The organism is Pseudoduganella lurida (assembly GCF_007830455.1).
Classification (GTDB): Bacteria; Pseudomonadota; Gammaproteobacteria; order Burkholderiales; family Burkholderiaceae_D; genus Rugamonas; species Rugamonas lurida.
Genome location: NZ_VLLB01000004.1, coordinates 399,471 through 514,813 on the forward strand (window position 1 = coordinate 399,471; position 115,343 = coordinate 514,813).

At 65.0% G+C, this 115,343-nt stretch carries 76 protein-coding genes, 2 tRNA genes and 1 pseudogene (1 of these 79 only partly in view); 38 read left to right on the forward strand and 41 right to left on the reverse strand.

What is annotated here, in order from left to right; genetic code table 11:
- Positions 1-17: 17 nt before the first annotated feature.
- The 3 genes and pseudogenes from IP91_RS26770 to IP91_RS14215 all read right to left on the reverse strand — a co-directional run bounded on the left by IP91_RS26770 (position 18) and on the right by IP91_RS14215 (position 1,636).
- The gene (locus tag IP91_RS26770; protein WP_371860622.1) at positions 18-515 is read right to left on the reverse strand and encodes an IncQ-type mobilization protein MobB; all 498 of its coding nucleotides are present in this window, start codon (positions 513-515) and stop codon (positions 18-20) included.
- Between the two features lie 328 nt (positions 516-843).
- A pseudogene (locus IP91_RS26775) lies at positions 844-1,257 on the reverse strand (relaxase/mobilization nuclease domain-containing protein); the annotation flags it as partial.
- Complete coding sequence (locus tag IP91_RS14215; protein WP_145649718.1) at positions 1,247-1,636, reverse strand: plasmid mobilization protein; 390 nt, start codon at positions 1,634-1,636, stop codon at positions 1,247-1,249. The gene IP91_RS14215 and the pseudogene IP91_RS26775, both read right to left, overlap by 11 nt.
- A 72-nt stretch (positions 1,637-1,708) precedes the next feature.
- On the opposite strand from IP91_RS14215, the gene IP91_RS14220 reads away from it, so the two are divergent.
- Entirely contained in the window at positions 1,709-2,020 is a 312-nt protein-coding gene (locus IP91_RS14220) for a hypothetical protein (protein ID WP_145649719.1), read from the forward strand.
- 1 nt (position 2,021) lies between these two features.
- On the opposite strand, the gene IP91_RS14225 is transcribed toward IP91_RS14220, so the two are convergent.
- From IP91_RS14225 to IP91_RS14240, 4 genes are all read right to left on the reverse strand, one after another.
- On the reverse strand, positions 2,022-3,284 hold the full coding sequence (locus tag IP91_RS14225) for a tyrosine-type recombinase/integrase (protein ID WP_145649720.1): 1,263 nt from the start codon (positions 3,282-3,284) through the stop codon (positions 2,022-2,024).
- A gap of 230 nt (positions 3,285-3,514) precedes the next feature.
- Positions 3,515-3,605 (reverse strand) — tRNA-Ser (locus IP91_RS14230).
- Positions 3,606-3,879: 274 nt separating this feature from the next.
- The gene (acs, locus tag IP91_RS14235; protein ID WP_145649721.1) at positions 3,880-5,895 is read right to left on the reverse strand and encodes an acetate--CoA ligase; all 2,016 of its coding nucleotides are present in this window, start codon (positions 5,893-5,895) and stop codon (positions 3,880-3,882) included.
- A gap of 127 nt (positions 5,896-6,022) precedes the next feature.
- Entirely contained in the window at positions 6,023-7,156 is a 1,134-nt protein-coding gene (locus tag IP91_RS14240) for an acyltransferase family protein (protein WP_145649722.1), read from the reverse strand.
- 146 nt (positions 7,157-7,302) lie between these two features.
- Here IP91_RS14240 and IP91_RS14245 point away from each other — a divergent pair, with 146 nt between their 5' ends.
- The 6 genes from IP91_RS14245 to IP91_RS14270 all read left to right on the forward strand — a co-directional run bounded on the left by IP91_RS14245 (position 7,303) and on the right by IP91_RS14270 (position 11,903).
- Positions 7,303-7,914 (forward strand): TIGR00645 family protein, encoded by a 612-nt coding sequence (locus IP91_RS14245; protein WP_145649723.1) that lies wholly within the window; start codon positions 7,303-7,305, stop codon positions 7,912-7,914.
- A 42-nt stretch (positions 7,915-7,956) separates the two neighbouring features.
- A complete protein-coding gene (locus tag IP91_RS14250; RefSeq protein ID WP_145649724.1) occupies positions 7,957-9,483 on the forward strand; it encodes a fumarate hydratase in 1,527 nt (508 codons plus the stop codon).
- A gap of 19 nt (positions 9,484-9,502) precedes the next feature.
- Complete coding sequence (gene murI, locus IP91_RS14255; RefSeq protein WP_229474402.1) at positions 9,503-10,345, forward strand: glutamate racemase; 843 nt, start codon at positions 9,503-9,505, stop codon at positions 10,343-10,345.
- Between the two features lie 183 nt (positions 10,346-10,528).
- Positions 10,529-10,604, forward strand: a tRNA-His gene (locus IP91_RS14260).
- Positions 10,605-10,687: 83 nt separating this feature from the next.
- Entirely contained in the window at positions 10,688-11,356 is a 669-nt protein-coding gene (locus IP91_RS14265) for a pentapeptide repeat-containing protein (RefSeq protein WP_145649725.1), read from the forward strand.
- A gap of 88 nt (positions 11,357-11,444) precedes the next feature.
- Positions 11,445-11,903, forward strand: a complete 459-nt coding sequence (locus tag IP91_RS14270; protein WP_145649726.1) for a hypothetical protein — start codon at positions 11,445-11,447, stop codon at positions 11,901-11,903.
- 262 nt (positions 11,904-12,165) lie between these two features.
- On the opposite strand, the gene IP91_RS14275 is transcribed toward IP91_RS14270, so the two are convergent.
- The 7 genes from IP91_RS14275 to dusA form a co-directional block, all read right to left on the reverse strand.
- Positions 12,166-12,543 (reverse strand): hypothetical protein, encoded by a 378-nt coding sequence (locus tag IP91_RS14275; protein ID WP_145649727.1) that lies wholly within the window; start codon positions 12,541-12,543, stop codon positions 12,166-12,168.
- Between the two features lie 127 nt (positions 12,544-12,670).
- Positions 12,671-12,844 carry a hypothetical protein gene (locus IP91_RS26240; protein WP_199754598.1) on the reverse strand — a complete coding sequence of 58 codons (174 nt, stop codon included), beginning with the start codon at positions 12,842-12,844 and terminating at the stop codon, positions 12,671-12,673.
- Between the two features lie 49 nt (positions 12,845-12,893).
- On the reverse strand, positions 12,894-13,463 hold the full coding sequence (locus tag IP91_RS14280) for a hypothetical protein (protein ID WP_145649728.1): 570 nt from the start codon (positions 13,461-13,463) through the stop codon (positions 12,894-12,896).
- A 187-nt stretch (positions 13,464-13,650) separates the two neighbouring features.
- A complete protein-coding gene (locus tag IP91_RS14285) occupies positions 13,651-13,986 on the reverse strand; it encodes an energy transducer TonB (protein WP_145649729.1) in 336 nt (111 codons plus the stop codon).
- Positions 13,987-14,030: 44 nt separating this feature from the next.
- Entirely contained in the window at positions 14,031-14,366 is a 336-nt protein-coding gene (locus IP91_RS14290; RefSeq protein WP_145649730.1) for an energy transducer TonB, read from the reverse strand.
- 58 nt (positions 14,367-14,424) lie between these two features.
- Positions 14,425-16,236 carry a methyl-accepting chemotaxis protein gene (locus IP91_RS14295; protein WP_229474404.1) on the reverse strand — a complete coding sequence of 604 codons (1,812 nt, stop codon included), beginning with the start codon at positions 16,234-16,236 and terminating at the stop codon, positions 14,425-14,427.
- 450 nt (positions 16,237-16,686) lie between these two features.
- Entirely contained in the window at positions 16,687-17,628 is a 942-nt protein-coding gene (gene dusA / locus IP91_RS14300) for a tRNA dihydrouridine(20/20a) synthase DusA (protein ID WP_307724422.1), read from the reverse strand.
- A 298-nt stretch (positions 17,629-17,926) separates the two neighbouring features.
- Here dusA and IP91_RS14305 point away from each other — a divergent pair, with 298 nt between their 5' ends.
- The 8 genes from IP91_RS14305 to IP91_RS14340 all read left to right on the forward strand — a co-directional run bounded on the left by IP91_RS14305 (position 17,927) and on the right by IP91_RS14340 (position 29,706).
- Positions 17,927-19,018 (forward strand): ATP-binding protein, encoded by a 1,092-nt coding sequence (locus IP91_RS14305; protein ID WP_145649732.1) that lies wholly within the window; start codon positions 17,927-17,929, stop codon positions 19,016-19,018.
- A gap of 100 nt (positions 19,019-19,118) precedes the next feature.
- Positions 19,119-20,348, forward strand: a complete 1,230-nt coding sequence (locus IP91_RS14310; RefSeq protein WP_145649733.1) for a DUF4861 family protein — start codon at positions 19,119-19,121, stop codon at positions 20,346-20,348.
- Between the two features lie 143 nt (positions 20,349-20,491).
- Entirely contained in the window at positions 20,492-21,784 is a 1,293-nt protein-coding gene (locus IP91_RS14315; protein WP_145649734.1) for a rhamnogalacturonan acetylesterase, read from the forward strand.
- Positions 21,781-22,731, forward strand: coding sequence for a glycoside hydrolase family 43 protein (locus IP91_RS14320; protein WP_145649735.1), 951 nt, complete (start codon positions 21,781-21,783; stop codon positions 22,729-22,731). The genes IP91_RS14315 and IP91_RS14320 overlap by 4 nt, the downstream gene beginning before the upstream one ends.
- 19 nt (positions 22,732-22,750) lie before the next feature.
- Positions 22,751-23,473 (forward strand): GDSL-type esterase/lipase family protein, encoded by a 723-nt coding sequence (locus IP91_RS14325; protein ID WP_145649736.1) that lies wholly within the window; start codon positions 22,751-22,753, stop codon positions 23,471-23,473.
- A gap of 104 nt (positions 23,474-23,577) precedes the next feature.
- Positions 23,578-26,001, forward strand: coding sequence for a TonB-dependent receptor (locus IP91_RS14330; RefSeq protein WP_158643145.1), 2,424 nt, complete (start codon positions 23,578-23,580; stop codon positions 25,999-26,001).
- A 182-nt stretch (positions 26,002-26,183) separates the two neighbouring features.
- The gene (locus IP91_RS14335) at positions 26,184-27,629 is read left to right on the forward strand and encodes a glycoside hydrolase family 88/105 protein (RefSeq protein ID WP_229474406.1); all 1,446 of its coding nucleotides are present in this window, start codon (positions 26,184-26,186) and stop codon (positions 27,627-27,629) included.
- 76 nt (positions 27,630-27,705) lie between these two features.
- Complete coding sequence (locus tag IP91_RS14340) at positions 27,706-29,706, forward strand: rhamnogalacturonan lyase (RefSeq protein WP_229474408.1); 2,001 nt, start codon at positions 27,706-27,708, stop codon at positions 29,704-29,706.
- Positions 29,707-29,951: 245 nt separating this feature from the next.
- Here the strand turns inward: IP91_RS14340 and IP91_RS14345 are convergent, their stop codons facing one another.
- Entirely contained in the window at positions 29,952-31,634 is a 1,683-nt protein-coding gene (locus IP91_RS14345) for a rhamnogalacturonan acetylesterase (RefSeq protein WP_145649739.1), read from the reverse strand.
- A 134-nt stretch (positions 31,635-31,768) separates the two neighbouring features.
- Here IP91_RS14345 and IP91_RS14350 point away from each other — a divergent pair, with 134 nt between their 5' ends.
- Complete coding sequence (locus IP91_RS14350; RefSeq protein ID WP_229474410.1) at positions 31,769-33,124, forward strand: TolB-like translocation protein; 1,356 nt, start codon at positions 31,769-31,771, stop codon at positions 33,122-33,124.
- A 24-nt stretch (positions 33,125-33,148) separates the two neighbouring features.
- Here IP91_RS14350 and IP91_RS14355 read toward each other — a convergent pair whose 3' ends face one another.
- Positions 33,149-33,808, reverse strand: a complete 660-nt coding sequence (locus tag IP91_RS14355; RefSeq protein WP_158643146.1) for a 3-keto-disaccharide hydrolase — start codon at positions 33,806-33,808, stop codon at positions 33,149-33,151.
- 24 nt (positions 33,809-33,832) lie between these two features.
- On the opposite strand from IP91_RS14355, the gene IP91_RS14360 reads away from it, so the two are divergent.
- Positions 33,833-34,753 carry an alpha/beta hydrolase gene (locus IP91_RS14360; protein WP_145649741.1) on the forward strand — a complete coding sequence of 307 codons (921 nt, stop codon included), beginning with the start codon at positions 33,833-33,835 and terminating at the stop codon, positions 34,751-34,753.
- Between the two features lie 457 nt (positions 34,754-35,210).
- On the opposite strand, the gene IP91_RS14365 is transcribed toward IP91_RS14360, so the two are convergent.
- The 5 genes from IP91_RS14365 to IP91_RS14385 all read right to left on the reverse strand — a co-directional run bounded on the left by IP91_RS14365 (position 35,211) and on the right by IP91_RS14385 (position 41,895).
- Positions 35,211-35,573 carry an L-rhamnose mutarotase gene (locus tag IP91_RS14365; protein WP_199754599.1) on the reverse strand — a complete coding sequence of 121 codons (363 nt, stop codon included), beginning with the start codon at positions 35,571-35,573 and terminating at the stop codon, positions 35,211-35,213.
- The gene (locus tag IP91_RS14370; RefSeq protein ID WP_145649742.1) at positions 35,570-36,763 is read right to left on the reverse strand and encodes a glycoside hydrolase family 88/105 protein; all 1,194 of its coding nucleotides are present in this window, start codon (positions 36,761-36,763) and stop codon (positions 35,570-35,572) included. Before IP91_RS14370 ends, IP91_RS14365 begins: the two co-directional genes overlap by 4 nt.
- A complete protein-coding gene (locus IP91_RS14375) occupies positions 36,760-38,193 on the reverse strand; it encodes a glycoside hydrolase family 28 protein (RefSeq protein WP_145649743.1) in 1,434 nt (477 codons plus the stop codon). Before IP91_RS14375 ends, IP91_RS14370 begins: the two co-directional genes overlap by 4 nt.
- Positions 38,194-38,381: 188 nt before the next feature.
- Positions 38,382-39,698 (reverse strand): L-rhamnose catabolism isomerase, encoded by a 1,317-nt coding sequence (rhaI, locus tag IP91_RS14380; protein WP_145649744.1) that lies wholly within the window; start codon positions 39,696-39,698, stop codon positions 38,382-38,384.
- 97 nt (positions 39,699-39,795) lie between these two features.
- Entirely contained in the window at positions 39,796-41,895 is a 2,100-nt protein-coding gene (locus tag IP91_RS14385; RefSeq protein ID WP_145649745.1) for a bifunctional rhamnulose-1-phosphate aldolase/short-chain dehydrogenase, read from the reverse strand.
- Positions 41,896-42,239: 344 nt separating this feature from the next.
- Between IP91_RS14385 and IP91_RS14390 the strand changes: the two genes are divergently transcribed.
- From IP91_RS14390 to IP91_RS14415, 6 genes are read left to right on the forward strand one after another with little or no spacing between them, the layout of a single operon-like run.
- Positions 42,240-43,106 carry a DeoR/GlpR family DNA-binding transcription regulator gene (locus IP91_RS14390; RefSeq protein ID WP_145649746.1) on the forward strand — a complete coding sequence of 289 codons (867 nt, stop codon included), beginning with the start codon at positions 42,240-42,242 and terminating at the stop codon, positions 43,104-43,106.
- The gene (gene rhaS / locus IP91_RS14395; RefSeq protein WP_229474412.1) at positions 43,103-44,146 is read left to right on the forward strand and encodes a rhamnose ABC transporter substrate-binding protein; all 1,044 of its coding nucleotides are present in this window, start codon (positions 43,103-43,105) and stop codon (positions 44,144-44,146) included. The genes IP91_RS14390 and rhaS overlap by 4 nt, the downstream gene beginning before the upstream one ends.
- Before the next feature lie 3 nt (positions 44,147-44,149).
- Positions 44,150-45,700 (forward strand): sugar ABC transporter ATP-binding protein, encoded by a 1,551-nt coding sequence (locus IP91_RS14400; RefSeq protein WP_145649747.1) that lies wholly within the window; start codon positions 44,150-44,152, stop codon positions 45,698-45,700.
- Positions 45,697-46,710, forward strand: coding sequence for an ABC transporter permease (locus IP91_RS14405; protein ID WP_145649748.1), 1,014 nt, complete (start codon positions 45,697-45,699; stop codon positions 46,708-46,710). Before IP91_RS14400 ends, IP91_RS14405 begins: the two co-directional genes overlap by 4 nt.
- A gap of 11 nt (positions 46,711-46,721) precedes the next feature.
- A complete protein-coding gene (locus IP91_RS14410; protein ID WP_145649847.1) occupies positions 46,722-47,756 on the forward strand; it encodes an ABC transporter permease in 1,035 nt (344 codons plus the stop codon).
- A complete protein-coding gene (locus tag IP91_RS14415) occupies positions 47,756-49,135 on the forward strand; it encodes an FGGY-family carbohydrate kinase (RefSeq protein WP_145649749.1) in 1,380 nt (459 codons plus the stop codon). The genes IP91_RS14410 and IP91_RS14415 overlap by 1 nt, the downstream gene beginning before the upstream one ends.
- 287 nt (positions 49,136-49,422) lie before the next feature.
- On the opposite strand, the gene IP91_RS26245 is transcribed toward IP91_RS14415, so the two are convergent.
- The 3 genes from IP91_RS26245 to typA form a co-directional block, all read right to left on the reverse strand.
- Complete coding sequence (locus tag IP91_RS26245) at positions 49,423-51,393, reverse strand: family 43 glycosylhydrolase (RefSeq protein ID WP_199754600.1); 1,971 nt, start codon at positions 51,391-51,393, stop codon at positions 49,423-49,425.
- Between the two features lie 118 nt (positions 51,394-51,511).
- A complete protein-coding gene (locus IP91_RS14425) occupies positions 51,512-54,775 on the reverse strand; it encodes a TonB-dependent receptor (protein ID WP_229474414.1) in 3,264 nt (1,087 codons plus the stop codon).
- Positions 54,776-55,091: 316 nt separating this feature from the next.
- Entirely contained in the window at positions 55,092-56,924 is a 1,833-nt protein-coding gene (typA, locus tag IP91_RS14430; RefSeq protein ID WP_145649750.1) for a translational GTPase TypA, read from the reverse strand.
- Positions 56,925-57,262: 338 nt separating this feature from the next.
- Between typA and IP91_RS14435 the strand changes: the two genes are divergently transcribed.
- The 8 genes from IP91_RS14435 (at position 57,263) to IP91_RS14470 (ending at position 70,045) form a co-directional block, all read left to right on the forward strand.
- Complete coding sequence (locus IP91_RS14435) at positions 57,263-60,013, forward strand: ATP-binding protein (RefSeq protein WP_158643147.1); 2,751 nt, start codon at positions 57,263-57,265, stop codon at positions 60,011-60,013.
- 98 nt (positions 60,014-60,111) lie between these two features.
- Positions 60,112-60,576 (forward strand): type VI secretion system baseplate subunit TssE, encoded by a 465-nt coding sequence (tssE, locus tag IP91_RS14440; protein ID WP_145649752.1) that lies wholly within the window; start codon positions 60,112-60,114, stop codon positions 60,574-60,576.
- 8 nt (positions 60,577-60,584) lie between these two features.
- Complete coding sequence (gene tssF / locus IP91_RS14445) at positions 60,585-62,399, forward strand: type VI secretion system baseplate subunit TssF (protein ID WP_145649753.1); 1,815 nt, start codon at positions 60,585-60,587, stop codon at positions 62,397-62,399.
- Entirely contained in the window at positions 62,363-63,358 is a 996-nt protein-coding gene (gene tssG / locus IP91_RS14450) for a type VI secretion system baseplate subunit TssG (RefSeq protein ID WP_145649754.1), read from the forward strand. Before tssF ends, tssG begins: the two co-directional genes overlap by 37 nt.
- Complete coding sequence (locus tag IP91_RS14455; RefSeq protein WP_229474418.1) at positions 63,348-66,116, forward strand: type VI secretion system Vgr family protein; 2,769 nt, start codon at positions 63,348-63,350, stop codon at positions 66,114-66,116. The genes tssG and IP91_RS14455 overlap by 11 nt, the downstream gene beginning before the upstream one ends.
- Before the next feature lie 21 nt (positions 66,117-66,137).
- Positions 66,138-68,336 carry a T6SS effector phospholipase Tle3 domain-containing protein gene (locus IP91_RS14460; RefSeq protein ID WP_145649755.1) on the forward strand — a complete coding sequence of 733 codons (2,199 nt, stop codon included), beginning with the start codon at positions 66,138-66,140 and terminating at the stop codon, positions 68,334-68,336.
- An 88-nt stretch (positions 68,337-68,424) separates the two neighbouring features.
- Entirely contained in the window at positions 68,425-69,765 is a 1,341-nt protein-coding gene (locus IP91_RS14465; RefSeq protein ID WP_229474420.1) for a hypothetical protein, read from the forward strand.
- A gap of 16 nt (positions 69,766-69,781) precedes the next feature.
- Positions 69,782-70,045 carry a PAAR domain-containing protein gene (locus IP91_RS14470; protein ID WP_145649756.1) on the forward strand — a complete coding sequence of 88 codons (264 nt, stop codon included), beginning with the start codon at positions 69,782-69,784 and terminating at the stop codon, positions 70,043-70,045.
- A gap of 112 nt (positions 70,046-70,157) precedes the next feature.
- Here IP91_RS14470 and truB read toward each other — a convergent pair whose 3' ends face one another.
- From truB to IP91_RS14530, 12 genes are all read right to left on the reverse strand, one after another.
- Complete coding sequence (gene truB, locus IP91_RS14475) at positions 70,158-71,123, reverse strand: tRNA pseudouridine(55) synthase TruB (protein WP_145649757.1); 966 nt, start codon at positions 71,121-71,123, stop codon at positions 70,158-70,160.
- A complete protein-coding gene (gene rbfA / locus IP91_RS14480; RefSeq protein ID WP_145649758.1) occupies positions 71,120-71,548 on the reverse strand; it encodes a 30S ribosome-binding factor RbfA in 429 nt (142 codons plus the stop codon). The genes truB and rbfA overlap by 4 nt, the downstream gene beginning before the upstream one ends.
- A gap of 143 nt (positions 71,549-71,691) precedes the next feature.
- A complete protein-coding gene (gene infB / locus IP91_RS14485; RefSeq protein WP_145649759.1) occupies positions 71,692-74,565 on the reverse strand; it encodes a translation initiation factor IF-2 in 2,874 nt (957 codons plus the stop codon).
- Between the two features lie 56 nt (positions 74,566-74,621).
- On the reverse strand, positions 74,622-76,187 hold the full coding sequence (gene nusA, locus IP91_RS14490) for a transcription termination factor NusA (RefSeq protein ID WP_145649760.1): 1,566 nt from the start codon (positions 76,185-76,187) through the stop codon (positions 74,622-74,624).
- Positions 76,184-76,672: a ribosome maturation factor RimP gene (gene rimP / locus IP91_RS14495; protein WP_145649761.1), complete on the reverse strand. Its 489-nt coding sequence runs from the start codon at positions 76,670-76,672 to the stop codon at positions 76,184-76,186. The genes nusA and rimP overlap by 4 nt, the downstream gene beginning before the upstream one ends.
- A 446-nt stretch (positions 76,673-77,118) precedes the next feature.
- Positions 77,119-79,236, reverse strand: a complete 2,118-nt coding sequence (rluB, locus tag IP91_RS14500; protein ID WP_145649762.1) for a 23S rRNA pseudouridine(2605) synthase RluB — start codon at positions 79,234-79,236, stop codon at positions 77,119-77,121.
- Positions 79,223-79,936, reverse strand: coding sequence for an SMC-Scp complex subunit ScpB (scpB, locus tag IP91_RS14505; protein ID WP_145649763.1), 714 nt, complete (start codon positions 79,934-79,936; stop codon positions 79,223-79,225). Before scpB ends, rluB begins: the two co-directional genes overlap by 14 nt.
- Positions 79,937-80,192: 256 nt before the next feature.
- Positions 80,193-81,233 (reverse strand): glucokinase, encoded by a 1,041-nt coding sequence (locus IP91_RS14510; protein WP_145649764.1) that lies wholly within the window; start codon positions 81,231-81,233, stop codon positions 80,193-80,195.
- 226 nt (positions 81,234-81,459) lie between these two features.
- Positions 81,460-82,428 carry a VTT domain-containing protein gene (locus IP91_RS14515; RefSeq protein ID WP_145649765.1) on the reverse strand — a complete coding sequence of 323 codons (969 nt, stop codon included), beginning with the start codon at positions 82,426-82,428 and terminating at the stop codon, positions 81,460-81,462.
- A gap of 181 nt (positions 82,429-82,609) precedes the next feature.
- On the reverse strand, positions 82,610-84,310 hold the full coding sequence (locus tag IP91_RS14520; RefSeq protein WP_145649766.1) for an ABC transporter ATP-binding protein: 1,701 nt from the start codon (positions 84,308-84,310) through the stop codon (positions 82,610-82,612).
- Positions 84,307-85,326, reverse strand: coding sequence for an ABC transporter permease (locus tag IP91_RS14525; RefSeq protein ID WP_145649767.1), 1,020 nt, complete (start codon positions 85,324-85,326; stop codon positions 84,307-84,309). Before IP91_RS14525 ends, IP91_RS14520 begins: the two co-directional genes overlap by 4 nt.
- Positions 85,323-86,261, reverse strand: a complete 939-nt coding sequence (locus tag IP91_RS14530) for an ABC transporter permease (RefSeq protein WP_145649768.1) — start codon at positions 86,259-86,261, stop codon at positions 85,323-85,325. Before IP91_RS14530 ends, IP91_RS14525 begins: the two co-directional genes overlap by 4 nt.
- 469 nt (positions 86,262-86,730) lie before the next feature.
- Between IP91_RS14530 and IP91_RS14535 the strand changes: the two genes are divergently transcribed.
- The 3 genes from IP91_RS14535 (at position 86,731) to IP91_RS14545 (ending at position 95,783) form a co-directional block, all read left to right on the forward strand.
- Positions 86,731-89,508, forward strand: coding sequence for a TonB-dependent receptor (locus IP91_RS14535; RefSeq protein ID WP_229474423.1), 2,778 nt, complete (start codon positions 86,731-86,733; stop codon positions 89,506-89,508).
- A 411-nt stretch (positions 89,509-89,919) separates the two neighbouring features.
- A complete protein-coding gene (locus IP91_RS14540) occupies positions 89,920-92,712 on the forward strand; it encodes a TonB-dependent receptor (RefSeq protein ID WP_229474425.1) in 2,793 nt (930 codons plus the stop codon).
- 296 nt (positions 92,713-93,008) lie between these two features.
- Positions 93,009-95,783 (forward strand): TonB-dependent receptor plug domain-containing protein, encoded by a 2,775-nt coding sequence (locus tag IP91_RS14545; RefSeq protein ID WP_158643148.1) that lies wholly within the window; start codon positions 93,009-93,011, stop codon positions 95,781-95,783.
- Positions 95,784-96,064: 281 nt separating this feature from the next.
- On the opposite strand, the gene aroG is transcribed toward IP91_RS14545, so the two are convergent.
- Entirely contained in the window at positions 96,065-97,123 is a 1,059-nt protein-coding gene (gene aroG, locus IP91_RS14550; RefSeq protein ID WP_145649770.1) for a 3-deoxy-7-phosphoheptulonate synthase AroG, read from the reverse strand.
- 211 nt (positions 97,124-97,334) lie between these two features.
- Positions 97,335-97,763 carry a hypothetical protein gene (locus IP91_RS14555; RefSeq protein WP_145649771.1) on the reverse strand — a complete coding sequence of 143 codons (429 nt, stop codon included), beginning with the start codon at positions 97,761-97,763 and terminating at the stop codon, positions 97,335-97,337.
- Positions 97,764-97,928: 165 nt separating this feature from the next.
- Between IP91_RS14555 and IP91_RS14560 the strand changes: the two genes are divergently transcribed.
- A complete protein-coding gene (locus IP91_RS14560) occupies positions 97,929-100,778 on the forward strand; it encodes a TonB-dependent receptor (protein WP_145649772.1) in 2,850 nt (949 codons plus the stop codon).
- Between the two features lie 181 nt (positions 100,779-100,959).
- The gene (locus IP91_RS14565) at positions 100,960-103,626 is read left to right on the forward strand and encodes a TonB-dependent receptor (protein WP_145649773.1); all 2,667 of its coding nucleotides are present in this window, start codon (positions 100,960-100,962) and stop codon (positions 103,624-103,626) included.
- Positions 103,627-103,698: 72 nt separating this feature from the next.
- Here the strand turns inward: IP91_RS14565 and tldD are convergent, their stop codons facing one another.
- The 3 genes from tldD to IP91_RS14580 form a co-directional block, all read right to left on the reverse strand.
- Positions 103,699-105,159, reverse strand: a complete 1,461-nt coding sequence (gene tldD, locus IP91_RS14570; protein WP_145649774.1) for a metalloprotease TldD — start codon at positions 105,157-105,159, stop codon at positions 103,699-103,701.
- Between the two features lie 69 nt (positions 105,160-105,228).
- Positions 105,229-106,029, reverse strand: a complete 801-nt coding sequence (locus tag IP91_RS14575) for a carbon-nitrogen hydrolase family protein (protein WP_229474429.1) — start codon at positions 106,027-106,029, stop codon at positions 105,229-105,231.
- Between the two features lie 7 nt (positions 106,030-106,036).
- Positions 106,037-110,245 (reverse strand): YhdP family protein, encoded by a 4,209-nt coding sequence (locus tag IP91_RS14580; RefSeq protein ID WP_229474431.1) that lies wholly within the window; start codon positions 110,243-110,245, stop codon positions 106,037-106,039.
- A gap of 193 nt (positions 110,246-110,438) precedes the next feature.
- On the opposite strand from IP91_RS14580, the gene glnE reads away from it, so the two are divergent.
- Both glnE and IP91_RS14590 read left to right on the forward strand, forming a co-directional pair.
- Positions 110,439-113,264, forward strand: a complete 2,826-nt coding sequence (gene glnE, locus IP91_RS14585; protein WP_145649775.1) for a bifunctional [glutamate--ammonia ligase]-adenylyl-L-tyrosine phosphorylase/[glutamate--ammonia-ligase] adenylyltransferase — start codon at positions 110,439-110,441, stop codon at positions 113,262-113,264.
- Positions 113,265-113,448: 184 nt separating this feature from the next.
- A protein-coding gene (locus tag IP91_RS14590) for a TonB-dependent receptor (protein WP_158643149.1) crosses the window boundary here: on the forward strand, positions 113,449-115,343 show its 5' portion. It continues 814 nt past the right edge of the window; 1,895 of the gene's 2,709 nt are visible here — the first part of the coding sequence; its start codon is at positions 113,449-113,451; its stop codon lies off the right edge, out of view.

The following is a 115,343-nucleotide window of genomic DNA, read 5'->3' on the forward strand; positions in this document are numbered from 1 at the left end:
CTTCCCGCCCAGTGCCGCTATCTGACGTTGGATCGCTTCCTGGGTGGTGTCTCGGGACTGAAGACCACTGCAGCTCCTTTGATGCTCGGCTCGGCCTCCAAGGCGTAGCGGGCTTGCCAGAGCCACAATGCGCTCACGAGCAAGCCACTCAACAGCCCTGTGATCACTACCAACAGATAGTGACGCCATTCGGTCTGGCGGGCCGCTGCGTCCATGTTGCTGGCTGCCTGCTGCGCCTGTGTCGATGCCTGGGTCAACGCCTTGGTCGCTGCCTCGACCTGGCTCTTGAACCTCTCTGCCTGATCGCGGCCCTGCTGCTCGATCTCCGTCAGGGTCTGCCGCGTTTCGTCCGTCAGTGCGGCCATCGCCTGCGCCAACGGCTCCAGCATCGATGCCAGCTGCTCCACGTTCTCGATGCGGGCCGAGTGCAGTGCCTCGATCCCCTGCCCCAATTTGTCCAGGCGTGCCGCATTCGAGGCAGCGGCCAACTGCTTCAAAGTCTCGCTCTTTGTCATAACCCACTCCCTGTTTTGCCAGTCCTGACGGGCTGTATCGCTTGCCCAGGTCACTGCCCTTCATCGTCACGCCATCCAGCCGGTACGACAGGCCCGATAGCTTGGTGCCATCGAGTTGTGTTACCGGTACGAGTTCTACGCCCGCCGCCGCGAGGCGTGCGGCATAGTCTGCGAAGCCCGAGCAGCGCGCCATCGCCGCATCGCAAAGCTGCTGCAGCTGCTGGCGCGTCGACGCATGCCCGTTACGCAGCCCTTCTTCGATTTCCCCTTTGGTTGCAGCGCGGCGTTCGCAGTTCTCGGACAGCCCGACCTGTCGCAGCCCGAGGTCACGTTCGATCTCGCGCATCAACACCTCCTGTCGGCGGTAGTCGTGACTATCGCTGGTCACCGCGCCATCGAACTGGATCCGATTCGCCAGCAGGTGGATGTGCTCATGGTCCGTATCCGTGTGTCGCGTAACGATGTACTGGTTCCGGTCCAGTCCCATGCCATGCAGGTAGCGCCGCCCTATCTCGATCCACTGCGTGTCCGTCAGGTGTTCGCCTGGTGCCGCCGACAACGACACGTGCAGCACTGCCTTGCCGAGGCCCGGCCGAAGCTTGCGAATCTCTCCGAATTCGGTGGCCAATGCGCGTGTGCCGCCACCGTTCATGTTCGTGTCGATGACGCGGCCCTGCTCCTTGCCCAGGTCGTATTCGAGCGCACCGCGGAAGCCGCGGCCCTTGACGGCTTTAGCGATCATCACTGCCTCCGTCGATGCCAAGTAGCGCGAGACGCAAGCGGCGCGTCTCGGCAGCGACGCGTTCGAGCAGGCCACTCGCCACGGTCACCGGCTTGCCTTCGTTAGCAAGATGCGCGAGCTGGTTCAGGTTTGCTGCAAGCCGCGCCAGTTCGGCGTACTGCTCGCGATTGATGGCCGCGACAGGCGGGGAAGGCAAGCGCCGCGCGAGTGCCGCTTCACGCAGCCACTGCGCCGGTGTCATGTGCATGTGCGCCGCCTTCGACTTGAGCGCCACGTACTCGCTTGCGGACACGCGCACGCCGATGGTCGCACGCCGCACTGCGTCCGGATCGCCCTTGGGGCGGCCGCCGTGGGATCTGCGCGTCGAATCGGGCGACATGGTGTGGGCCTGGGCGTTTGTGCAGTTGAACTTGGACCGAGCGTAGCGAGGGCGCCCCGCAGGGCAAGCCGTTTGAGCGAAGCGAAAACATGGCTTGCTCCTCACCAGCTGCTCGACATGAACCACTGTATCGTCTTGCGCAGGCTCACCCCTGCGGCGCATCAAACACCGGAAGCACTGCGAAATGACAAGGAAAGGGCGAATCGTCCAGGATCATCCACCGGCGTCCGCGATCGTCCTGGCGCGGACTACGATTGCACTGCGGATGATCTGGAGGGGGAAAAAGCGTTTGGCAGGGAGAAATCGAAGACGCTGCGGCCGGTGGTGGTGGTGGAGGCGCTGGCGTGTCGCCAAGCCTCCAAGCGCGATAGTGAAGACGTTTGAACTAGGGCGATGCTGTCCGGGCGCCTGTAACCGTGGGCCGCAGCGATAAGACGTCGATGTAATCAGCCCAGTCCTGCATCATCTTCTTGCGCTCGGCGAGGAACTGGGCGCGGTCGTAGGCGCTTGCGACCTTGTCTCTGGGAGCGTGTGCCAGCTGGCGGTCTACCACCTCGTGCCGGTACCCCAGGCGCTCCTTGATGGTACTCATGGCGAGTGCCCGGAAGCCATGCCCCGTCATGCGCCCCTTGTATCCCATGCGCCCGAGCACCACGAGGAGAGTGTTATTGCTGATCGGCTTCTTGGGATCACGCTGGTTCGGGAACAGGTACTTTGACCCGCCTGTAATCGCATGCAGTTCGCGAAGTAGCGCGATGGCTTGCCGTGACAGGCACACATGATGGTTCGTGGTGTCCGGGTTGACCGTCAGCTTCCCCCGCTTCATCCGCTGCCAAGGAATGATCCACTCGCCCTTTTCGAGATCGATTTCGCTCCATGGCGTCTCGATAAGCTCACTGGTCCGGACGAAGATCAACAACATCAATCGCAAGGCGATCCGCGTCGGCTGGAACATGCGCGCTTCGTTGCGCTCCAGGGAGGCCAGGAAGGCTGGCAGTTCGTCGGCATCGATAGCGGCGAAATGCGAGGCCCGCCGGGACTTCAGCACGTCCTTCATGTCGACCACCTGATTGCGTTCGGCCAGTCCGCACTGGATGGCATAGCTGAAGATCTGCGAGCAGACCGCCTTGAGACGCTTCGCGATCTCGGTGGCGCCCCGTTCCTCGATCTTGCGCAGGGCTTCGATGATGTCGCGATGCTTCAACTCGGTGATCGGCCGCGAACCGATACGGGGAAAGATGTCTGCTTCCAGTCGTACGATCATGTTCTTGGCCGTGCGTTCGCTCCATGTCGGTACCTTGTTGGCGTACCACTCGCGCGCGATCCTCTCGAACGTATTGGCGGCGCGGTCGGTCAGCCGCCGCTTGGCATCGTCGCGGTGCTTTCCTGGATCGACACCTTGGAGCATCAGGCGGCGCGTCTCAAGCCGTCTCTCCCGGGCGTCCTGCAGCGTAACCTCCGGGTAAGGTCCAAAGGTCAGCCGGTTTTCCTTCCCATTTTGCTGCCGATACTTGAAACGCCAGATACGCGAGCCACTCGGCATCACATCAAGGTAGAGCCCGCCGCCATCGAACAGCTTGTAGGGTTTGTCCTTGGTCTTGGCGTTTCTGACCTGGATGTCGGTCAACGGAACAATGAGCTTCGGCATACGTCACCTCCATAGAATCATGCGTTGGAGGACGTTAGACCAAGTTTTGGGGCATGGTTCTCTGAAGGGGGCACATGATGATCTGAATCATGCTCCTAAAAGCGTTGGATGCACACGAACACAACTGGACGTTGGCGGACCTTCAAAAACAAAAAAGCCCCTGTAGCACGGGCTAGAGGGGCTTCTGTTGGACTTTCCTGGACCTGCCGGGACTGTTCGATGTGAATCCTTGGCGGAGAGAGGGGGATTCGAACCCCCGGTAGGCTATGAACCTACACACGCTTTCCAGGCGTGCGACTTAAACCACTCATCCATCTCTCCTGCATTCCCGCATCGCGAGAGCCGCAGATTATAGCAGGTGAGATGTAGAGTGCAAAGTTTTTCTTGGGCAAGGGGAGCGGGGAGAAATTACGCGGGCAACCATAGGTGCGCAGAGACCAGGAATGCAAGCGTCGAGGGCTACGGGTGCTCCCGAACCGGTGCCTGACACCCTCATGCGGACGGAGTATCCGCAGTGGTTGTCAGACACCAGTACTCATCGGCAGCGGCGGCCAATGCCAGCGTCAGCGCAGCCGAGCCGGCAGGCGCAGCAAGCTTACGAAGTTTCCTTCAACTGCTCCAGAATGGCCGGGTTCTCGAGCGTCGACACATCCTGCGTAATGCTCTCCCCTTTCGCCAGCACGCGCAGCAGCCGCCGCATGATCTTGCCGGAGCGGGTCTTTGGCAGGTTGTCGCCGAAGCGGATCTCCTTCGGCTTGGCGATCGGGCCGATCTCCTTGCCCACCCAGTTGCGCAGCTCGAGGGCGATCTTCTTCGCTTCTTCGCCGGTCGGGCGGGCCTGCTTCAGCACGACGAAGGCGCAGATCGATTCGCCCGTCGTGTCGTCCGGACGGCCGACGACGGCCGCTTCGGCGACCAGCGGGTTCGCCACCAGCGCGGACTCGATCTCCATCGTGCCCATGCGGTGGCCGGAGACGTTCAGCACGTCGTCGATGCGGCCCGTGATCGTGAAGTAGCCGGTGTCCTTGTTGCGGATCGCGCCATCGCCGGCCAGGTAGTACTTGCCGCCCAGTTCATCGGGGAAGTAGGCGGACTTGAAACGGTCCGGGTTGTTCCAGATGGTGCGGATCATCGACGGCCACGGACGCTTCACCACCAGGATGCCGCCCTGCCCGTTCGGCACGTCGGCGCCGGATTCGTCGACGATGGCGGCCATGATGCCCGGCAGCGGCAAGGTGCAGGAGCCCGGCACCATCGGCGTGGCGCCCGGCAGCGGCGTGATCATGTGGCCGCCCGTTTCCGTCTGCCAGAACGTGTCCACGATCGGGCACAGTTCGCGGCCCACGTTCCGGTAGTACCACATCCACGCTTCCGGGTTGATCGGCTCGCCCACGGTGCCCAGCAGGCGCAGGGACGTCAGGTCGAAACTCTTCGGGTGCACCTTCTCGTCCGCATCGGATGCCTTGATCAGCGAGCGGATCGCCGTCGGTGCCGTGTAGAAGATCGACACCTTGTGCTTCTGGATGTTCTCCCAGAAGCGGCCCGCATGCGGGAACGTGGGGATGCCTTCGAAGATCAGCTGCGTGGCGCCGACCGCGGTCGGGCCGTAAGCGATGTACGTGTGGCCCGTGACCCAGCCGATATCGGCGGTGCACCAGTAGACGTCGTCCGGCTTCACGTCGAACGTCCACTTCATCGTCAGCGCGGCCCACAGCAGGTAGCCGCCGGTGGAGTGCTGCACGCCCTTCGGCGTGCCGGTCGAGCCGGACGTGTACAGGATGAACAGCGGATGCTCGGCATCGACCCATTCCGGTTCGCAATCGGCCGACTGGCCATCGACCAGGTCGGACAGCCAGGTGTCGCGGCCGGCGTTGAACGCCACGTTGCCGCCGGTGCGCTTGTACACGACCACGTTCTTGATGGACTCGCAGCCGCCCATGGCCAATGCTTCGTCCACGATCGCCTTCAATGGCAGGTGCTTCCCGCCGCGCAGCTGCTCGTCGGCGGTGATCACGGCCACGGCGCCGGCATCGATGATGCGCTCCTGCAGGCTCTTGGCAGAGAAGCCGCCGAACACCACCGAGTGCGTGGCGCCGATGCGCGCGCAGGCCTGCATCGCGGCCACGCCTTCGACGGACATCGACATGTAGATGATGACGCGGTCGCCCTTTTTAATCCCCAGCGACTTCAGGCCGTTGGCCAGCTTCGAAACCTTCTCGTGCAGCTGCGTGTAGGTGACGTTGGTGACGGTGCCATCGTCCGCTTCGAAGATGATCGCGGTCTTGTCCGCGTTGCCGTTCTGCAGATTGCGGTCGAGGCAGTTATACGAGACGTTCAGCTTGCCGCCATCGAACCAGCGGTAGAACGGCGCGTCGTCCTCGTTGAGGGTGCGGGTGAACGGCGTCTGCCATTCGATGTTCTCACGGGCCAGACGCGCCCAGAAGCCTTCGTAATCGCTTGCCGCTTCGTCGCACAGCGCCTGGCACCCGGCCATGCCGGACACGGCGGCCCTGGCCACGAACTGCTCGGGAGGCTGGAAGGTGCGGCTCTCGACGGGGCCCTGCTGTTCGGTAGCAGAGCTACCCGAGTTGACTTCGGCTGGTGCGTTCATGCTTGTCTCCGTTGTGGTGTAGTTTGCCAAAACAGTAAGGCGACCCGCTTACAGCCCCCTTACACCGGGCCGCAATGGCGGCCCGCCGGCAAACGGCAATACTGGCATTCTAACCACAATCGCCGATTCACGAGGACGACGCCTCCGCTTCGGCCGGCAGCCGCCGCCGCAGGCGATCCAGCAGCGCGCGCCGGACCGCGCGACCCAGGCGGATCTCCAGCAGCCAGTGGGCCAGCGCGGCCACCGGCAGCGCGAACAGCACGGTGATAAAGACCTGCGCCCACGTATGCGTATCGATGCCGAACCACGCGAGCAGGCGGGCGAGCACCGTCTGTCCCAGGTAATGGGTGAGGTACATCGAGTACGACACGGTGCCGGCCCACACCAGCGCGGACGGGGGCGACAGCACGACCGTCTTGCTGGCCAGTGCCAGCGCCAGCACCATCAGCGCCAGTGGCCAGCCCCACGCCGCCGGGCCGTGGAAGGTGCCGATGCGACCGAAACCATACCAGGCGGCGAAGCCGATGCCGCAAACGGCCAGCTGCCACGCCACCCGCGTACTGCGCACGCGGAACCAGCGCTGCAGGTACAGGTGGCCGATCGCCACGCCGGCCAGGAATTCGTACACGATCGGGTTCGTCACCAGTTGCAGCGCAGCGCCCGGCAGGTCGAGGTGCTGGCGCACATCGAGCGTGGGCCCGCCACTCGCCAGCGGCACAAGGACGAGCGTGAGCAGCATCCACGCCCAGAACGCGACCCAGCGCAGCCGCCCCGCCAGCATGCACAGGCCGAACACGAGATAAAAGTACATCTCGAAGGCGAGCGTCCAGCCGAGCGGGAAAGCGAAACCGAAAAACGGCGGATCGAGCGGATCGACGGGCAGGAACAGCAGCGACCGAACGAACACGCCGATGTGCGCGGGGTCGCTGAAGTAATCGGCACCGTGGACCAGCAGGACGTAGGCGAGCGTGATCACCGCATAGGCCGGCCAGATGCGCGCGAAGCGCTTCACGCCGAACGTCGCCGCCGCGTGCAGGCCGGTGGCGCCGGGCGTGGTGTACACCATGATGAAGCCGCTGATGAGGAAGAACAGGTCCACGCCCATCGCGCCCGGCAGAAACAGGCGGTCGGCCAGCGCGTACTGGTCGGTGTCGAGCAGCAGGTAGCGCGCATGCGTGAGCACCACGAGCAGCACCGCGATGCCGCGCAATGCCTGGATCCACTGCAGCTTGTCGTCGCGCTGTTCGTCGGCTTCCGTCATGCGCCTGGTCTGTTATGAAAAACGCCAGAGTGTAGCACCGGAGCGTTGTTTGCGGCCCCGCGCAACGGCTGCGGCGGCTGCGGCCATGAGCCCCGCGGTGTAAAATGCCGGGTGTTTTTTTGCCCCCAAACAGGAGAAGCAGTACGATGGATGATCCGACTCGCCCGACCGTCAAGCGGTTGAGCCCCGTTCCCGCCTTTATCTTCATGTCGCGGTGGCTGCAGCTGCCGCTGTACCTCGGCCTGATCCTCGCGCAATGCGTCTACGTGTTCCACTTCTGGGTCGAACTGAAGGACCTGATCGGCGCCGCGATGGGCAACGAAGCCTCGCTGCAGCACATCTTCCAGGCCGTCGCCGTGCCGGGTGCCGCGCTGCCGGAGAAGCTCAACGAAACCACGATCATGCTGGTGGTCCTGGGCCTGATCGACGTGGTGATGATCTCGAACCTCCTGATCATGGTGATCGTGGGCGGCTACGAAACCTTCGTCTCGCGCATGCACCTGGAGGGTCATCCGGACCAGCCGGAATGGCTGTCGCACGTGAACGCCTCGGTGCTGAAGACGAAGCTGGCGATGGCGATCATCGGCATCTCGTCGATTCACCTGCTGAAGACGTTCATCAACGCGCAGTCGTACACCGAGAAGACGCTGATGTACCAGACGGTCATCCACGTGGTGTTCCTGCTGTCCGCGATGGCCATCGCGTACACGGACCGCCTGATGACGTCCACGCACAAAGATTCGAAGAACGCGCACTAAGTTCAGTTATCCCAAACCAGCCATTCGCTAGTGAGTTTATCCATGACCATCATCAAGCAAGACGACCTGATCGAATCCGTGGCGGCAGCGCTGCAATACATCAGCTATTACCACCCTGCCGATTACATCCAGCACCTGGCGCGTGCGTACGAATCCGAGCAGAGCCCGGCCGCGAAGGATGCGATTGCGCAGATCCTCACGAACTCGCGCATGTGCGCCGAGGGCAAGCGCCCGATCTGCCAGGACACCGGCATGGTCAACGTGTTCCTGAAGATCGGCATGGGCGTGCGCTTCGAGGGTTTCCGCGGCACGGTCACGGATGCGGTCAATGAAGGCGTGCGCCGCGCGTACAACTTCGCGGACAACAAGCTGCGCGCCTCGATCGTGGCGGACCCGCACTTCGAACGCAAGAACACGAAGGACAACACGCCGGCCGTCGTCCACATGGAGCTCGTGGAAGGCAATACCGTGGAAGTGGCCGTGGCAGCCAAGGGCGGCGGCTCCGAGAACAAGACCAAGTTCGTGATGCTGAACCCTTCCGACTCGCTGGTGGACTGGGTGCTCAAGACCGTGCCGCTGATGGGCGCCGGCTGGTGCCCGCCGGGCATGCTGGGCATCGGCATCGGCGGCTCGGCCGAGAAGGCCATGCTGCTGGCGAAAGAGTCGCTGATGGAAGACATCGACATGTACGAGCTGAAGCAGCGCGGCCCGCAGAACAAGCTGGAAGAGCTGCGCATCGAACTGTGCGACAAGATCAACGCGCTGGGCATCGGCGCACAGGGCCTGGGCGGCCTGACGACGGTGCTGGACGTGAAGATCAATATGTACCCGACGCACGCGGCCTCGAAGCCGGTCGCCATGATCCCGAACTGCGCCGCCACGCGCCACGCGCACTTCGTGCTGGATGGTTCGGGCCCGGCCTACATCGAACCGCCGAAGCTGTCGGACTGGCCGGACGTGTCGTGGGCGCCGGATACCGAGAAGTCGCAGCGCGTCGACCTGAACACGCTGACGAAGGAACAGGTGGCTGCCTGGAAGCCGGGCCAGACCCTGCTCCTGAACGGCAAGATGCTGACGGGCCGCGATGCCGCCCACAAGCGCATCCAGGACATGCTGGCCAAGGGCGAGCCGCTGCCGGTCGATTTCACCAACCGCGTGATCTATTACGTGGGCCCGGTGGACCCGGTGGGCAATGAAGTGGTGGGCCCGGCCGGCCCGACGACGGCCACGCGCATGGACAAGTTCACCGACATGATGCTGGAGAAGACCGGCCTGATTTCGATGGTCGGCAAGGCCGAACGGGGCCCGGTCGCCATCGAGTCGATCCAGAAGCACCAGTCGGCATACCTGATGGCCGTTGGCGGCGCCGCTTACCTGGTGTCGAAGGCGATCAAGAACTCCCGCGTCGTCGGCTTCGAGGACCTGGGCATGGAAGCGATCTACGAGTTCGACGTGGTCGACATGCCGGTCACCGTTGCCGTCGATTCGACCGGCACCTCGGTGCACAACACGGGTCCGAAGGAATGGTCCGTGAAGATCGAGTCGCTGAAGAACGCTGTCCCGGCCTGATTCAGCGAAGGAGACCTCGATGATGCAGCCTGCTCATCCCATGCATTCCGTGAATGCCGAGGCGCCGATCGGTGTGTTCGATTCCGGCGTGGGCGGGCTGTCGGTGCTGCGGCATATCCATGCGCAGCTGCCGCACGAGCATCTGGTGTACTTCGCCGATTCCGGCCATGCGCCGTACGGTGACCGCGCAGAGGCGTGGCTGGTGGAGCGCTCGCTCGCCGTCGCCCGCTTCCTGTTCGGGCAAGGCATCAAGGCGCTCGTCGTCGCTTGTAATACCGCGACGGTGGCGGCCATCAAGGCCATCCGAGCCGAATGGCCCGGCATGCCGATCGTGGGCGTGGAGCCGGGCCTGAAGCCGGCGGCCGCTGCCACCAGTTCCGGCAAGGTCGGCGTGCTCGCCACCGACAGCACGCTGCATGGCGCGAAGTTCCTGCAACTGCGCGACCAGATCGCGTCCGCCTCGAACACCGAGTTCCTGCTGCAGCCCTGCATCGGCCTGGTCGACCAGATCGAACTGGGCGAACTGGGTTCGAAGGAAACGGTAGCGCTGCTGGAAGGCTATGTGGTGCCGCTGCTGAAGGATGGCGCCGATACGCTGGTGCTGGGCTGCACGCACTACCCGTTCGTGGAGCAGGTCATCCGCGGCATCGTCGCCGAACATGCCACGCATCCCGTGGCGCTGATCGACACCGGCGACGCCGTCGCCCGCCAGCTGGCCCGCCTGCTGGAAGGCGCCGGCCTGCTGCGCCCCGCCGGCACCGCCCAGCTGCGCGGCTACACCACCGCCAGCGCGAGCGTCCTTGCCGACGCGTTCCGTGGGCTGCTCGGTCTCGCACCCGTCATCGAAGCTGTCGACGTGTAAAACCGGAGACAGACCCATTGAACGAAATTGCCGAGAAAATGGGGACAGACCCCATTTTTAAGGAAATTTCCGTAAAAACAAGGTCAGTTCCGATTTTCTCTGAAAAGGGGTTTGCCAGTTGCCAATCGGCCTAGTATAATTCGGCCTCTGTTGCGCTACTGGCGACACAGAAAGAAGTCAGTGGTGGCTGTAGCTCAGTTGGTAGAGTCCAGGATTGTGATTCCTGTTGTCGTGGGTTCGAGCCCCATCAGCCACCCCAAAGAATTAAGCGAGAAAGGTCACCTGCTTCGGCATGTGGCCTTTTTTGTTTTGGCGCGTCATATCGAAGAACCAAGTTAAAGCATGCAGATCACTGGACAAACGCTGGACCGCAACGCCATCGAAACCCTGCTCGCCGGCGGCGCGCGGCAATTCGAGGAATGCGACCTGGATGGCGCCGACCTGTCGCGGCTCGATCTGCGCAACTGCACGTTCGTCAGCTGCAGCGTGGCGGAGACCTCGTTCTACGCGGCCACGCTGTCCCAGTCGACGTGGCGCCGCTGCCGGGGCCGCGAGGCGGACTTCGCGGCGGCCGACCTCACGGATGCGCAGTTCCATGGCTGCGACCTGAACAACAGCAGCTGGCGCCGCGCGCGCCTGGCGTCGGCCATGCTGAAAAGCTGCAAGCTCACCGGTGCGAACTTCGAGGAGGCTGCCCACCTTGGCCTCACGTTCGAGGAATGCCTGCTGATCGGGGCGGACCTGCGCCGCATGTCGTTCCGCAAGGCGACGCTACGCCAGCTCGATTTCAGCGATGCCGACCTGGCTGCCTGCGATTTCCGCGATGCCGTGTTCGAAGGCGGCAGCCTGCGCAGCGCCAACCTGAAACAGGCGCGTTTCGAGAATGCGGACCTGCGCGAAGCGGATCTGGGCGGCCTGTCGCTGGCAGACGTCAAAGTGTTCAAGGGTGCGCTGATTTCGGTACGCCAGGCAGCCGAACTGATGGCGGAAATGGGACTGCGGGTAGCTTGATTCCAGTCACTAAGAAATCATGCAATAAGTTTCCGCACGGCATATTTTTAACGGTAAGATATCGTATCCGAATCCACCAGAAACGATCATGACCGAAGTAGCCGACGCGCCCAAACTCAAGGAACTCAGTACCTACAGCAAGGACACCCCGGTTGGCCGTCCCGGCATCGATGGCCGCGCCGGCGTGTTCGTGCCCACGGAGAGCTTCGACCTGGACAGCTCCACCACGATCCGCAAGGGCGCTGGCGTGGTCGGCTTCGGCAATCCGGACGGTTCGCTGACGATCTACTTCGAAGCCAACCGTTTCGACGAAACCGGCCTGCACAAGTGGGCCAACAAGATCCGCAAGGCCTATGACCGCCTGGTGATCGTGGCACCCACCGTGTCGAAAGCGAAGATCGATGCAAAATACCTGGAACTGATCGGCTACATCGACGGCACCGGCATCCACGTCAAGCAGCTGGAACGCCTGACCGAGTGGCTGACGATCTCCAATGCGCTGGACACCGCGCCGGACACCAATATCATCACCTTCGGCCGCCGCTGAGCAGCAGCAGTCAAAAAAAATGCGCAGGCCGGACAGCCTGCGCAACATGACGAGCGATCCTCCTACAACCTCTCGTAACTTTTGGCCGATGACTGCAGAATCCTCCTGCCTTAAGATTAACTTAAGTCAAAAGGAGCCCATCATGGCACGGCACATTCCCCTCACCTTCAGTTCCCTCCTGCTCGGCCTCGTGGCCACGAGCACCTACCTGCTGTGCTCCACCGAAGGTCTGGCCCACGCCACGCTGTTCATGATCCGCTGATCAGCGGCGACCACGGCCCCAGCCCCGGCCGCCACCCCAGCCGCGGCCACCGCCCCAGCGGTGGTTGGTGAACATGAAATCAAGCCCGATCGAGACCGGCGGATAGTAATAGGCCGGCGCCGGCGCATACACGGGGGCGGGCACATACACCGGTTGCGGAACATAGGCAACCGTCGGAATTTCCTCAGTTGTATACGTGACGTTCGACCCTGCACTGGCATACGTGCCCGGCGCCACCGGCGTCACGGAAACGGTGCGCCACGCATAGGGATCGACGGACTGCGAAGCATACGGCTGTGCGTAATACGGACCCGGTACGGCGCAGCCGGTCAAGAGTGCAGCTGCTGCAACCACGGGCAAGATCAACAGGTTTTTCATGGCAAATCTCCTTCCCAATAGTGAACTATAAGGAATTCCGCGTCCGTCCAACGGAGTTTTACACACCGTTACAGCGCTAAACAACAGCGCAACGTTCGGCGGACGCGGGTACCGGAACCTGCCGGACTTAGTGGTGGCGGGCCTGCTTCTTGCCGCCGCCGGCGCCTTCGCTGGTACCTGCCTTGGTGTGGCTTGCCGCCTCCTTGCCCTGCTTGGCTTTCTTGGCGGACGGGGTGGATTTCTCTTCCGCCTCGGTGGTGGACTGCTTGTTCTGGCTGCCTGAAGATTTCGACTGCGTCATCACATCCTCCGTATCGTTCCGATTGCAGCAGGCCCATGCCTGCCGTGAATCAAATATACGGGATGTCGCAGTTGTCCAGCGCACGCCCATTCTCATCGAGGCGCTGGGCGCAGATCTCGAAGCGCACGCCGTAGTCGAAGTCGATCCGGTACACCTTCCCGTACGGCAGCGCCACGCCCTGCTGCGTCACCTTGCGGTACGACAGCGCCGGCACATCCGAGGGAATCGCCATCGACGTGTGGAAGTCGCGGCGGCGGTCCTGCTGGCGGCGGTGCACATCGACCAGCACGCCCACGTCCAGCGTCACGCCGCCGGCCATGTAATCCCAGCGCGTGATGCTGCGCGAAGCGCTCAGCACGCCCCACGCGCAGGGCACGGCCTGATCGGTACACCCCTTGAGCTGTGCCAGCGGGAAGATTTCCTCGTGGTTCGCCAGCTGCGCCAGAGGCCAGGCGGTGCGCACGCCGTCGGCCTTGCCGGACAGCGGATTCGTCCAGCTCATCTTGTTGACGATGGAAACGCTCTGCTTGGCGCGTGCAGGGTCATTGGGATTGCGCATCATGCTGCAGCCGGACAGCAGGGCGATGGTCAGCAGGGGCAGGCAGAGCGGTCGGTTCATGTCGGTCAACTGGCAGGTGATACCCCCAGATTAACAGATGAACGTGCACGTCAACAACTGCATAGAAGAACAGCAAATAAAGGAAAAATAAAGGCTGTCGCAGCGCCCAAAAAAAACGGCCGACTCTGGGAGCCGGCCAAACAAGGGGTAAAGCTAGAAAACGGTCAAACGGTCAAACAGGGAAAACTCAGTCCAGCTTCCAGGCGTAGTCGACTTTCGTCCACGTTTCGGCCGGTGCGCCGTCCTTCGTGCCCGGCTTGAACTTGCAGGCGGACAGCGATTTGATCGCGGCCTTGTCCAGGTTCTTGAAGCCGCTCGACTTCTCGACCTTGGAATCCTTCACTTCGCCACCGGTGGAGACGAGGAAGGACATCGACACGGTGCCCTGCTCTTCGTTCATCAGCGAGGCTTTCGGATATTCGGCCTTGCAGTTCTTGGCATCGAAGGAAGCCGGCACTTCGGCGGCGGATGCGGTACCAGCGACGAGGATGGCGGCAACCAGCCAGAGCTTGTTCGTGGACATGTGGATTTTCCCTGTTTAGTTAATGTGAATTAATGACAGATGTTTTACAGCGACCAGACGTAGTCGACCTTCGCCCAGGTCTGGGCGGCGGCGCCGTCTTTCGTGCCCGGCTTGAACTTGCATGCGCTCAGCGCCTTCAGGGCAGCCTTGTCCAGGTTCTTGAAGCCGCTCGATTTCTCGACCTTCGACTCGACCACGTCGCCACCGGCGGACACCAGGAAGGCCATCGAGACGGCACCCTGCTCTTCGTTCATCAGCGAGGCTTTCGGGTATTCGGCCTTGCACTTGGCGGCGTCGACGCTTGCAGGCACTTCGGCGGCGAAGGCGGCGCCGGAAACCAGGGTTGCTGCTGCGATAAAGGTGATCAGATGCTTGTTCATAATTTCTTCCCGAGGATTATTGAAAACGTATTGAAGTCGATTGAATCAGGTTTGATGCTTAAAATTCTTCCCACTCGTCCGCGCCGGTCGTGGCCGGAGCGACGACTTTTTTCGGCTTGGCAGCCGGGGCGGATTTTGCGGAGGCGGCAGGCTTGGCTGCAGCAGCCTTGGCCGGTTTGGCCGGTGCCTCCGGCGATTTGCCGATGGCCACCACCGGCTTGCGCACGGCGGCCGGCTTGGTGTTCGTGACGCTCGGCACCGATTTCGCGGCGGTGGCCACGGCTTCGATCACGGCGCGTTCTTCGCCCGCTTCCAGCTTGAAGATGGACACCACGCGGGTCAGTTCCGATGCCTGGTCCTGCAGGCTCTGCGCGGCGGCGGCAGCTTCTTCCACCAGCGCGGCATTCTGTTGCGTCATGCCGTCCATCTCGATGATCGACAGGTTCACCTGTTCGATGCCGGCGCTCTGTTCCTGGCTGGCGTTGGCGATCTCGCTCATGATGTCCGTCACGCGGCGCACCGAGTTCACCACTTCGTCCATCGTCACGCCGGCCTGGCCCACCAGTTTCGAACCGCGTTCCACCTTCTCGGCGGAGTCGCCGATCAGCGCCTTGATTTCCTTGGCGGCGTTGGCGGAGCGCTGTGCCAGGTTGCGCACTTCCGATGCCACGACGGCGAAGCCGCGGCCCTGTTCGCCGGCACGGGCTGCTTCGACCGCAGCGTTCAGCGCCAGGATGTTGGTCTGGAAGGCGATGCCATCGATCACGCCGATGATGTCGACGATCTTGTTGGCCGATTCGCTGATCGAGCTCATCGTGTCGACCACCTGCGACACCACGGCGCCACCCTTGCGGGCCACGTCGGAGGCGCTGGCCGCCAGCTGGTTCGCTTCACGGGCGTTGTCGGCGTTCTGGCGCACGGTGGACGTCAGTTCTTCCATCGCGGAGGCCGTCTTTTCCAGCGACGACGCCTGCATTTCGGTACGGGACGACAGGTCGATATTGCCGGCGGCGATTTCACGCGAGGCGGTACCGATCGTTTCGGTGCCCACGCGGACCTGGCTCACGATGTCCACCAGGCTGTCACGCATGTCGCGCATTTCGGCCAGCAGGCTGTCCTTGTCGTTGCCGTCGGTATCGATGGCCACGGACAGGTCGCCGTTGGCGATGCTGCCGGCGATCGATGCCGTGTATTCCGGTTCGCCGCCCAGCTGCTTGAGCAGGCCGCGGGTGATCAGGTAAGCGGCGGCAACCGAGATCAGCACTGCCAGCACGCCCATGCCGATCATGAAGTTGCGGGCGCTGTTGAAGCCTTCGGCCGCGTCGATCTTCACCTGGTTGTTCAGCTTGTCTTCAAACGCACCCAGCTGGTCCAGCGCTTCCATCCACTTCTTCTGTGCGGGACGGATTTCCTTGATCAGGATCTTCGTCGCGCCCATGGCATCGTTGGCTTTCCACAGGGCGGAAGCGCGTTCGATGGCCGGCAGTGCCACGGCTTCGTGTTCCTTCACCTGGGCCAGCAGCTTCTTCTCTTCCGGCGCCGCTTCGATTGCGAACTGGGCTTCCAGCGTCTTCAGGGATTTGTCGTACTTGGCCGTCTGTTCCTTCAGGCGGGCAAATTCCGGTTCCATGTCGGCCGGGTCGGCCATCAGCGTCAGCGTGCGCAGCGAACCGATACGATCCGACACGTTGTTGCGCATGTCGATCACGAGGCGCGTCACGACGTTGTTCACGCTCACCACGTGGTCCAGCCGGTCCTGGATCTGTGCCAGGCGGAAGATACCGACGACCGTCACCGCTACCAGGAACAGCAGCACCAGTGCGAATCCGAGACCCAGCCGGGTCCCCACCTTCATTTTGCTCAAATTCATTTCGGCTCTTCGTTAAATATAGTTATTGATTGCCAGATGAGATTTCTTTGACTCATCGACCCTTGCCATCACGCAAGTAATGACAGTAGCAAACATTGACTGCGAATGCAAAACTAGGGATTCAAAACGCGGAACTGCTGTGGTTTTTTATTCCTGTCGCACACATCATGGATAGAAAGAATGTGTGTCTGTGCGGAAATTATAATTTGATGGATTGCCGAGCGGCAAGCAAAATCAATCCGTAGAAGCCCTTAACGAGGCTTTCTATGGGGAAATTGCGACAGTCCCGCAGGTATGCGGGCAGAAGGGTGACGCCGGCCGTTGTTTGCCGGGTTCAGGGTGAGGTTTTGATACAACGCAAAGGCGTTGCAAAGGTGGAGCGGACGGTGTGAAGACCGTTTTGCAAACGCATGCAAAACAAAGATGTTTCCAACCGCCCCTGCCTGCCGGTTACCGCCCCTGGAGGGCTTCCAGCAGCAGGTCCGGATTGCCGGCGGCGAGCCTTTTCGAGTCGGATAGCGTCTGGCGGAACTGGCGCGCGCCGGGCACGCCCTGCATCAGGCCCAGCATGTGGCGCGTGATGGTATTGAGCTTCAGGCCGCGGCCGCCCTCCTTCGCCAGCTGGGCAGCGATATACGGCATCATCGCGCGCAGCACTTCCTCGCGATTCTTCACCGGCGCCGGGTCGCCATAGTACTTGCTGTCGAACGTGGCCATCAGATAGGGATTGTGATACGCCTCGCGGCCCAGCATCACGCCATCCACGTGCTGCAGGTGCAGGTCGATCTCCGCTTCCGTCTTGATGCCGCCGTTGATCAGGATCTCGAACTGCGGGAAGTCGCGCTTCAGGCGGTAGGCATAGTCGTACTTGAGCGGCGGGATCTCGCGGTTTTCCTTCGGCGACAGGCCCTTCAGGATCGCGTTGCGGGCGTGGACGATGAAGGTGGTACAGCCGGCATCGGCCACCGTGCCGACGAAATCGCGCACGAAGTCATAGCTTTCGCTGTCGTTGATGCCGATGCGATGCTTCACCGTGACATCGATCGACACCGCGTCGCGCATCGCCTTCACGCAGTCGCGCACCAGCTCCGGCTCGGCCATCAGGCACGCGCCGAACGCGCCCTTCTGCACCCGCTCGGACGGGCAGCCGCAGTTCAGGTTGATCTCGTCGTAGCCCCACTGTTCGCCCAGTTTCGCGGCGATGGCCAGGTCGTGCGGATCGCTGCCGCCCAGCTGCAGCGCCACCGGATGCTCTTCTTCGCTGAACCGCAGGTGCCGCTCCACGTCGCCGTAGACCAGCGCGCCGGTGGTCACCATCTCTGTATACAACCAGGTGTGCTTCGTGATCTGGCGGTGGAACACGCGGCAGTGGCGGTCGGTCCAGTCCATCATCGGGGCAACGGAGAGGCGGCGGCCTGGGGCCTTGGCGGCAGCGGCGGTAGGGACAGGGACGGTGTTCATGGCGACAAGGAATGCGGTGGGCCGCACATTATATAGAGAGTGCGGGCCGGTGACAGCGGCCGCATCGGCAGAGAGTGCCGGCCCGTGACAGCGGCCGCATCGGCAGAGAGTGCGGGCCCGTGACAGCGGCTGCATCGGCAGGACCGGATGCCCGCATGGCCAAGCTGGCGCTCCGGCCGGGCGATTCTTGGTAAGTTGCAGTCCTCGACGATGACGATGTTTTCACAGGATGCCCTCCCTGTCCGATACCGCGCCGGCGCCCGGTGCACATGCGATGCAGGCCCTGCGGGATGACGTGCTGCTGCGCTGGCGGCAGCGCCTGTCCGACGAGGTGGCATGCCTGGCAACGCTGCCCGATGCCCTGCTCTTCGATTCGATGCCGGCGCTGTACGACCAGCTGAGCATCTCGGTGGCGGAGCCCGCTGCGCTGCGCTGCACGAACATCGCGCGTGCCCATGGCGCCGAACGGGGCCGGCTGGCCGGCTGCCGCAGCGGCGACCTGCTGCACGAGTTCCAGCTCCTGCGCAACTGCATCGTCGAAGTGGCGTATGAACGGGGCGAGATGCTGGGGCTGCAGGACCTGGCCGCGATCGTCACGATCTGCGACCTCGCCGCGCGCGACGCGATCGACGAGTTCGAGCTGGTGCGCACACGCGAGCACGAGCTGACGCTGACGACACTGTCCGCCATGCTGCGCGGCCACCTGCACGTGGCCGAACTGGCCGCCCAGCGCATCATGCGCACCGGCGACCGCGAACGCATCGACGTGCTGGCCAACCGCATCCGCACCCGGCTGGCGCAGATCGAGACGGACCTGGACGGCGCCACGCGGGATGACGCAGCCCTCTCCGACCGGCTGCCGCTGCTGCTATCCACGTTCGACCTGGCGGCACTGGTGCGCGAAGCCTGTGCCGATTCGGGCCGCGCCGGCTGCACCATCGATGCCGATGCCGTGACCGTGACCTGGTGCCGCATCTCGATGAAGCGCGCGCTCCTCAACCTGCTGGCCGATGCGGCCATACCGGATGGCGGCGGCAGCGCGGGGCCGGCCACGATCACCGTCCGGCAGGCGCATGCCCGCGCCACGATGACCGTGCATCACCGGCACGTGCTGCCGCCGGATGCGGTGCGCAACCTGTTCTCGGCGCGGAACAAGGGGCTGCACCCCACGGTGCGCGAATGGGGCACCGGCCTGGCCTTCGTGCGCGACGTGGCCGAAAGCCATGGCGGCAGCGCCATCGTGCACAGCGCGGCGGGCAGCGGCACGGAGTTCATCGTGGACGTGCCGCTCGATGCCAGCCCCTTCGTGCCGCATGGATGACCCCCTGCGCTCACTTTCTTGATTAGATCGCCGCTTGCGTTGACACTGCCTGAGCGAATCCCGATACTCGGCTGTCATTCACGCTGAACATCGGGACGCCATGAAACAACGACTCCTCGTCGCCGCAACCGCTGCGGCTGCCCTCCTCTCCAGCGCCGCCCATGCCCAGCGCATGACGGTCACCGTCACCAACCCGCTCGACGCGGCCCGCCCGGCCGAGACGATCACGGTGCCGTGGTCCGACGTGAACCGCGTGCTGCCCGGCGCGCTGCTGCAGAAGATCACGGTGCGCGACGCGGCCGGCAATGCGCTGCCCTACCAGGTGACGAACGTGGCGCCGGAAGCGAAGGACCCGAAGAACGAAGGCATCGCCTACGGCGAGCTGATCTTCCAGCACGACTTCAAGGCCGGCGAGAAGAGCGCCACCTTCACCGTCGAGAAGACCGACACCGTCACGCCGCCGTTCCCGAGCAAGGTGTTCGCCCGCTACGTGCCGGAGCGCCTGGACGACTTCGCGTGGGAGAACGACAAGGTTGCGCACCGCACCTACGGCCCGGCCCTCGCGGCCCCGGCACCGGCCGGCAGCGGCAAGGAAGTGCTGGTCACCAGCGGCCTGGATATCTGGTTCAAGCGCGTGCCCTACCCGGTCATCGACCGCTGGTACAACAAGGGCCATGACCATTACCACCACGACGAAGGTGAAGGCATGGACATGTACAACGTGGGCCGCTCGCTGGGCGCCGGCGGCACCGGCATCTGGGAAGGCGGCAAGCTGTACACGGGCCGCAACTACGCCAGCTGGAAGGTGCTGGCCAACGGCCCGGTGCGTGCCATCTTCGAGCTGCGCTACGACGCGTGGGAGGCCGGCGGCAAGCAGGTCGCCGAGGTCAAGCGCTTCACCGTCGATGCCGGCACCTGGTTCGACCGCATCGACAGCACGTTCACCATTACCGGCGCCAGCGCCGGCGCGCCGGGCGTCACCGCCGTCGTCGGCCTGAACAAGACCCCGGCGGACAAGGGCCAGGATGCCGCCGTCGCCACCGACTTCGTCAGGAAGGACGGCGCGCTGCGCCAGTGGGTCACGCAGAAGAGCAACGACGCCTTCGGCACCGCCGTGATCCTCCCCGGCGCCACCGGCCAGGGCGCGGACACCGCCAGCGATTTCGTGACGGCTTCCATCGCCTCCGGCAAGCCGCTCACCTACTACGTGGGCGGCGCCTGGTCGCGCGCCGGCGAGATCAGGTCGAAGCAGGACTGGGAACGCGCCGTGGCCCTGGAAGCCGCGCGGCGTGCCGCCCCCGTGAAGGTGTCCGTCGCCGCCGCGAAGTAGTCGATTACTGATGAGTTCGTGTGACCCTGGGGTCAGGCACCGTGACACGAACGCAACCGTATTTCAACTGTTCAGCCCGTGTCATGGTGCCTGACCCCAGGTGACACGAGCTCGACATTAGTCGCCATCGGCGCTTGTCCACTATGTCCAACATTCCGTTCCTCCCGCGTCGCGCCGTGGCAGCAGCCGCGCTGGCAGTGCTGACCTCCACGCTTGCGCACGCCGCGCCCATGCCGGCCGACGGCTGGCGCTTCGATTTCGGCGCGAAGGCCGCGGCAGGCTACGCGGCCGTCAAGCCGGACATGGCGTATGACGCGGCGCGCGGCTTCGGCCTGGAGCCCGGCAGCGTGCCGGGTGCGTCGAAGCCCTTTTACTTCACCGCCGATGTCCCGGAAGGAAACGTGGCCGTGACCGTCACGCTGGGGCCGGGCACGCACACGATCAAGGCGGAGCTGCGCCGGCTGATGCTGGAGAACGTGACCGTCCCCGCCGGCAAATCGGTCACGCGCACCTTCGTCGTCAACACGCGCAATCCGCAGATCGCCGCCAGCAATGGCATCGAAGCGGGCCTGGTGAAGCTGAAGGCGCCCCGCGAGACGGTGCAGGAGGCGTGGAACTGGGACCGCAAGGTCACGCTCGAAATCCACGGCGGCGTCGACAAGGTCGAGATCAAACCGGTCAAGGTGCCGACCATCTACCTGCTCGGCGACTCCACCGTGTGCGACCAGTCCGGCGAACCGTATGCCAGCTGGGGCCAGATGTTCACGCGCTTCTTCCGGCCCGGCACCGCCGTCGCCAACCACGGCGAGTCGGGCGAAACCTACCGCGATTCGCTGGCGCGCCGCCGCATCGACAAGATCGTCTCGCTGCTGCAGCCGGGCGACACGGTGCTGCTGCAGTTCGGCCACAACGACCAGAAGCAGATCAAGGCCGGCAACGGCGGCCCGTTCACCACCTACCAGGCCGAGATCAGGCAGCACGTGGACATGATCCGCGCGCGCGGCGCCCTTCCTGTCCTGGTCTCGCCGATGGAACGCCGCGGCTTCGACGACAAGGGCAAGGTGATCCCGTCGCTGATCGACTACGCCACCGCCGCGCGCCAGTCCGCCCAGGAACTGGGCACGCCGTTCGTCGACCTGAACGCATCGAGCAAGGTGCTGTACGAAGCGCTCGGCGAGGAGGCGTCGCAGGCGGCTTTTGCCCTGCCCCCGTCCACCGGAAAGCTGGACAACACGCACCACAACAACTACGGCGCCTATGAGCTGGCCAAGCTGGTCGCCGTCGGCCTGCGGCACGCAAACGTACCGGCCGCCGCCCAGCTGGAAGACGGCTTCGCGTTCGATCCCACGAAGCCCGACCCGGCCGCCAGCTTCGCCATCCCCGCCAGCCCGAACTTCACGAATGAACGCCCGCTGGGCGACGAAGCCAACAAATGATTAGTCTCCGCACCACCGCCGCCGCCCTGCTCCTGTCCTGCATCCTGCCCGTCCACGCCGCCGACGCCTGGCTGTTCGCCTACTTCACGAAGAACGGCGAGGACGGCCTGCACTTCGCCGCCAGCACCGACGCGTACCAGTGGGACAAGGTGGCCGATGGCCGCAGCTTCCTCGCGCCAAAGGTCGGCAAGTCGAAACTGATGCGCGACCCGTGCATCGTGCGCGGCCCGGACGGCACGTACCACATGGTGTGGACCTCCGGCTGGAACGAGAACAATATCGGCTATGCATCCTCGAAGGACCTCATTACGTGGTCCGAACAGAAGGAACTGCCGGTGATGGCGCACGAACCGGGCGTGCTGAACGCGTGGGCGCCGGAGATCGTGTATGACGACAGGCACGGCGAATTCCTGATCTTCTGGGCCTCGACGGTGCCGGGCAAGTTCACCCAAACCGCCGGCTCCTCGGAACAGAGGTACAACCACCGCATGTACGCGACGACCACGAAGGACTTCAAGTCGTTCACACCCACGAAGCTGTTCTACGATCCGGGCTTCTCCGTGATCGACGCCACCTTCCTGAAAGCGAACGGCACCCACTACCTGATCGTCAAGGACGAGACGGTGAAGCCGCCCCGCAAATACCTGCAGATCGCCGAAGCGCCGGACCTGCGCGGCCCGTTCAAGCCCCTGTCCGCACCGATCACGCCGCCCGACCTGTGGGTGGAAGGGCCGACGGCGATCCAGGCCGGCGGCGACACCATCATCTACTTCGATGCGTACACCACGAAGCACTACGGTGCACTGCGTTCGCGCGACCTGAAGACGTGGGAAAACGTAACGGACAAGATGCACTTCCCGGACGAAGGCACGCCGGTGCGCATGCGCCATGGCACCGTGATCGCCGTGCCGGAAGCCACGCTGGCGCAGCTGCGCGCCGCAAAATAAACAAGAAGAAGGAGACCCGATGAAACCATCCAGGCTGCTCGCCGTACTGACGCTGGCCCTGGCCTGCTGCGTGCAGGCCGGTGCGCAAACGAGCACCAGCACCAGCACCGCCGCTACCACCGTCCCGAGCGACCAGAACTACGCCCCGCAGCAGCGCTACCAGGCCTACTTCAACGACTACCTCGCGCTGCGCAAGGGCCGCCAGTCGGACCTCATTTTCATCGGCGACTCGATCACCGAACAGTGGCGCTGGGGCGCCGGCCTGCCGGTATGGCAGCGCGACTTCGAGGCGCAGGCCTTCGACTTCGGCCTGTCCGCCGACCGTACGCAGCACGTGCTGTGGCGCCTGCAGCACTTCGACCTGTCGTTCCTGGCGCCGAAGGTGGCCGTCGTGATGATCGGCACGAACAATGTGCCGGATACGCCGGAGGACATCGCGGCCGGCGTGCGCGCCGTCGTCGCCGCCACGCAGCAGAAATTCCCCGGCGTGCGCGTGATCGTCTGCAGCATCCTGCCCAATGCGCGCGCCACCGAGAAGATGGCGGCCGTGAACAAGCTGCTGCCCGCGCTTGCCGATGGCAAGTCCGTGTACTACCTCGACCTGGCATCGAAATTCACGCCGGAGGGCGATAACTGGAAGGGGCTCTCGAAGGACAAGCTGCACCTCACGGCCGAGGGCTACGAGATCTGGTCCGCCGAACTGCACACTATGTTACTTAACGTATTGAGCAAGAAATATTAGCGGCACCCCCGCTTGGTAGAATCGCGCACCGTTACCAACTTCAGTCGATCATGCCAAGCCGATACCGCCGCGAATGCCCTGCCGGGAAACCGCCCCGCCCCGTGATGCGCCCCCTGCCTGCGCTGCTGCTGGGTGCCTTCATCGGCCAGCTGGGGTGCATGTCGCTGGCGGCCGCGCAGCAGCAGCCTGCGACGACGGCACCAGCGGCGACTCGGCCGGCGCCCGCACAGCCGGCGCCATCGAGCCCGCCGGCGGCCGGCACCGTCAGCGCCACGCCCACCGATCCCGCCAAGAAGCCCGAGCAGCCCGCCGAACAGCCGGGCAGCAGCGGCGCGGAGATGCAGACCGTGACCGTCGTGGCCGAACGCGCGTCCGAACTGATCGACCGCTCCGTGTACGACGTGAAGGCCGAAGTCATCACGCCGAACGCCTCCGCGTCGGATGTCATCGCCAACGTGCCGAACGTGACGGTCGACCAGGACGGCAAGGTGGCCATCCGCGGCCAGCAGAACACGCAGATCTTCGTCAACGGCAAGCGCTCGGCCATGTTCTCCGGCGAGAACGGCGGCGATGCGCTGAACAGCTATCCGGCCGATGCGCTGGAGAGCGTGGAGGTCATCACCACGCCCGGCGCCGAATTCGGCTCCGAAGGCGGCGGCGGCCCGATCCTGAACCTGATCACGCGCCGCGTGCGCCCGCAGGGTGGCCGCGCAACCATCAGCGGCAGCGTGGGCGCGGACGGCCGCTACAACACGTCCGTCAACGGCAGCTACAACGAGGGGCGCCTGCAGGTCGACGGCAACGTCAACTTCATGCGCAATGTGCAGGAGCGGAACGGCTACTCGGACACGGTCACGCAAACCTCGCTCGGCGAGCAGGTGGCGCACCGCGACAGCATCAGCCGCACGCCGTCGCGCACCATCACGATGAACCCCACGTTCAGCTACAACGTGGGCGACACGGACCGCGCCAGCGCCATGCTGAACTTCAGCCACTCCGAGCGGGATGGGAATTCGAACGACTACTACGTGACCCGCCTGCTGGGCGCGCCGTACGAGGAATACAACCGCTACATCGACCGCGACAGCAAGCAGACCGTCTACCAGCTCTCGCTCGGCTACGAACACAAGCCGAACCGCGACGAGGAATGGAAGTACGACCTGCGCGCTTCCGGCAACAACGCCGATTCGAACAACGCCAACCGCAATACCTACGTCGTCACGCCGCCAGGCGGTCCGCGCATCGAGAGCACCAACGGCAGCGAGAACAACAACCGTACGGCCGACTTCACGATGGACTACAAGAAGCGCTTCAACCCGCAGGTCACCATGCGGGCCGGCTTCAAGGTGGGCGTGAACAACGGGCAGACGGATGCCGACTACTTCAACATCGATCCGCTGACGGGCGAGGAAGTGATCGTCGACGACCGCGCCAGCGCATTCAAGGTGCGCGAGAAGTCGTATGCCGTCTACCTGACGCCATCGTTCCGGCTGTCGCAGGCCTGGGTATTCATGCCGGGCATCCGCTACGAGCGGGTGGACCGCGACGTGGACTACATCAACCAGAACAACTCCAGCAAGGACACCAGCAAGAAGGTGCTGCCGAACGCCAGCCTGCAGTATGCCTGGGGCGACAGCGGCGCAGCGGTGGTGGGCTCGTGGTCGCGGCGGATCAACCGCCCGTCGAAGGAAGACATCAATCCCAACGTCACGTACGTGGATGACTACAACTACTCCGAAGGCGATCCGCGCATCGCGCCCACGCACACCAACAACTACGAGCTGAAGTACACGGATACCTGGCTGGGTGCGAACACGAACCTGTCGCTGTTCCGCACCGTCTCCACGCCGCTGATCGGCCGCTTCCTCACGCCGGTCCCGGACAGCACGGCAGTGCTCAGCCAGACGGTCAACTACGGCGAGCGGCAATCGACGGGCGTGAGCTTGAACGTGCAGGCGAAGCCGACGCGCACGTTCAACGTGGGCGCCACCGTCAACCTGCAGCGCAACGAGCAGGACTACCTGCGCCGGGCGGTCAACGACAATGACCAGGATTACTCGGTGGTGGCCAACCTGAAGGCCTACACGAAGAGCCTGCAGCTGCGCGCCCAGTACGCCGGCATCGAAGGCCACCAGTTCCAGCTGAACGGCAACTACACGGGCCGCCAGCTGCAGGGCATCGCCATCGCCGAGCCGACCTGGCAGGTCACGGCGGCATGGGCCTGGCGCCTCACGCCGAAGCTGACCTTGCGCACCAGCGTGCGCGACATCTTCGACAGCAATGTCAACCGCCGCCGCACACTGTCCGATACGGTCGATCAGTACAGCTACAGCGAACAGAAGGGCCGCGTGGTGACCGTGGGCCTGAGCTACAGCATCGGCGGCGTGACGGGCGACTCGCGCCTGCGCAACCAGGGCGGCATGTTCCGCGGCCCGCGCGGCGAAGGCGGCGAAGGTGGCGGTCCTGGTGGCCCGGGCGGCGGTGGCTGGGGTGGTGGTGGCGGCGGTGCGGGCCCCGGCGGCTTCTGAACGCAGCATGCGAGGCAGCGGCAACGCTGCCTTTTTTCTTCCGGCGCCTGGCGCTTCAATCAACAATGCGAGCGTTCCAGCGCGGCGCACGCTCAAGCATTGCGCGTTGCCGAAACATCCGCTACTGTCCCCGGCGGGGACGCACGCGCGGCCACCGTCAACCAGTCGGAGATGATGTTCAAGTGAAGAAGACCCAGTCCAACCTCAAGCCCCGCCACCTGCTGGCCGGCGCCCTTGCCGCGTGCCTGCTGCCGCTGTCGTTCACGCTGTCGTTCAACGCGCTGGCCCAGGAAGCCCCGCCGCCGCAGGAAAAAGGTCCTGCCGCCGCCGATGCGATGCTGCACGCGCTGGTCGTCAAGTACCCGAATCCGTACCGGGCGATGGAAACGGCGGAAGTGAAGGCCGTGCTGGACCGCGTGTTCACCTACCTGGACGCCACCACGCCGGCGGAACTGATCAACAAGACCAGCCACGCGCCGATCGGGAAGCTGGACAAGGCCGATCCGGACGCGGTGCTGAAGCCGGGCGACTTCCGCCTGACGAGCTATGAATGGGGCGTCACCTACGCCGGCATGCTGGCCGCCGGCGCCGCCACGGGCGACAACCGCTACACGGACTACACGATCAAGCGGCACCAGCTGCTGGCGGACCTGACGCGCATCTACCTACCGGTGGTGAAGGCCGATCCGGCCAACTCGCATGCGCCGATCAAGAGCTTCCTGAACCCGCACGCGCTGGACGATGCGGGCGCGCTGTGCATGAGCTTCCTGAAGGCGAAGGGCATGGGCTCGAAGGTCAACTACGGCCAGCTGGTGGACGTGTGCGGCAAGTTCGTCACCGAAAAGGAATACCGCCTGCCGGACGGCACGCTGGCCCGCGGCGGCAAGGATGCCAGCGGCAATGTGAAGCCCCGCCCGCTGCCGAACACGCTGTGGCTGGACGACATGTTCATGGGCGTGCCGACGATGGCGCTGCTGGGCAAGGACACCGGCAACGCGAAGTACTATGACGACGCCGTGAAGCAGGTGCTGCAGTTCTCGAAGCGCATGTTCAACCCGCAGCTGGGCATCTACATGCACGGCTACGTGGAAGGCCTGCGCGACCATCCGGAACTGCGCTGGGCGCGCGCCAACGGCTGGGCCATCATGGCGATGGTGGAAGTGCTGGAAGTGCTGCCGAAGAACCACAAGGGCTACAAGGCCGTGGAAGAGCAGCTGCGCAAGCACGCCGCCGGCCTGGCCAACCTGCAGGACAAGGACGGCCTGTGGCACCAGCTGCTGGACCGCCCGGACTCGTACCTGGAAACCTCGGCCACCGCCATCTACGCCTACGCGTTCGCACGCGCCGTCAACCGCGGCTACCTGGACAAGGAAATGTACGGCACCAAGGCCAACCTGGCCTGGAACGCCGTGGCCAGCAAGGTCAATGCAAAAGGCGAGATCGACGGCATCTGCGTGGGCACCGGCATGGCGTTCGATCCGGCGTTCTACTACTACCGCCCGGTCAGCACGCGCGCCGCGCACGGCTACGGTCCGGTGCTGCTGGCCGGCGCCGAGATCATCGAGATGAACAAGAAGTACAGGTTCGGCCTGAACGACAGCGGCTTCATGTACCAGGGCACCCGTTAGAATTCGGCAGGCAGTACGCATGCGGCTGCGCTTCTTCACGGGAGCGCAGCCGCAATCACATGAACGGAGAGAATAATTGAACACAACGATGACACGCTGCGCCGCCGCGGTGACGCTGGCCCTGGCGCTCGGCGCCTGCAGCAGATTGCCCGTGCTGCTGCCGCCCGGCGAGCCGGTCCTGCACGGCCCTGCCCCCTCGGCGATGCAGGTCGAGAAGCTGGACCGCGGCGTGGTGGCCGTGCGCGGCAAGGATGGCGTGCTGGTGAGCTGGCGCTCGCTGAACACGGATGCGCCAGGTCTCGCCTTCCATGTGTATCGGGGCGGCCAGAAGCTCAATGCGGTGTCGATCACCACGTCCACCAACTATCTGGACAAGACGGGCGGCAGCGGCGCGTATGAAGTGCGCGAGGTCGTCAACGGCGTGGAAGGCGCGGCCAGCAAGGCGCTGGTCATCGACGGCTATCTGACCGTTCCGCTGCAGCAGCCGGCCGGCGCCACCACGCCCGACGGCAAGGAATACACGTACACGGCCAGCGATGCCTCGGTGGGCGACCTGGATGGCGACGGCCGGTACGAGATCGTGCTGAAGTGGGAACCGACCAACGCGAAGGACAACAGCGCTTCGGGCTATACGGGCATCGTGCTGCTGGATGCCTACAGGCTCGATGGTACACGGCTGTGGCGCATCGACCTGGGGCCGAACATCCGCGCCGGCGCGCACTACACGCAGTTCCAGGTGGCCGACTACGATGGCGACGGCAAGGCCGAACTGATCGTCAAGACGGCGGATGGCTCGCGCGACGCGGACGGCGAAGTGATCGGCGACGGCAATGCCAGCTGGGTCAGCGGCCCCCTCGAAATCGAGCAGGGCGACCGCACCGGCTCGCGCCGCACGGCCGATGGCAAGCTGATGGCCAATACGGTGGGCCGCATCCTGAAGGGCCCCGAATACCTGAGCGTGTTCGAGGGTGCTACCGGCCGCGTGGTGGACACGATCCCGTATCCGTCGAAGCGCGGCCCCGATGGCGACGACCCGACACCGGAAGAACTGAAAGCGCGCTGGGGCGACGCCTACGGCAACCGCTCCGAACGCTACCTGGCCGGCACCGCCTGGCTCGACGGGAAGCACCCGAGCGCCGTGTTCGCCCGCGGCTATTACGCGCGCACGACGATCGCCGCGGTGGACTACGTCGACGGCAAGCTGGTGCCCCGCTGGTACTTCGATTCCGAAGCGCCGGGCGTGCCGCCCGGTTACTCGGGTCAGGGCAATCACCAGTTCAGCGTGGCGGACGTGGATGGCGACGGCCGCCACGAGATCCTGTACGGCGCGATGGCGCTGAACGACGACGGCAAGCCGCTGTGGACGACCGGCATGGGCCACGGGGACACGATGCACGTCTCCGACTTCGATCCGACCCGCCCGGGCCTGGAAAAATTCGGCGTCCACGAGAACATGAAGATGTCGAAGGACGTGGGTGCGGCGATGCTCGATGCACGTACCGGCAAGGTGCTGTGGACGACGCCGGCGAAAAGCGACACGGGCCGCGGCGTGGTGGGCGACATCGATCCGCGCTACTACGGCGCTGAAGCCTGGTCGTCTGCCTCGCCGAACCTGTACGACGCGAGCGGCAACGTGATCTCCACTGCGCACCCCCGCGAGGTGAACTTCATGGTGTGGTGGGACGGCGACCTGCTGCGCGAACTCCTGAACGGCAACAAGGTCTCGAAGTGGGACTGGCTGAACAACAAGTCCAACGTGCTGCTGGAAGCGACGGGCGCCGTGTCGAACAACGGCACCAAGTCCACGCCGGCGCTGTCGGCCGACCTGTTCGGCGACTGGCGCGAGGAGATCATCTGGCGTGCCGAGGACAACAAGAGCCTGCGCATCTACTCCACGCCCATCCCGACCACGTACAAGTTCACCACCTTGATGCAGGATCCCCAGTACCGCGCCGCGATCGCGTGGCAGAACACGGCATACAACCAGCCGCCGTGGCCTTCGTTCTATATCGGGGAGGCGGCGCCGGTGATGGCGCCTGCCGTGACGCCGGCTTCCACACCGGCGGTGGCGCAATAACGGCCCGATGTCGCGGCTGGCCGTGGCGCGCCGGGGTCTAACCCACAGCGCCCGCGGCATTGAGCCCTTCCCTGGCTCGAGCGCGGGTCCGACCCCAGCCTTTCGTTCGCGTTATCGAAACGCGTGCCAGCTGCCGGGGTCGGACCCGCGATCCGGACAGCAACCGGGGGCCGGGCCGCGGGCGCCGTGGGTCAGACCCCGGTACTCGAGCGCATCCGAGGCATCGACCGGCGCCACCGGGCGTGCTACTTCGGAGCGGCCGCCACCACTGTCCGCCCCTGCGGCGACAGCCACCCCGCCACCGGGTTCGCCTTCAAACCCTGCAAGGCAGCCACCACCGCCTGCGCATTGAACACCGCCCCCGCCTCGTTGGTATGCGTGCGCGCATCGGCGAAGTACGTGCTGACGGTGCCTGCGCCCACGCGCCGGTAGCCATCAGAAACCACCATCGTCAGATCGGCGAACTGCGCGCCGTTCTGCGCGGCCACCTCGCGGTCCCACTGCGCGAACGTCTCGAAATCGCGCCGCTCTTCCCACACGTCCCGGTGCGGCACCGGCGACAGCAGCACGACCGTTGCGCCCTTCGCCTTCGCATCCTGCACGTAGCGCGCCATGTACCAGCCGAACGTGTGCACCTGCTCCGTGCCGCCATCCGGCTTCCTGTCGTCCACGGTCTCGGGACCGGTGCCGGGACCGGAGGCGCGGCCCTTCATGGCCGGGTCGCCGATCCTGCCGCCGTCGTTGTGGCCGAACTGGATGAGTACCAGGTCACCGGCCTTCATTTGCTTGAGCACAGCCTCCCAGCGACCTTCGGTATGGAACGTGCGGCTGCTGCGGCCGCCGATCGCGTGGTTGACGACGTTGGCCTTCGACGCATCGATGTAGGGCGCGAAGCGTTCGCCCCAGCCGACCATGCCCTTGTTGCCGCCGCTCCTGACGGTCGAATCGCCGACCAGGTGCACGGTCGGGAGCGCGGGGTTCAGCGCCTGCTCGGTCTTCACCGACGCCGCATCGACCACCGGACGCTCGTCTTCCAGCGCGGCGACCTGCCGGCCCTTCTCGTTCAGCGCACTCACCAGCACCGGCACGTCCAGCGCCTTGATGCCGCCGACGACGATCTGCGCGTTCAGCTCCGCGCCGGCCCAATTGGTGTGCACGGATTCGTCCGGCGTCACCAGCGGGAACAGCTTCATCACCTCGTCGCGGCCCAGCGCGTCGTACTTGCGCGCGGCGATTTCGTTCAGGTCGATGAAGCCCACCTTCTCGCGCGCCGCCACGTCCTTCGCCCACCCGCCATAGTTGCTGGCGTTGCGTCCCACCTTGCCGTCGGCCTCCCAGCGCTTGCGGGGAATCGGCGAACAGATGATCGGGGTCGCACCCTTCGCACGAATATCGGCCACGAACTCCTTCAGGTACCAGCCATAGCTGTGCACCACTTCGCGCGCTTTCGTGAGCTTGTTGTCGATCTCTTCGGTCTCGTCGCCGATGCCGCGGATCGTGCCGCGCGCGCGGCTGTCGTCGTTGATGGCGCTGGCATCGTTGTGCCCGAACTGCATGATGACGACGTCGCCCCGCTTCACCAGCGCCAGCGTGCGTCCCCAGTGCCCGCTGGTCACGTAGGTGCGGCTCGACAGCCCGCCGACGGCGCGGTTGACGACGTTGATCTTCGACTGGTCGAAGTAATTGGCGATGGGATTGCCCCAGCCCCACTGGCCGGCAGGCCCCTTGCCCTGGCCATCGTCGCGGCCGTTGCGTACGGTGGAGTCCCCGATCAGGATCAGCGACGGCAGCGCGGGATTGGCAGGGTCGGGCAGCGTGACCTGGGCGCGGGCCGGATCCGTGTTGACCGCGGCCGGCAAAGGCGCCTGGGCATGGGCGACCGCATGGCAGAACAGGAAAAGCAGGACGGTATGCAGGTATTTTTTCATGGGCTCATTCTAATGCGGCCGTCATCGGCAGTTTTTCGCACGCCGGAAAAGAATCAGCAAGATGAGCGGAGCTGAAACAATCCAGCAAACGGGGAGGAGCAGAATCGCTGCTTTACAACGCGATCGTGCACACCATGACATCCTCCTCCCTGCTGCGCGCCGCCGTGTGCGCGGCCATCTGCTTCACCACCGCCGCCCACGCCGGCATCGGCCAGCGCTTTCCGTCCGAACGCAAGGTGGTCAAGGACCCCGTCACCGGCACCGAGCTGACCTTCCTGACCAGCACGCCGAAGGGCGATTCGAAGATCTACCCGACGCACCCGCAATGGACCTCCGACGGGCAATGGGTGATCTTCCGCTCGAAGCGCGTGGAAGGCGAGGCGATGGCCGTCAACGAGAAGACCGGCGACATCGTGCAGGTCACGGAAGGCGGCTACACCGGCATGCTGAATCTGGCGCGCAAGTCGATGAAGCTGTACTTCATGCGTCCGGCAGCCGAGAAGGATGTGCTGCAGATCGTCGAGGTGGACCTGGCGGCCGTGTTCCGGGACAGCGCCGCCGGCAAGATGAAGCCGGCCGCCACGTACCAGCGCATCAGCGGCACCACGCCGGCCGCGCTGGGCGCGGGCGGCGACATGGCCCTGGATGCGGACGAGGAATGGGCGTACTTCCGCGTCGGCAAAGAGGAAGCGGCCAAGCACCTGCCGGCCGGATCGAAGATCGAGGAAGCGTTCGGCCCGCGCAAGATGGGCGCTGGCCCGAACGGCATCGCGCGCATGAACGTGAAGACGGGCGAGATCAGGCATGTCGTCTCCGTCGGCTTCCAGATCGGCCATATCCAGGCCAACCTGTACAACCCGGGCGAGATCGTGTTCTGCTGGGAGACGGGCGGCAAGTCGCCGCAGCGCACCTGGACCGTGATGGCCGATGGCAGCGGGCTGCGTCCCCTGTATCCGGAGGCACCGTATGAATGGGTGACGCACGAAGCCGTGATCACGAAGGACGAGGTGGCGATGGCCATCATGGGCCACCGCCAGATCGCGCATGAAGACGGCAGGAAGACGGGGGGTGTCGCAGCGCCGGGCACCGACGTCGGTGGCGCGAACCCGGGCCAGGACGCGGCCTGGGGCAATGCGGGCACGCGCGAGAAGCCGACGGGACTGGCCATCGTCAACCTGCGCACGCGCGAGATGACGATCGCCGGCCAGACGCCCTCGGGCAGCGGCCTGTGGCATGTGCACGGCTCGCCGGATGGCCGCTTTGCCGTCGGCGACGATTTCTCGCGCACCCTGTGGCTGATCGACCGGAAGACGCGCGAAATGAAGATGCTGACGACGGGCCACAAGACCACCGCCGCCGACCACCCTCACCCCACGTTCAGCGCGGATGGCACGAAGATCGAGATCCAGTCCGCCATGCTGTCCGAGGACGGCAAGGCGATGAACATCGTTGTCGTGCCGGTGCCGGCGGACTGGCTGAAGCGCAAATAAGCGGCTGGATCGGTGCGGTTCGTCTTACAGTTTCTGGAGCGTGACGTTGCGCAGCTCGTACGGCGCGCCTTCCAGCTGGAAGCCGATCTTCCCTTCCGCCGGCCTGGCGTTCGTGATGCGGTTCTGCGCCACGCCGTTGATGGTGACCTCGATGGTGCCGTCGCGGCTGACGATGTCGGCACTGTTCCATTCGCCGGCCGGGCGTTCGCTGTCCGCCGCGGTATGGGCCTTGATGATCGGTTGCGTGCCGGGCGCGCTGGTGGGCGGTTCCGTGAACGTGGCGTTCGCCATCGGCAGCAGGTCGCCGACGGCGCCCTTCTTGGTCTGCACCTGGATCGAGAGCGGCCACACGCGGTCCATCGGGCCATCGCTGACATGCAGCAGCACGCCGCCGTTGCCCGGCTTGCCGGACCAGCGCCACTCCACATGCAGCCGGTAGTTGCGGTAGCTGTCGGTGGTGGCCAGGAAGCCGCCTGGATTGCCGGCGGCGGCGATCACGCCATCGGGCTGCACCTTGAACACGTCCGGGGCCGGGGCCTTCGGTTCGGTGCGCAGTTCCCAGCCCGCCAGGTCGCGGCCGTTGAACAGCGGCTGCGGCGCATCGGTGGCCACCTGCGCCGGCGCGCATCCTTGCAAGGCTGCGCACAAGGCCAGCAGTCCGGTGCACAATCGGGTGTTCGTCATCCTCATTCTCTTTTATCCTCCGTCATGAAAAAACTCGCCCTGTCGATGCTGCTTGCCATGTCACTGACCACTTCCGTATTTGCCGCACCCACCGTCCTGCCCCTCTGGCCCGAAGGCGTGCCGGGTGCGAAGAACATCGGTCCCGAAAAGTTCGACAGGGGCTCCGTGTCGAATGTCTCGGAACCTTCGCTGACGCTGGTCGGCCCCGCGGTGGACCGGCCGAACGGCACCGCCGTCATCGTCGCACCGGGCGGTGGCTACGTGCGCGAATCGTTCGATCGCGAAGGCCTGCAGTATGCCACCTGGCTCAGCACCCTGGGCGTGACCACCTTCGTGCTGAAGTACCGCATGCAGGAGTTCGGCCATCCGGCGCCGCTGCAGGACGTGCTGCGCGCCGTGCGCCTGCTGCGCGCCCGCGCCGGCGAGTTCGGCATCGACCCGAACCGCATCGGCGTGATGGGCAGTTCCGCCGGCGGCCACCTCGCTGCAACGGCCGGCACCCTGTTCGACCATCCGCTCGGCCGCACCGGCGCGGAGCTGGACAAGGTAAGCGCGCGGCCGGACTTCCTCGTGCTGATGTATCCCGTGATCGCGATGGAAGCGCCGGCCGCGCACATGGGCTCGCGCAAGGCGCTCATCGGCACGTCGCCTTCGCCCGAGCTGGTGCAGCTGATGTCGCTCGAAAAACAGGTCACGCCGAAGACGCCGCCCACGCTGCTGATCCACACGCAGGCCGACCAGGCCGTGCCGGTCGAGAACAGCATCCTGTTCTACCAGGCGCTCACCCGCAACAAGGTGCCGGCCGAGATGTACCTGTTCGAGCAGGGCGCGCACGGCATGGGCATGCGCGACGGACTGGCCAATGCCTCGCAATGGCCACGTCGCGCCGAAGAATGGCTGCGCGCCCGCGGCCTGCTGACGGCCCCCACCCCACCGGCAAAATAGTTTCCCAAATTCGGGGACAGTCCCCTTTTTTTGGAAACATTTCTCAAATTCGGGGACAGTCCCCTTTTTTTGGAAATATTCCTTCCAAAGAATGGAGCATCGACCAGCGGCATTCCTCAGGGTCGGTCTTCGAAAATGGTGACCGCTTCGACTTCCATGCGGGCGTCCGTGTCAAAAATGAGACTGTCTCTATTTCGTGCGAATTAAGTTGCCTAAAAACGGGGACAGTCCCCATTTTTAGGAAATGTTTCAGTCGACGAAGTGGAACATTGCCTGAAGCGCGCCCGCCTTCGGGCGGTTCCTCGGCAATGGCCGCTGCGGCGTTATGCGGCCCACTGTGTGAAACATACAACTGTCTCTTTTTCGCCCAAAATAAGTTGCCTGAAAAAGGGGACAGTCCCCGTTTTTAGGAAATATTTCTCGAAAAAGGGGACAGTCCCCGATTTTTGGAAATGTTTTAGCCGGGGAAGTGGAACATCGACGGAAGCGCCCATTCCTTCGGGCGGTTCTTCGGGTCGCCGTCGGCTTCGACTTCCATGATGTCGGCCATGTGGTCCCACCAGCGCGCCATCACGGGCTGCTTCGGCAGGTCGGCGATGGGGTAGCCGGGTTTGAGCTTCAGCACCGCGAACAGCGCCAGCGACGCTTCATCGAGGAAGATGGAGTAGTCGTGGATGCCGGCGTTGCGGAGCGCCTCGGCCAGGTCCGGCCACAGCTCGTCGTGGCGGCGGCGGTACTCGTCCACCATGCCCGGTTTGAGCTGCATGCGGAACGCCTTGATCGTCACGCCGTCGTCAAGCGCAGTACTCTTCGCCGTCATTTCTTCACCATCTTCTTCAGCTCGGAAGCGGCCAGCAGGTAGCCGCCAATGCCGTAGTTGTAGCTCGACGAAGGCCGGTAGTAGGCCGGCTCGGCCCCCGTCTGCTGGATGCCGCCCAGGCGGCCGTCCTCGTACACGTGCGTGAGCAGTCCTTTCCATGCCTTCTCGATCACCGGACGATACGTCTTCCCATCGAGGTAGCCGGCATTCACGCCATACGCCATGCCGTACACGATCAGCGCAGCGCCGGACGTTTCCGCCAGCGGCCACGTTTGCGGATCGAGCAGGCCGGCATGCCATTCGCCGTTGGCGTTCTGGATCGACGCCAGCTTGGCCGACATCTCGCGCAGCTGCTGCGCGTAGAACGGCCGTTTCGGATCATCCTTCGGCAGCACTTCCAGCGTGCGCGCCAGGCCTGCCATCACCCAGCCTTCGCCGCGCGACCAGAAGATCTTCTTGCCGTTCGGTTCGCGCTTCGTCTTGTAGCTGGCATCGCGCGCGTACAGGTGCTCTTCCTGGTCGTACAGCAGGTCATACGTCTTCTGCCACTGCTCGTGCACGTAGTCGACGTATTTCTGCTCGCCGGTGGCCTGCCACATCTTGACCCACACGGGCGGCGCCATGAACAGCGCATCGCACCACCACCACGGCAGGCGTTCGTCGCCGGGACGCAGCGTCTTCAGGTTGATGCCTTCGTCGAGATGCTTGCGCAGCTCGGCGATCTTCTCGGGACTCTTGTCCTGCAGGTACAGCTCCAGGTACATCTGGCCGATCGCGATATTGTCCGCATCCGGATACTGGCCGCCGCGCAGCGTCCAGTTGAAGCCCTTCGACAGCTTTTCCATCGCATCGCGGTACTTCCTGTCGCCGGTCGCATCCGATGCGGCCATGAAGCCCGCGTACAGCACGGCGGCGGTCCAGATCTGGTCCGTGTATTCCATCGTGCGCTTGAGCTGCCAGTCGGCGACCTTGCGCAGCGCCCTGTCGATGTCCTTCTCGGTCAGCGCCGGCGACAGGTCCTTCGCCAGCGGACCGGCATCTTCCGGCGCATCGCCGAACTTGCGGCGCGTGTCCTTGTCGATGATGGCCTGCATGGCCGCTGTCGGCTGTGGATACTTGTTATCTTGAGCCAGCGCGCCATGCATGACGGAGGCGGCCAGCATGGCCGCAACGATGATCTTCATTTTCATGTCTTGTCCTGTTCCTCAAAGCTCTTCTTCGACGGATCTTCTTTTACGGCGCGCGGACCGACGGTGAAACTACCGGCCGGCAGCCCACGCACGGCGTCGCCATTCTCGACGCGCACCGGCTGGTCCAGCGCCAGCTTCGTGTCTTCGAACGTCCACGCCGCCACATCGTTGATATGGCCACCCTGCGCTGCCTGGATGTCCAGATTCTTGAACGCGAAACGCGTCGCCGGTTTTTCCTTGAAGCTGTCCACTTCGAAGGCCACCTTGGCACCCGTCGCCTTGATGTTCCAGATCTGTACATCGCGCAGCTGTGCCATGCCCTGCTCCTTCGGCACGCGCGTGGCCAGCACGTTCCAGTAAGGCGGCACGTCCTTCACGTCCTTCGGGATCTCGGCGTAGCTGTAGCTGGGGTTCCAGTTCATCGTCACGCGCAGCACCACGGGCGTGCCGTTCATCTTGAAGTCGTGCAGGCGGATGTTCTCGCCGAAGCCGCCGCGCGTGTGCGCCGACTTGAACAGGATGCCGACGGGGACCTTGTCTTCCACCGTGATGTTGTAGGCCTCGATATTGCGGAAGCCGCCCGACGTCTCGCTGCCGAACGTGAAGCCGGCGGCACCGGCGCGGATGATCGAATCGCGCACGATCACGTCTTCCGTGCTGCGCGCCACGCGCAGGCCGTCCGAGTCGCGGCCCGCCTTCATGCACAGCGCATCGTCGTTGACGTCGATGTCGGCGTGCTGCACCAGGATCTTCTTCGACGAGTCGATGTCGATGCCGTCCGTCGACGGGCCCAGGCCGCCCACGTTGTTGCGGATCGTGACGCCATCCACCGTGATCTCTTCCGAGTAGCAGATGTGCACCGTCCAGAAGCCGGCGCGCTTGAGCAGCAGGCCACCGCCCAGCTTCACCTGCTTGGAATCGAAGACCTGGATGAGGCGCGGCCGCTGCGCGTCGTAGTCCGAGGCCCAGCGCAGGCCGCGCGGCTCGTACTGCTTGCGCAGGGTCCAGTAGCTGTCCCAGAACACCTTGCCGTCGCCGTCGATCGTGCCTTCGCCTTCGATCTTCGCGTTCGACTGTTTGTAGACGTTGACGAGCGCCGCCGGCCAGCTCATCTCGATGCCGGCAATCCGCGTGGGCATCACCGGATAGTCCTTGATGTCCTGCGATCCCAGCAGCGTAACGCCCTTGCCGACGTTGAGCGTGACGCCGTTCTTCACGAAGATCGAGCCCGTCAGGTAGGTTCCGGCCGGGAACACGACGGTGCCGCCGCTCTTTGCCGCCGCATCGATCGCGGCCTGGATCGCCTTCGTGTTCAGCGTCTTGCCATCGGCCTTGGCGCCGTACTTCGCGACGCTGAAATCGGCCGCGTGCACAAGGTTCATCGCGGCGGCCAGCATCACTGCCGACAGCACGCGTATCCAATGCTTCATGGTGTCTCCTCCTCTTGTTATGTCATCCCGATCCCGTGCAGCCGGCAGCCAGCCTCGCGGGCTGCGCAACGCATGAACAACGAATCAGGGATGAAGGACGGCATGCAGCGAACGCCGCATGCCGGGTCGACCGGCGCCACCGCAAGGGTGGGCCCGGCCTGGATGATGCAGTCGCTGCACCGGCGAACTTAGACGATGCCGCTGCTGCTGGCGCCGGCCTTCGGAGGACGGGCGACCGTGACCTTCTCGCGGTAGCCGGAAGCGCGGTAGGCGGCGACCGGGTCGGCGGCGCCGCCGGCACGCACACGCGCCGTGGCCAGGATCGCCGACACATCGGTGCGGTAGGCAGCCTTCAGCGTCTGGGCGGCCTGCAGCACGTCGTTCGATTCCTGGAATGCGCGCAGCGCGTTGCGGTCCACCAGCGCGGCCTGGATGAAGGCGCGCTGCACTTCCACGGCGGACGACATCAGGCTCTCGATCGGGTCCGTCACGTTGTGCGACTGGTCCAGCATGTAGGCCGGGTTGAAGCCGCTGTTGTCGGACTTGGCGCGTTCCGCCGCATCGGCCAGCTCGTTGAAGACCAGGAACAGCTGGAACGGGTTGATCGAACCCGAATCCAGGTCGTCGTCGCCGTATTTGCTGTCGTTGAAGTGGAAGCCACCCAGCTTGCCGAACTGCGCCAGGCGCGCCACGATCATCTCGATGTTCGTATTCGGCGCGTGGTGGCCCAGGTCGACCAGGCATTTCGCTTTCGGGCCCAGCTGCTGGGCCGCGGCGAAGCTGGTGCCCCAGTCGGCGATCACGGTGGCGTAGAACGCCGGTTCGAACAGTTTATGTTCGATGAACACGTTCCAGTCATCCGGCAGCGCGCCGTAGATGTCCTTCATGCTGTCCAGGTAGCGCTCCAGCGAACCGCGCAGGTTGTTCTGGCCTGGGAAGTTGGCGCCGTCGCCCACCCACACCGTCAGGGCCTTCGAGCCCAGTTTCTTACCGAGTTCGATGCATTCGATATTGTGCTGCACGGCCTGCGCACGGGCCGCGCCCGATTGCGCCGACAGGCTGCCGTACTTGTACGTGTGTTCCTGGCCCACCTGGTCCTGGAAGGTGTTCGAGTTGACGGCATCGAAGCCCAGGCCGTAGCCGTTGGCCACTTCCTTCAGCGCGCTTGCATCGTCCGTCTTATCCCACGGGAAGTGCAGCGACACGGCCGGCGTGACGCGCGTCAGCTGGTGCACGACGCCGCAGTCTTCCATCTTCTCGAACACGCCGCGCGGCTCGCCCTTGCCGGCGAAACGGGCAAAGCGGGTACCGCCGGTGCCGGCCGCCCAGCTGGGCAGCGCCACGGCAAACGTGGCGGCCAGGGCCGTCAGCTTGTCGATGTCGACGCCGCGGCGCGACAGCACGCCGCCCAGCGCTTCGTAATCGGCCTGCAGGTTGGCCTGGACCTTGGCGTTCTGTTCCGCGACCTGGCCGGCGTCCAGCACGGGGTTCTTGATTTCACTCATGTTCGTCTCCTTCATGTACCGCCGCCGCGTCGGGCGCGGCGGCTTTCATTGTTACGCGTTTTGATGCAAAAAGCAGGTGGCTTAACGGGTCGGTGGCTTAACGGGTGAATGCGCCAGCGTTACCGGCATCCACGTTCAGCACGTTGCCGGTGGACTTGCCGGCCTTGTCGCTGGACAGGAAGTACACGGCTTCGGCGATATCCTCCGGCAGCACCGAGCGCTTCAGCATGCTGCGGTCGCGGTAGAACGCTTCCACGTCATCGGCTTCGATCTTGTTCGACGCGGCGCGCTCTTCCTTCCACTTGCCGTCCCAGATCTTGGAACCGCGGATCACCGCATCCGGATTGACGACGTTGACGCGGATGCCCAGCGGCGCGCCTTCCAGTGCCACGCAGCGCGCCAGGTGGATCTCGGCGGCTTTCGCGGTGCAGTAGGCGGAAGCGCCGGCCGAGGCGACCAGGCCGTTCTTCGACGCGACGAACACCATCGAGCCGCCCAGCTGCTGGATCTTCATCATGCGGAACGCTTCGCGGCTGGCCAGGAAGTAGCCCTTGACCAGGATGTCCTGGTTGCGGTCCCACACTTCCAGCGTGGTCGATTCCAGCGGCGCCGACGAGGCGATGCCCGCGTTCGAGACCAGCAGGTCCACGCCGCCGAAGCGCAGTGCGGATTCCGTGAACACGGCCTGCACCTGCTCTTCGCTGGTGATGTTGCCGACGATGGTGGCCACATTGTCCTTGCCCGCCACTTTCGACAGCGTGGCCTTGGCTTCTTCCAGTGCCGCGCCATCGATGTCGGTCAGCAGCACGCAGGCGCCTTCCGACAGCATCTGGCGTGCCACGGCCTGGCCGATGCCGCCGGCGCCGCCCGTCACCAGCGCGATGCGGCCGGCCAGCGACTTCGGTTTCGGCATGCGCTGCAGTTTGGCTTCTTCCAGCAGCCAGTACTCGATGTCGAACGCTTCCTGCTCCGGCAGGCCCACGTACTTGTCGACGCCGTTCGCGCCGCGCATTACGTTGATGGCGTTGACATAGAACTCGCCGGCGATGCGCGCGGTGGCCTTGTCCTTCGCGAACGACAGCATGCCCACGCCCGGGATCAGGTAGATGATCGGGTTCGCATCACGCACGGCCGGGCTGTTGGCGCGCTTGTTGCGGGTGTGGTAGGCCACGTAGTCGGCGCGGTACTCTTCCAGCTTGGCGTCCAGGCCGGCGGCCACGGCGTCGAAGTCCGGCTTGGTCGGGTCGAAGTCGACGACGAACGGGCGGATCTTGGTGCGCAGGAAGTGGTCGGGGCACGAGGTGCCGAGGGTGGCCAGCGGCGCCAGGTCACGGCTGTTGACGAATTCCAGCACCGTGTCGGAATCCTCGAAGTGGCCCAGCTTGTATTCGGTCTTGCTTATCTTGCCGCGCAGCAGAGGCATCAGTTTCGCGGCAAACGCGGCGCGCTCGGCAGCCGGCAGCGATTGCACGGCGGTGCCGCCGAACACGGGTTGCGCGATATTCGCTTCCAGCCATTCCTCGGCGCGCTTGATGATGGCCAGCGTCGTCTCGTAGGCTTCCTTGGCGGTGTCGCCCCAGGTGAACAGGCCGTGGCCTTCCAGGATGATGCCCTTCAGGTGTGGCTGCTCGGTCGACAGTTTTTCCAGGTCCAGGCCCAGGTCGAAGCCGGGACGCTTCCATGGCAGCCAGCCCAGCACGCCTTCGAAGATCTTCTGCGTCAGCGCCTTGCTGTTGGCCGTGGCGGCAATCGCGATCACCGAATCCGGGTGCATGTGATCGACGTGCTTCTTCGCGATGTACGCGTGCAGCGGCGTGTCGATCGAGGCGGCGCGCGGGTTCAGGTTGAACGTGGCGTGCGGCAGGTAGGCCACCATTTCGTCTTCGTGTTCCAGGCCGCGGTAGCGGTTCTTCAGCGCCTTCAGCTTGTCCAGGTAGAGCGTGGAGAAGCCGTCCAGCTTGATGCTGCCCAGATCGCCGCCGGAGCCCTTGACCCACAGCACCTCGACCTGCTCGCCGGTCAGCGGATCTTCCTGGATGACCTTGGCGGACGTGTTGCCGCCGCCGAAGTTGGTGATGCGCAGGTCCGAACCCAGCAGGTTGGAACGGTACAGCAGCAGTTCCGGCTCGCTCATCGCTGCCGCCTTGGCGTCATCCCACAGCGATGTGATGGGCTGTTTCTGCTTCGATTGGTTCATGTCGTCTCCGTCGTTGATTTGGTATTCCGTTTGGGAAACTTGCGGCACACACCGATTTGTGTTTCCCTTTGCCATCGTGGCAAGCCCGAACAGTAGAAAACAGACCCCCGCAGGGTGTCAATCGCAAAGCGATCAACAAAATGACCAACGATGAATTAATCATCCGGTTGATCAATTTGAGCAGAAAGCAATCACTCCCGGTTGAAATAATCATACAGCTGAGCGACAAGTGATTGACTGCCCAAATTTTAATGGCTAGTCTTACCCTTAATAAATAGATCACTGCCGGGCACCCTGCCGGGCAAGTAGGTCAATACAAGTAGATAACTACTAGGAGACGAAACATGGTGAATCACAAGCGCCGTAAACGTTTGCTGAAGCTGCTCGCCGAGCACCAGACGGCCAGCGTTCCCCAGCTGGTCGAATGGCTGAGCGCCTCACCTGCCACCGTACGCCGCGACATCTCGTGGCTGGCCGCACGCAATCTGCTCACGCGCACGCGGGGCGGTGCCGCCAACCTGGCACAGAAAAAACGCAACCTCACGCTCACCAGCGAAACCTTCGAACACAATATCCAGTGCTTCGCCGACCGCAAGCGCGCCATCGCCCGCTATGCGGCCGGCATGTGCCAGGACGGCGAAACGATCGTCATCAACGGCGGCACGACCACGTTCATGATGGCCGACTTCCTGGTCGACAAGCACTGCAAGATCCTCACCAATTCCTTCCTGATGGCCGAGCGCCTGCTGCTGTCGTCGGAGAACGAAGTGATCCTCCCGGGCGGCAAGGTGTACCGCGAACAGAACGTGATCCTGTCGCCGTTCGATAACGACATCACCCAGCACCACTACGCGGCCAAGATGTTCATGAGCGTGTACGGCCTGTCGCTGCTGGGCCTGATGGAAGCGGACCCGCTGCTGATCCAGGCCGAGAAGCGCCTGATCGGCCAGGCCGAGGAACTGATCGTGCTGGCCGACAGCTCGAAGTTCGCCAAGAAGGCCGGCCTGATCCTGTGCGGCCTGGACCGCGTCTCCTGCGTCATCACCGACACCCACGCCTCCGACGCCGCCGTGCAACTGCTCGAGCAATCCGGCGTCAAGGTCATTACCGTGGCACCCGAGGCGGTGCCATCGCCGGTCGCTTCGATGCCGTTCTCGCACGGCTACGAGTTCACCGGTTCCTCGCTGTACCAGACGGAGGCTGCACATTGAAACGCAAGACATTCCTCATCGCCGCGGCTCTGACCGCGGCCTTCGGCGCCAGCGCCCTCACCGGCTGCGGTGACAAAGCTGCCGGCACTGCCGGAAACACCCCCGCCGCCGGCGAAAAAGTGCGCATCGCGATGGTCGTGAAAAGCCTGGGCAACGGCTTCTTCGATGCCGCCCACGCCGGCGCCAACGAAGCGGCCGCGCAGCTGAAAGATGTCGAGATCATCTACACGGGTCCCACCACGCCGTCGGCCGAAGGCCAGATCGAGATCGTCAACTCGCTGATCAGCCAGAAGGTCAACGCCATCGTCATCTCCGCCAACGACCCGAACGCGCTGGTGCCGATCGCGAAGAAGGCCATGCAGCGCGGGATCAAGGTCATCTCCTTCGACAGCGGCCTGGCCACGGAAGGCCGGCAGATGCAGCTGCATCCGTCCAACGCGCTCCTCATCGCCCGCAAGCAGCTGCAGATGGCGGCCGATTCGATCGGCGGCGCCGGCGAGATCGCCATCCTGTCCGCGTCCGCCCAGGCGACCAACCAGAACATCTGGATCGACGTGATGAAGACCGAGCTGCAGAAGCCGGAATTCGCCAAGCTGAAGCTCGTCGCCACCACGTATGGCGACGACCAGTCCGACAAGAGCTACCGCGAAGCGATCGGCCTGCTGCGCAGCTACCCGAACCTGAAGGCGATCATCGCGCCAACCACGGTCGGCATCGTGGCGGCATCGAAAGCGGTCGTCGACGAGAAGGTGGTCGGCAAGGTGTACGTGACGGGCCTGGGCCTGCCCTCCGAGATGGCCGGCCACGTGAAGACGGGCGCCGTGAAGGAATTCGCGATCTGGAATCCGATCGACCTGGGTTATGCCGCCACCTATGCGGCATACGACTTCGTGAAGGGCGCGCCGGATGCCAAGGCCGGCGGCAAGTTCACCGCGGGCCGCATGGGCACCATCGCCATCGATGCCAAGGGCGAGGCGGCCATGGCCGAACCGTTCCTGTACAACGCCGGCAACGTCGACCAATTCGCCAAGATTTTCTAAGCCATGCAAGCATTATCCGAAACCCCGGCCGGTACCCATCCGGCCGGTGAGCCCGTGCTGCGCCTGGAAGGCATCAGCAAGCGTTTCGCCGGCATCGTGGCGCTCAACAAGGTGGCCCTGACGGTGCGGGCCGGCGAAGTGATGGCCCTGCTGGGCGAGAACGGCGCCGGCAAGTCCACGCTGGTGAAAACGCTCACCGGCATCTACCGGCCGGACGAAGGCTCGATCCACCTGCACGGCCAGCCGATGCAGTTCGCGAACGCGCAGGACGCGATGCGAGCCGGGATCACCGCCGTGCACCAGGAAAGCGTGATGTTCGACGAGCTGACCGTGGCCGAGAACATCTGGGTGGGCCGCCAGCCCGTCAAGGGCGGCCGCATCGACTGGACGAAGATCGAGGGCGAAGCCGAGCAGCTGTTCAAACGCCTCGAAGTCGACATCCCCGTGCGTGCCAAGGTGCGCGACCTGTCCGTGGCGCAGCGCCACTTCGTGGAGATCGCCCGCGCGCTGTCGCAGGATGCCCGCGTGGTGATCCTCGACGAGCCGACCGCCGCGCTGTCGCAGCGCGAGATCGTGGAGCTGTACCGCATCATCCGCCAGCTGAAGGCGGCCGGCACCGCCGTCATCTTCATCTCCCACAAGTTCGACGAAATCTACGCCGTCGCGGACCGCTACACGGTGCTGCGCGACGGCCACTTCATCACCGATGGGGCGCTCGCCGACATCTCCGAACCGGAACTGGTGTCGCTGATGGTGGGCCGCTCCGTGGCGCAGGCGTATCCGAAGGCGGACGTGACGCCGGGCGAGACGCTGCTGGAAGTGGATGGCTTCTGCCACCCCACCGAATTCCAGGACGTGAGCTTCAGCCTGCGCCGCGGCGAGATCCTGGGCTTCTACGGCCTGGTGGGCGCGGGCCGCTCGGAAGTGATGCAGGCGCTGTTCGGCCTCACGAAGTGCTCCAGCGGCACCATCAGGATCGAGGGCAAGCGCGTGCACGTGGGCTGCGCCGCCGAGGCGATCAACCAGGGCATCGCCTACGTGCCGGAAGACCGCCAGCACCAGGGCGCACACCTGACGCTGCCGATCCAGCACAACGTGACCCTGCCGATCCTCGACAAGATCGGCTTCTTCCTGTTCGGCCCGAAGGCTCGCCGGGAGGAAATGGCCGTGTCGCGCCTGTACAGCGAGCAGCTGGAACTGAAGGCCCACCACCTGCAGCAGCATGTGTCGGAACTCTCCGGCGGCAACCAGCAGAAGGTCGTGCTGGGCAAGTGGCTGGCGACGAATCCGAAAGTGATCATCCTGGACGAGCCCACCAAGGGCATCGACATCGGCTCGAAGGCCGCCGTGCACCGCTTCGTGGGTGAACTGGTGCAGCAGGGCCTGTCCGTGATCCTCGTCTCGTCCGAACTGCCGGAAGTACTGGGCCTGGCGGACCGCATCATCGTGATGCACCAGGGCCGCATCGAACAAGAATTCGCCCGTGCGGACGCGACGCCGGAACGCGTCGTTGCCGCCGCATCGGGCAGCGCAGCGCTGGAGCACGCCGCATGAAGAACAATCTGAAAAACCATACGCGGGAATTGCTGCTGGCCGTCTCGATCGTGGTGCTGGTGCTGCTGGTGGGCATGCGCGCGCCCGTGTTCATCACCGGCGCCAGTCTCGGCAACCTGCTGACGGACAGCACGCTGCTGATCATCCTGGCGCTGGCGCAGATGCTGATCATCGTCACGCGCGGCATCGACCTGTCGATGGCCTCGAACCTGGCGCTGTCCGGCATGGCCGCCGCGCTGCTGGCCTCGAAAAACCCGGACCTGCCGCTGGTCGTGATCATGCTGGCCGCGGCGGCGATCGGCCTCGTGCTGGGCCTCGTCAACGGCTACCTGATCGGCTACCTGGAGCTGCCGGCCATCGTCGTCACGCTGGGCACGATGAGTGTCTATCGCGGCCTGGTGTTCGTGCTGTCCGGCGGCGCCTGGGTGTCGTCGCACCAGATGCCGGAAGCGTTCATCGCCTTCCCGCTGACGCGCCTGTTCGGCATCACCTACCTGGTCTGGATCGCCGCAGCCGCGATCCTCGTCGCCTGGTACGTGGCCTTCCACAGCCGCTTCGGCCGCGACCTGTTCGCGATCGGCAATGCGCCTTCGTCCGCCCGCTATGTCGGCATCCCCATGGCCAACCGGCTGTTCTGGACCTACGGGCTGGCCGGCCTGGTGTCGGGCATCTGCGGCTACCTGTGGGTGGCGCGCTACGCGGTGGCCTATACTGAAATCGCCTACGGCTTCGAATTCACCGTGATCGCCGCATGCGTGATCGGCGGCATCAGCATTGCCGGCGGCACGGGCACCGTGATTGGCGCCGTGCTGGGCGCGCTGTTCCTGGCCGTGATCGGCAATGCGCTGCCGGTGGTGAAGGTCTCGCCATTCTGGCAGAGCGCCCTGACGGGCATCGTCATCCTGGCGGCCGTACTGATCAACGCCCGCGACCGCAAGAACGCGGGCCGGCAGATCCTGCCGCTGCACCTGAGCAGCCGAACCACCGGACACGCAGGAGGTACCGCGTGAGCACCACGACCATGACCAAACCCGACCCGACGGACACCGCAGCCGCGGCCTTCAGCGCCAGCAACTCGCGTTACACGATCCTGGACCGCCCCCGCTTCAACGTGAAGGGCGTGCTGGGCAAGTGGGAGACCTTGCTGGCGCTGCTGTTCATCGTGGCCTTCGTCATCAACGGCGCGCTGGTGCCGAACTTCCTCGACCCGTACAACCTGGCCGACGGCACCTTCAACTTCAGCGAGAAGGCCCTGATCGCCCTGCCGATGGCCCTGCTGATCATCTGCCGCGAGATCGACATCTCGGTGGCCGGCATCCTGGCGCTGTCGTCGGTGGCGATGGGCCTGGCGAACCAGGCCGGCTTCCCGCCCGCCACGCTGCTGCTGGTGGCGCTGGCCACGGGCACGCTGTGCGGCGCGCTGAACGGCGTGCTGGTGACGCGCTTCGGCCTGCCGGCCATCGTCGTCACGATCGGCACCGTGTCGCTGTATCGCGGCCTGGCTTCTGTCGTGCTGGGCGATAAAGCGTTCACCGGCTACCCGCAGCTGATGTCCGACTGGGGACAAGGTTACTTCTTCGATTTCATCCCGCGCGAATTCATCGTGCTGCTGGTGTTCGCGGCCGTGTTCGCGTTCGTGCTGCACGCCACGCGCTGGGGCCGCCGCATCTACGCGATCGGCAACAACCCGATCGCGGCGCGCTTCTCCGGCATCGAAGTCAACCAGTACCGGCTGGTGCTGTTCATGCTGACGGGCGCGATGGCGGGCCTGGCGGCCTTCCTGCTGACGGGCCGCATCGGCAGCACGCGCCCGAACATCGCGATGGGCTGGGAACTGGAAGCGATCACGATGGTGATCTTGGGCGGCGTGAGCATCGCTGGCGGCGCGGGCACGATCGGCGGCGTGATGCTTGCCGTGCTGACGCTCGGTACCGTCACGTACGGCCTGTCGCTGGCGAACATCCCCGGCATCTACATGACGATCGTGATCGGCCTGCTGCTGCTGGTGACGATCGCGCTGCCCCGCCTGCTGCGCGGGAAGAAGGTCGCAAAATAATGGCAACAGAGAATACCGCCGCAATTGCAGTCCTCGACATCGGCAAGACCAATGTCAAGCTGGCGCTGATCGATGACGCCGGCCGCGTGCTGGCCGAGCAGCGCCGCCCGAATACGGTGCTGCGCGACGGCCCCTACCCGCACCACGATACCGATGGCATCTGGACATGGATGCTCGATACCCTCAAGGGCTTCGCGGCGCAGGCGCAGGTGACTGCGATCGTGCCGGTGACGCACGGCGCCACTGCGGCACTGGTGGACGACAACGGCCTGGTGCTGCCGGTGCTGGACTACGAGTTCGAGCCGCCGGCGCAGCAGCACACCGAGTATCTCGGCCAGCGTCCCGCGTACGACGCGACCTATTCGCCGCAGCTGCCGGCCGGCCTGAACCTGGGCCGCCAGCTGGCCTGGCTGGCGCAGGCCTTCCCGGCCGATGTGGCGCGCGCGAAGCACATCCTGATGTATCCGCAATACTGGGCGTGGCGCCTGTCCGGCGTCGCGGCCGGTGAAGTGACGTCGCTGGGCTGCCATACGGACCTGTGGCAGCCGGCCAGCGCGCAGTATTCGCAGCTGGTGGAACGCATGGGCTGGACGCAGCAGATGCCGGCGCTGCGCAATGCCTGGGATGCGCTGGGTGCCGTGTCGCCCGACGTGGCGGCGCGCACCGGCCTGCCGGCGGACTGCCAGGTCATCTGCGGCATCCACGACAGCAATGCGTCGCTGCTGCGCCACCTGGACCCGCAAGGCAGCCATGCTGCGCCACCGGCCGTGCTGTCGACCGGCACCTGGGTGATCGCCGCGGTGCCGGGCGGTCCGCTGGACGGCCTGAAGGAACAGTCGGACATGCTGGCCAACTGCAGCGCATTGGGACAGCCCGTGCCATGCATGCGGTTCATGGGCGGCCGCGAGTTCGCCGCGCTGGCCGGCACCGATGCCACTGCCTGCAGCGTGGACGACCTGCAGCAGATCATCGACCAGGGCACTTACGCGCTGCCCACGTTTGCCGAAGCGGGCGGGCCGTTCGCGGGCCGCAAGGGCTCCGTCGTGGGCCCGGCCCTGCCGGCCGATGCCGAGCGTACCGCGCTGGCCACGCTGTACGTGGTGCTGATGAGCGACTACTGCCTGACCGCGCTCGGCTCGGCGGGCGACATCGTCGTGGAAGGCAGCTTCACCAACAACCCGCACTTCGCGCCGTTGCTGGCGGCCCTGCGCCGTGGCCAGCAGGTGATCGTTACCGACGACGCCAGCGGCACCACGGGCGGCGGCTGGATGCTGGCGCACTGGGGTAAGGTGCCGGCCGTGCAAGCGCATGCCGCCGCGCCGATCGCGCTACAGGGCTGGGCGCAGTATCGGGAACGGTGGCTCACGCTGGTAGGTTGAGCGCCTAGCATTCGAATGAAACCAGGGCATGCCCTGGTTTTTTTCGTGCCCGATGTTGCGCAGAACGTTCGCGCTACGGGGTCTGGCTCCGCCGGCATGTGGCGGACGAAGCATCGACGGCTTGTGCTGCGGTGCCTGACCCCAGCCGTTTGCCGGCGTTTCGATGGCGTTTCGATGGCGCTGGCGAAAGGCTGGGGTCAGACCCGCGACGATTTTAACGACTGAAGCTGAAGTCGCGGGCGCCATGGGTCAGACCCCGTGCGCTCGCGCTGGTTGCGACATCCGCGCTACGGTGGCGGAATCAGGTTGATACGCGTCGGGGCATCCCGGTCCACCGTCAGCACCCCACCCTCTTCCTTCAGCTCCACCACCTGGATACTGCTGCGCCGCTGCTCGGTGCCATCGAGCTTCGCAGCGACTGCTGCTGCGGTGCGCCCCGGATGCGTGAAGTAGAACAGGAACGCGCGCCCGCCGCTCACCACCACGTCCGGATGGCCGCCGATCACGCCGTCGTCGGCGCCCTTGCCCGGCGCCTGCAGCAGGTTGTTGGCCTGGCGCTGCCACGTGACGGCATCGCTGGAGCGGTACACGCCCAGGCCCCGCCACACATCGGTGATCATCCACCACGACCCGCGCCACTGGAACACCTTCGGGCCTTCGCCGGCCTGGTCGCCCACCGCCTTGCCCTTCTGCGTCCACGTCGCGAGGTCCGCGCTGTCGGCGGTCCAGATCGACTTGCCATCGAGCTCGTTGTTGTACCACATGCGCCAGCCGCCGCCGGGCAGCGCGGCGATGCTGGCATCGATCACCTTGTCCGTCACCAGCGACAGCGGCCGGGCATTGCGCCAGCTGCGCAGGTCCGTGCTCTCGAGCCGGACGATGCCACGGGGGTGCTTCCAGTCCGTGAAGATGCCCGGCACGACGGTGAGGTACATCTGCCACGTGCCACCGGGCGCGCGGATCACGTCCGGCGCCCAGTGCGTGGCGTTGGCACCACCCATGTCCGGCGGCAGTTCGATATCGGCCGTGCCGACATACGACCAGGTGCCACCCAGGTCGGCCGATTCGGCGATGCCGATCTTCGTGCCATGCACCCACGTGACGCCGGACAGCCCGGGCGTATTCGCGCGCCGCGCCGTGTAGTACATCCACCAGCGCTGGCGCTGCGGGTTCCACACCACGACGGGATCGGCCGCGCCATCGACCACCGGGTCGCGGAACAGCGGCTTGGCGGCCACCGCGCCCTGGTCGGCGACGGGCTCGCCGAAGTCCGGCGTGCCATCCGGCCGCCACGCGATCGCCTGCGCCCGCGTATGCCGGTTCGGATCCTTCAGCGAATCGCCGGCGATGTCGCGGTAGTTGCGCGCGTGGTAGACGTTGATGTCGGTCTTGCCGTCCGGCGTGGTGGTGAACGAATTGTGGCCCGGCCCGAACTGGCCGTTGGCGGCGCTGGTGGCAAACACCGGCTGCGCCGCCTTCGACCACGACGCGCGGTCCAGCAGGTTGGCATCCGCTTTCGCGGTCAGCATGCCCATCGCGTAGTTCGCATCCGTGGCGGACGCGGAGTACGTGAGGAACACGCGGCCATTCTTCACCAGCACGGCGGGCGCCTCGTTGACGTCGTACTTGACGCGTTCCCACGGGTATTCGGGCGACGTGAGCAGCGTGGCCGGGCCCGCGATCGACAGCGGTGATGCCATCTTCGCGATGTAGATGCTGGTCTGCTGCTTTTCCGCTTCCTGCGGGCGCTGCGTCCACACGAGATAGCGCTGGCCGTTCAAGGCGAAGGTGGTGGCATCGAGCGAGAAGGACTCCCAGCCCGTCTTGAGCTGGCCCCGTTCCAGCCACGGTCCCTTCAGCGGATCGTCCGATGCGCATTCCAGCACGTACAGGCGGATATCCCAGATCCTGTCCGCGCGGCTGGCCGTGAAGTACACATACCACTTGCCGTCGATACGGTGCAGTTCCGGCGCCCAGATGTGGTAACTCATCGGGCCAGCGGCGTGCTTGCGCCACACGACCTGCGCCTCGGCCTTGCCCAGGTCGTCGAGCGAGCGGGCGCGCCGCAGTTCAATGCGGTCGTACTCCGGCACGGTCGCCGTGAAGTAGTACCAGCCGTCCTCCTGCAGCGTGACGTGCGGATCGGCGCGCCCCTGCACGAGGGGATTGTTGAAGGCCGGCGGGGCTGCCGGGATGGCAGGCTGGGCGACTGCGCTGCTGCAAGCCACGGCGCTCCAGACGAAAAAAACCGCGGGCATGAAGCCCGCGGTCCGATGACGCAAAGTCATGTGCATTGCGGTTAAACCTCAGTTTGATGCGCGCAGTTTCATGCGCTCAGTTCAATGCGCTCAGTTCATGCGCTCGGTTTCATTACGCTCAGTTCTTGTACGACAGGCTGATGTAGTAACGGCGGCCCGGGAATGCCAGCTCATTGACACGGAACGAATCGCCCGCATTGGTGATCTCGGCCTGGTCCGTCAGGTTCTTGCCCTCGAACGACAGCGTGAAGTTGTCGTTGAAACGGTACTGCAGTTTAGCATCGAGGTAGCCGGTCTTCTCGGAGAAGTTCGGGTTGCCCGACACGTCGTTGGAGCCCGTGTAGTACGCATCGCGGTGGTTGTAGGCCACGCGTGCATTGATCGGGCCACGGTCATACCACAGCGCCGCGTTGTAGCTGTTCTTCGACAGGCCAGGATACGGCAGCACGGTACCATCGAGGGTGTTCAGGCGTTCGGTACCCGGCGCATATTTGTAGTTCATGCGCGTGTAGTTGGTGTCCACGCCGAAGCCGCCCAGCCAGCCCGGCAGGAAGGTGAACGCGGTACGCGCCGTCAGCTCGATACCCTTGGTGGTCGCGCCTTCGCCGTTGACCGCACCCGTTACGTCCCACAGGCGGCCGTCGCCGTACACGTCGACATCCTTCTGCAGGTTCTTCTCCAGGATGTAGCTGGAGATCTTTTTCTGGAAGAACGCCGCGCTGACCTGCGTGTCCGCGCTCGGGTAGTACTCGATCGACAGATCGGTGTTCGTCGCGCGGAACGGCTTCAGGTTCGGATTGCCGGCCGTGCAATCGTCGGCCGTGCCATCGCCGCCCACCGTCGGGCTACCGCTGTTGGCGATACAGTTGATGTTCGGGTTCAGCAGGTCGATCCGTGGACGCGACATCACCTTGCCCCAGCCCAGGCGCACCAGCAGCGTGTCCGGAATGGCCCAGGCCATCAGGTTGGCGCTTGGCAGCAGGTCGTGGTACTCGTTGTCGACCGTGGCGATGCTGTTCGAGATCACGTAGTCCGTGTAGGCCGTGCTGTTCGCGCTGTTCTGGACGCGGATACGGCTCGACGATGCACCGGTGGCACGGCTGCGGGTGTTCGTGTAACGCGCACCGATGTTACCGCTGAAGCTGTAGCCGTACAGTTCCGAATCGAAGTCCAGGCGGGTGTACGCGGAACGCACGTTTTCCTCGGACTTGTAGGCCGGGATCTGCGCATACGTGTTGCCGTCGCTGCCCGGCGCGCTGGTCAGGTAGCCATGGTTGAAGTGCGACGTGTCGAAGCTCGGTGCCGCGGCCGCGTAGTTCGGCGTCGTCCAGCCGGTCGGCAGGCCGCTGACCTTGTCGTAGCCGTTGAAGAACGTGCCCGGCGTGCGGCCGATGATCGAGCTGACCAGCGCCTGCATCTGCGCCGCGGTCGCGTACTTGGTGGCGTAGCTGTTGTTCAGGAACGATTGCGTGTCCGGATTGCGGATGACGCCCGACGTATTGAGCGGATCGTAGACCAGCGTCTGGTTGACGTTGGCGCTGATGATGCTCACGTCGTCGGCCGTCGTGCTCGGGTCGTTGCTGTTCAGGTAGCCGCCGCCGTTGTACTGGCGGCCGGCCGACTTGCGCGCCTGCGCGCCGACCCACAGCTTGGAGAAGAAGCCGTCGAGCCGGTACTTGGCATCGATCTTGGCCTGGTCTTCCGTGTTGCGCGTTTCGCTCGGACGGTACTGCAGCTGTGCCTGCGTGTACGAGCTGGCGTCATCCGGCGAATAACCGGCCGGGAACGTGAAGTGCGGCAGGCCCTGCGCGTCGAGCGTGACCTTCAGGCCCGGCGCGTTCTGTGTCAGCACCACGTTGTTGCTGTCGCTGAAGTAGTCGGACGACGACGTGCCGATCAGGCCTTCCACTTCCAGGCGGTCGCGCTTGAAGCTGAAGCCGCTGGACAGGTAGCGCGAACGGATGTCGAGTTCATAGTCGCGTGCCGAGGTCGAGAACGCGCCCTGGCCGCCCTGGCCCGCCACGTTCAGGCAGTTGCCCACCGTGTATTCGGTCACGTAGTGGTTCTGCACCGTCATGCCGGCCGGCGTACCGGTGGTCGGGATCGCCGTGCAGGTGCCGGCCGTGCCGACCGTGCCGTTGGCGTTGTAGACGGGCGCCTTGCCGGCGCTGAACAGCCGGTTGACGTTGCCGAAGTCGGTACCGAAGTTGCGGTCGTTCAGGCGCTGGTCCTGCTTGTTGTCCTGGTACGAAACGTAGGCATTGAACTGCTTCGAGAACTCGTACTGCGCGGTGATCTCGGCGGACGAGCGCTTGTGATCGCGCGTCCACATGCCGTAGCGGGAGATGCCGGGGGAGTAGTCGTACCACTGGCTCAGGCAGTTGGTCTTGGCGGTGCCGGACAGCGCATCGCAGCCGGCCTGCGAGCCGATCGCGGCCAGCGCCGGGTCCTTGCTTACCACGGTCTTCTCGGGCGAGGCATCCCAGTCGCGCAGGAAGCGCCACGACGTGTTGCGCGCGTAGTCCTGCTGGGTGAGCACCTTGTCGTAGACGAAGTTGCCCATCAGGCCCAGCTTGTTGTTGAAGAATTTGTCGGCCAGCAGCAGGCTGCCGCGCGGCTGCACGCCGCCGCGGCTGGAGGACTGCTCGCCGGAGACGGTGGTGGCAATGGTCGGTTTCTTGAAGTCCAGCGGCTTGCGGGTCTTCACGCTCACGGTGCCGCCCACGCCGCCTTCGGTCATGTCGGCGGTGACGCCCTTGTACACGTCGATCGACTGGATCAGTTCGGAGGCCAGCTCGCGCAGCTCGGCGCCGCGGCCGGCGGTGCCGCCGGTGGACAGCACGGACATGCCGTTGATCTCGACGCGGTTCAGGTCCGGCTCCACGCCGCGGATCGATACCTGCGAGCCTTCGCCGAACGAACGGGTCAGCTGCACGCCGGTGATGCGCGACAGCGCCTCGCCCACGTTCTTGTCCGGGAACTGGTTGATGTCCTCGGCGATGATCGAATCGGACACGGTGGCGTTGCGGATCTTGCGGTCGATCGCGGAGGCGACCGACTTGCGGGTGCCCGTCACGACGACGACGCTGCCCTGCGAAGGATCGGCGGAAGGCGCGGCGGCCGGTACGGACGATGCAGCCGGTGCCGACGATGCGGCGGTCTGTGCGGATGGTGCGGCCGGTGCGCCGGCAGTGCCTTGCGCGGGGTCGTTGGCGGGGGCGGACTGCGACATGCCGGCGGTGTTGTCGCTCGACTGGGTGCGCACTGCGGTGGCTTCCTGCGCCATGGCGGCGTGGGCGGCGAGCATCGAGGCGGCGATGGCGAAAATGGTCCTGCGGTTCAGGCGTCCAACCGCCTGCCCGTGATTCACGTGCTTGGTCACTATAACTCCTCCGATGTGGCCCTTGTGAGCCTTCTGTTTTGGAACCTGCTCGGGGGATTTTATGTTAGAGAAACCTTTGCAATGCCATGCACTCACTAAACAATCAGGAAAGTGATTAGATCAGTCATTCGCTCACGCGATTGATCACGTTGCGTAAATTTTTGCGCAGTTAATTGCTTAAATTGTATCCATATGTTTCCACGCGTCTCTTTTTCGCCTCATGCCCCCCAAGACTGGCAGCGAGCGCCCGTGCCGGCAGTCGGCAAAAAAAACCCGCCGGCTTTTCAGGCGGCGGGTTTCGTTGACGGCGTAACGCTTACGCGTCGCGCGATGCCTTCTTGCGCTCGTGCTCTTTCAGGAAGCGCTTGCGCAGGCGGATCGACTTCGGCGTGATCTCCACCAGTTCGTCGTCCTCGATGAACTCGACGGCGTATTCCAGCGACATCTGGATCGGCGGCACCAGGCGCACCGCTTCGTCGGTACCGGACGAACGCACGTTGGTCAGCTGCTTGCCCTTGATCGGGTTGACGACCAGGTCGTTGTCGCGCGAGTGGATGCCGATGATCATGCCTTCGTACACCGGATCGTTGTGCGACACGAACATGCGGCCGCGGTCCTGCAGTTTCCAGATCGCGTAGGCGACGGCGGCGCCGTCGTCCTGCGAGATCAGCACGCCGTTGCGGCGGCCGGCCATCTCGCCGCGCGAGTTGTCGACCGGGCCATAGGCGTCGAACACGTGGCTCATCAGGCCGGTGCCGCGCGTCAGCGTCATGAACTCGCCCTGGAAGCCGATCAGGCCGCGGGCCGGAATGCGGTACTCGAGGCGCACGCGGCCCTTGCCGTCCGATTCCATGTTCTGCAGGTCGCCACGGCGGCGGCCCAGCTCTTCCATCACGCCGCCCTGGTTGGCTTCTTCCACGTCGACGGACAGGTTTTCGAACGGCTCGTGGCGCACGCCATCGACCATCTTGAAGACCACGCGCGGACGGGACACGGCCAGCTCGAAACCTTCGCGGCGCATGTTCTCGATCAGGATCGTCAGGTGCAGCTCGCCGCGGCCGGACACTTCGAAGATCGTGTCGTCGTCGGTCGGTGCCACGCGCAGTGCCACGTTGGCCTTCAGTTCCTTGTCCAGGCGGTCGCGCAGCTGGCGCGACGTGACGAACTTGCCTTCGCGGCCGGCCAGTGGCGAGTTGTTGACCATGAAGTTCATCGTCAGCGTCGGCTCGTCGACGGTCAGCATTTCCAGTGCGTCCGGGGTATCCGGTGCGCAGATGGTCGAGCCGATGCCGATTTCCTCGATACCGTTGATCAGCACGATGTCGCCGGCGACGGCTTCGTCGACCAGCACGCGCTCCAGGCCCTTGAAGTTCAGCACCTGGTTGATGCGGCCCTTGATCGGGGTAGCGCCCGGACCATCGACGACGATGACGTCCTGGCCGGCCTTGATGCGGCCGCGGGAGATGCGGCCGATGCCGATCTTGCCCACGTACGAGGAGTAGTCCAGCGAGGTGACCTGCATCTGCAGCGGGCCGTCCGGATTGTCGTCACGCACCGGCACGTACTTCAGGATGGCTTCGAACAGCGGCTTCATGTCGCCGCCGCGCACGTCTTCCGTCAGGCCGGCGTAACCGTTCAGGCCCGAGGCGTAGACGATCGGGAAGTCCAGCTGCTCGTCGTTGGCGCCCAGCTTGTCGAACAGTTCGAACGTCTGGTTGATGGCCCAGTCGGCGCGCGCGCCCGGGCGGTCGATCTTGTTGACGACGACGATCGGCTTCAGGCCCAGCGCCAGCGCCTTGCGCGTGACGAAGCGGGTCTGCGGCATCGGGCCTTCCTGCGCATCGATCAGCAGCAGCACGGAGTCGACCATCGACAGCACGCGCTCCACTTCGCCGCCGAAGTCGGCGTGGCCCGGGGTGTCGACGATGTTGATGTGGGTGCCTTCGTACTCAACGGCGCAGTTCTTCGACAGGATCGTGATGCCGCGTTCCTTTTCGAGGTCGTTCGAGTCCATGACGCGGGTATCGACCTGCTGGTTTTCACGGAAGGTGCCCGACTGGCGCAGCAGCTGGTCCACGAGGGTCGTTTTGCCATGGTCGACGTGGGCGATGATGGCGATGTTGCGAATTGCGCGTTTAGTATTAGACATGGTCGTTGTGTTTGCAGTAAAACTGTGGGACGCCGAAGCTGGTTGCTTGAAACTTATTATTCGTGATGCGGTTGGAACGTGAATCAGGTTAAACAGTGTCTGCTCAGCAGGCGCCCCGGCAGGTGCGGATGCACTGAACCCACTAGTATAGCACGGTGGCATGCCGCCTGAAACTGTCGTTGTGTGGTCCAGGGAACGGACCGGCCGGAGCGAAAGCCCCATGCTGGGACCATGCCTTCCCCCGGAACCCGATGAGCGACCGACCTGCCCACCTTCTCGCTGCAACCGCTGCTGTCCATGGTGCTTCCCCTGCCGTTCCCGGACCGGCAGGCCCAGCCATGTCCAGCGCGATCTTTCGCGCGCTGCCGGCACCGTGCGTGCTGCTGTCGCCGGCGCTGGAGATCCTGGAAGCGAGCGATGCCTTCCTGCGCGCCACCGGCAGCACGCGGGCGCGGGTGGTCGGCCGTTCCGTGTTCGATGCCTTCCCGGACAACCCCGCGGACCCGGGCGCGGACGGCGTGGCCAATCTGCGCGCCTCGCTGGAACGCGTGCTGGCCTCGAAGGCACCGGACACGATGCCGCTGCAGCGCTACGACGTGCCCAATGCCGGCATCTTCGAGGAAAAGTACTGGCGGCCGGTTAACACGCCGGTGCTGGACGACGCCGGTGCGGTGAGCTGCATCATCCACCAGGTGGACGACGTGACGTATGCGCTGCGCACCCAGCAGCTGCGCATGCGCGGCCAGGCCCGGCCGCGGCAGGCGCCCACCTTCATGGCCGTGCTGGCCGGCCCCCAGCATCGCGTGGAGCTGATGGACGAAGGCTTCCTCCGGCTGACGGGCCACCGCGACCTGGTCGGCCATCCCGTCACGGAAGGCTTCGACGGCTCCGCCGACGGCAACTTCGCGCTGATGCTGGACGAGGTGTACCGCAGCGGCGTGGCGCTGACGGCGAACAGCACCCTCTATCCGGTACAGGCCGTGCCGGGCGGTCCCGTCGCAGGCCGTTACATCGACTTCGCGTTCAAGCCGGTGCGCGGCGAATCGGGGGGCGTGGAAGGCGTGTTCATCGAGGGCGTGGACGTGACGGACCGGGTGCTGAACGACACCCGTCGCGACGCGCTGGTGCGGCTGACGGACGCGCTGCGCGACCTGCGTTCGCCGGCCGACATCGCGTACACGGCCGCCGCCATCCTCGGCGAAACGCTGGGCGCCAGCCGGGTGGGCTATGGCCGCTACAATCCGGCCACCGACACGCTGTACGTGGGCCGCGACTGGTGCGCGCCCGGCATGCCCTCGCTGGAAGGCACCGTGCAGCTGCGCGAGTTCGGCGGCTTCGTCGACGACATGCGGCGCGGCCAGGACGTGGTGATCGCCGACGTGGACCAGGACCCGCGCACCGCGTCCTTTACCGGGCGCTTCCGCGCGTACCGCACGCAGGCCTTCGTCAACATCTCCGTGATCGAACAGGGGCAGCTGAAGAGCGTCCTGGTCGTCAACGACACGGTGCCGCGGCAATGGGCGGTGGAAGACGTGGCGCTCATGAAGGAGTTCGCCGAGCGCACCCGCACGGCCAGCGAACGGGCGCGCACGATGGAAGCGCTGGTGGCCAGCGAAGGCAAGTTCCGCACGATCACCAATGCGATGCCGCAAATGGTGTGGTCGACCCAGCCGGACGGCTTCCACGACTACTACAACGCCCAGTGGTACGAGTACACCGGCATGGAGCCTGGCACGACCGACGGCGCCGGCTGGAACGCCATGTTCCACCCCGACGATCGCGAGCCGGCCTGGCAGGCCTGGCGCCACAGCCTGGCCACCGGCGAGGTCTACGAGATCCAGTACCGCCTGCGGCACCGCTCCGGCGAATACCGCTGGACGCTGGGCCGCGCCCTGCCGATCCGGAACGCGGCCGGCGACATCGTGCGCTGGATGGGCACCTGCACGGACATCCATTCCCAGAAGCTGGCCGAGGACGAGCTGCGCGACGCGGCCGCGCGCAAGGACGAGTTCCTGGCGATGCTGGCGCATGAACTGCGCAACCCGCTGGCGCCGATCAGCACGGCCGCCCAGCTGCTGAAGGCGGGCCGCGCCGACGAGCGCACGCGCCAGGCCGCCAGCGACATCATCGTGCGGCAGGTGAAGCACATGGCGCACCTGGTGGACGACCTGCTGGACGTGTCTCGCGTGACGCGCGGCCTGGTGCAGCTGGACATGGCGGAGCTGGACCTGAAGGGTGTGGTGAGCAGCGCCATCGAACAGGCGCTGCCCCTGATCGAGGCGCGCCACCACCGGCTCGATCTGCGTCGCTCCACGGCAGCCGCCCCCGTACGCGGCGACCGCACCCGCCTCGTGCAGGTGATTGCCAATGTGCTGAACAACGCGGCCAAGTACACCTCCCCCGGCGGCCGCATCGCGCTGGAGCTGGCGGTGGCCGACGGCCAGGCCCGCATCACGGTGCGCGACAACGGCAACGGCATCGCGCCCGCCCTGCTGCCGCACATCTTCGACCTGTTCATCCAGGGCGAACGCAATCCGGACCGTGCCCAGGGCGGACTGGGCCTCGGCCTGACGCTCGTGAAAAGCATCACCGCGCTGCATGGCGGCAGCGTGACGGTGGACAGCGAAGGGCCGGGCACCGGCAGCACCTTCACCATATGCCTGCCGCTGTCGCTGGCCGCCGGCGCCGCCGTACCGGCCACGCAGGGGCCCGATGCGCCGCCGCCGGCCCGGCGCGCGCTGCGGCTGATGGTCGTCGACGACAACGTGGATGCGGCCCATCTGCTGGCCGCGCTGCTGCGCGCCGAGGGCCACGAAGTCGTCACTGCGGACGATGCGGAAAGCGCGCTGCGCCACCCGCAGCTGGGCACCCGCGACGCGTTCATCCTCGACATCGGCCTGCCCGGCATGGACGGCTACGAACTGGCCCGCCGCCTGCGCGCCGCGCCGGACACGGCATCGTCACGGCTCATCGCGCTGACCGGCTATGGCCAGCCGAACGATGTGGAAGCCTCGCACGATGCCGGCTTCGACCACCACTTCGTCAAGCCGGCCGATCCGGGCAAGCTGATGGCGGCGCTGGTGGCGTGAACGTCTTCGGCTAGGCAGCCGTCTCAATTGCGGTAGCGCAACACCCCCTCCGGCCGGACACCGGAGAATCCCCAAGCTCGCTTCGAACGGGGGGAACCATGCGGGAATCCGGCCATATCACATTTACCAGCAGTGTCTGGGACCGCTTGATGTCTCCGGCGTCCGACAGCGCCATTGCGACGCTCTCCCTCCAACAGTACCGCCGTGCCATCACGCGCGATCTCGAAAACCTCCTCAACACGCGCAGCGCCGTGCCGGATGCTGCGCTGGCAGGCCAGCCCCATTGCCGCAGATCGATCGCCAGTTTCGGACTGGCCGACTTTGCCGAACTGAGTCTGTCCAGCAGCGCGGATCGCAAGGAACTGTGCGACCGCCTGGAAGCGGCCATCGCCCGCCATGAGCCCCGCCTGAAGCAGGTGCGCGCGCAGCTGGTGCACGAACCGGGCGTCGTCAACCACGTGAGCTTCGTGATCACCGGGCGGCTGACTGCACTGGCGAGCAGCACGCCATTGCGCTTCGACGTCGTCCTGCAGCCCTCCACCCTGCACTACTCGATCCGCTGAGCGCTGCAATGAAGAAGCTGCGCGAATACTACGAACGCGAACTGGGCCTCCTGCATGGCTATGCACAGGAATTCGCGGCCGACTATCCGGCCCAGGCGATGCATCTTGGGATGGCAGACGGCGCCGGCGACGATCCCCACGTGGAGCGCCTGATCCAGGCCACGGCGCTATCCAACGCGCGCGTGGCACGGCTGCTGGACGACAGCGACGGCAAGCTGACCGAAGCCCTGTTGAACGTCAATTACCCGCACTACCTGCGGCCCTTTCCTGCTACCGCCAATATCCATATCGATACCGGCGCCGTTACGGCGGTCACCAGGGTGCAGCGCGGGACGGTGCTGAGCGCGAGCTCGCAGGAGGGCATGGCCTGCAAATTTCGCACCGTGCAGGACGTGTTCATCACGCCGCTGGTCCTGTCACGCGCGACGTTTCATGCCATCGCAGACCTGCCGCCATACCTCGCGAGGCCGGCGGATGTCGCCAGTTCGCTCAGCATCAGGATCGAAGGCCCGGCAGGCTTCGATCTGCGCGCTCTGGACGTTCCAGCATTGCGATTGCTGATTGCCGGCGAATCGTCGCTCTGCGCGCTGGTGCGAGATGTACTCTTCCTGCAGGCACAAGCCGCCTGGGTAGAGCTGCCCGATGGCCGGTGGCGCGCGCTGGATGCCGTGCCGCTGGCGCCGGCCGGCTTCTCGGCAGAAGAAGCAGTGCTGCCATGGCCGCCGGCCGCGCATCCCGCATTCCGCCTGCTCGCCGAATATTTTGCATGCCCTGACCGTTTCAATTTCCTCGACCTGATGCTGGCGCCGCTGCTGCGCCCCGCACCGGCCGGCAGCCACTGCGTTACGCTGCACCTGGGCCTGAAAGTGCCGTCCGACTCGCCAGCCGCACGCTTGCTGGCCGGCGTTTCGAAAGCGAACCTGCTGACCCATTGCACGCCCGTCGTGAACCTGTTCCGGCGCAGCGCGTCGCCCATCGAGATGACACACGCGACACCGGACTACGAACTGTTGCCCGATGCCGCCAGCGCCGGTGCCTATGACGTGTACAGCGTGGACCGGGTCAGCGCCATCAGCGCCGCACCACGCGACAGGGCGCCGGTCGAATATCGCCCCTATTACGCTGCCCATCATGGCGAACAACAAGGAAAGGGCCGCTACTGGCTGCTGCGCCGCGATGCCATCCGCGCTGTAACGCATCCTGGCCACGAGCTGCGCATCGCGCTGGTGGACGGGCAACTCGATCCGCTGGCCGAGAACAATGCCAGCGTGTCGATCGACCTCACCTGCACCAACCGCGACATCCCGGCCCGGCTGCGCCACGGTGCACCGGAGGGCGACCTGCAACTGGAACAGGGTACCCAGGGCTGGACGCTGCGTTTCCTGCAGCGGCCCACGCCCCAGTATCGTTTCAACGCGGAGCATCATTGGCGCCTCATCTCGCTGCTGTCGTTCAGCCAGGCGGCGCTGGGCCAGCAAGGCGTCGAGGGACTGCGCGAGGCGCTGGCGCTGCACGACCTTCGCCAGAGCGCCATCACGCAGCGGCAGATCCGCGGCGTCGCCGCGCTGGATCTGCGCCGCGCGCGCACCTGGCTGCGCGATGACTGGCACACGACGCCCGTCTTCGGGACCGACATTCGCGTGACGCTCGACGAGCAGGCCTTCACCGGCGCCAGCCTGCATCTGTTTGCCCAGGTACTCGACCATTTCTTCGGCCTGTGCGCCCACCTCAACACCTTTACGCGGCTGACCATCGTGTCGCTCGCGGACGGCAAGGAGCTCATGCGATGCCAACCCCGGCATGGCGACATCCCGCTGGCCTGATCCGGCGCTTGCTGGAGCAGCCGCAGCGGCACGACTTCTTCCAGGCCGTGCACCTGATCGGCAGGTGGCTGGCTGCGCAAGGTGCCGGTCATACGCTGGACAGCGCCCTGCGCTTCCGGAACAGCATCTCGCTGGCCTTCCCGCGCAACCAGATCGAAACGCTGACGGTCGAAGGTGACCGGGTCTACATGACGCCCGCCTTCATCGGCTTCCTCGGCGTCAAGGGTGTGCTGCCTTACTGCTACACGGAAGCCGTTGCAGCACAGGTTCACGGTGACAGGAACGAAGCGGGCCGCGCCTTTGTCGACTGCTTCTCGCAGCGTTCCGTGCTGCTGTTCTACCGCGCCTGGGAAAAATGCCGGGTCGAGTACCGGCACAGCGCAGATGGCCGCGATGGCTTCATGGCGTTGCAGCTGGCCATAGCAGGTCGAACGCAAAACACCGATGCCGCGATTGCACCACAGGTGGCTGCGCACTACGCCGCGCTGATACGGCAACGTACCGTTCCGGCAGCGCTGATGGCTGCCATCCTGAACGACCATTTCCGCGTGCCGGTGCGGGTCGAACCGTTCACTGGCTACTGGGAGACGTTGCGGCCGAAAGAACAGTCGCGTCTGGGTATCTCCAACTGCACGCTCGGTGTTGACTGCATGTTGGGCACGACATACCGCGCCCTGCGCGTGCGTCTCTGGCTCGGCCCCCTGGACCGGCGCGACTTCGATCACTTCCTGAAGGCGGCGCCCGGCGGCCGAGCGCTGCGCGCGATGCTGGCGCTGTTCAACGTACCCGCGCAGTGCTTCGAAGTACGGCTCATTCTGCGCGCGGACCAAATGCGGCCCATCTTCCTCGACGGCACCGCGAAGCTGGGACAGGGCACCTTTCTCGTGGCCGGCCCGCAATGCGCTGACAACGCCGATACCCGTTACCTCATCGAACCAGGAGACAGCATTGGACTATGACGAACCCGGTGATACCGACCTGATCGCGCAGCTCCTGACGGCGCGCCATCGCCCCATCCGGCTCGTGCTTGCACTGGCGGACGGCCCCTCCGACGATATCCTGCTGCCGCAACGTGTGAGCGGCACGGAAGCCATCTGCGATGGCATCGAACTGCGCGTCTACTGCCTGTCGCTCGATGCCGGCCTGCCGCTGAAGGAACTGATCGGCGTGGCCGCGCAGGTGCAGCTGGTGACGGATGCGGGCGACCTGCGCAGCCTGTGCGGCATCGTTACAGAGGCCAGCCAGGGCGAAAGCGACGGCGGTCTCGCCACGTATCAGCTGGTATTGCGCGATGCGCTGGCGGTACTCGACCTGGCCGTGAATACCCGGGTGTTCCTCGGCAAGACCGAACTCGAGATCGTTCAGCTGCTGCTGGCGGAAGCGCGCCGCCACAATCCGGCACTGGCGGCGTCCTTCGAATTCGAGGTCAACACGGCGCTGGGCATGCGGCGCGATCCGACGCGCAGCCAGATCATCCAGTACAACGAGCGTACCGGCGCCTTCATCCGCCGGCTACTGCGGCGGCGCGGCATCGGCTGGTTCTTCCGCCCGGGACGGGCCAGCGCCGCCGAGACCGATAGCGAAGCACCCTGCCCGCCTGTGCATACGATGGTGCTGTTCGACGATGCGCGCCGCCTGAAGCAAAGCCCGGCCGGCGTGGTGCGCTTCCACCGCAATGCCGCCACCGAGGAACGGGACACCATCACTGCCTGGTGCGGCGTACGCACACTGCAGCCGGGGCGCTTCTCGTACTTCAGCTGGGACCATGCCAATCCACGCGGCACCGGCTTCATGACGGCGAGCGCCGCCAGCGAGGCCGATCAAGGCACGCGCGGCACCAGGCTTGCCGCCGAACTGGAGCGCTACCTGATCGAGGCGCCGCATGTGCGCGACGATCACGAAGACCTGACCGTGCTGGCGCGGCAGGCCATGGCACGCTCGGACTTCGAGGCCAAGTGTTATGTCGCCGAAGGCGGCGTGCGTTCGTGCGCGGCAGGCGAATACTTCACGCTCGACGGCCATCCTGACATGGACCAGCACGGGGATGGCGAGCGCGACTTCGTGATCGTCTCGCAGCACATCGTAGCGCAGAACAACCTGCCGAAGGCTTATGACGCAAGGGTCGAGCGCCTGTTTGCCCGCAACCGCTGGGAGACCGATCCAGCGCTGCCCGTGGCGGCGCGCAACTGGTTCGATGCGGGCGAAATGCGCTTTTTCCTGCGCATGACGTGCGTGCGGCGCGACACGCGCTTCGTGCCAGCGCCCGATTTACAGAACGACCGGCCGCATGCAGCGATGCAAAGTGCCATTGTCGTTGGTCCCACCGGCGAGACGGTGCACTGCGACGAACTTGGCCGCATCAAGGTGCGTTTCAGTGGCATGCGTGAAAAAGACCATGCGCACGCGGAAGGCGCCGGCGCATCCGGCGCCGATGCCGATTCAGCATGGGTGCGGGTAGCCACCAACTGGGCCGGGCCCATCTCCGGCTCCGGTTCGCACTTCGGTGCGCTGACCTTGCCGCGTGCCGGCACCGAGGTGCTGATCGCCTTCCTGGGTGGCGATCCGGACAAGCCGGTCGTCATCGGCCAGCTGTACAACACGTCGGGCCGACCGCCACATTTCGGCACCGATGGCCTGCCTGGCAATCGCTACCTCTCCGGCATGCAGAGCCGCGAAGTCAAAGGTACCCGCGTCAACCAGCTGCGCCTGGACGACACGCCGGGCCAGATCAACGCGCAGCTGTCCAGCGATCACGGGCGCTCGGAGCTGAACCTGGGCTGGCTGACGCAGCCCCGCACGAAAGGCACCGGCACCGCGCGCGGCGAAGGCGCCGAACTGACGACCGACCAGCAGCTCGCGCTACGCGCTGGCAAAGGCATGCTGCTGTCCGCCTGGCAGCGCCTCGGCAGTGGCGGCAGGCAGCTCGACCGCAGCGACTACCTGGCGCTGATGGAGGAATGTGTCGAACTGTTCCGCTCTCTTGGCGAATATGCCGCGTCCCATGAAGGTCTCGCCGTGGATGCTGCCGCGCAGGATGGCCTGAAATCGGGCATCAAGAACTGGGACAAATCCGGTGCCGCCGCCATCGGCGTCACCGCCCCGGATGGCATCAGCTTCGCGACATCGAAGGCGGTGGTGACCTACGCCGCCACCAACATCGACACGGTAGCGCAACAGCACCTGCAGCTGACGGCGGGTCAGCGCATGAACGTAAATGCCGGCAAAGGCATCTCGCTGTTCTCGCACGCTAACGGGCTGCGCGCCATTGCCCATCACGGTCCCCTGCTGATGCAGAGCCAGTTCGACACGACGCAGATCGACTCCGGCAAGGACGTGAAGATCAGCGCCAAGGGCCGCGTGATCATCCAGGCCGAGGAGCTGGTGTTCGTGAACACGGGCGGGGCTTACATCGCGCTGAAGGGCGGCGCGCCGGAGATTGGCGGGCCGGGCGCGTTGACGGTCAAGACGGACGGGCATAACTGGAATGGGGCGGCGAGCAAGTCGGCGGATCTGCCGAAGTTCACCGACGGCGAGTTCGTGCGCACCCCGCGAGTGCTACGCGGCAGCGATGGCGAGCCGGTCGAGGGCGTGAAGATCAATGTGGAGGTCGATGGCCAACGGCGCACCGTCACCACGAACAGTGCCGGGGAGGGCGAAAAGATTACCTCCGATACGGTGCAACAACTGCGCGCCTTCTTCGATCCCAAAGACATCTGAACCGGTTCCAGGAGGCCCGAGATGAACAAGCACGGCACCACCCATAGAACGACCACACCCAAGATGGCCGAATTCGAGGTCTCGAACCAGGCCGCGATCTGCGATGCAAAAGGCGTCACACTTCTGAAAGACTCCTATCTTGACGTGATCATGCAGCTGCCACTGCCTGGCATCATCATCTTCGTCCATGGCGTGAATTCGGATGGCGAGTGGTACGAACAGGCCGAAGAAGGATTGTGCCAAGGCCTGAATAACCGGCTCAAGCGTCGTCCGGAACACATGGAATTTCCAACGCCGACGGCCGGGCAGCTTACGCCGGCGAAGTACACGGCTGAATTAACGGACGACGGCTTTATCAATACGGACCGGGAGCCGGACACATTTCTCCAGGCAGCCGAACATTTCTCTCCCGTCATTCGGTTTCGGTGGGGCTACAAGGCAAATGCAGAAGAACTTCAGAACTTCGGCGACTCGATTTATCTGAATGAGGAAGACTACTGGGGTGGCGGTCCTTTCGCTAATGGGTGTACATCGCTGCCCGATCTGTGGAATGAAGGACTGTCGTCCAATCTTTTTCTCTGGCTGCAAGTACAGCACCTAAACCCCGACAACAGTCGACAGGTATTCTCCTGCCCGCATCGCGCGTACTACATCGTTGCGGCGCTGAGGCTTGCGAAGCTGGTGGAATCGATCCGCAAGGAACAGGCCGATGTACCTATTACCATGGTTTGCCACAGCCAGGGCAATATGGTCGGCATGGCGGCGGCTTTTCTTGGCGATCGAATGCCGGGCCGCCCTGTCGCGAACACTTATGTCCTCTGCAACCCGCCATACAGCCTGGTCGAAGACAACATGACTGAAAACTGGACACAGATGCATATGTCCGACCAGAAAGGCCGCACCGGACGGCAGACTCGCAAGGCAAGGATCGAAACACTCAAGGCTTTCTTCGACATCATCCGCGAGCCTGCATCGCCACCGCAGGAAACCAGCGAGATCAACCGGTGGATGGCCAACACGAAGCATCAGTTCGATGCAGTGACTGACCGTGCGAAGTACGGCTTAGGCACACCATCGCAAACCTGTGGCCGGGTGACGCTTTACTGCAATCCGCATGACCAGGTCATTTCGTCGACCGCCGTTAGGGGAATTGGCTGGCAGGGAATGAGTGCTCAGGAAATTGCGGATACCGGTGGAACAGGTGTCTTCTGCCAGCGTGTGTTCGCTCAAGGGATTTTTGTGGGGAAGGAACCGGATGAAAGGCCTCAAGTACCGAAGAAAAGCTATCACTACTGGCTGCATCACTATAAGAAACCGAAGCCAGGCAGCTGGGATTTCTGGACCCCGGCTTCGCCGATTGCGAAGTACTCGCTGTCCAAAGGCATTGAGGCGAGCAAGCGGGCGGGCGTGATCCTGACTGTCGGAATGGCGCCGATATTTATCGTTGCGACGTGGATTGCCAGAACGAGAATCAATGAACTACCACACAAGAACTGGTATATCCCTCTAGAGGCGCCTGACCTACCAGAACCATTCTTACCTCGGGGTTTTCGTTTTGGCCGGACGACCGCGCAATTCGATGCCTACTGCGATGCACGTGGCCAGGATCGCGACATGGCCCGTGTGCGCGAACCGGACGATCCATATGCCGGCGATCGTCCTATTGGCGATGGCAAGGGCGATCCTGAGCGTGCGCCGACCGACGCGGGTCTGGGGAACCGAGATACCGAGGCGCAGATGCGCTACGAAGATCACGCCCGGTTGCGTATGCAGGCACGACGTGAAGGCCGTGTCGAAAAAGGCGCGAAGGTCATTCACGAAGACAAGCCGGAACAGGCGAACGCGCAGTACAAGGCCTGGCGAGAAAAGAACATCAAGAAGTATCTGGCCGATACGGTGGACACGAACGCTACGGATCACTCGACGACCATGACCAATCCGGAACATGCCGAGAAGGCATTGGCTTATGACGTGGCTGTGGGAGTATGTCATATCAGTCCATTAATTATAAATAAAATTAGGATTACCGCAGATTGGCGCTTGCTTAAAGGTTTGAATAAGGAAGATAGCGGCAAGGAATTTCTTGAATATTTCAATACTGGCCTACTTAAAAATGTGCCAACAAAAAACTGGATAAATAATTTTTCCGAAGCTAATATTCCTGAAAAAATATCAGACTTGCGCCAAAACTTCCCATCATCCCGCGACAATAATTACTGAATTCGCTTTGCCAAGTCCAATCATATGATGCCAATCTTCAAAATTTATTTTAGACCCAACCAGTTAAATTGCGTCAATAGGAAAAATCATGAAATCCTTTAAAAAATTTCATCTATATGCCGTAATTGCGTCATGTTGGTCGTCGCCAGTATTGGCCCAAGCTTCGACCATCAATTCGACCTCGGCTTCGACCCAGCCAAATTCGACTCTTATATCGAAGCCTTTTCTCGCTCAGGTTGTGGGACTGCAATGGTTGAATCCGCTACAACGAAGAGATTACTCGACCGAATGGCAGTTGCTTTGGGCACTAGGGCTTGCAACGCCAAATAAGAATGACGACAAGGTTCGTTCGAATCCGGAACGATTCACAAAAATCCAGAGTATTGGCTCAATAGCCGTTGGAAATAATGGCACAGAAACATTCGAGGGCTATCACGAAAAATATATAGACGAACTTTTTTACAAGATGCACGACGTTTACTTTTCCAGCTCTACCTATTTTTACAACGCGCACTCCCTAACGGATAAAAAAAGTTGGCGAGAGCTTGCCGGGATTCGCGTGGAATACTCGATCCCTGATGGAAGGTTGAAACCGGAAATAGCACAAGTCTATCTACGAAACACAATAACAAACGCATTCAACATTGGAAACATTTATATGCCAACGACCTGGTCGCGCAGCACTCCGCCGGAAGTAAGGGTGACCGTCGGCGCCGCAAATGCAGGATTCACTTCGCTTGCAGCCGCCCTGGATTATTTGCAGGCTCATCCAAATGAAACTGTTTGGGCAATGAACTGGGATGCCCCAAGCCGACCCAAGGACAAGCAGATCAATGAGAACATGGTGCTCCTCGTGCTGGCTGGCCGTGACTACAAAACCGAACGTGCGCCCCTGGCCTGGATTGGTTATCCCGCGAGCCGCAAGGCAGAAGACTTTGAATCGAAGCCGGGCCTGCCGCCGAAGTCGATTCAGGCATGGCAGGCGACTATTCACGATGCAGCACGTAATGCGAACATAAAGCCTGTGGAGATCGGTTACGTCATCCACGATGCGCACAATATGCACCCCGACTCTTCCAACCGTATCGGCGACCTCGCGCAGACACTCACCATGGAAGTTGGAGAAATCGACTATGCCAGGCAATCCTTCAACACGTCTGCGCTTCTAGGCGACATGGGCGCCGGCACTGCACTCACCAACGTCGCGTTAGGCATTGCCTATGCCAATCACATCGGCAAGAACGTATTGGTTGCTGGCACGACGGATCGAACCCAGCCTACCTCGGTCATTGTCATGCCACCCGAGAAAGTCCGCCCCATCAATCATGAGGAACCCTGGTTCCGCGCACGTAGCGAACGGGACGCTCACCTGATGTGGTGGGGTATCCGTCACGATGCGGAGCGTCACATGCAGGGCTATTCAAAGTGATCAACGGGAGACCACCATGCGCGGCATCATCCGACTGAACGATCCCACCAGCCATGGCGGCAGGGTCGTGGCAGCAGCGCCGAAGACCAAGGTGATGGGTGTGGCAGTCGCCCGCAAAGGCGACCGCTGCGTATGCCCCATCCAGGGTCACACTGTGTGCGTCATTATCGAAGGTGATCCGAAGGTGACGATCGATGGCGTGCCGGTCGCGTTCGATGGCCACAAGACCAGTTGTGGCGCGACGTTGATCAGCACAGTGCCGAAGAGTGGACGCGGCTGAAAAGCCTGATCGCAGGGTGGTCAAGCAAGTCTGGAAGAAAATGTCGAGCGCATGTCCCGGTGACTGGCACCAGGACACAGGCAATAAGACACGTAGCACGAAGTTGGGAAGACTACTGCGCAGCAGCGATCAGCCGCTCGGGCTTGAGGATCGCCCACTCGCCCAGCAGGCCAGTGCCGAGCAATCGCCCGTCCGCATAGACGCGTACGCGGCCTTCGTAGGCGGTGGGCGTTGCGACGGCGGGCTCCTTGCCCAGCGGGAGCCGCTGGCCCTGCAGGAAGCGCTTCGCCAGTTCGGGCGTCAATTCGACGGCAGGGAATGTCGACAGCAGCGCATCGACCGGTGCGAGCAGCGACAACGGCGCCGCATGCGCGGTCAGGTCTTCCAGCGTGATCATGCCGGAGGCCTGCAGCGCGCCGACGCCAGTGCGGCGCAAGGCATTCAGGTGCGCGCCGCAACCCAGCGCGGCGCCAATGTCTTCACCCAGCACGCGGATATACGTGCCCTTGCTGCACGTGACTTCCAGCTTCAGGAACGGCGCCTCGTACGACACCAGTTCCAATCGATGGATGACAATATTGCGCGCCTCGCGCTCCAGCGTGATGCCGGCGCGCGCGTACTCGTACAGCGGCTTGCCGTCGCGCTTGAGCGCCGAGTACATCGGCGGCACCTGCGCGATGGGGCCGCGGAACTGCGCGAGCACCGCTTCGATCTGTTCGACGGTGATCTCGGCGACGTCACGAGCGAGTGCGGGATCGGGCGGTACCACCTGCCCTTCCGTGTCCCCCGTATCGGTGCGCACGCCCAGGTGCACGGTGGTGACGTAGGTCTTGTCCGCCTCCAGCAGGTCCTGCGAGAACTTGGTCGCCTCGCCGAAGCACAGTGGCAGCAGGCCGGTGGCGAACGGGTCCAGCGTGCCGGTGTGGCCCGCCTTCTTCGCGTTCAGCACGCGCTTCGCCTTGATCAGCGCATCGTTCGACGACAGGCCCACGGGCTTGTCCAGCAACAGCACGCCATCGACCAGGTCGCGCACCCGCTTCACACGCTGCGGTGCGCCTTGCGATGCTTCCTGCGTCATTTTTTTGCCGCGTCGTCGTCTTCGCTGCCGCCGTTCTGCTGCGCGTCGAAATCGGCCGCGCGCGTGGCGTTGGCCTTGTCGATCAGCGCCGACATCGCGATGCCGCGCGAGGCGGACATGTCGTGCACGAAGTGCAGCTGCGGCAGCGTGTGGATGTGCAGGCGCTTGCCCAGCTGGTTGCGCAGGTAGCCGGCGGCGGCCTGCAGGCCGGCCAGCGTGTTCTTCACCGTCTCCGGGTCGTCCTTGAGCATCGTGAAGTAGACCTTGGCGTGCGCGTAGTCCGGCGTCAGCTGCACTTCGGCCAAGGTCAGCATGCCCACGCGCGGGTCCTTCACTTCGAAGGCGATCAGCTCGGAGAGGTCTTTCTGGATCTGGTCCGCCACGCGCAGGCCGCGCGCGGGAATCGATTTACTGTGTTTTGCCATGATGTCCTACCAATGAAAATATGGCGGTGCCGCCGGACGAAAGACGCCGGCGGGCGCGCCACATAAAAAATGGCGGGTGGCGCCCGCCTCCACGCCAACAGCGCGGAAGGGGCGGCACCCGCCATGGATACCGCGTCCAACGATTACAGCGTACGCGCCACTTCCTGGATCTCGAACACTTCCAGCGTATCACCCACCTGGATCTCGTTGTAGTTCTTCAGCGACAGGCCGCACTCCAGACCGGCGCGCACTTCCTTCGCGTCGTCCTTGAAGCGCTTGAGCGAATCGATCTCGCCGGTCCACACAACGATGTTGTTGCGCAGCAGACGGACCGACGAAGCACGCTTGACCACACCATCGGTGACCAGGCAACCGGCAATCGCACCGACCTTCGACACCAGGATGACCTGGCGGATTTCCACCTGGCCCGTGATGTGCTCGCGCTTCTCCGGCGCCAGCATGCCCGACATGGCTGCCTTCACCTCTTCGATCGCGTCGTAGATGATGTTGTAGTAGCGGATGTCCACGCCGTTCGCTTCGGCCAGCTTGCGCGCCTGGGCGTCGGCACGGGCGTTGAAGCCGATGATGACTGCCTTCGACGCGGTCGCCAGGTTGACGTCCGACTCCGTGATGCCGCCCACGGCCGCGTGCACGATCTGCACCCGCACTTCCGAGGTCGACAGCTTCTGCAGCGAGCCGACCAGCGCTTCCTGCGAACCCTGCACGTCCGTCTTGACGATCAGCGGCACGTTCTTCACTTCGCCTTCGCCCATCGAGTCGAACAGGTTTTCCAGCTTCGCGGCCTGCTGCTTGGCCAGCTTCACGTCGCGGAATTTACCCTGACGGAACAGGCCGATCTCGCGCGCCTTGCGCTCGTCCGCCATGACCATGACTTCTTCACCGGCGGCCGGCACTTCGGTCAGGCCCTGGATCTCGACCGGGATCGACGGACCGGCTTCGGCCACCGCCTTGCCGTTCTCGTCCAGCATGGCACGAACGCGGCCGAACGACGAACCGGCCAGCACCACGTCGCCACGCTTGAGCGTACCGGACTGCACCAGGATCGTGGCAACCGGGCCGCGGCCCTTGTCCAGGCGGGCTTCGACGACCAGGCCACGGGCTGGAGCTGCGACCGGTGCTTTCAGTTCCAGCACTTCGGCCTGCAGCAGCACGTTTTCCAGCAGCGTGTCGATGCCCTGGCCCGTTTTCGCGGACACCGGCACGAACGGCGCTTCGCCGCCGTATTCTTCCGGCACCACGCCTTCGGTGATCAGTTCCTGCGTCACGCGCTCCAGGTTGCCGCCCGGTTTGTCGATCTTGTTGATCGCCACCACCAGCGGCACGCCGGCCGCTTTCGCGTGGGCGATCGCTTCCTTCGTCTGCGGCATCACGCCGTCGTCCGCCGCCACCACCAGGATGACGATGTCGGTCGCCTTGGCACCGCGGGCACGCATGGCCGTGAAGGCCTCGTGACCCGGGGTATCCAGGAACGTGATCATGCCGCGCGGCGTGTCGACGTGGTAAGCGCCGATGTGCTGCGTGATGCCGCCGGCTTCGCCCGACGCGACCTTGGCGCGACGGATGTAGTCCAGCAGCGACGTCTTGCCGTGGTCGACGTGGCCCATCACCGTCACGACCGGCGCACGCGCCGTCGCTTCGTAGTGGGTCTGTTCGCCCTGGTCGGCCAGCAGCGCTTCCGGATCGTCCTCGGCGGCGGCAAAGGCCTTGTGGCCCATTTCCTCGACGAGGATCATCGCCGTTTCCTGGTCCAGCACCTGGTTGATCGTGCACATCTGGCCCAGCTTCATCAGCTGCTTGATCACCTCGGAGGCCTTGACGGCCATCTTGTGCGCCAGTTCGGCGACGGTGATCGTTTCCGGCACGTGCACTTCGCGCACGATGGCTTCCGTCGGTGCCTGGAAGTTGGTTTCGCGGTCGTCGTGGTGCGAGTTGCGGCCACGGCCGCCACGGCCGCCACCGGCACGCCAGCCATCGCGGCTGGTCGGTGCGCTCGGACCCGGACGGCCCTTGCCGCCACCCGGCGCGCCACGCTTCTTGGCATCGTCGGACCAGGTCGACGACACATTGGCCGACTTGATCGACTTGCGATCGCCCGGCTTCTTGTCATCCTTCTTGTCCGTCGTGGCCGTGGTGGTGCCCGGCTTCTTGTCGGCAGGCTTGTGCAGCGTGCCGGCAGGTGCGGCCGGCTTGACCGGTGCGGGGGCCGGTTCCGGCGCCTTGATCACGCGGCGCGGCTGCGCCATCATGGCCTTGATCTGGGCCACTTCGTCGGCGACGGCCTTGCGGGCCTTTTCGGTCGCTTCGGCGCGTTCGGCCGCTTCCTTCGTTGCCGCTTCGGCCTTCTTCTTGGCTTCCTCGGCATCGGCAGCGCGCTTCTTGTCCGCCGCTTCCGTGTCGGCCTGCTTCTGCGCGTCGCGGGCACCGGCCTTGTCGGCCGCTGCCTTGTCGGCGGCGGCCTTCGCCGCTTCCGCATCGGCGTGACGCTTCGCTTCCGCCTCGGCGGCCGCGGTGGCTTTGGCTTGCGCTTCCTTCTCGGCGTCCAGGCGCGCCAGGCGCTCCTGCTTCTCGCGCAGTTCCGCTTCCTGGCGGGCGATCAGCTCGGCCTGGTTGCGGATCTCTTCTTCGCGGCGGGCGTTCTCGGCCTCGTCGACCACGGGCGCGGCAGGTGCCGGGGTGGTGGTCGCGGGCAGGTCGTCGCGCTGCACGAAGGTGCGCTTCTTGCGCACTTCGACCTGGATCGTGCGGGTCTTGCCGGAAGCATCGGCCTGCTTGATCTCGTTGGTTTCCTTGCGGGTCACCGTGATCTTCTTCTTTTCCTGTTGACCAGCGGCGCCGTGGGTACGGCGCAGGTGTTCGAGCAGCTTGTCCTTATCATCTTTCGACAATGGATCTGACGCCGAGCTCTTCTCGACGCCCGCGGAACGCAGCTGCGTCAGCAGCAGGTCTGCAGGCATCTTCAGTTCGGTGGCAAATTGGGCTACGTTGTTACTCGCCATTCAGTCCTCTTTTCTATGTGTCGCGATGATATTGATTTTGCTGTCGTGCCCTGCGCTTACGCGCGGGCCGCCTCCGCCGAAGACCATGCCTTGGCCTGGAGAGCCTTGGCGCGATCGTCGTACTTGCCGTCGACCAGCTTCATTTCATCGTCGGTCACATCTTCAAATTCGTTGGTGATCAGTTCCCGTGCACGGTCCGTCGACAGCGCCAGGATGGCGCCGAATTCGTCGTAGGCCAGGCCGGCAAACTGCTCGAGCGTCTTGATGCCCGCGAGGCCCAGCTTGCCCGCCGTGATGCGGTCCATGCCTTCCAGGCCTACCAACCCTTCTTCCATGCCTTCCAGTCCTTCTTCCGACGCGATCGCTTCCGTCACCAGCGCGTCGCGGGCGCGGGTGCGCAGCTCGTTCACGGTGTCTTCGTCGAATGCCTCGATCTCCAGCATCTCCGAGATCGGCACGTAGGCGATCTCTTCCAGGCTGCTGAAGCCTTCCTCGACGAGGATGTCGGCCACTTCCTGGTCCACATCGAGCTTCGCCATGAACAGGGCGCGTACTGCCGCCGTTTCCTGGGCCGCCTTGTCGGCCGATTCCTCGGCCGTCATGATGTTGATCTTCCAGCCCGTCAGTTCGGACGCCAGGCGCACGTTCTGGCCGGAGCGGCCGATGGCGATGGCCAGGTTTTCCTCGTCCACCACGACATCCATGGCGTGCTTGTCTTCGTCGACCATGATCGACGACACGTTGGCCGGGGCCAGTGCGCCGATCACGAACTGCGCCGGATCGTCCGACCACAGCACGATGTCCACGCGCTCGCCGCCCAGCTCACCGGTCACGGCCTGCACGCGCGAACCGCGCATGCCCACGCAGGTACCGATCGGGTCGATGCGCTTGTCGGCCGTGTAGACGGCGATCTTGGCGCGCACGCCGGCATCGCGGGCGGCCGATTTAATTTCCAGCATGCCCTGCTCGATTTCCGGCACTTCCAGCTCGAACAGCTTCATGATGAAGTCCGGCGCGGTGCGCGACAGGATCACCTGCGGGCCACGCATATTGCGGTCCACGCGCAGGATGAAGGCCCGCACGCGGTCGCCGATGCGCAGGTTCTCTTTCGGGATCATCTGGTCGCGCGGCAGGCGCGCTTCGATCTTGCCCGATTCGACGATCGCATCGCCACGTTCCATGCGCTTGATGGTGCCGGTGACCAGCGCATCGCCGCGCTCCAGGAAGTCCTGCAGGATCTGTTCGCGTTCCGCATCGCGCACGCGCTGCAGCACGACCTGCTTGGTGTCCTGCGCGAAGCGGCGGCCGAATTCCACCGACTCGATCGGCTCTTCGATGTATTCGTCGACTTCGATATCGGGGATCTGCTCTTTCGCTTCGAACAGCAGCACTTCCTGGTCGGGCAGCTGCAGGCCGGCTTCGTCCGGCACCACGTGCCAGCGGCGGAAGGATTCGAATTCGCCGGACTCGCGGTCGATCGAGACGCGGATGTCCACTTCGCCTTCATAGCGCTTCTTCGTGGCCTGCGCCAACGCGAATTCGAGCGCGCCGAAGACCACGTCCTTGTCGACGTTCTTTTCGCGCGCCAGCGCGTCCACCAATAACAAAACTTCGCGACTCATGCTTTGCGGCTCCTAAAATCCACCTGCGGCACCAAGCGTGCCTTATCCATATCCGCGAGCGTGAAATTCAGCACCGCAGGACCATCTTTACTTTCAAATTCAATACCCAGCTGCTCGCCTTCCGGCGCCTGCAGGATGCCCTGGTAGGACTTGCGGTTCGCGGTGCCCGGCAGCGCGAGGCGCAGCTTCACGATGGCTTCCAGGCCGGCGAAACGTTCGAAGTCGACCAGGCGGCGCAGCGGCCGGTCCAGGCCCGGCGACGAGATCTCGAGCCGTTCGTACGGCACGTTCTCGACCGTCAGCACGTGGGACAGCTGGTGGCTCACCGTGGCGCAGTCTTCCACCGTGATCGGGCCTTTTTCCTCCGCATCCGCGGCAGGAAAATCGATATACACGCGCAGCAGGCCGCGCTCGGCCCGTTCGAAATCGACCAGGTCGTAGCCCAGACCCGCTACGGTCTTCTCAATCAGTTCCGGCAGTTGCAAAGAAAATCTCCAGATCGGGCCGCGGCGCCTGCCGCCGACCTCGGGTAAAACGGTTCACAAGTTGTGCTGCACATGGGTGCCGCACATTTGTGCTTCACATTTCGCGAAGCAAAAAAAAAATGGGCAACTGCCCATCTTCCTGTGTTTCCCACCTGACGGGCCCGGATTCCAGGCGTTTCAGCTTGGCAATCTCGGAACAGCCTCTGCGATCAATCCGGTCAGAGAGCTTTTATCAGGCCGCTTATTATAACGTGCTAATGATTTCGCTGCAACGCCGCATAGGCGATGGCACGCTATTACAACAGCGACAAGGTTGTTTTTTGTACTGCAGAGCGGGCGGGAACCCGGGCGGGCTGGCCGCCACATCAGTCAGTCGCGCTCGCCGGCATTGGGCCAGGGATCCCATATGGGAGCACCCGGCCGGATATCAAGCCGCAAGCCGCAAATCAGCCCTTGCGACGCCGCGGCATGCCGTGGTCCGTCGCACCGCCGCGCGGCTGGCCGCCGCCCCGACGCTGCGATTGCCCGGCGAAGCCGAACGTCGTCTGCAGCGGGTCGGGCTGGCGCGGACGCCCGCTCTTGCCCTGCTGCGGACGGCCGCCGCCGTTGCCCTGGTCACCCAGCGTGGCGCGGCCGATGCCGCCCTGGCCGCGGCCAGCACGGCCCAGGCCGGCACCGAAGGCGCTGCCGTTGCCCTGGCCAGCACCGCCCGGACGGCCGCGGCCGCCGCGTGGCGCCTGCGGGAACGGATCGGCGTTCTTGTTCGAGACATCCATGCGGTTGAAGTTCGGTTCGGACTCGCGCTCGCGGCCGCGGCGCTCGCCACCACGGGCACCCGCCTCGTTGCCACGCTCGTTGCCGCGCTCGCCGCCACGCTGATTTCCATTGCGCTCGTTACCGTTGCGCTCGTTACCGTTTCGCTCGTTACCGTTACGCTCGCCGCGGTCATTGCCGCTGCGCTCGCCCTTGGCGCCGCCCTCGGCCGAGGCCTTCTTCTCCACGCCGACCAGCGACAGCAGGTCGCGCACGGTGTTTTCTTCCATCTCTTCCCAGCGGCCGCGCTTCAGGTTCGACGGCAGCGTGAGGGCACCGTAGCGCGTGCGGATCAGGCGCGAGACGGTCAGGCCGATCGCCTCGAACATGCGGCGCACCTCGCGGTTGCGGCCTTCGCCGATCACCACGCGGTACCACTTGTTGACGCCTTCGCCGCCGCCATCGGCGATCTTGGAGAACTGCGCCATGCCGTCTTCCAGCTCCACGCCGGCCAGCAGCTTCTGGCGCATGCCCTCTTCCAGCTCGCCCAGCGTGCGCACGGCGTATTCGCGGTCGATGTTGTAACGCGGGTGCATCAGGCGGTTCGCCAGGTCGCCGCTGGTCGTGAACAGCAGCAGGCCTTCGGTATTGAAGTCCAGGCGGCCGACGGCGATCCATTTGCCGACCTTCATCTGCGGCAGGCGGTCGAACACGGAGGCGCGGCCATCCGGATCGTCATGCGACACGATCTCGCCGGCCGGCTTGTGGTACACCAGCACGCGCGGCGGCTTCTTGCTCACCTTCCGCTGGATCAGCTTGCCGTTGATGCGCACCGCATCGGCGGGCAGGATGCGCTGGCCGATATGGGCCGGTTCGCCGTTCACCGACACGCGGCCGGCCACGATCAGGTCTTCCATGTCCCGGCGCGAACCGAGGCCCGCTTCGGCCAGCACCTTGTGCAGTTTCGGGGCATCGTCATCGGCCGTCAGGTCGCGGCGCACGGCCTTCGGCGACTGCTTGCTGCGCGCGCCTTCGGCCTTGTCGAATTCATCCGAGGTAACGAAGGAGAACACGGCATCGGCTTCGCTCGGCTTGCCACTGGCACCGCCCGGGCGCTGCTGGCCGCGCTGGCCACGGCCCTGCTGGGCTGGCTGGCCCGGCTGGCCGTTGGCCTGTTTTCCCTTGCCGTTCTTGTTGCGGCCGCGGCCATCGCGGCGGCCTTCGCCGCGCGCTGCGCCATTGCCTTCATTGCCGCCCTGGCGCTCTTCCTGCGGCGCACCCTCGGCGGCCACGGGCGCTACGGCTTCCGCCGCAGGCTGCGCGGCAGCTTCGATGCCGGCTGGCGCTTCGGCCTGGCCGGCATGTTCGGCGCGCTCCAGTTCGCGCAGCGCGCGCTGTTCGCGCATCTGGCGCGGACCGCGCGGGGTACGTGCCTTCGGTGCCGCATCGGCAGCCGGGCTGGCCTCGGCTGCAGCCTGGGCTGCTGCCACGGGAGCCGCGGTTTCAGCGGCCGGCTCGACAGCCTTCCTGGTGCGGGCGCGCGGCTTTTTCACGGTGGCGGATTCGGTCACGGCGGCAGCGTCGGCTGGTGCTGCTGCCGGCGCGCTGTCGCTGCCCGACTCGGTGATCAATGCCGCAGCCGGTGCAGCCGCCTTGCGGGTGCGCTTCGGCTTCGCTTCGGGTGCCGGTGCGGCCGCGCCCTCCGTTGCCGCGGCGGCAGCCGCCTCGATCTGCGCCTTGGTGCGGCGCTTCGGTTTCACGGCGGGTTCAGCCGGCGCACCGGTCTCGGGAATATTGTCAGTGTTGTTCATGCTTGTCATCTTGCGTGGGCGGCGCCGGCACCGGTTCGTCGGGGCAGGATTCCCCGGGCGCTTCATTGTCATTGGCTGTGGCGGCATGCGCCGCCTTCTCGAAATTCTCCTGCAGCGCCGCCTCGAGCACGTCGATCGGATCGGCATTCTGCACGTCGCCCATTTGCTGCAGGGGCGGCAGCTGGGACAGCGACTGCAATCCCAAATCGTCCAGGAACTGTTTCGTGGTGCCCAGCAGTGCCGGGCGTCCCAGCACGTCGCGGTGGCCGACCACGTCGACCCAGCCGCGGTCTTCCAGCATCTTGACCGTCTGCGAGTTCACGGCCACGCCGCGGATCTCTTCGATATCGCCGCGCGTCACGGGCTGGCGGTACGCGATGATCGCCAGCGTTTCCAGCGTCGCCCGCGAATACTTCTGCGGCTTCTCCGGATTGAGCCGGTCCAGGTACTGCTTCATCTCGGGCCGGCTCTGGAAGCGCCAGCCGGTCGCCAGGGACACCACTTCGAGGCCCCTGCCCTGCCACTCCTGCTGCAGCTCGGCCAGCAGGCCCTTGATCGTTTCGGACGGCACACCGTCTTCCGGCGACCGGCCGGCATCGTCGCCATCGACGAACAGCTTCTTCAGGCTGTGCACCGACAGCGGCTCACGAGCGCAAAGCAGCGCGGTTTCGAGGACTCTTTTCGCCTCAGCTGTATCCATAAAGCCACTAGTGGTTGCAAAGCGATGCAGGGAGCCGCAGTCCGCCCTCGAATAGCGGTTGGGCCAGAAACGATCTGGCCGGCAGTGCCGGGGCTGGAGGGGAGATGCATCGTCGGAACGCGGTATTTCAGGAGCGTGACCGCTGGCGGACCCGGAAGAACTGCGTGGTCGGGGGGAGCCGTTTCATCCAATGACCGCCATTGTAACCCATAAAACCTCGCCGGGTGCAATTCACCGGTGCAGCGAAATGGCGCTGTCAGGCTGCCGGCTGGTCGCCGAGGCGCTCGGCCAGGATCGCGGAAACGCCCAGGAAGGCGGGATACTCGGCCGTGATCACATAGGTGGGGACATTGGCCAGGTAGGCGCGCATGCGGCCCTTGTCCTCGAACCGCGCGCGGAACGCCGAGCGGCCGAAGCGCTCGCCCAGCTTCGGCACGATGCCGCCGCCGATATAGACGCCACCCTGTGCGCCCAGGGTCACGGCCAGGTTGCCGGCGACGGTGCCCAGCATCGCGCAGAAGGCTTCGATCGCCTCGTCGCACAGCGAGCAGCTGCCATCGAGCGCGCGGCGCGCCACGTCGGCGGCGGACAGTTTTTCCGGCGCCACGCCGCGCAGGTGGGCGACCGCGCGGTACAGCAGCTCGATGCCGTTGCCGGAGATCAGCCGCTCGGCCGACACGTGCTCGAACTCGCGCCAGGCGAACTGCAGGATCGCCACTTCCTTTTCGGTGACGGGCGCGAAGCTGACATGGCCGCCTTCCGACAGCAGCGCCGTCCAGCCGGACGCCGACGGCACCAGTCCCGACACGCCCAGCCCGGTGCCGGCACCGACCAGGCCCAGCGGCGTTCCGGCCACGGGCTCGCCGCCACCGACCTTGCGCTTCTGCTCGCCCAGCTGCGGCAGCGAACGGGCCAGCGCCGTGAAGTCGTTCACCACGGCCAGCACGTCGAAGCCCACTTCGCCGCGCATCGCCTCGATCGAGAATTCCCACGAGTGGTTCGTCATGCGCACATGGTCGCCGGTGACCGGATTGGCGATGGCGATCGCGCCGTGCTTCACCACCGGTGCCACGGCCGCGATGTCCGGCAGCGCCAGGTAGGCGCGCAGCGCGGCGGCCAGCGTCGGATGTTCGCAGCAGGGCAGCACGTGCACATGACCCACCTGCCCCGGCGCCGTCTCCAGCGCGAAGCGCGCATTCGTGCCGCCCACGTCGGCCAGCAGGCGCGGACCGCCGGGAAAAGCGGAAGGAGCGGTCTGCAAGACGGTCTGCGGCGCGGGTGTGGACATGGCGTTCATGGGCTATCGGGAGAAAAAGTGTCGCTTATGCTATCGGATTTGGCCGCGGCCGTGCAAGCGTTTCACGTAGTTTAATTACATGAGGCGGCGTCGATCCTGGCAGTTCGAGCGCAAGCACACGGCCTCCCGCAAGGTTGCTGCGCGAGGCAGCGTAGGAATACTACAAAGTGTGATTGCGCGACTGAGCGGTTTACTGAGCGGTTCACTGAGCGGTTCAGTGAGCGAGTCAGTGCGAGGCGCCCGGCGCTGGCAGGTCGCCCTCGCCGCCATCGAGCACGACGTCCGGACGGAAAGCGCCATTCCAGGCTTCCAGGCCGCCATGCAGTGGACGGGCATTTTCGAAGCCGTGGGCGTGCAGCTGCTTGGCGATGGCGGCCGCCGTCACGTCGTTCGGGCAGCTGCAGTAGACGATGATGTCGCGGTCCTTCGGCAGCACCGCCAGCAGGCCGGACAGGTTGCCGTCCACGTGCAGCGCGCCCGGCACCGGCGGATCGAGGCGGCGCGCGGTGGCGCTGCGGGCATCGACCATCACGGGCGCGTTGCCGCCGTCGAGCAGGCCGCGCAGCTCTTCCACATGGATGCGTTCGACGCGCATGGCGCGCTGGAAGCGGCGCCGTTCCACGTACTTGAACAGCACGAACAGGCCCAGCAGCGTGCCCAGCACGGCCAGCGCGGTGCCGCCCATCGTGGCGAGGATGCCCAGCACTTCGTCGACGTTCTGCTGGAAATACACGCCGATCAGGATGCCCGTCAGGCTCCACATCAGCCCTCCGAGCAGGCTGAACGACAGGAACAGGGGCAGCGGCGTGCCCATCGCCCCCGCCAGCGGCGGCGCGATCGTGTTGAAGCCGGGGATGAACTTCGCGACGATCATCGACTTCGGACCCCATTTGCGGAAGTTGTCCTCCGTCTGGGACACGCAGTAGTCGGGCGACAGCGAGATCCGGCACAGTACCTTCAGGATGCGCTTGCCGTAGCGGCGCCCCGCGTTGAACCAGAACAGGTCCGCCGCCAGGCAGCCGCACATCGCCACCGCCAGCACCCCCGCCAGCGGCGTGCCGCCATTCATCGACAGCGCGCCGGACACGATCAGGATCGGATACGCGGGAATCGGCGCGCCCATCTGCTCGACCAGGACGACGGCAAACACGATCAGTACGCCGTATTCCTGCAGAAGATAGATGAAGTTCGCCATGGTCCCGCCATCTTAACGTATCCCGCCCCCGCCGTCAGGCGCCATTGGAGATACCGCCACAGCCGAGTTCGTGTCAACTTCGGGGTCAGTCACGTTTGTTGACACAAGCTCGGCTTTAATAAGGCTGAGCCCGTGTCAACTTTGGTGACTGACCCCGATGCTGACACGGGCTGGACAGTGGCTAGCGGGTGCCGGGGATGGCGGCGAGCAGCGTGCGCGTGTACGGGTGCTGCGGGTTGCGGTAGAGCTCGTCGGCGTCGGCGCTTTCGACGACGGCGCCGTGCCGCATCACCATCACGTGGTCGGAGATGTACTTCACCACCGCCAGGTCGTGCGAGATGAAGAGGTAGGACAGCCCGAACTCGTCCTGCAGGTCCTGCAGCAGGTTCAGCACCTGGGCCTGCACGGAGACGTCCAGCGCGGAGACGGATTCGTCGCAGACGAGGATTTCCGGCCGCAGGGTCAGGCAGCGCGCGATGGCGATGCGCTGGCGCTGGCCGCCGGAGAATTCGTGCGGGTAGCGGTGCAGCGCCGCCGCCGGCAGCCCGACGCGCGCCAGCCATTGCAGCGCCAGCGCGACCCGCTCGGTATCGTTGGCGCCGATACGGTGCAGGCGCATCGGCTCGAGCAGGATCTGGCCCACCGTGAAGCGCGGATTCAGCGAGGCGTACGGATTCTGGAACACGATCTGGATGCGCCGTTTATACGCGTGATACTCCCGCGGCGACATGGCCAGCAGGTCGCGCCCTTCGAACAGCGCGCTGCCGCCGCTGGCCTGGTGCAGCCGCAGCAGCGTCAGGCCGACGGTGGTCTTGCCGGAACCGGATTCGCCAACCACGCCCAGCGTCTTCCCGCGCGGCAGACGGAACGACACGTCCTGCACGGCCTGGAACTCGCGCTTGCCGAACAGGCCTTCGCGGACCCAGAAGCTCTTCTTCAGGTTGCGCACGTCGAGGATGATCTCGTCGTCCGCCGCATAGCCGCGGGTTCGCTGCGGCACCGCGTCCGCCATCCCATCCGCCCGCGTGCCGCCCTCCATGAAATCGGCGATGACGGGCAGCCGCAGCGGCCGCGCATCGAGCGGTGGCCGGCAGTGCAGCAGCGCGCGCGTGTAGTCGTCGCGCGGTGCGCCGATTACCTGCTGCGCGCTGCCCTGCTCGCGGATCTCGCCATGCCGCATCACCACCACTTCATCGGCGATCTCGCTCACCAGCCCCAGGTCGTGCGTGATGAACAGCACGGCCATGCCCCGCTGGCGCTGCAGCTTCGCGATGAGTTCCACGATCTGCTGCTGGATCGTCACGTCCAGCGCGGTGGTCGGCTCGTCGGCGATCAGCAGCTTCGGTTCGCAGGCGATCGCCATCGCGATCATCACGCGCTGCTGCTGGCCGCCGGACATCTGGCCCGGATACGCATCGATCTTCGTGGCCGGATCGGGAATGCCCACTTCGTCCAGCAGCGCCAGCGTGCGCACGCGTGCCTGCCGGCGGTTCATGCCCATGTGCCGGCGCAGCACCTCGCCGATCTGGAAGCCGACGGTGAACACGGGATTCAGCGAGGACATCGGCTCCTGGAAGATCATCGCGATGTCGCGCCCGCACAGAGCGCGGCGCGCCGCCGTATCGAGATGCAGCACGTCGCGGCCATCGAAGCGGATGCTGCTGCCCGCATCGACCAGCGTGTTCTCGCGCGGCAGAAGACCCATCACGGCCAGCGAACTGACGGACTTGCCGCTGCCCGATTCGCCCACCAGCGCCACCGTTGCGTTGCGCGGCACGTCGAACGAGATGCCTTTCACGGCCTCGAAAATGGTGTGTTTGTCGACGCGGAAGGCGATGCGCAGGTCGCGCACTTCCAGCAGGTTGTTCGTCTCCTGCGTCATCGTGTCTTCACCTTCGGATCGAGCGCATCGCGCAGCGCATCGGCCAGCAGCGAGAACGCGGTGACCAGCACGGCCATTGCCGTGGCGGCCGCCGTCAGCTGCCACCATTTGCCCAGCAACAGTTCATTTTGTGCCTCGTTCAGCATCGAGCCCCACGACACCACCCCGGCCGGCACGCCGAAGCCCAGGAACGACAGGATCACCTCGGCCTTGATGAAGCCGACGACGAGGATCGACATCTGCACCAGCGCCACGTGGCTCACGTTCGGGAAGATGTGCGCGAACATCTTGCGCCATGCCGAGGCGCCGATCGCATCGGCCGCCAGCACGTACTCGCGCGCCTTGTGCTTGATGTATTCGGCGCGGATCAGCCGGTACGGCCCGGTCCATCCCGTCAGGCCCAGGATCAGCACGATCGTCAGCACGCCCTTCTGCTGCAGCACCGCCGCCACCGTCAGGATCATCAGGATCGACGGGATCGACGTGAACACGTTGTAGAGCCAGTTGAACGCATCGTCGACCAGGCCGCCGTAGTAGCCGGAGATGGCGCCGAACAGCGTGCCGAGGCCGACGGCGACGAAGGCCGCAACCAGCCCGACGACGATCGATGTCTCGCCGCCCTTGATGGTCTTCTGCACGATGTCGTGGCCCCATTTGTCGGCCCCGAACGGCAGCGTGGCGCGGCGCACCGGCGGCGCGCCGCCATCGGGCAGCTGCGCGCGCAGCGCTGCGAGGTCGGCCGCCAGCGGATCGAACGGGTTTGCCCGCGCCGGCGGCGCCGTTGTGGCCGCAGCCACGGTGCCGGGATTGGGCACGCCGGCAAACGTGGGCGGCGCATAGTTCACGCCCACCTCGTCTTCCCAATCGGCAGCCACCAGGCCGCTGGCGGACAGCACCAGCAGCAGCAGGAACGCCGCCACCACGGCCAGCGCCGCCATCGCCAGCCGGTCGGCCCGCAGCCGCTTCCAGGCCAGCGTCCACAAGCCGGCCGAGCCATTCGTCACCGGCGCCCTCATCGCAGCTGCACGCGCGGATCGACGGCCTGGTACAGCAGGTCCGTCAGCAGGTTGAACACCATCGTGGCAGCCGCGACATACACGGTGATCGCCTTGATGACGGGGAAGTCGCTGCGCTCGACGGCCAGGATGACTTCGCGGCCGATGCCGGGAATGCCGAAGAAGCGCTCCAGCAGGAAGGCGCCGATCAGCAGCGCCGGCAGGTTGGCCATCACGTGCGTGAGGATCGGGATGGCGGCGTTGCGCAGCACGTGCACCCACATCACGCGCCGCTCCGGCAGGCCCTTGGCGCGCGCGGTGCGCACGTAATCCTGGTTCGCTTCGTCGAGCACGAAGCTGCGGTACAGCCGCAAGGTGGGCGCGATCGATACCGCCAGGCCGATCAGGATCGGCAGCAGCGCATAGCGCAGCAGGTTGTCCGTGAAATGGTCGCCCCAGCCCTGCACGGGGAACAGCCCCAGCTTGTAGGCCAGGCCGTACTGGAAGACGATGATGTAGACGAGGATCGAGACCGACATCGCGGCCGTGCAGGCCACCATCGTCAGCCGGTCCGTCAGCGAGCCGCGCACGAAGGCGATGGCCAGCGCCAGTGCGATGCCCAGCAGCGTTTCCAGGACGGTGAGCGGCACCAGCACCGTCAGCGACGGGCCCAGGCGCGAGGCCAGCACGTGCCCGACAGGCTCGCCGGTGGCCCAGCTCTGGCCGAAATCGAACGTGACGATCTGCTTCAGGAAGATCAGCAGCTGCACGTGGTAGGGCTCGTCCACGCCCAGCTGGCGGCGGATATTGGCGATCGCTTCGGCATTGGACATCTTGCCGGCCAGCAGATAGGCGGGGTCGCCGCCCACCCAGTTGAACAGGATAAAAACGAGCAGCACCACGCCGAGCATCGTCGGCAGCATCTGCCACAGGCGGCGCAGGAGAAAGGCGGGCATAGTCATGACAATGAATAAAAGGCAATGCCGCCGGCTGGGCAAGCGGGTCTGTCCTTCAGGCAGCACGATAGCGCAAAAGTCCGCTGCGCGACAGATATTGCATTAATAAAGTGAGTTCGCCGAATAAAGTTGCGTCATAAGAACTTTTGCTCAGCAGTTGTATCAATTCCTCCACAATTTCTTAGCCATCACATTGTTCATTTACGAAGATTAACGATGAGCGCAATTGCCGTAAAAAGACGTGAAGATACGCGGAATCCTGCCGAATAGATGCACTTTTTTTAATGAAGCTGCAATTCGACCTCCGGCAAATGAATTCAACCCGACAACTTTTTGTTTGACCGGCGTCAACCCGCGATGCTTTCATGAGTCCCCAAGGAAGTTCATCGCTTCCGGGACACGAACACAGACACACCCATCTGATGTTCATCGGAAATTATTTGTGGAGGTAGTACCCATGGTAGAGAAAATGATGGCTCGTTCAGTACGCCTGGTGTTCGCCGGCGGCATGGCAGCCACGCTGAGCATGGCCGGTGTTGCCAATGCACAGGACAATTCCAGCATCCAGCGCGTCGAGATCACGGGTTCGTCGATCAAGCGCGCCAGCGCCGAGACCGCATCGCCGGTCCAGGTGATCAGCCGCGACGACCTGCTGAAATCGGGCAAGGGCACCGTCGCCGAATACCTGCAGACGCTGACCGTCGACGGTGCCGGCTCGCTGCCGACCGGCTTCGGCAACGGCTTCGCTGCCGGCTCTACCGCGATCTCGCTGCGTGGTCTGGGCGCCACCTCCACCCTGGTACTGCTGAACGGCCGCCGCATGGCGCCATTCGCCCGCGCCGATGACGGCCAGAAGAGCTTCACCGATCTGTCCACCGTGCCGATGCAGATCGTCGAGCGCATCGAGATCCTGAAGGACGGCGCCTCGTCGACCTATGGCGCCGACGCGATCGCCGGCGTGGTCAACATCATCCTGCGCAAGGACGTGCAGGGCCTGGAAATCAAGGCCGACACGGGCTGGTCGCGCTATGACGACGGCAAGGCCAACAAGGCCTCCATCACCTATGGCCAGGGCGACCTGGACACCGACCGCTACAACTGGGTCGTGAACGCCGAATACAACCAGTCGGACCGCATCGCCAACAGCGACCGCCGCAGCCGCGCCTACATCGGCAACGGCGACCTGCGCGCCTACGGCTTCCCGGTCGGCACGCAGTTCGCCGGCGGCTACATCAACGGCACCAACAGCGTCAGCCCGTCCACCACCGGCATGGTGCGCGATCCGGTGTCGACCAACTACGTGAGCCTGCCAGGCTGCTCGACGCTGTCCGCGACCACGAACCAGACCGGCGCCAACGGCGGCTGCCTGTACTACGCCGACCAGTGGCGCGACATGCAGCCGGAAATCGAGTCCACCAACCTGTACTCGAAGGGCACGCTGCAGATCAACGACAACACCCAGGCCTACGTGGAACTGGGCTACTCGAAGCGTTCGACCGGCTTCACGATGACGCCGCCGTCGATCACGCCAACGGTTGCCTTCCCGCCGAACGCCACGACGCCACAGGGCTTCATCAACTACGGCAACCTGAACCTGCTGGCCGCTTCGCACCCGCAGAACCCGTTCGGCGCCCCGGCCCGCGTGCGCTACATCGCCACCGACATCGGCCCGTCCGAGCGTAAGGCGGACAACGAATTCCGCCGCTTCGTCGTGGGCGTCAAGGGTTCGGCCCTGGGCTGGGACTACGACACCGGCTTCACGTATTCCGATTCCAAGCTGGACCTGGAATACACGAACATGCTGAACATGAACGTGCTGCAGCAGGCGCTGAGCAACCCGGCGTCGCAGTACTTCCCGTACTACCTGGGCACCCAGGCATCGAAGAACCCGGCCTCGCTGTACGCGGCGCTGGTGGTCGATGCAATGTCGCACTCGAAGACCAGCCTGTCCGTGGTCGACTTCAAGGCCACGCGTGAACTGCCGATCGCCCTGCCGGGCGGTAACATCGGCCTGGCCGTCGGCGCCGAACACCGTCGCGAGAAAGTGTCGAACCCATCGCTGTCCGGTTCGGAAAACGGCTCCATCAACTCCAGCTACGTGGCCGCCTTCGGCGACGCCAAGGTGTCGGCCATCTACGCCGAGATCCTGGCACCGCTGCTGAAATCGCTGGAACTGTCCGCCGCTGTCCGTTACGACAAATACGACAACTTCAACTCCACCACGCCGAAAGTCGGCCTGAAGTGGACCCCGGTGCGTAGCTTCGCCCTGCGCGGCACGTACACGGAAGGCTTCCGTGCACCGGGCGCCGCCGAAGGCAGCAGCGCTTCGCAATCGACCGGCACCTCGACCGTGCGCGATCCGATCCGTTGCCCGGGCGGCGTACCTGCCGCTGGCGGCGCCACGCTGACCGACTGCGCCATTCCTGTCGCAGCCGTCAAGGTGGGCGATGCCAACCTGCAGCCGGAAACGTCGAAAGGCTACACGCTGGGCATGGTGTGGGATCCGCTGGACGGCCTGAGCCTGGCGCTGGACGGCTGGAAGATCAAGCGTGAGAACGAGATCAACCCGCTGCCGTACAACGAAGCGGCGGCCCTGCCGACCGCGATCCGCAACGACAACAACCTGGTCGTCGGCGGCGTCGTGCGTCCGAACACCGGCACGCTGGTGCTGACCCAGGCACCGTACCGCAACTCGAGCTTCACCGAGATCTCGGGCGTCGACCTGGACATCAAGCAGCGCCTGCGCCTGGGCGACTACGGCCGCGCCACCGTCGGTGCCGTGATCACCCACGTCGCATCGTGGGCCCGTCACGAAAGCGCCACGACCGTCTACCAGTTCGCCGGCACGCACGGCAACTGCGACACGTCGAACTGCGCCGGCACGCCGAAGAACAAGGTCAACCTGAACGCTTCCTGGGACATCGGTGCCTGGAACTTCGCGGGCAACCTGAACTGGCGCGACAAGATGAAGAACATCCTGTACGAAGGTGCAGGCTGCGCTTCGGTCCTGGCCAATGGCCAGCCAGGCACGAAGGATTGCGAAATCGCTTCGTTCACGACCCTCGACCTGTCGACCCGCTGGAACGTCAACAAGCAGCTGACGCTGTTCGCTTCGGTGAACAACGCCTTCGACAAGATCGCTCCGCTCGATCCGCTGACCTACGGCGGCATCAGCTACAACCCGATGGATGCATCGGGCGCGATCGGCCGCTACTTCAAAGTGGGCGCCAGCTACAAGTTCTTCTAAGCTGAAGCTTTAGTAAAAAAGCAAGAGCGCCCCGCGAGGGGCGCTTTTTTTATGGGCGCTCGATTCCCGCCATATCTGTTTTCTGTTGCAGGTACGCGACAAACGTGCAATATTTCTTCGATAGTCACGTGCCTCGGAGAAACTGCACCACATATGAACAATTAGCCGACGATGGGAATCTTTTCCAAGAAGTAACTAGTTTCCAAAAGCGCCATCCCCTCCTTTCTCCCCGCCCCGCCCGCTCTCCGTTACAAAACCGCCCTGCCCGACCGTTGACGGAAAGTCGCGCCAGGTGGTCTCATCGCCCCCCGTAGGAACGCCACCGTTTCCTGCGCCTGGGGAGCCAAGCAGCACACGACGTTGTCACAGCTCGCTGATTCACGTTTGAAGGCAATGAGAAAGATAGACACCATGATGGAAAAAATGATGGCCCGTTCGGTCCGCCTGCTGTTCGCAGCCGCCGGCATGAGCGCCGCCGCCGTGCCGATGCTGGCACAAGCACAGGACGCGGGCATGCAGCGCGTCGAGATCACCGGTTCGAGCATCAAGCGCGCCAGCGCCGAAACGGCATCCCCGGTCACCGTGATCAACAGCGACGAGCTGCTGCGCTCCGGCAAAGCCACCGTCGCCGAATACCTGCAGACGCTGACCGTCGACGGCGCCGGTTCGCTGCCGACCGGCTTCGGTTCCGGTTTCGCTGCCGGCTCCACCGCGATCTCCCTGCGCGGCCTGGGCGCCACGTCCACGCTGGTGCTGCTGAACGGCCGCCGCATGGCGCCGTTCGCCCGTGCCGACGACGGCCAGAAAAGCTTCACCGACCTGTCCACCGTGCCGATGCAGATCGTCGAGCGCATCGAGATCCTGAAGGACGGCGCCTCGTCCCTGTACGGCGCCGACGCGATCGCCGGCGTGGTCAACATCATCCTGCGCAAGGACTTCACCGGTCTCACCGTGCGCGGTGAAACGGGCTGGTCGCGCTACGACGACGCCAAGCAGAACAAGGCCTCGATCACCTACGGCCAGGGCGACCTGGACGAAGACAAGTACAACTGGGTCTTCAACGCCGAATACAACCAGTCCGACGAACTGAAGGCCTCCGACCGCGCCAGCCGCGACTGGATCGGCCACGGCGACATTCGCCCATGGGGCTACGGCCTGTCGACGCAGTACGCGGGCGGCTACATCAGCAACGGCGCCGCATCGCCATCGCCGACCGGCGCGCTGCTGAATCCGGCCACCGGCCAATACGTGTCGCTGCCGGGCTGCGCCAACTTCTCGACCTCCGTGCAGGGCGATCCGCGCGGCGGCTGCGTCTGGCACCAGGACCAGTTCCGCTCGCTGCAGCCGCAGATCGAATCGGTCAACCTGTACACCCGCGGCACGTGGCAGATCAACCCGAACCTGCAGGCCTACACGGAACTCGGTTACTCCGAGCGCAAGACGTCGTTTACGATGACGCCCGGCTCCACCTCGTCGACCGTGGTGTTCCCCGGCGCGAACGGCGGTGCGAACCAGCTGATCAACTACGGTTCGGCCATCGTGATGGACGCGACGCATCCGCAGAACCCATACGGCCAGGACGTGCGCCTGCGCTACTCGGCATGGGACATCGGCGCCTCCGTGCGTGACGCGAAGAACGAATTCAACCGCATCGTGCTGGGCCTGAAAGGCAGCAACGCCGGCTGGGACTGGGAAGCCGGCTACACCCGCTCCGAGTCGAAGCTGGACCTGAGCTGGTCCAACATGCTGAACCTGAAGGTGCTGCAGGCTGCGCTGGGCGATCCAACGAGCCAGTACTTCCCCTACTACATCGGCACGCAGGCGTCGAAGAACTCGCCGGCGCTGTACGCGGCCCTGTCGCGCAATTCGACTTCGCACTCGACCACGCGCCTGAACGTGGTGGACTTCAAGGCCACCCGCGAACTGCCGGTGACGCTGGCCGGCGGCAATATCGGCCTGGCGATCGGCGGCGAACACCGCGAAGAGAAGCTGAGCAACCCGAGCCTGTCCGGCACGGAAGACGGCTCGATCAACGGCAGCTACACCGCCGCGTTCGGCGATACCAAGGTGTCGGCCGTGTACGTGGAAGCGCTGCTGCCGATCCTGAAGACCGTTGAACTGACGGGCGCGCTGCGTTACGACCACTACGACAACTTCAACTCCACCACGCCGAAGCTGGGCCTGAAGTGGACGCCGTTGAAGACGTTCGCGCTGCGCGGCACGTACACGGAAGGCTTCCGTGCCCCGTCGGCGGCCGAGAACAGCACGATGTCACAGGCCGTCGGTTCCGCCTCCGCGCAGGATCCGGTGCGCTGCCCGACCGTCAATGGCGTGCCGACCCCACGCACCGGCGCTAGCCAGAGCGACTGCTCGGTGTCCGTCAGCTCGATCAAGATCGGCAACCCGAACCTGCAGCCGGAAGAGTCGAAAGGCTACACCCTCGGCATGGTCTGGGATCCGTTCGATGGCACCAGCCTGTCCGTCGATGCGTTCAAGATCAAGCGCAACAACGAGATCAACCCGGTGTCGTACGCCGAAGCGGCCGCTTCCCCGACTGCCGTGCGCAACGACAACAACCTGCGTGACGCCAATGGCGCCGTGATCCCGAACTCGGGCACGCTGCTGGTGGTCTCGGGTGCCTACCGCAATTCGTCGTTCACGGAAGTGAAGGGTGTCGACCTGGATGTCAAGCAGCGCCTGCGCCTGGGTGACTACGGTCGCGCCACGCTGGGCCTGACCTGGACGCACATCTCGTCGTTCCTGCGCGCCGAATCGGACACGCTGCAATACCAGTTCGCCGGCACGCACGGCAACTGCGACACGTCGAACTGCATGGGCACGCCGAAGAACAAGGTCAACCTGACGGCTTCGTGGGACATCGGCGCGTGGAACTTCAGCGGCCTGGCCAACTGGCGCGACAGCATGAAGAACATCCGCTACGAAGGCGCACCGTGCGCCAGCCAGTTCGCCAACGGCACCGTTGCGCCGAACGGCTGCGAACTGGCATCGTTCACGACGGTCGACCTGTCGACCCGCTGGAACGTCAGCAAGCAGTTCACGCTGTTCGCCTCGGTGTCGAACGTGTTCGACCGGGTGGCACCGCTGGATCCGCTGACCTACGGTGGCATGAGCTTCAACCCGCTGGATAACTTCGGCGCCGTGGGCCGTTACTTCAAGGTCGGCGCGCAGTACAAGTTCTTCTGAACTAGCGCGACTGACTGACCGGGCGGCCCTGCGGGGCCGCCTTTTCGTTATTACGGCATCGCCGCGTGCAGCATCGGAACGTCACATTTGGTGACATTCCCCGAACAAAAATTGACAAATAGCACGCCCGGATGATTTACTACGGCCCCCGTGATTATTTGTGAGAATTGCGGGCATCCGCCGGTCATTAAACGATGGTGACTGCCGGTTGGCAGCATGGGCTGCGCCAGCCTCCCCTACCCGGCGGGGCTGTCAGTTGTTCGCAATATCTGAAAGTTGTCATGATTGAGAAAGTCTTGTCTCGCTCCCTGCGCGTAATGTTCGCGGGCAGCCTGGCGATGGGCATGCACGCCGCGACCGCGCAGGAAGCCGGCGAGCAGTCCATGCAGCGCGTCGAAATCACCGGCTCGTCCATCAAGCGCATCGCTGCCGAAGCGTCGCTGCCGGTGCAGTCCTTCAACCAGAAGGACATCAAGAAGACGGGTGTCACCACCGTCACCGATTTCATCCAGCAGATCCCAGCGATGCAGGGCTTCTCCGTGGCGGCCGATTCGGTCGGCGGCGGCGGTGGCGGCATCACCACGGCATCGATCCACAATATCGGCGAGCAGTACACGCTGGTGCTGCTGAACGGCCGCCGCATCGCGCCCGCCAACTCCGGCACCACGATCGACCTGAATTCGATTCCCCTGTCGGCCGTCGAGCGCGTGGAAGTGCTGACCGACGGCGCCTCGGCGCTGTACGGTGCCGACGCCATTGCCGGCGTCGTCAACTTCATCCTGAAGAAGGGTGCCTCCGACTGGCAGATCGATGCCAAGTACAACCGCCCCGAACGTTCCGGCGGTTCGTCCAATGCGGTTTCCCTGTCCAAGGGCTTCGGCGACATCGACGACGATGGCTACAGCGTGTTCTTCTCCGCCAGCCACGACGAACAGAAGGCCCTGAAGGCATCGCAGCGTTCGTTCGCCAAGACGGGCATCGTCAACTTCACCGACCCGGCCAACGGCCGTGCGCTGCAGTTCATCAACGGCTCCAGCCTGGCGCTGCCGGCCAACGCCGCGGTGCGCTACACGGCCGCCAATGGCGACGCCAGCTCGGTCAACCTGAACCCGTACGCGCTGTCGCACAACGGTGCCTGCGCGCCGATGAATGCCGACTTCTACGGCAACGGCAACTGCTACTTCGACCACGCGTCGACGATCGAGATCAATCCCGAGACGAAGCGCGACGGCGTGTTCAGCTCCGGCGAATTCAAGCTGGGCGCCAGCGGCTTCAAGGCGTTCTACGATTTCGCCTTCACCAAGGCCAATGTGCGCTCCGCGATCGCACCGTTCCCGGCGCAGTTCTCGATCGACCAGGGCTCGGCGCTGTACAACCGCTACGTGGCGCCTTACCTGACGGCCGAACAGGCCGCCGGCGTGACGAGCGTGACGGCCAACTACCGCCTGATGGAAATGGGCAACCGCACGTACGACTACGGCACCAAGGCCACGCACATCGTTGCCGGCGTCGATGGCAATGCCTTCGGCTGGGACGTGAACTCGGCGTTCACCTGGTCGCGCAACCGCCAGACGCAGGACTATGTCAGCGGCTTCCCGGTCGCGGCCAAGTTCGACGCGGCGATCGACGCGGGCCTGCTCGATCCGTTCACCTATGGCTACGGCGAGATGCCGGAGGCGATGAAGAACACGCTGCTGGGCACCGGCTTCTCCGGCCTGTACAGCACGCAGACCGTGATCATGAAGGGCTGGGATGCGCGCGGCTCGCGCGAAGCGTTCAAGCTGCCGGGCGGCACGGCGATGCTGGGCGTGGGTGTGGACTATCGCGACACCAACTACCAAGTGGCCAACGAGGACGTGGCGAAGAACGCCGAGATCCTGTACGAAAGCCCGAGCATCGACAGCGGCTACCACCGTGCCAACGCCGGCGCCTACGCCGAGCTGATGATGCCGATCACGAAACAGCTGGAAGTGACGGCCTCCGCGCGTTACGACCGCATCGGCGCGACCAAGGACAATGTCGGCGGCGCCAGCTACGGCCAGACCGAAAGCGCCAATACCTGGAAGCTGTCCGGCAAGTACTCGGCCACGAAGAACCTGATGTTCCGCGCCGCGGCCGGCACCGGCTTCCGCGTCTCCACGATGCAGCAGATCGCCGGCATGCAGGAAGACTGGGGCGTCACGGGCGGCAACTACAACTGCCCGCTGGCCGGCACGAACCACCCGCTGGCCTCCTACTGCAACGGCGTGGGCCGCCAGCAGTTCGAAGCGTTCCGCGCGGGTAATGCGGAACTGGCGCCGGAGAAGTCGAAGCAGTGGTCGATCGGCACCGTGTGGGAACCGCTCAACGGCGTGTCGATGGCGCTGGACCTGTGGCAGGTGGAGATCCGCGACCAGGTCACGGATGTCGCCGAATCGCAGATCTTCGCGCAGTGGGAAAAGTACGCGAACCTGTACACCACGAAATACGTGGCCTCGACGGGCCGCAACGAGCTGGCGATCGTCTATGCGCCGGTGAACATCGGCCGCGCGGAAAGCCGCGGCATCGACTACGACTTCCAGCACCGCATGAACCTGTGGGGCGGCAAGCTGACCAACCGCCTGGCCGGCACCTACCTGCTGCGTTCGCGCTACACGGAACCGGGCACCAGCGACGAATGGACCAGCAACCTGAACCGCTACAGCAGCAACGACGACGTGGCCTTCCGCCACATCATCCGCGCCTCGTCGTCGTTCGAGACGAAGCAGTTCACGCACACGCTGACCGCCGCCTACCGCAACGGCTACATCGACAAGCCGCAGACGGAAGACGACTGCGCCGTGATCGTGGCCGGTTCGCCGGGCGAGTGCTACGCGATCACGCTGCAGGTGCCGAGCTACACCACGTTCGACTACCAGGTGGCGTACCGCCCGATGGCCAACGTGGAAATCACCGGCGGCATCCTGAACCTGTTCGACCGCGACCCGCCGTTCTCGCTGCGTAACGCCGGTTCGCACCAGGTGGGCTACAACCCGTCGTATTCCAGCGCGCTGGGACGGCAGTTCTACCTGTCCGGTTCCTACCGGTTCTGATGGCCTGGCCGGTTCGCCGGTCCTGACGGCCTGATGCAAAAACGGCGCCGCGGCGCCGTTTTTCATGGGATGTTCCGAAGGCGTTCGAGTCACGGGGTCTGTCCCCGGCAAGAGCTCGCCCGCGCGTCCACCGCCAGCGTCCGCCAGGGGACTGACCCCGATTTCTGCAACCGCTGCGATGGCGCTGGCCAACATTGGGGGCAGTCCCCTTGTTACCGACAACAACGCATCCCCCCTTGGAGCCTGCGGGGACAGACCCCAAGCGCGCACCGCGGGCCGCCTTACTCCCCCTTCAAGCGCCGCGTTCGCACGGCTTCAGCCAGCTGCTCCAGCACCCGCACGCTGGACTCCCAGTCGATGCAGCCATCGGTGATCGACTGGCCATAGGTCAGCTCCTTGCCCGGCACCAGATCCTGGCGGCCGCCGACGAGATTCGATTCCACCATCACGCCGACGATGCGCGAATCGCCGCCCGCCACCTGGCCGGCAATGTCGGCGCACACGGGCACCTGGTTCTCCGGCTTCTTCGAGCTGTTGGCGTGCGAGGCGTCGATCATCAGGCGCGCGGCCAGGCCCAGGTTGCCGATGGCCTTGCAGGCCTCTTCCACGCTGGCGGCATCGTAGTTCGGCGTCTTGCCGCCGCGCAGGATGATGTGGCAGTCCTCGTTGCCGTTGGTGGACACGATGGCCGAGTGGCCGCCCTTCGTCACGGACAGGAAGTGGTGCGGCTGCGAGGCCGCCTTGATGGCTTCCACGGCGATCTTGATATTGCCGTCCGTGCCGTTCTTGAAGCCGACCGGGCAGGACAGGCCGGAGGCCAGCTCGCGGTGCACCTGCGATTCGGTGGTGCGGGCGCCAATCGCACCCCAGGAGATCAGGTCGGCGATGTATTGCGGACTGATCACGTCGAGGAACTCGGTGCCGGCCGGCAGGCCCAGCTCGTTGATGTCGCGCAGCAGCTCGCGCGCCATGCGCAGGCCATCGTTGATGCGGAAGCTGTTGTCCATGTACGGGTCGTTGATCAGGCCTTTCCAGCCCACCGTCGTGCGCGGCTTCTCGAAGTACACGCGCATGACGATTTCCAGGTCGCCCTTGAGCTGTTCGCGCAGCGGCGCCAGGCGGCGCGCGTATTCCATTGCCGCTTTCGGATCGTGGATCGAGCACGGGCCGATGACCACCATCAGGCGGTCGTCCTGGCCGTGCAGGATGCGGTGCAGCGCCACGCGGGCATCGGCAGCCGTGGCGGAGGCGCTGTCGGTGCAGGGGAATTCGCGGATCAGGTGCGAAGGCGGGGTCAGTTCCTTCATTTCGCGGATGCGCAGATCGTCGGTGCGTTGCATGAGGCTCTCCAGGTAGTGTCGCTTGAAACTGTCGGGGTAAAAAAAAACCGCCATCGCTGGCGGTTTCTGGTATCTGCTGGAACGTTCGCTTTGCTGCTTTTCGCTTACGTGCACCGGCCTGTACTCAACCGCCTGAAGGCTGGGAGCCAAAAATAAAAGTAGCCGGTAAAGAAAGCGAAGTGGTGCATGAACAGTCCTATAAGTTGAATGACTATAACAACAAGATCCGGCGTTTGGCAAGCGATTGTGGGCGACACCGGCTACCGGACAGTCGCACGAACCCTATTTCGCGCCGTGTCCGCACGCTGGCGCGCCCGGCTTTCAGCATGAAATTCTTGCCAAGACGAAAACCTTGTGAATGACTTTCGGAAGAGACGATCACGTTTCGGCAGCCGCAGGAACGCTGGCAAAAGTCACATTTCGCTGAATATAAATTGGTCGGCAGCGTCGTGCGTTGCGACAGCGAATTTTGATTTAGAGAAATCGCTCTAGCTCTGCAATTCATGGCGCGTCGTCCGAGCTGCAGCAGAACGTCACCGCGGCCAAGCGCACCAAAAATTTCAGTGAACAAACTATTTTCTGCAAATTCGTCCAAATAACCGTCATCTACGCCGAACTTGCCTGTTACATTTTGACGCAATTTTTACTTCCAACCCTCCCTCTCTTATGCTGTTTTTGCGTGTGCGCGGGTTGACACCTCCAAATTTTGTTGCGCACATGAGACATTGCAGTTTCCTAAACTGTTTATCTCCTATATAAGTTCGTCTCTCACGAAAAACATCGGACACCTTCTGGAGAACCACTGATGACCATCAAAATTCGCCCCCTGCCAGGTGGACTGCGCCGGGCTTTCCCGGTGGCAGTGCCACTGTTGATGTCGGTTCTGACCGCTCAGGCACAAACCACCGAACCTGCTGCCGGCCAGACCGTACAACGGGTCGAAATTACCGGTTCGAACATTCGCCGTTCGCAGGCTGAAACGGCATCGCCGGTTCAGACCGTGAACCGTGCCGATATCGAAAAATCGGGCAAAACCACCGTCGCCGAACTGCTGCAAACGCTGGCAGTCGACAACTCCGGTTCCGTACCAACCAGCTTCGGCAGCGGTTTCGCCGCCGGCGCATCGGGTATCTCCCTGCGCGGCCTGGGCGCCCAGTCCACGCTGGTGCTGCTGAACGGCCGCCGCATTGCGCCGTATGGCCTGGCCGATGACGGCCAGAAAACCTTCGCCGACCTGAACATCATCCCGGCCGAAGCAGTCGAGCGCGTTGAAATCCTGAAAGACGGCGCCTCCGCCATCTACGGTTCCGATGCCATCGCCGGCGTCGTCAACGTGATCCTGCGCCGCGACTACGTGGGCACCACCGTGCGCGCCAGCCAGGGCCTGTCGAACGAGAAAGATGGCGCGGACACCCGCATCGCCGTCACGCACGGCGTGGGCGACCTGGAAACGGACCGCTACAACTTCCTGTTCAGCGCCGAATACGGCAAGAAAAAAGAAGTGTGGAACCGTGACCGTGCCGACCGCGGCGCCGTCGGCAAGAGCGATCTGCGCGACTTCGGCTTCTCCGCACAGGAAGCCCTGGGCGGCACTGGCGCGATCGTCAATTCCGGCTCGGCCGGCAGCTCGATCATCGGTAACGTGCAGCAGCCTGGCGGTGGCTACTACAGCCGCGACAGCCTGGCAGCCGGCAATGGCTTCACCCGCACCTTCCCGGGCGCGAAGTGCTCGAACCTGACCAGCCACCCGCAGGGCGACCCACTGGGCGGCTGCCTGATCGACTCGGCACAGCAGTACAACCAGATGCAGCCACGTCAGGAAACCCTGAACCTGTTCTCGCGCGCCACGTTCCAGCTGAACCCGGACTGGCAGGCGTACGTTGAACTGAACGGCTACCACAGCAATTCCGATTCGTCGTCGACGCCTTCCGGCATCAGCGGTTCGGTCGGCTACCCAGGCGGCCCGGTCAACAACGCCACGATCTCGCTGGGCGCCGCGCACCCGGACAACCCGTACTTCGGTTCGACCGCCCGCCTGCGCTACCTGGCGTATGACGTGGGCCCACGCACCAGCAACATCGAATCGAACTTCACGCGCGCCGTGGCCGGCCTGAAAGGCTCCGCCGCAGGCTGGGATATCGACTCGGCGATCCTGTTCTCGATGAACAAGGTGAACAACGAGCGCGGCGGCTACCTGCAGCGCGACGTGGCCTACGCCCTGCTGAACCCGTCCGCAGCGAACGTGGCTGCCGCCCAGGCATCCGCAGCGTACCGCGCCCTGCCGGCCGGCACCTACTGGCGCATCGGCGAGAACGCCGGCCTGAACTCGCAGGCCCTGTACGACGCGCTGTCGCCGACCATCGCCAACGATGCCACCACGAAGCTGGCCCTGGCCGACTTCAAGGCCTCGCGTGAGTTCGGCCAGCTGCCGGGCGGCGCGATCGGTATCGCCGTGGGCGCCGAAGTGCGTCACGACTCGACCGAACTGGCACCGACCGCCGGCACCGACCGCGGCAACATCATCGGCCTGGGTTACTCGGCCTATGAAGGCCAGCGCAACTCCGTCGCGCTGTACACCGAAGCCATCGCACCGGTCCTGAAGACCCTGGAAATCTCCGGCGCGCTGCGTTACGACCACTTCAACGACGTGGGCAACTCGTACACGCCGAAAGTGGGCTTCAAGTTCACGCCGATCAACAGCTTCGCCCTGCGCGGTACGTTCGCTCGCGGCTTCCGTGCTCCTGGCGCGGCTGAAAACGGCCGTGGCGGCCTGGCAGCCTTCACCACCGCTGCCGATCCGACCCGTTGCGCCCTGGGCGTGACGGCGGCCTGCTCCGCTTCGTCGGTGGCCGTGATCACGTCGCCGAACCCGGACCTGTCGCCGGAAAAATCGAAGAGCTTCTCGCTGGGCGCCGTGTGGGATCCGCTGCCACGCACCAGCATCTCGATCGATGGCTGGCAGATCAAGCGCACCAACGAGATCAACCAGGAATCGACCCTGTCGGCCATCGCCGCCGGCCGCGTCGTGCGTGACATCGGTTCGTCGACCCGTCCTGGCGATCCAGGCGCGATCGTTGCCGTGCTGTCGAACTACGTGAACTCGGCAGCGACCGAAGTCCGTGGCCTCGACCTGGATGCCCGCACCACGTTCCAGATCGGCAGCGCTGGTTCCATCACGGCCGATGCCAAGTGGACCCACCTGTTCAAGTACCAGCGTATCGAGCAGAACGGCGATTCCGTGGACTTCGCCGGCACGCACGGCAACTGCGACGTGACGAACTGCATCGGCACGCCGGATGACCGCGTCAACCTGGGCCTGACCTGGGACCGTGGCCCGATCCGCCTGTCCGGTATCGTGAACTTCCGTGGCAAGCTGGACAACAAGTACGAGAAGGAAGACACGGAATGCGCGTTCACCTTCGCCAACGGCAACGATGCACCGAACGGTTGCAAGATCAGCTCGTTCACGACGCTGGACCTGACGGGCCGTTACAAGGTGTCCGACAAGGCTGAGCTGTTCGGCACCATCCAGAACGTGTTCGACAAGGAACCACCACTGGATCCGCTGACCTACGGCGCTGCCGGCTACAACCCGCTGGACTACTCCGGCGCGCTGGGCCGCTACTTCCAGATCGGCATGCGTTACACGTTCTAATGCCTAGCTGACCTGAGCGCTGTTGCAGCGCTTCCAAAAACGGGCCTTCGGGCCCGTTTTTTTTGCTCTCGAACTTGAGCGAGATCAAGACGCTGGAAAAACGCTGTTGCGGCCTGATCCATGTCAATGATTACATCGGGTACTTCTGTAGTGACACCACCACGAAGGAGACCACCCGGCCATGAACCACCCCACGCTGCTTTCCTGCCGTACCCTGCCCCTTGCCGTCCTGGCGCCCGCCCTGCTCCCGGCCCTGTTCGCCCTGCCCGCCCTGGCCCAGCAGAACCCCGAAGGCCCGATCGCCCGCGTGGAAATCACCGGCTCGTCGATCAAGCGGCTGCAGTCCGAAACGGCCACGCCCTTGACCGTGTTCCGCGCCGAGGAGTTCGTCAAGCAGGGCCTGAGCACGGCGGCCGAGGTGCTGGACCGCATCCCTTCGAACCAGACCAGCATGGGGGCCGGCAACACGGTGGGCGGCAACGCCAGCGGCCTGCCCACGGGCGGCCAGGCCACCGCCGACCTGCGCGGCCTGGGCGGCGACAAGACGCTGGTGCTGCTGAATGGCCGCCGCCTGGCCAGCCACCCGTACGACGGCGCCAGCGTGGACCTGAACCTGATCCCCGTCGCCGCGCTGGAACGCGTGGAGGTGCTGCGCGACGGCGCCTCGGCCATCTACGGCACCGATGCGATCGGCGGCGTCATCAACTTCATCACCAAGCGCGCCGTCGATGCCGCCGCGATCTCGCTGGAGACGATCCTGCCGGATGAAACGGGCGGGCGCGAGCGGCGTGCCAATGTGACCGTCGGCGGCGGCGACCTGGACCGGGACCGCTGGGCGGTCCTCGGCGTGTTCGACTACCATAAGCAGGACGTGCTGACATCGCAGCAGCGCCCCTTCTCCGCCACCGGCGTGATCCCCTCGCGCGGCCTGAACCTCACCTCCGGCACGACCTTCCCCGGCAACTACTTCGATGCGGGCAGCGGCGTGCAGGGCAATCCCGGCCGGGCCACCGGCTGCGATGCGCCGCTGTCCGTGCCGCACCCGACGAATGGCACCTGCCGCCAGGATTACACGCGCCTGATCGACGACCTGCCGGAACAGGAACACATCACCGCCTACGGCAAGGCCAGCTTCGCGCTGGGGAGCGGCCACACGGCCTCGCTCGAGCTGCTGCATGCCGTGAACAACGTGCTGTCGCGCACCGCGCCGCCGCCGCAGACGCACCTGGTGCTGCCCATTACCAGCCCCTACTACCCGGGCCGCGCGGGCGGCGTCCCGGCCCAGCCCGGCCTGTCCGGCGGGCCGCTGACGGTCAGCTGGCGCCCCACCGAGGCGGGCCAGCGGCAGATCCAGTCGAAAGGCGCCGGCACGCGCCTGGTCGGCGCGCTGGAAGGCGTGGTGGCGGGCTGGGACTACCAGGGTGGCCTGAGCTATTCCGTCAGCCGCTCGGAGGAGAACTTCACGGGTGGCTACGTGGGCGACGCGATCTTCGCCGCCGGCGTCTTCAATGGCATCCTGAATCCCTTCGGGCTGCAGAACGAGGCGGGCCGCGCCTACCTGGCCAGTGCCGCCCTGCGCGGCCGCGTGCAGGATGCCTCGAACCGCCAGACGGCCTTCGACCTGAAGGCCAGCCGCGAGCTGTTCGACCTGGCCGGCGGCAAGCTCGCCGTGGCCTTCGGCACCGAGATCCGCCACGAGAAGGCCGACTTCAACGTCAACCGCGATATCGCCGGCCAGGCCGCCAGTTCGGGGCTTTCCGGCTCGCTGTCGAAGGATGGCAGCCGGAGCATCCAGGCCGTGTTCGGCGAGATCAGCGCGCCCTTCCTGCGCAACCTGGAAGCGTCGCTGGCGGGCCGCTACGACCACTACAGCGACGTGGGCGGCACCTGGAACCCGAAAGCCTCGCTGCGCTTCCAGCCCCACCAGGCGTTCGTGCTGCGCGGCTCGGCCAGCACGGGCTTCCGTGCGCCCACGCTGTTCGAGAAGAACGCGCCGCAGTCGAAGAACGACACCAGCAACAGCTACAACGACCCGATCCTGTGCCCGGGCGGCGTGCCGCAGCCGGGTGCCAATCCCCTGCGCGACTGCGACCTGCAGCAATTCAAGCTGCAGGGCGGGAACGCCGGCCTGCAGCCGGAAAAATCGCGCACGCTGTCGATCGGCGCCGTGCTCGAACCCCTGCAGGCCGTGACGCTGACGCTCGATTACTGGAACATCCACCTGCGCGAAAAAATCGGCGCGCTGCCCGAGCAGACGATCTACGGTGACTTCGACAAATACCGCGACCGCTTCCTGCGCAATCCCGATGGTTCGCCATTCGCGATCCTGGACCTGAACGAGAACCTGGGCAAGGTGAAGACGGACGGCGTGGACGTGAGCCTGACGGTGCGCTCGCGGCCCGCCGACTGGGGCAACGTGGCCTTCACGCTGGATGGCACCTGGGTGCACCGCTACGAATACCAGAACGAACGGGGCGGCCAGTTCATCGAGAACGTGGGGCGCTATGCGGACAACTACGTGGTCTTCCGCTGGCGCCACAACGCCGCGCTCACCTGGCGCAGCGGCCCGTGGAGCGCCACGCTCGCCCACAACTTCAAGACCCGCTACGCCGACCAGAACCTGGTCGATCCGGAATTCTTCAACCGCGTGACGTCATACAGCCTGGTCAACCTGTCCGGCACGTACACCGGCTTCAGCAACATCGCGCTGACGGCCGGCGTGAAGAACCTGTTCGACAGGGACCCGCCGTTCTCGAACCAGGGCACGGTGTTCCAGAAGGGGTATGACCCGCGCTATACCGATCCGATCGGGCGGGCGCTGTATCTGCGGGGGACGTACACGTTCTGATGCTCGTGGTTGCCGGTGGCAGTCCACAAAAAAAGGCGCCGCAGCGCCTTTTTGAACCTCAGCGCGGACGACTCAAGCCGTCCCGCCCACCGTCACGCCATCGATGCGCAGGGTCGGCTGGCCCACGCCCACCGGCACGCTCTGGCCTTCCTTGCCGCACACGCCAACGCCCGGATCGAGCTTCATGTCGTTGCCGATCATGGACACGCGGTTCAGCACCTCCGGGCCGTTGCCGATCAGCGTGGCACCCTTCACCGGATACGTGATCTTGCCGTCTTCGATCATGTACGCCTCGCTGGCGGAGAACACGAACTTGCCGTTCGTGATGTCGACCTGGCCGCCGCCGAAGTTCACCGCGTACAGGCCGTTCTTCACGGAAGCGAGGATCTCCGCCGGATCCTTGTCGCCGGCCAGCATGTAGGTGTTGGTCATGCGCGGCATCGGCAGGTGGGCGAACGATTCGCGGCGCGCGTTGCCGGTGACCGGCATCTTCATCAGGCGCGCGTTCATCGTGTCCTGGATGTAGCCGCGCAGGATGCCGTCCTCGATCAGCGTGGTGCACTGGGTCGGATTGCCCTCGTCGTCGATGTTCAGCGAGCCGCGGCGGTCCGCCAGCGTGCCGTCGTCGACCACGGTAACGCCCTTGGCCGCCACGCGCTCGCCGATGCGGCCGGCAAACGTGGACGAACCCTTGCGGTTGAAGTCGCCCTCCAGGCCGTGGCCGATCGCCTCGTGCAGCAGGATGCCGGGCCAGCCCGGGCCCAGCACGACGGTCATCGGACCAGCCGGTGCCGGACGCGAATCCAGGTTCACCAGCGCTCCCTTGACCGCATCGTCGGCATACTGCGTGAGCAGTTCGTCGGTGAAGTAGCCGTAGTCGTAGCGGCCGCCGCCGCCGGACGAGCCCATCTCGCGGCGGCCGTCCTGTTCGACGATGACGGTGACGGACACGCGCACCAGCGGACGGATGTCGGCCGCCAGCACGCCATCGCTGCGCACCACCAGCACCACGTCGTATTCACCGGCCAGGCCGGCCATCACCTGCACCACGCGGGGATCCTTGGCGCGCGCGATCTTCTCGACGCGTTCCAGCAGCTTCACTTTCGCCGCGGCGTCGAGGGACGCCAGCGGATCGTGCGGCAGGTACAGCGAGCGGCCGCCCTGCTGGTTCAGGGAACCGGCCACCTTGATCTTGCCGGCGCCGGCGCGCGCGATGGTGCGCGTGGCGGCGGCCGCATCGAGCAGCGCCGCCTCGGAGATCTCGTCGGAATACGAGAACGCCGTCTTCTCGCCGGACACGGCGCGCACGCCCACGCCCTGGTCGATCGAGAAGCTGCCCGTCTTGACGATGCCTTCTTCCAGGCTCCAGCCTTCGCTCTTGGTGAACTGGAAATACAGGTCGGCGTAGTCGACCTTGTGCGTGAACATCGTGCCCAGCGTCCTGATCAGCTTGGATTCGTCCAGGCCGAAAGGCGTCAGCAGCACATCGCGCGCCAGTGCCAGCGAGGACAGGTTCGGTTCGAATGGTTTCATGATGGATCCTTCAGCTAATGTCTGTCGCGTTATCGCGCGTATCGGCTCATTGTATTTGATTACGGCGTTTCACATGGTGCGGTGCTGCAGCGCCGGCAGGCTGGCGCGCACGCTGGCGATCTTCCCGAAGTCGACCAGGCCGCCCACGATGCCCTCGCCCTCCTCGATCACGGCGCGCACTTCGCCCCACGGATCGACCAGCATGCTGTGGCCCCAGGTGCGCCGGCCGTTGGCATGCGTGCCGCCCTGCGCCGCGGCCAGCACGTAGCACTGGTTCTCGATGGCGCGGGCGCGCAGCAGCAGCTCCCAGTGCGCCTCGCCCGTCGTGTAGGTGAACGCGGCAGGCAGCACGATCAGGTCCACCGGGCCCATGGCGCGGAACAGTTCCGGAAAGCGCAGGTCGTAGCAGATCGCCATGCCGACCTTGCCGGCCACCGTGTCGACCGTGCCCACGTGCCTGCCCGGCACGATGGTGCGCGATTCGTTGTACGACTCGTCGCCCTGGTTGAAGCCGAACAGGTGGATCTTGTCGTAGCGGGAGACCTGCTGTCCCGACGGGTCGTACACCAGCGTGGTGTTGACCACCTTCGCCGGATCGTCGCTCGCCAGCGGCAGCGTGCCGCCCAGCAGCCAAATGCCGTGGGTGCGCGCCAGGTCCGCCATCGTCTCCTGGATGATGCCGCTGCCCGGTTGCTCGGCGACGGCCACCTTGTCGGTATCGGCCATGCCCATGATGGGCCAGTACTCGGGCAGCAGCACCAGCTGCGCGCCGTTCGATACGGCGGCCTGCTCGACGAGGCGGCGCACGGTGGCGATGTTTTCTTCGACCACGGGGGTCGACACCATCTGGATCGCGGCGATGAAGGTCATGGTTTCCTCACTGGGGTCGGGGCGTTTCGACACGGTTGTTGTCGAGCTTGGTGATGACGGGTGCCTTCCACGGCCCCGTCACCTGCATCTGGTACGTCAGCGCCTTCATCACCGGCGCCGACAGGAACAGCTGGGCGAGATAGCTGCCCAGCCCGATCACGGGATTGACGGCCAGCGCATACACCAGCGGCGCCGTGCCGAAGTTCACCTGCGGGATCACGACGACATGCAGGTTGGTCGATTCGTTGGCGATGTCCGCCGTGCCGGCCATTAGCACGGTCGCGGCCACGCCGTGCATCTTGAGGTTCTCCGTCTTCGCGATGCCCCGGTCGATCACGGCATGGGCCGAGATGCCGTCGAACGCCAGGCCTTCGGCAAACACGTCGTGGAAGTCCAGCTTCAGCAGCCGCGGCAGCGCCTGCAGGCTCAGCACGCCCAGCAGCTTGGCCGCGCCCGGGTCCTGTTTCAGGAACTGGCCCTTTTCCACCTTCAGGTCCAGGCTGCCGGACAGCGTGGGAATGTCCATCGAATACGGCAGCCCGCGCCAGGCGATGTCGCCGGACAGCTTGCCCTTGCCGCCCTTGAGCGTGTCGGCAAAGCCGAACCGTTCCAGCAGCTTGCCCGCATCGGCGATGTCGAGATTGAAGTTGAGCATCGTGTCGTGGCGGCCCTTGGCGCTCACCCACCGTCCCGAGCCATGCAGCTGGCCATCAGCATTCTCCAGCGCCAGCCTGGCCACGCGCCATTCCCGCGTCGAAGTGATCAGCGCATTGTAGGCCTGCAGTTCCAGCCGGCCCAGCGCCCGGTTGAACAGTTCGAAGCGTTCCGCCACGATGTCCAGCGCGGGAATCGAAGGCGACGACGCGGAACTCTCCAGCAGGTCCTTCACGTCGCCCGCCGCCGATTCCGGAATGATCAGCGTGGACAGCCGCGCCGTCACCTTGCCCAGTCCCTTGCCGGTGGGCGACTCGTTCCACGTGAGGTAGCCGTTGGCCTGCTTCGAATCGATGCTGGCCTGCCAGGTACCGTTGCGGTGCGTGGCGCCCAGCACCACGCCTTCCAGCTTGCGGCTGCCGATCACCAGTTCGTCGGCGCGGCCGGCCATCATTTCCGGCACCACGTACTGGGACAGTCCCGGCCCGTCGTTCGCCGCGGCGGCACTGTCGCCCCCATCGGCACCGGCGATGGCGCCGCCCAGCGCCAGCCAGTCGTCCACGTTCAGCGATTTCATGCTCACGTTCAGCGCCATGCCGCTGTCCGGCTCGGGCGCCGCCACGTTGACGCCGATGCCGCCCCGCACCAGCTGCCACGGGTTGCGGTCCTGGCGCTGGCGCTGGTAGTGGGCTGCCACAGTACTTGCCAAACCCGTGCCGATCGCAATGCGGATATCGTCCTGCGCCAGGCCGGCCTCGTTGGCCGCGGCGCCGTTCAGCACGAAGCGCACCGGCATCGCCTCGGCGGCCGTCTTGGCCAGCGGCGCCGGGAAGTCCAGCGACACGCCGGCCAGCGAGGAATCGATGGCCACCTGGTATTCGTGGTGGTGGGCGTTGATCACGCCGCTGTAGCGCGTGCTGCCGCCGATGTGCTGCGCCAGCCGCTGCATCGCCGCCGACGGATAGGTGCGGCGCAGGCCGTCCGCCGTCATGCTGCCGCCGATCTTCACCACGATGGCGCCGTCGCGCTGCGTGCCGCCGCCGATGTTCACGGGGCCGCCCAGCAGCGTGCCGTTGATGCCGTTCAGGTTCACGCCCCGCTCGTTGAACTCGATCCTGCCGGTGGTTTGCAGCACGGGCGGCATGTCGTTCCACAGCACCACGTCGTTGCCCTGCAATTGCAGCGTGCCCAGCACCTTGCTGTCGACCAGCCGGTTCAGCGGCAGGTCGAGCCGCAACGTCAGTTTCGCCGCGCCGGTGGCCGTGGTCTGGTCCGTGAAGTGGCCGATCCATTCCAGCACCGGCGTATTGCTCACGTAGCGCAGGTAGTCCCCCATGGCGCCCTGCGCCGTGCCGTCGATTTCCAGCACGCCGTCGTGGTGCGCCAGGTCGGCGATCACCGCCTTCACATTGGTGAGGCTGACGTTGCCCGTCTTCGCCGTATCGGCGCGGATTTCCATGCGCGCCCGCTCGAACAGGAAGCTGCCGCGGATCTGTTCGGCCTGCGGCCACATGGGCGCCTTGCCGTCCTTGGCAAAGAAGCCCGGCTCGTAGTTCAGCCGGCCATCGACGATCCGGCCACCGATGCGGAACTGGCCCTTCGCGGCGGCCGGCGTGTTGGCGGCAAACGGGAACTGCGCCAGGTCGCCGGCCAGCCGCAGCGTCACGTTCTGCGCGGTGCCCGCCTCCAGCGCGCCCGTGAGCCAGTGCTTCAGGTGCTCCGGCGTGGCGATCGGCAGGTAGCGGCCGATGCGGTTGATGACGAAGCCGTTCAGCGTGCCGTTGAGGTCGGCAATGCCGGCGCCGCCTGCGGCGGGAATCGTGTGCGTGCCGGCGATGCTGCCCGTCAGGCCGTCCTGGTCGAAGTCCAGCCTGCCCAGCTTGAGGCGCAGGCTGCCGTCGTCCTCGTGCGTCCAGGCCAGGTCCAGCTTCAGTTTCCTGAACGGCATCGAAGCCGTCTCGAACCAGTGCGGCATGTCGAGAACCAGGCCGGGCGCATCGAATGCCACCTTGCCGCCGTCGCTGCCCGCATCGATCGTGCCCGTCAGGCGGTCGAAGCCGGGCAAGGCCGGCACCGCAGGCAATCCGGCGGACTTGCCATCGGCAGCGGCCGGCACGGCGGGGCGCGCCGCCAGCGCGGCCATGCCCAGGTCATCGAGCCTGGCGTGCACCTGCCAGGCCACGGGTTTGTCCGCCGGCCCGTCCCACTTTGCGCGCAGGTCGTCGACGCGGCCGTGCGGCGCCAGGTCCGCCAGCAGCGCCCGATGCGCGGCCGGCAGCGGCAGCCGGGTCGCCAGCTCGGCCAGCGTCTTCAGTTCCAGCGAGCGGGCCGTGACTTCGCTGCGCGCCGGCTTGCCGTTCGCGGCGGGGAGGTAGCGCGAGGACAGCGTGGTGGGCGCCAGCGTGGCGCCATCGCGCGTGCGCAGCGTGAAATCGGTGATGCTGGCGCGATGGCCGTACGCGCCGAAAGCGACCTGGCGGCTGGCACCGCGCGCCGGCTTGTCTTCGCTGAAGGCCAGCCGGCCGCGCAGGGCCGCCACGTCCAGCGGCGGCACGCCGGTGCCCAGCGTGGCGACGACATCGGCCAGCGCCACGTCCGCCGTGATGCCGTTGACGCGCGCATGGTCGATGTCCAGCCAGGCGCGCAGGCTGCCCTTGCCCGAGGCGACGGCGGCGCCGGCCGGCAGCGGCAGCAGCGACGCCACCGCGGGCTGCAGCACGGCCAGGTCGGCCTGGCGCACGCCGGCGTACAGGGTGCCCCGCCATTGCTGCAGGTCCGACGCACGCACCGACAGGGCCGGGTGGCGGAAGTCGCCGCGGATATCGAGCGCACCCTTCGTCCCCTGGGGCGGCGCAGCCTGCACGCCGAAGCGGTGGCGGTGCCAGTTATTGCGCAGCACCGCGTTCACGTCGCGCAGCGCCAGGGGGGCCACGGGCGCCGGCGACTGCGGCGTGCGCAGCTCGTCGGTCCAGACGATGCTGCCCTCGCGCACCACGAGCTCGCGCTGGTTCAGCAGCCAGTCGGCGCCACGGCCGTCATCCTTGCGGGCCGGATCGACATAGATGCCGGCCACGTAGACATGGCCGGCCGCGTCGCGGCGCACCTGCAGGTTCGGGCGGATCAGTTCCAGCGAGTGGAAGCGCACGCCGAACGTGGGCACGCTCCACCAGGACAGCGTGGCCTGCACGCTGGGCAGGCGCAGGGCGGGACGGCCGGCCGGATCGCGCAGCACCACGTCGCCCAGGAACAGGTTGGGCCGCAGGCCGGACCAGGACGCATAGATGCGGTCGATCGTGACGGGGTTGCCGGCAGCGCGGCTGGCCAGCAGTTCGATGTCGCCCTTGTAGCGGTCGATCTGCGGCAGCACGCCCCAGCGCAGCACCAGGAACAGCAGCGCCAGCAGGAAGTACACGGCCAGCACCAGCTTGATGGTGAAGCCCAGGATGTGGTGCGTGGCCAGGTTGCAGAAGCGGTAGGCGGCCTGGAGGCGGTGCCAGCGCGCCAGCAGGGGACCTTCGCCCTGCGCTGCCGCTGCCGTCTCTTCTGCCGATTGTTCCGTCAACACTGATTCCCACGCCTCGCCGCTTGCCACGGCGTAAAATGATTAAGGTCGTCCACGGGATTCGCGGAAGGTGCCCATTCTACCGCAACGACCGGTTGTTCCCGGCGCCCAATGGTGTTGCTTACATAACTGTTACACAACGCGGATATACAACGCGGTTACCCAATATTCCCTCTCTTTCCCGCCCTCCCCCATGCCGCCAGCCATCCCCTCCGCCGCTCCTGCCGTCCTGTCCACCGAACCGTATCCCTTCACGCCGGCCACCGCCGCCGACTCCCGCTTCTACCAGCGCTGGCTGGCCGCCGCGCCGGACCGGCAGGCCAAGTCCGATGCGCTGTGCGGACAGCGGCTCGATACCGTGGACCTGGCAGCGCTGCTGCACATCGAGCGGGAAGATGGCACGCTGCCACTCGGCCGCGGCATGCGTCGGCTGCGCAACCTGCTGGTCACGTCGCTCATCCGGCGCGACCTGGAAGGCAAGGCCGATCTGAACGAAGTCGTGACGGCCGTGACCCGGCTGGCTGACTTCGCGATCCGCACGCACCTGGCCGAAGCCGATGCCGAGATGCGCGCCGCGCACGGCGTGCCGACGGGTGCGGACTCCGGCCTGGAGCAGCAGCTGATGGTGCTCGCCATGGGCAAGCAGGGCGGCTTCGAGCTGAACGTGTCCTCCGACATCGACCTGATCTTCGTCTACCCGGAAGACGGCGACACGGTGCCCACCGGGCCGGGCCAGCGCGTGCTGTCGAACCACGAGTACTTCATCCGGCTGGGCAAGAAGCTGATCGCCGCGATCGCCGAGATCACGGAAGACGGCTTCACCTTCCGCGTCGACATGGCGCTGCGCCCGAACGGCGGCTCCGGACCGCTGGCGGCCAGCCTGGGCATGGTCGAGCAGTACCTGATCGTGCAGGGCCGCGAGTGGGAACGCTATGCCTGGGTGAAGGCGCGCGCCGTGACGGGCACGCCGGAGGACATCGCCGCGCTGGAATGCATCGTGCGGCCGTTCTGCTTCCGCCGCTATCTCGACTTCGGCGTGATCGACGCGATCCGCACGATGCACGCGCAGATCCGCGCCGAGGTCAACCGCCAGGAACGGCTGCACCCGGACCGCAGCCACAACGTGAAGCTGGGCCGCGGCGGCATCCGCGAGATCGAATTCCTGGCCCAGGTGTTCCAGCTAATCCGCGGCGGCCGCGATCCGGCCCTGCGCGACCGCTCCACCCGCGCCACCCTGCGCCTGCTGCCCGAGAAGGGCCTGCTGACGCCACAGGTGGTGGAGCAGCTGCTCGATTCCTACACCTTCCTGCGCAACCTGGAACACCGGCTGCAGTACCTGGACGATGCGCAGACCCACACGCTGCCGCCGAACGACGAGGACCGCGCCACGGTGGCGCGCATGATGGGCCTGCCGGACATCGACACGCTGCTGGCCCGGCTGGCCGTGCACCGCGCCTTCGTGGCCGACCAGTTCGACGCGATCTTTGCCGACAAGGCCAATGACGACGATATCGACCCGTCCGCCATCAACGAGTGCGCCGACCCGGACAACCGCGAAGCCATCGAGGCCCGCTTCGCCGGCCTGGGCTACGACGATCCGGCCGGCGCCAGCCGCCGCCTCGTCTCCACCTGGCAGTCGCCGAAGCTGAACGCGATGCCGGAAGCGAGCCGGCAGCGGCTGGTGGCGCTGATCAATGCCGCCCTGCCCCAGATCGCCCGCGCGGCCGCCACCAACCCGGCCGGCACGCAGATCGGCACCCTGAGCCGGCTGCTGGACTTCCTGGAAGCCATTGCCCGACGCTCGTCCTACCTGTCACTGCTGACGGAATACCCGCACACGCTCGAGCGCGTGATCGGCATGATGCATGCCAGCGCCTGGGCGGCCACCTTCCTCACGCAGCACCCGATCCTGCTCGACGAGCTGCTGGACGACCGCATCCGCAACGCCGTGTTCGACCCGCAGGCGCTGGCGCTGGACCTGGATGCGCAGCTGGCCCTGGCCAGGGGCGACACCGAGCGTCAGATGGACATCCTGCGCGAAGTGCATCACGCCCAGCTGTTCCACCTGCTGGCGCAGGACCTGGCCGGCGACCTGACGGTGGAGGTGCTGGCCGACCACCTGTCCGCGCTGGCGGACGTGATCGTGGCCGCCGTCATCGGCGCGGCCTGGCAGACGGTGGCCAAGCGGCACCGCGAGGTACCCCGCTTCGCCGTGATCGCCTACGGCAAGCTGGGCGGCAAGGAGCTGGGCTATGTGTCGGACCTGGACGTCGTCTTCCTGTTCGACGACGACGACCAGGAAGCGCCCGGCCTGTACGCCCGGCTGGCGCAGCGCTTCATCACATGGATGACGTCGCACACCTCGGCCGGCATCCTGTTCGATATCGACACGGCGCTGCGCCCGGATGGCGCCAGCGGCATGCTGGTGCTGTCGGTGCCCGCCTTCGAGCGCTACCAGAAGCAGTCCGCCTGGGTATGGGAGCACCAGGCGCTGACCCGTGCGCGCTTCTGCGCCGGCGATGTGGAGATCGGCGCGCGCTTCGAGCGGATCCGCTGCGAGGTGCTGCGCCAGCCCGGCGCGGGAGATGCAGAACCGAAGCGCGGCGCTGCACTCAAGCGCGAGGTGGTGGCGATGCGGCGCCGCATGCACGACGCCTATCCGAGCCGCGCCGACAGCTTCGACCTGAAGCAGGATGCCGGCGGCATGATCGACATCGAGTTCATCGTGCAGTACCTGGTGCTGGAGCATTCGGCCGAACATCCTGCGCTGACGGCCAATAAGGGCAACATCACGCTGCTGCGCATGTGCGCGGAACTGGGCCTGATCGATGCCGCGCTGGCCGGCCAGGTGGGCGATGCCTACCGCGCCATGCGCCGGCTGCAGCACCAGTTGCGGCTGCAGGGCGGCGACCAGTCGCGCGTGGATCCGGCGCGCGTGGCGGACCATGCGGCCGGTGTCATCGCGCTGTGGCAGACGCTGTTCGGCGATGCCGAACACACTTTATTCAATGAGTCCTAGTACTAAACTATTCATTACTGAGATTCATAACACAATTATTATTCGATAGTGTTGTATGTAACACTACTGTCACAATCAAAAGTGCTGGACCAGTTTGTTGTCTTCGTTGTCTGATACCGGGTCGTCCAGTTGTCGAGACATGTGGTCTCGCCACGGGCGGCCATGTGACAACAGGAGCTTACAAATGATGAAAGAAACGACCCTGGCCCACTCGGTCAGGCTGATCTGTGCAGCCGGTATCGCCGGCCTGATCGCGGCACCGGCGCTTGCCCAACAGGGTGACCAGCCGATCCAGCGCGTCCAGATCACCGGCTCGGCGATCAAGCGGATCGATGCGGAAACCGCGGTGCCTGTCACCGTGATGAAGATGGATGATCTGAAGGCGCAGGGCGTGACCACCGTGGAACAGGTGATGTCCCAGGTCGCATCGATGCAGGCCACGCAGGGTACCAGCCAGGTCGTGGGCCTGGGCACGGGCGGCGCGTCGTTTGCCGACATGCGCGGCATCGGCGCCAACAAGACGCTGGTGCTGCTGAACGGCCGCCGCCTGGCGAACAATGCGTTCGACAGCTCCGCGCCGGACCTGAACATGATCCCGTTCGCGGCCATCGAGCGCGTGGAAGTGCTGCGCGACGGCGCCTCGTCGCTGTACGGCTCCGACGCAGTGGGCGGCGTGATCAACTTCATCACCCGCAAGGACTTCACGGGCGGCATCGTCACGGTGGGTGGCGATTCGCCGCAGCACCCGGGCGGCCAGTCCGTCAACACGAACATCGGCCTGGGCTTCGGCGACCTGGACACGCAGGGCTGGAACTTCTTCGCCATGGGCGACTTCCAGAAGCAGCGCGCCATCGGCGGCCTGGACCGCCCTTACAACACGCGCTTCGCCGGCGGCCTGTCCGGCTCGACCAGCCCGGCCAACTACTACCAGGAAGGCGACAGCGGCAACCCCGTCGCCGGCAACTGCAGCAGCGCGCCGAACCTGATCAACGATGGCAATACCAGCTGCAAGATGACGACGTCCAGCTTCGTCGACTACGTGCCCCGCTCCGAGCGCGCCACCGGGCTATTCAAGGGCACGCTGAAGCTGCCGAACAACCACGAGCTGGGCCTGGAATACCTGATCAGCCGCAGCAAGGTGGAAAGCGCCATCGCGCCTGTGCCATACGGCGGCCTGATCATGAACCGCACGCAGGCCAACGGTTCGCTCAACCCGTACTATCCGGGCAACGGCACGTACACCCCGAACATCCCGCTGGACCCGCTCTTCGAGGGTGAGTCCGGCCTGCCGCCAGGCGCGCTGCCCGGCTACATCAACGTGATGTGGCGCGACCTGCCGAACGGCTCGCGCGCCGACGAGAACATCAACCGCCAGCAGCGCTTCATCGCCACCCTGTCCGGCAACATCGCCGGCTGGGATTACCAGACGGGCCTGAGCTACAACGAGAACAAGGTGAAGGTGAACCTGCGCGGCTACAGCGACGGCGACATGATCACCCAGGGCGTGCTGGATGGCGTCATCAACCCGTTCGGCGAGCAGACCACCGCCGGCATGGACCTGCTGATGGCCGCCGCGCTGGACGGCAATATCCAGAACGCCAAGGGCACCACCAAGACGCTGGACTTCTCCGCCAGCCGCGAACTGTCCGACTGGCTCGGTGCCGGCCGCCCTGCCGCACTGGCCATCGGCGGTTCCGCCAGCCGCGAGGAATTCCTGTCCGAATCGAACACGGAATATGCGGCGAAAGTCGTGGCCAGCACGGGCATCGACCCGAACGCGCATGACGAAGGCTCGCGCAGCGTGTACGCCGCTTACGCCGAGCTGAACGTGCCGATCCTGAAGACGCTGGACGTGACCGCCGCCGTGCGCTACGACAAGTACAGCGACTTCGGCAATTCGACCAACCCGAAGGTCAGCTTCCGCTGGCAGCCGGCACCGGAAGTGCTGGTGCGCGGTTCGTACTCGACCGGTTTCCGCGCCCCGTCGCTGTACGAGATCAACTCGGCGCAGACGTACACCAACACGTCCACGCAGAACGATCCGGTCAACTGCCCGAACGGCACGCCGATCCCGGGCAA

What these genes read in the sequence shown, in the direction of transcription:
- IP91_RS26770 (WP_371860622.1), bottom strand. Translation starts at nt 515, where the DNA reads ATGACAAAGAGCGAGACTTTGAAGCAGTTGGCCGCTGCCTCGAATGCG.
- IP91_RS14215 (WP_145649718.1), bottom strand. Translation starts at nt 1,636, where the DNA reads ATGTCGCCCGATTCGACGCGCAGATCCCACGGCGGCCGCCCCAAGGGC.
- IP91_RS14225 (WP_145649720.1), bottom strand. Translation starts at nt 3,284, where the DNA reads ATGCCGAAGCTCATTGTTCCGTTGACCGACATCCAGGTCAGAAACGCC.
- acs (WP_145649721.1), bottom strand. Translation starts at nt 5,895, where the DNA reads ATGAACGCACCAGCCGAAGTCAACTCGGGTAGCTCTGCTACCGAACAG.
- IP91_RS14240 (WP_145649722.1), bottom strand. Translation starts at nt 7,156, where the DNA reads ATGACGGAAGCCGACGAACAGCGCGACGACAAGCTGCAGTGGATCCAG.
- IP91_RS14245 (WP_145649723.1), top strand. Translation starts at nt 7,303, where the DNA reads ATGGATGATCCGACTCGCCCGACCGTCAAGCGGTTGAGCCCCGTTCCC.
- IP91_RS14250 (WP_145649724.1), top strand. Translation starts at nt 7,957, where the DNA reads ATGACCATCATCAAGCAAGACGACCTGATCGAATCCGTGGCGGCAGCG.
- murI (WP_229474402.1), top strand. Translation starts at nt 9,503, where the DNA reads ATGATGCAGCCTGCTCATCCCATGCATTCCGTGAATGCCGAGGCGCCG.
- IP91_RS14265 (WP_145649725.1), top strand. Translation starts at nt 10,688, where the DNA reads ATGCAGATCACTGGACAAACGCTGGACCGCAACGCCATCGAAACCCTG.
- IP91_RS14270 (WP_145649726.1), top strand. Translation starts at nt 11,445, where the DNA reads ATGACCGAAGTAGCCGACGCGCCCAAACTCAAGGAACTCAGTACCTAC.
- IP91_RS14275 (WP_145649727.1), bottom strand. Translation starts at nt 12,543, where the DNA reads ATGAAAAACCTGTTGATCTTGCCCGTGGTTGCAGCAGCTGCACTCTTG.
- IP91_RS26240 (WP_199754598.1), bottom strand. Translation starts at nt 12,844, where the DNA reads ATGACGCAGTCGAAATCTTCAGGCAGCCAGAACAAGCAGTCCACCACC.
- IP91_RS14280 (WP_145649728.1), bottom strand. Translation starts at nt 13,463, where the DNA reads ATGAACCGACCGCTCTGCCTGCCCCTGCTGACCATCGCCCTGCTGTCC.
- IP91_RS14285 (WP_145649729.1), bottom strand. Translation starts at nt 13,986, where the DNA reads ATGTCCACGAACAAGCTCTGGCTGGTTGCCGCCATCCTCGTCGCTGGT.
- IP91_RS14290 (WP_145649730.1), bottom strand. Translation starts at nt 14,366, where the DNA reads ATGAACAAGCATCTGATCACCTTTATCGCAGCAGCAACCCTGGTTTCC.
- IP91_RS14295 (WP_229474404.1), bottom strand. Translation starts at nt 16,236, where the DNA reads ATGAATTTGAGCAAAATGAAGGTGGGGACCCGGCTGGGTCTCGGATTC.
- dusA (WP_307724422.1), bottom strand. Translation starts at nt 17,628, where the DNA reads ATGATGGACTGGACCGACCGCCACTGCCGCGTGTTCCACCGCCAGATC.
- IP91_RS14305 (WP_145649732.1), top strand. Translation starts at nt 17,927, where the DNA reads ATGCCCTCCCTGTCCGATACCGCGCCGGCGCCCGGTGCACATGCGATG.
- IP91_RS14310 (WP_145649733.1), top strand. Translation starts at nt 19,119, where the DNA reads ATGAAACAACGACTCCTCGTCGCCGCAACCGCTGCGGCTGCCCTCCTC.
- IP91_RS14315 (WP_145649734.1), top strand. Translation starts at nt 20,492, where the DNA reads ATGTCCAACATTCCGTTCCTCCCGCGTCGCGCCGTGGCAGCAGCCGCG.
- IP91_RS14320 (WP_145649735.1), top strand. Translation starts at nt 21,781, where the DNA reads ATGATTAGTCTCCGCACCACCGCCGCCGCCCTGCTCCTGTCCTGCATC.
- IP91_RS14325 (WP_145649736.1), top strand. Translation starts at nt 22,751, where the DNA reads ATGAAACCATCCAGGCTGCTCGCCGTACTGACGCTGGCCCTGGCCTGC.
- IP91_RS14330 (WP_158643145.1), top strand. Translation starts at nt 23,578, where the DNA reads ATGCGCCCCCTGCCTGCGCTGCTGCTGGGTGCCTTCATCGGCCAGCTG.
- IP91_RS14345 (WP_145649739.1), bottom strand. Translation starts at nt 31,634, where the DNA reads ATGAAAAAATACCTGCATACCGTCCTGCTTTTCCTGTTCTGCCATGCG.
- IP91_RS14350 (WP_229474410.1), top strand. Translation starts at nt 31,769, where the DNA reads ATGACATCCTCCTCCCTGCTGCGCGCCGCCGTGTGCGCGGCCATCTGC.
- IP91_RS14355 (WP_158643146.1), bottom strand. Translation starts at nt 33,808, where the DNA reads ATGACGAACACCCGATTGTGCACCGGACTGCTGGCCTTGTGCGCAGCC.
- IP91_RS14360 (WP_145649741.1), top strand. Translation starts at nt 33,833, where the DNA reads ATGAAAAAACTCGCCCTGTCGATGCTGCTTGCCATGTCACTGACCACT.
- IP91_RS14365 (WP_199754599.1), bottom strand. Translation starts at nt 35,573, where the DNA reads ATGACGGCGAAGAGTACTGCGCTTGACGACGGCGTGACGATCAAGGCG.
- IP91_RS14370 (WP_145649742.1), bottom strand. Translation starts at nt 36,763, where the DNA reads ATGAAAATGAAGATCATCGTTGCGGCCATGCTGGCCGCCTCCGTCATG.
- IP91_RS14375 (WP_145649743.1), bottom strand. Translation starts at nt 38,193, where the DNA reads ATGAAGCATTGGATACGCGTGCTGTCGGCAGTGATGCTGGCCGCCGCG.
- rhaI (WP_145649744.1), bottom strand. Translation starts at nt 39,698, where the DNA reads ATGAGTGAAATCAAGAACCCCGTGCTGGACGCCGGCCAGGTCGCGGAA.
- IP91_RS14385 (WP_145649745.1), bottom strand. Translation starts at nt 41,895, where the DNA reads ATGAACCAATCGAAGCAGAAACAGCCCATCACATCGCTGTGGGATGAC.
- IP91_RS14390 (WP_145649746.1), top strand. Translation starts at nt 42,240, where the DNA reads ATGGTGAATCACAAGCGCCGTAAACGTTTGCTGAAGCTGCTCGCCGAG.
- IP91_RS14400 (WP_145649747.1), top strand. Translation starts at nt 44,150, where the DNA reads ATGCAAGCATTATCCGAAACCCCGGCCGGTACCCATCCGGCCGGTGAG.
- IP91_RS14405 (WP_145649748.1), top strand. Translation starts at nt 45,697, where the DNA reads ATGAAGAACAATCTGAAAAACCATACGCGGGAATTGCTGCTGGCCGTC.
- IP91_RS14410 (WP_145649847.1), top strand. Translation starts at nt 46,722, where the DNA reads ATGACCAAACCCGACCCGACGGACACCGCAGCCGCGGCCTTCAGCGCC.
- IP91_RS14415 (WP_145649749.1), top strand. Translation starts at nt 47,756, where the DNA reads ATGGCAACAGAGAATACCGCCGCAATTGCAGTCCTCGACATCGGCAAG.
- IP91_RS26245 (WP_199754600.1), bottom strand. Translation starts at nt 51,393, where the DNA reads ATGCCCGCGGTTTTTTTCGTCTGGAGCGCCGTGGCTTGCAGCAGCGCA.
- typA (WP_145649750.1), bottom strand. Translation starts at nt 56,924, where the DNA reads ATGTCTAATACTAAACGCGCAATTCGCAACATCGCCATCATCGCCCAC.
- IP91_RS14435 (WP_158643147.1), top strand. Translation starts at nt 57,263, where the DNA reads ATGTCCAGCGCGATCTTTCGCGCGCTGCCGGCACCGTGCGTGCTGCTG.
- tssE (WP_145649752.1), top strand. Translation starts at nt 60,112, where the DNA reads ATGCGGGAATCCGGCCATATCACATTTACCAGCAGTGTCTGGGACCGC.
- tssF (WP_145649753.1), top strand. Translation starts at nt 60,585, where the DNA reads ATGAAGAAGCTGCGCGAATACTACGAACGCGAACTGGGCCTCCTGCAT.
- tssG (WP_145649754.1), top strand. Translation starts at nt 62,363, where the DNA reads ATGCCAACCCCGGCATGGCGACATCCCGCTGGCCTGATCCGGCGCTTG.
- IP91_RS14460 (WP_145649755.1), top strand. Translation starts at nt 66,138, where the DNA reads ATGAACAAGCACGGCACCACCCATAGAACGACCACACCCAAGATGGCC.
- IP91_RS14465 (WP_229474420.1), top strand. Translation starts at nt 68,425, where the DNA reads ATGAAATCCTTTAAAAAATTTCATCTATATGCCGTAATTGCGTCATGT.
- IP91_RS14470 (WP_145649756.1), top strand. Translation starts at nt 69,782, where the DNA reads ATGCGCGGCATCATCCGACTGAACGATCCCACCAGCCATGGCGGCAGG.
- truB (WP_145649757.1), bottom strand. Translation starts at nt 71,123, where the DNA reads ATGACGCAGGAAGCATCGCAAGGCGCACCGCAGCGTGTGAAGCGGGTG.
- rbfA (WP_145649758.1), bottom strand. Translation starts at nt 71,548, where the DNA reads ATGGCAAAACACAGTAAATCGATTCCCGCGCGCGGCCTGCGCGTGGCG.
- infB (WP_145649759.1), bottom strand. Translation starts at nt 74,565, where the DNA reads ATGGCGAGTAACAACGTAGCCCAATTTGCCACCGAACTGAAGATGCCT.
- nusA (WP_145649760.1), bottom strand. Translation starts at nt 76,187, where the DNA reads ATGAGTCGCGAAGTTTTGTTATTGGTGGACGCGCTGGCGCGCGAAAAG.
- rluB (WP_145649762.1), bottom strand. Translation starts at nt 79,236, where the DNA reads ATGAACAACACTGACAATATTCCCGAGACCGGTGCGCCGGCTGAACCC.
- scpB (WP_145649763.1), bottom strand. Translation starts at nt 79,936, where the DNA reads ATGGATACAGCTGAGGCGAAAAGAGTCCTCGAAACCGCGCTGCTTTGC.
- IP91_RS14510 (WP_145649764.1), bottom strand. Translation starts at nt 81,233, where the DNA reads ATGAACGCCATGTCCACACCCGCGCCGCAGACCGTCTTGCAGACCGCT.
- IP91_RS14515 (WP_145649765.1), bottom strand. Translation starts at nt 82,428, where the DNA reads ATGGCGAACTTCATCTATCTTCTGCAGGAATACGGCGTACTGATCGTG.
- IP91_RS14520 (WP_145649766.1), bottom strand. Translation starts at nt 84,310, where the DNA reads ATGACGCAGGAGACGAACAACCTGCTGGAAGTGCGCGACCTGCGCATC.
- IP91_RS14525 (WP_145649767.1), bottom strand. Translation starts at nt 85,326, where the DNA reads ATGAGGGCGCCGGTGACGAATGGCTCGGCCGGCTTGTGGACGCTGGCC.
- IP91_RS14530 (WP_145649768.1), bottom strand. Translation starts at nt 86,261, where the DNA reads ATGCCCGCCTTTCTCCTGCGCCGCCTGTGGCAGATGCTGCCGACGATG.
- IP91_RS14535 (WP_229474423.1), top strand. Translation starts at nt 86,731, where the DNA reads ATGATGGCTCGTTCAGTACGCCTGGTGTTCGCCGGCGGCATGGCAGCC.
- IP91_RS14540 (WP_229474425.1), top strand. Translation starts at nt 89,920, where the DNA reads ATGATGGAAAAAATGATGGCCCGTTCGGTCCGCCTGCTGTTCGCAGCC.
- aroG (WP_145649770.1), bottom strand. Translation starts at nt 97,123, where the DNA reads ATGCAACGCACCGACGATCTGCGCATCCGCGAAATGAAGGAACTGACC.
- IP91_RS14560 (WP_145649772.1), top strand. Translation starts at nt 97,929, where the DNA reads ATGACCATCAAAATTCGCCCCCTGCCAGGTGGACTGCGCCGGGCTTTC.
- IP91_RS14565 (WP_145649773.1), top strand. Translation starts at nt 100,960, where the DNA reads ATGAACCACCCCACGCTGCTTTCCTGCCGTACCCTGCCCCTTGCCGTC.
- tldD (WP_145649774.1), bottom strand. Translation starts at nt 105,159, where the DNA reads ATGAAACCATTCGAACCGAACCTGTCCTCGCTGGCACTGGCGCGCGAT.
- IP91_RS14575 (WP_229474429.1), bottom strand. Translation starts at nt 106,029, where the DNA reads ATGACCTTCATCGCCGCGATCCAGATGGTGTCGACCCCCGTGGTCGAA.
- glnE (WP_145649775.1), top strand. Translation starts at nt 110,439, where the DNA reads ATGCCGCCAGCCATCCCCTCCGCCGCTCCTGCCGTCCTGTCCACCGAA.